This window comes from Labrys sp. Lb11 (assembly GCF_057554225.1).
On sequence record NZ_BAAJOT010000003.1, the window covers coordinates 617847 to 733189 of the forward strand.

Consider the following 115343-nt stretch of genomic DNA (forward strand, 5'->3'; position numbering starts at 1 on the left):
CCCCGGCCGGCGCACGCGCGCCTACAAGGTGGCGGCGCCGATGGACGAGGTCGACGAAGCCGCGGTGGCGCAGGCGCTGGCGGCGGCAGAGGGATGACTGCGAAGGCTGCGGCGGCCTTCCCGAGGATCGATGCCCGGCCGGCCCCGGCAAGGGTGGAACGACATGGTGTTCGCGATCAAGGCCGTCGGCATCTCGGATGAAACGGCCGCTTTTCTCGATAGCGTTTCTGAGCGGACATCGGCCGCGTACCGCACCGACACCGGTCGCGCCGCACCGGCAAGTCGAAAATCCGTGCATGCCCTCATCTTGTGCATCGGCCAAATCGGGCCCAAAATCGCCATGAGCCGTCGCCATCCGCGGACAGGCGTCCGCCGCAGGACATCGAGGACATCATGAGCTTCCATGCTGGAAAGACGATCGGCGCCGCGATCGGCCTTGCCGTCGGCCTGACGGCGGGTGCAGCCTTGGCGGAGGATCTGGTCAAGCTGCGCTTCGGCACCAACTGGCTGGCCCAGGCCGAGCATGGCGGCTTCTACCAGGCCGTCGCCGACGGCACCTACGCGAAGTACGGCCTCGACGTCGAGATCGTCCAGGGCGGCCCGCAGGCCAACAACGGCATCCTGCTGCCGGCCGGCAAGATCGATTTCTCCATGGGCGGCAACATGATCGAGGCCTTCTCGGCCGTGAAGGAGAGCGTGCCGGTCGTCACCGTCGCCGCGATCTTCCAGAAGGAGCCGCAGATCCTGATGTCCCATCCCGGCGTCGGCCTGGACGGCTTCGAGGATCTGAAGAAGTCCGACGCCATCATGATCGGCCCCGACTTCATGGCCTCGGGCTATCAATGGATGAAGTCTGCCTACGGCTTCACCGACGCGCAGACCAAGCCCTACAACTTCAACCCCGCTCCGTTCATCGCCGACAAGACGGCGGTGCAGCAGGGCTATCTCACCTCCGAGCCGCTCGCGGTGGAGAAGGAAGGCGGCTTCAAGCCCAACGTCTTCCTGCTCGCCGATTACGGCTTCGACACCTATTCGACCACCATCGTCGCCCGCGCCGAGACGCTGGAGCAGCGCCCCGAGGTGGTGCAGAAATTCGTCGACGCCTCGATCATCGGCTGGATGAACTATCTCAACGGCGACAACGCCGCCGCCAATGCCCTGATCAAGAAAGACAATCCGGACATGAGCGACGAGCAGATCGCCTATTCGATCAAGCAGATGAAGGCCTATGGCATCGTCGATTCCGGCGACACCAAGGAGCTCGGCGTCGGCGCCATGACCGATGCGCGGATGAAATCCTTCTTCGACAAGATGGTGAAGGCCGGCCTGTTCCCGGCCGACCTCGACTACAAGAAGAGCTATACGCTGCGGTTCGTGAACAGGAAGGTCGGGGCAGACCTGCGCAAATGAGGGTCTGCTCACGGATAACAGCTTCTGACGCGACGCCGGCCGATCCCCTCCCCCTTGCGGGGAGGGGCAAGGGGCTGGGGGTCGTAGACGTAGGGTTCATCCTATCCTGCACGACCCCCACCCTTTATCCCTCCCCACCCATCTCGGGTGTTCCCGAGATGGGCAGACAAGGAAGGCAAGTCGGAAACATCCGACTTGCCGGGGGAGGGAAGACGCAGGCGTCTCGGAGAGAGCGCGGCCGTGGTGTCTCGCACGGCCGCAAGCAAGGCCGACGGACTCAGCGCCCAATCGCTTCATGTTTGCGTTCGATCCTGCCTCCGTCGAGACCCGCGTGACCGCTCCCTCTCCCTCCTCCGCCGTCACCCTGCGCGATGTCGGCAAGGTCTATTCCAACGGCACGGTGGCGCTGCAGCGGCTCGATCTCGACATCCGCCAGGGCGAGGTGCTGACCCTGCTCGGTCCCTCCGGCTGCGGCAAGTCGACGGCGCTCAGGATCATCGCCGGGCTGGCGCAGGCCAGCAGCGGCGCCATCGTCTGGCCCGAGGGCGGACATGAGCTCGGCATCGTCTTCCAGGAGCCGACGCTGATGCCCTGGGCCACGGTGTTCGACAATGTCTGGCTGCCGATGCGCCTGAAGCGCCGCTCGCGCGCCGCGGCCCGCGACGCGGTGATGGCGATGCTCGCCTCCGTCGGCCTCGACGCCTTCGCGTCGGCCTATCCGCGCGAACTCTCCGGCGGCATGAAGATGCGCGTCTCCATCGCCCGCGCCCTGGTGACGCGGCCCAAGCTTCTGCTGATGGACGAGCCCTTCGCCGCCCTCGACGAGATCACCCGCCAGAAACTCAACGACGACCTGCTGCAGTTGCAGCGCGACCTCGAATGCACCGTGGTCTTCGTCACCCATTCGGTGTTCGAGAGCGTCTATCTCTCCGACCGGATCGTGGTGATGGCCGCCCGGCCGGGCCGAGCCGTCGCCGAGATCGCGGTCGAGGCGCCTGAGCCGCGCGGCGAGGCCTTCCGCGCTTCCGACGCCTACATCGCCCAGTGCCGCCGCGCCTCGGCCGCGCTGGCCGCGGCGATCGGCCAGGCGGGAGGACAGCCATGAGCGCACCTGTCGAACCGCGCCGCCGCACCGCGCCCGGCGAAAGGCGCATGGCGCTGCTGCGCTGGCTCCTGCCCGCCCTGGCTCTCGCCGGCACGCTGGCCTTGTGGGAATGGTGGGTGCGCGCCGGCCTGGCGCCGCCGATCATCGTGCCGGCCCCGAGCCGCATCTGGCAGACCTTCTTCCAGGACTGGGGCACCCTCGGGCCGGCCCTTGCCTCGACCCTCATGACCACGGTCGAAGGTTTTGCGCTGGCGGTCGCCGGCGGCACCCTGCTCGCCGTGCTGTTCACCCAGTCGCGGCTGATCGAGTACACGCTGTTTCCCTATGCGGTGATCCTGCAGGTGACGCCGATCCTGGCGATCGCGCCGCTGCTGCTGGTCTACATGTCGCAGGAGGCGGCGATCCTGACCTGCGCCTGGATCGTCGCCTTCTTCCCCATCCTCTCCAACACGGCCACCGGCCTGCGCTCGGCCGACCACAACCTCGTCGACCTGTTCGAGCTCTACGGCGCCTCGCCCTGGCAGCGGCTCCGGCTTCTGCGCCTGCCTTCGGCCCTGCCCTATTTCCTCGGCGGCCTGAGGATCGCCGGCGGCCTGTCGCTGATCGGCGCCGTGGTGGCCGAGCTCGCCGCCGGCACGGCGGGGCGCTATGGCGGCCTCGGCTTCCTGGTGCTGAGCGCACCGCGCTTCTATAAATTCCCGCTCTCCTTCGCCGCCCTGGCCCTCTTGTCGGCGATGGGCATCGTCATCTTCCTGACGCTCTCGGCCGTGTCGCACCTGCTGCTGCGCAGATGGCACGAGAGCGCGATCGAACGGGAGCATTGATGGGTACCGGATTTGCACGCGTGCCGGCGGCCGCGCGATGGGCGATCGCCGACGCCCGCCTCCCCGCCTGCCTCCTCGCCGATCCCGCCGGCTTCGCCACCGACAGGGAGGGCCTGGTCCGGGCGGAGCTCGTGATCGACGGCGGCCGCATCGAGAGCATCGCGCCGCCTGGCGCCGCCCTGCCGGCAGATGCACTGGACTTGCGGGGCGGCCTCGTCTTCCCCACCTTCGTCGAGCTCCACACCCATCTCGACAAGGGCCATATCTGGCCGCGCCATCCCAACCCGAACGGCACCTTCTTCGGGGCGCTCGACACGGTCGCCCTCGACCGCGACCGGCACTGGTCCGCCGCCGATGTCGCCGCGCGCATGGACTTCTCGCTGCGCTGCGCCTTCGCCCACGGCACGTCGGCCGTGCGCACCCATCTCGACTCCCAGGGCCGGCAGACCGGCATTTCGTGGCCGGTCTTCGCCGGGATGCGCGAGGCCTGGCAGGGCCGCATCGACCTCCAGGCCGTGGCGCTGTTCTCGATCGAGCTGGTGCCGGACAGTGCGCATATGAGCGCCGTGCGCGCCGCCGTTGTCGAGCATGGCGGCGTCATGGGCGGCGTCACCTACATGGTGCCCGAGCTCGACCACAGCCTCGACATCCTGTTCCGCCTCGCCGCCGAGGAGGGCCTCGACCTCGACTTCCATGTCGACGAGACGCAGGATCCCGAGGCCCGCACCCTCACCCACATCGCCGAGGCCGCGATCCGCAACCGCTTCTCCGGCCAGGTCACGGTCGGCCATTGCTGTTCGCTCGCCCGCCAGCCCGAGGACGAGGCCCGCGCGACCATCGACAAGGTCGCCGAGGCCGGGCTTGCCGTGGTGTCGCTGCCGATGTGCAATCTCTACTTGCAGGACCGTGTCCCCGGCCGCACCCCGCGCTCGCGCGGCGTGACGCTGCTGCACGAATTGAAAGCCGCCGGCGTCGACGTCTGCGTCTCTTCCGACAACACCCGCGACCCGTTCTACGCCTATGGTGACCTCGACGCGCTGGAAGTGCTGCGGGAGGCGACCCGCATCGCCCATCTCGACCACCCCTTCGGCGACTGGCCGCGGGCGATCACCCGCACGCCGGCCAAGGTGATGGGCATCGAGGCGGGCGTGCTCGCCGCCGGCGGCCCCGCCGACCTGGTGCTGTTCGGCGCCCGTTCCTGCAACGAGCTGCTTGCCCGGCCGCAGGCCGACCGTACGGTGATCCGCGGCGGCAGGCCTGTCGACACCGCCCTGCCCGACTATCGCGAGCTCGACGCCATGCTGGGGGTGCGATGACCGACATCGCGCGCCTGCGCGCCCGCCTGCCGGGGCTGCGCATTGAGGATCATCCGACGCTGGTGCGCCAGAAGAGCCGCGACTTCTTCTGGTACTCGCCGGTGCTCAAGCGCCGGCTCGACCATCTCACCGCCGACTGCGTCATCTTCGCGACCAGCCCGGACCACGTCGTCGCGGCGCTCGCCGCCTGCTACGAGCTCGGCATCCCGGTCACGCCGCGCGGCGCCGGAACCGGCAATTACGGCCAGGCCATGCCGCTCTCCGGCGGCGCCGTGCTCGATCTCTCCGGGCTCGACAAGGTGCTGGCCATCGCGCCCGGCCGCGTGGTGGCCGAGGCCGGCGCAATCATCGCCGACATCGACAGGCAGGCCCGGGCCCATTCCGGCCAGGAGATGCGCCTGCATCCCTCCACCGCCAAGACCGCCACGGTCGGCGGCTTCGTCGCCGGCGGCTCCGGCGGCGTCGGCTCGATCGGCTGGGGCGGCCTGCGCGACTTCGGCAACATCATCAGCCTCAAGGTCGTGACCATGGAGGCGACGCCGCGCCTGCTCGACCTTGCCGGCGAGGACCTGCACAAGGTCAGCCACGCCTACGGCACCAACGGCGTCATCGTCGAATGCGAGATGCCGCTGGCCCCGGCCTATGACTGGATCGACGTCATCGTCGGCTTCGACACGCTCGGCGCCGCCGCCGCCTTCGCCAACGATCTCGGCGAGGCCGACGGCGTCCTCAAGAAGCAGCTCGCCGTGGTCGCCGCCCCGACGGCGCATGACTGCTTCAGCCGCCATCGCCGCTGGCTGCCGCGCGACAAGCACATCGTCTGCGCCATGATCGCGCCGCACGCCCACGACGCCTTCCTGACGCTGGTCCGCCGCGACCGGCGCGCCGCTCTGCTGTTCTCCACCCGGGATCTGGCGGCCGCCGACCGCAAGGGCCTGCCCGACATCTACGAGCTCGGCTGGAACCACACCACGCTCCGGGCACTGAAGCTCGATCCGGCGATCACCTATCTCCAGACCCTCTACCCCTTCCCGAACCAGCTCGCGCTGGTGGAGAAGGCCCATGCCCTGTTCGGCGAGGAGGTGACGGCGCATCTGGAGTTCGTCCGCTTCGACGGCAGGATCACCTGCTATGGCCTGCCGCTGGTGCGCTTCACCGACGAGGCCCGCCTCGACGAGATCGTCCGCATCCACGAGGCCATGGGCATTCCCGTGTTCAACCCGCACCGTTACACGCTGGAGGAAGGCGGCATGAAGCGGACCGACGCCGTGCAGCTCGCCTTCAAGCGCGAGGCCGACCCCAAGGGCCTCCTCAATCCCGGCAAGATGATCGCCTGGGACGATCCCGGCTACGACTACGAGACAGGCGGGACGTACCTGTTCAGGGGCATGCAGCCGGCGGCCGAATAGGGCAATCGGCCCGGTAGCCGGCTACGGGGGAAGGCCACGGATCCCGGAAAGGGCACAAATGCCTTCTCCGGGAAGCGGAGAAAGCTCGTCCGCGCCTTTTCCTGCCTTCGGGCATCCGCTTTCTGAGCCGCCTCACTGGACAATGACACAAGCCCTCGCCATGGTCAGCCGGCTATTCCCTTCCTCAGCCGGCGGAGCATCCGATGCGGCATCCTGCATCGAAGACTATCGGCTACCAGTTGATTCACGTCACCAGGCTGCACCGGGCGCGCACGGCCAGGCTGCTGGAGAGCCTCGATCTGTTTCCCGGTCAGGAACAGGTGCTGGAAGCCTTGTCCAGCCGCGACGCCATGTCGATGAGCGAGCTCGCCGACATCCTGCGCGTGCGCCCGCCCACCGCTTCCAAGACCATCGCCCGGCTCTCCGCCGCCGGCCTGATCGAGCGGCGTAGCGCCGAGGGCGACGCCCGCGTCGTCCGCGTCACCCTCACGGCCGAGGGGCGCCGGAAGGCGCAGGCGATCGAGGCCCTGACCCTCGACATCGAGAGCGAGGCGACGGCCAACCTCGACGGCAAGGACCGCAAGCGCCTGCGCAAGCTGCTCAAGCGCGTCGAGAAGGGCCTGCGCGACGCTCTCGGCACCGACGGGGCGGACAACGACGACGACGAGGCAGCCGACGAGATCGAGACCGACGAAGCATAGGCCGGCCCTCCGGTCATTCGGCCCGTCCGTCCCGAACGGCGGTGGGACGAAGCACCCGGGCCGTGCTATCTCGCACGCTCATGCCTTCCCCCGCCCTCTCCCCGTCCCACCGCCTGATCGGTATCGCGCTCATGGTCGCGACCGGCGTGTTCTTCACCTGCCTCGACTCCTCGGCCAAATGGCTGGTGCGCGACTTGCCGACGGTGCAACTGGTCTGGATGCGCTACGTCACCAACTTCCTGCTGGTGCTGCCGCTGGTCAATCCATGGACGACGCCCGGACTGCTGTGTCCCCGGCGTCCGCTGCTGCAGCTTTCGCGCGGCACGCTGATCCTCGGCTCGACCATCCTGAACTTCATCGCCATCCACTACCTGCAGCTGACGCAGACCGTGTCGATCATGTTCTCGACGCCGCTGATCGTGGCGCTGATCGCCGTGCCGGTGCTGGGAGAATGGGTCGGCATCCGCCGGACCATCGCCATCGCGGTCGGCTTTCTCGGCGTGATCGTGGTGACGCAGCCGGGCGGCGCCTTCCACTGGGCCATGCTGCTCAGCCTCGCCGGCGCGGTGTTCTATGCCGGCGGCAACGTCATGGCCCGCATCCTGGTGCGCGACGACCCGCCGGCCATCGCGCTGTTCTATGTCGGCGCCGTCGGGGCCGTCGCCATGGCGCCGCTGGTGCCCTTCGCCTGGGTCTGGCCGTCCTCCTGGCAGCAATGGGCGCTGATGATGCTGATGGGCGCGGCCGGGGCAGCCGGCCATTACTGCCTGATCCTCGCCCACAAATATGCGCCCGCCTCGGTGGTCGCTCCGTTCATTTACACCCAGCTGATCTGGATGGTGCTGTCCGGCTGGCTGGTGTTCGGCGACGTGCCCGACCGGATGACGCTGATCGGCGCCGCCATCGTCGTCGCCTCCGGCATCTACCTGCTCTGGCGCGAGCGCGCCGTCACCGGCGAGGTGAAAAGCCTGCCCGACCCGGCGGAGACGCTGTAGGGCCGGCACCGCGGGGGCCTCTCCCCGGCGGCGGAGAAGGCCCCTGCAAAACCCGGACCGGCAGCCGCAGGAACGGTCGCCGCCCCCTGATCACCGCTCGACCAGCGAGACCCCGTTGAGCTCGGCGATCACGTCCGAGAGCATCGGCACATAGTCCTGCGCCCGGCCGGCGCCGGCCGCATAGGCGTAGGAGTTGCGCACCGCCGCGCCCATCGGGTTGGCCGTGCTGGTCGCACTGGCAAAGGCGGAGAGATAGGTCATGTCCTTCAGGGCATTGCTGAGCGTGAACCTGTGCGCGTTGGGATCGCGTTCCAGCACCCATTGGAAGAAGGTCTGGTAGAAGCCGCAATCCATACGGCCGCCACGGATGACGCTGTCGAACACCTTCGGCGTCAGCCCCGCCTTGACGCCGAGCGTCAGCGCCTCGGCGTAGAGCGCGGCATAGCCCATCGACAGGAAGTTGTTGAGCAGCTTCATGGTGTGGCCGCTGCCGACCGGCCCGGTCGGAATGACGCGGCCGGCAAAGGTTTCCAGCACCGGACGCGCCCGCGCCACCACCTCGGGCGCGCCGCCGACCATGACGTCGAGCGTGCCGGCCGCCGCATCCTTGGGCGTGCGCCCGAGCGGGGTGTCGATCAGCGTGATGCCCTTGGGCGCGAGCTCGGCCGCCAGGCGGATCGTCACCGACGGGTCGGAGGTGGAGCTGTCGCAGATCAGCAGCGGCTTGCCGGCCGAGGCCAGGCCGTCGGGTCCGTTGATCACCGCCTCCACCTGGGGCGAGCCGGTGACGCACAGCACGACGACGTCGCTCTTCTCGGCCAGCTCGCGACAGGTCCCGGCCTCCGCTGCGCCGCGCCCCAGCAGGTCCTCCACCGGCTCGCGGTTGCGATGCCCGATCACCGTGAGAGGATAGCCCTTCTCGACGATGTTCTTCGCCATGCCGTGACCCATCAGGCCGACGCCGACGAAGCCGATGCGTTCCTTGGTCATTTGCACTCCCGCTCGAGTTTGTCAGACGATTGTAAAGCGCTTCGGCCGTGCCGTCATCCCCGGCGCGCCGTTTTCACCGCGGCCAGGGTGTCTCGGCCACCGGCGTGACCGGTCCCCTGCCCTCCAGCCAGGCGATCAGGTTGTCGGCCACGAGCTGGCCCATGGCTTCGCGCGTATGCTGGGTGGCCGAGCCGACATGCGGCAGCAGCACCACGTTCTCCATGCCGATCAGCGCCTGCGGCACCTCCGGCTCCTGGGCGAAGACGTCGAGGCCGGCGGACAGGATGGTGCCCGAGCGCAGCGCCTCGACCAGCGCCGCCTCGTCGACCACGGTGCCGCGCGCCACGTTGACCAGGACGCCGTTCGGGCCGAGCGCCTGCAGCACCTCGGCGCCGACGATGTTGCGGGTCTCGCCGCCGCCGGGCAGGATCAGCATCAGCGTGTCGACAGCCCGGGCGAGCTCCACCAGGGTGGGATAATAGGCATAGGCGACGTCGGCCTGGCGGTTGCGGCCCCAATAGGCGATCGGCAGGCCGAAGGCTTCGGCGCGCCGGGCGATCGCCTTGCCGATCCGCCCGAGCCCCGCAATGCCGAGCGTGCGCCCGCGCAGCGTGCCGCGGGTCAGCGGATAGGGCGCCTGCAGCCACTTGCCGGCGCGGACATAGCGGTCGGCCTGCGGCATCTCCTTGACCGTGGCCAGCAGCAGGCCGATGGCCGTGTCCGCCACCTCCTCGTTCAGCACGTCCGGCGTGTTGGTGACGACGATGCCGCGGCGAGCCGCCTCGCCGGCGTCGATCGTGTCGTAGCCGACGCCGAAATTGGCCATGATCTCCAGCTTCGGCAGCCGGTCCATGAAGGCGGCATCGCCCACGGCATGCGAGCCCATGGCGGCGAAGCGGCAGGTCGGAGCCAGGCGGGCCAGGATCGCGTCCGCATCCGCCGCGTCCCACAGCTTGTGCAGGGTGAACCGGCGCGCGAGCGTCTCCATGGTGTGGGGCAGCATCGGCCTGGGCAGCACGAGATCGGGCAGTTGCGACATGATCGGACCATGATGGCGGGAGGACGGGTTCCTCCTGTCTAGCCGATCACGGTCGGCGCGCGAAAGGTCTCAGCGCGTCGAATCGCTCGAGCCGCGCCCGCCCGAGACCAATTCGGCCGGCCGGCTCATGCGCGCCAGCAGGATCACCGGGCCGAGGCCGGCAGCGACGATGGTCAGCGCGGCCAGCGCCCCCTCCTCGAACAGGCCGCGCGAAGCCTGCTGGTAGACCAGGGTCGACAACGTCTCGAAATTGAAGGGCCGGAGCAGGATGGTCGCCGACAACTCCTTCATCGCATCGACGAACACCAGCAGCACCGCCGCGCCCAGCGCGGGCCGGATCAGCGGCAGGTGGATCTCGCGCATGGTCTGGGCGCTGGAGCGGCCGAGGTTGCGCGCCGCCATGTCGAGATGACGCGACACCTTCTGGAGCCCCGCCTCGATGCCGCCACAGGCGATGGCGAGGTAGCGCGCGACATAGGCCAGCACCAGGGCGAAACCGCTGCCCGAAAGCAGGAGGCCGGTGCCGAAGCCGAAATGGGCCTTCATGAAGGCGTCGACCGCATTGTCGACGCCGGCGAGCGGCGTCAGCATGCCGACGGCGAAGATGGTGCCGGGCACGGCATAGCCGAGGCTGGCGATGCGCGCCATCAGCGCCACGCCGGGCAGTCGGGTGATGCGGACGGCGTAGGCGATGACGAGGCCGGCCAGCACCGCCAGCACGGCAGCGCTCCCCGCCAGCACCAGCGTGTGGCGCAGCGCCGCGCCGAAGCCGTCCGGCAAACCGCCGCGGAGCGTCCGGGTCACCGCATGCTCGAGCAGGAAGGCGGCCGGCGCCAGGAAGCCGAGGAAGACCGGCAGGAAACAGGCGAGGAAGGCCCCCGCCGCCGGCAGGCCGGCGAGCCGGACCGGCAGCAGCCGGCGCTGGCGCTGGGCCTGCGCGGCATAGCGCTGGCGCCGCCGGGCCCAGCGCTCCGCCATCACCAGGAGCGTGACCACTGCCAGCGACAGGCAGGCGATCTGCGCAGCGCCGCCGAGGCTGCCGCGGTTGAGCCAGGTGGTGTAGATCGAGACGGTGAACGTGCGCACGCCGAGATATTCGACCGCGCCGATGTCGTTCATCGCTTCCATCAGCGCCAGCGTCGCACCCACGGCGATCGCCGGGCGGGCGAGCGGCAGCACCACCTGCACGAAGGCGCGCTTGCGGCTGGCGCCGAGCGTGCGGGCGACGTCGAGCACGCAGGACGACTGCATCAGGAACATCGCCCGGGCGCTGAGATAGACATAGGGATAGAGCACGAAGCCCATCAGCAGGATGGCCCCGCCGGCGGAGCGCACCTCCGGGAACCAGTAGTCCTGCCGGCTGCGCCAGCCGAACACGGCCCGCAGCATCGCCTGCACCGGGCCGAAATAGTCGAGCATTTCGACATAGGTGTAGGCGACGATGTAGGTGGGCACCGCCAGCGGCAGCAGCAGCGCCCAGTCGAACAGCCGGCGGCCGGGAAACTCGTGCGCCGACACCAGCCAGGCGGTGACCACGCCGGTGACGATGGTCACCGCCGCGACGCCCGACAGCAGCAGCGCCGTGTCGCGCAGCGCCGCCGGCAGCACGGTGGCGGCCAGATGCGGCCAGACGTCCGGCGCCGCCGTCGTCGCCAGCAGCGCGATGGCGGCCACCGGCGCCGCAGCCAGCAGGGTGATGACCAGCACGGCGGCGACCCACGGCCAGTCATGCCGCCAATGCGCCAGCTTCGCGCTCGCCGGACCGCGGGCTGGCCCGCCGGCTGCGCTGCTCCTGCGCGTGTCGATGACGCTCATGCCGCCGGATCCGCCGCCGGTCTCAGCCGTCGAAACCGACGGCGTCGACCAGCTCGCTGGCAGCCTTGCGCTGCCTGGCGATGTCGGCCAGGGCCAGCCCGTCCGGGCTCAGCTTGCCGAAGGCCTCGACCGTCGGACTCAGCTTCACGCCGGCCTTGACCGGATACTCGTAGTTGATCGTCGCATAGATCTCCTGCGCCTTGTCCGACACCAGCCACTCCGCCAGCTTGACGGCGTTGTCCTTGTGCGGCGCGTTCCTGGCGACGATGAAGCCAGACAGGTTGACATGCGTGCCGCCGCCGGCGGCGAAGCCGGGCATCAGCACCTTGATGGCGGAGGCCCAGGGCTTCTGCTTCTCGTCGTTCTGCATCAGCCCGACATAGTAGGAGTTGCCGAGGCCGATATCGCAGATGCCGGCGGCGATGTCCTTGGCGACGTCGCGGTCGCCGCCCGAGGGCTTGCGGGCGAGGTTGGCCTTGACGCCCTCCAGCCAGGCCTTGGCCTTGTCCGGTCCGTCCTTGACGATCAGAGCGGAGATCAGCGCAAGGTTGTACTGGTGCTGGCCGGAGCGGATGCACACCTTGCCCTTCCATTTCGGGTCGGCGAGCTCCTCGTAGGTGATGGCATCGGCCGCGACCCGGTCCTTGGAGGCATAGACGACGCGGCCGCGGGCACTGACGCCGAACCACAGCCCCTGCGGATCGCGATAGGCGGCGGGAACCGCGTCCTCCAGCACCTTCGAGCGGATCGGCTGGGCAATGCCGAGGCCCACCGCCTTGTCGAGGCGGGCGATGTCCACGGTCAGAAGCAGATCGGCGGGCGAATTGGCACCCTCGTCGGCGATGCGCTGGTCGAGCCCGTCGGCGGCGAACACCGTGTTGACCTTGACGCCGGTGTCGGCGGTGAAGGCATCGAACAGCGGCTTGATCAGCGCCGGTTCGCGATAGGTGTAGACGTTCACCTCCTCCTCGGCGAAGGCCGGGCCGGCCAAGACAGCCATGACGACGGCGGCGGCCGCCGAACGAAGCGTTGCAGAAGACAACAGAAATCTCCCAAATTGGCCCCAATATTTCTAGAACAATTCCAGAAATACAGCCTCACTGGTTCAGACAGACAAGCTTGCCACCACAAGTCAAATGACATGCACGTAATGATTTAATCTCGAAATCATTCCAAATTGTACATCTCAAAACGACTCAATTGTCGAAGCCGACCGCATCCACCATTTCACTCGCCGCCTTGCGCGTCTTGGCGATCTCGGGCAGCGGCAGCGTGTCCGGCTTCAGCGTTCCGAAGGCCAGCACGTCGGGCGAGGCGGGGATGCCGGCCTTGACCGGATATTCGAAATTGGTCTCGGCATAGATCTTCTGCGCCTCGTCCGAGGCCATCCATTCCGCCAGCTTGACGGCGTTGTCGCGGTTGGGGGCGTATTTGGCCAGCACCACGCCGGAGACGTTGATGGCGGTGCCGCCCGAATCCTTGAAGGTGGGCATGATCACATGGATCGCATCGGTCCAGGCCTTCTGCACCGGGTCGTGCTCCATCAGCCCGACATAATAGGTGTTGCCGACGCCGATGTCGCAGAGCCCGGCGGCGATGTCCTTGGCGACGTCGCGGTCGGCGCCGGAGGGCTTGCGCGCCAGGTTCGCCTTCAGGCCCTCGAGCCAGGTCTTCGCCTTGTCCGGCCCATACTTGGTGATCATCGCGCCGAACAAGGCGAGGTTGTAGTGATGCTGGCCGGAGCGAATGCAGATCCGGCCCTTCCACTGCGGATCGGCCAGATCCTCATAGGTGATCGTCGTCTGCGGCACCCGGTCCTTGGCGGCATAGACGACGCGGGCCCGCTCGCTGAGGCCGTACCAGTAGCCGTTCGGATCGCGCAGCGCCGGCGGCACCGCCGCCTCCAGCACGGCCGAGTGGAACGGCTGGGCGATGCCCAGATCCTCCGCCTTCTGCAGGCGCGCCACGTCGACGGTGACCAGGAGATCGGCCGGCGAGTTCTCGCCCTCCATCTCCACCCGCTCCTCCAGCCCGTCTGCGGCGAAGACCGCATTGACCTTGATGCCGGTCTCGGCGGTGAAACGGTCGAACAGCGGCCGGATCAGGTCGGGTTCGCGATAGGTGTAGACATTGACTTCCGGTCCCGCCTGGGCCAGCGCCGGCACTGCGATGAAAAGGGCGGCGGCGCTGGCCGTCCGCGCAAATGACCAACCGAACATGCTTGTCTCCAGGCCGCCGGACGAGAACCGACGGCAAGCCGCGTCTCGCGCCCCCCGCGCAGAGCTAGCCGGTTTTCTCGCCGCGTCAAGAAAAAAGCTGTTGAAAATCAATAATTTAGAAGAGTTCAAAACTGAAGGACATGCACCTCTGACTGCTACCGACGGCCGTCAAAAAGAGGCGCAAGGCCCCTCTCCCTCCGGGAGAGGGGCCCGGTCCCTGTCGGCCGCGGGCGGACGGGCCATGGCGAAATCGGGATGATGTCGACTCAGCCGCCGATCCGGCCGCCGAGCTCGTCCTCGACATGGGCGCGGATGATCGTGTCCATGTCGGGCTCGGCCCTGAAGCCGAGCGACAGGGCGCGCTGCGGGTCGAAGTTGCGCGGCCAGCCGGCGACGATGCCGACGATCACCGGATCCGGCTCGCGCCGGATCAGCGAGACCGCCTTCGGCCCGGCGACGCGGCCGAGCGCGGCGATCATCTCGCCGACGGTGACGGACAGGCCCGGCATGGTCAGGTTGCGGCGCGCCCCGAGCCCGGCGGTGTCGAGCCCGGCGGCGTGCTCGAGGAAATGCACCGCCGCCCGCGGGCTGGCGACCCAGTGGCGCACGTCGTCGGAGACCGGCAGGATCGCCTCCTGGCCCGACAGCGGCTCGCGCAGGATGCCGGAGAAGAAGCCCGAGGCCGCCTTGTTCGGCTTGCCCGGCCGCACCACGATGGTCGGCAGGCGGATGCCGACGCCGTCGAAGAAGCCGCGCCGGGAATAGTCGGCCAGCAAGAGCTCGCCGATCGCCTTCTGCGTGCCGTAGGAGGTGAGCGGGGTGTGGAAGAACTCGTCGCCGATCTTCTCCGGGAACGGGGCGCCGAACACGGCGATCGACGAGGTGAACACCAGCCGCGGCCTGTAGCCGCCGCCCACGGCGCGGATCGCCTCGAACAGGCGCTGCGTGCCGTCGAGATTGATGCGGTAGCCCTTCTCGAAGTCGGCCTCGGCCTCGCCGGACACGATGGCGGCGAGATGGACGATCATGTCCGGCCGGCCGGCGACGAGCGTCTCGGCGACGCCGGGGGCCGACAGGTCGTCGGCCGAGCAGTCGCAGGCGAATGCCGCCCCGACCGGAGCCGAGGGCGCCACCACGTCGGTCAGCGTCGCCCGGCTGACCGCCTTGCCGGCGAGCTGGCCGGTCGCGGCCACCCGCTCCAGGAACTTGCGCCCGACCATTCCGGCCGCGCCGATGACGAGGAGATGCATGATGTCGTCCTTCAGGGTAGGTCGCCTTCAGAGTGCGAAGCCGCCATCGGCCAGATGGATCTGGCCGGTGGTGTAGGTGCTCTCGTCCGAGGCGAGATAGACAGCCAGCGCCGCAATCTCCTCGGCCTTGCCGAGCCGGCCCATCGGCTGGCGGTCGACGAAGGCCTGGCGGATCTCGGCGATGCTCTTGCCGGTCTTGGCCGCCTGCTCGGCGATGCGCCCGTCGAGAGACGGGCTTTCGATCGTGCCGGGGCAGATGGCGTTGCAGCGGATGCCCTGCCTGATGAAATCGGCCGCCACCGCCTTGGTCAGCCCGACCACCGCCGCCTTGGAGGCGCCGTAGACGTAGCGGTTCGGCAGGCCGCGGACCGAGGAGGCGCCGGAGGCGATGTTGACGATCGAGCCGCCGCCCGCCTGCAGCATGCCGGGCAGGAAGGCGCGGATGGTGCGGTGTATCGCCTTGACGTTGAGGTCGAAGGAGAAGTCCCAGTCCGCCTCCGAGCAATCCAGCACCGAACCGTGATGCACGAAGCCGGCGCAATTGAACAGGATGTCGACGGTCCCGACCTTCGCCGCCAGCGCCTCGACCGCCGGCGTCGACAGCACGTCGAGCGCATGCAGTTCCGCTCCGGCAAGGCCGTCGAGCTTGTCCAAAGCCTTGTCGGTGGCGATGACGCGCGCCCCTTCCCGGACAAAAGCCTCGGCGGTCGCCCGGCCGATGCCCTGCGCCGCCGCCGTCAGGAACGCGGTCTTGCCCGCAAGACGCCCTGCCATCCCGTCCTCCGTCGCACTGACATGTTAGTTACGCCAGCGATAGAGCTTTCGCGCATCGCGGGCAAGACCGCTTGACGACGCACGGCCGCCTCGCGTCTGCTATGGCCCTCCGCACGAGACCCCTTCATGCCAGCCGATACCGCGCCGGACCGCCATCCCGAGGTCGCAGCCTTTCTTGCCGCCCATCCTCGGACCCGCTTCGTCGAGGCCTTCACGCCCGACCTCACCGGCTTCGGCTTCGGCAAGCGCCTGCCGGTGACCGACATCGACGCGCTCTACCGCAACGGCCTGGGCTTCTCGGCGGCGCCCTATGTGCTCGACCCCCGGCATCTCGGCTATGGCTCGGGCGGCGTCGGCTGGGACGACGGCGACCCCGACGCCAAGGGCCGCCCGGTGCCCGGCTCGCTCAAGCCGATGCCCTGGGCGGCGGTGCCGACGGCGCAGGTGATGCTGGATCTGGGACTGGCCGCCACCGGCGAGCCGCTCTGGACCGATCCGCGCCAGATCCTCAAGGGCGTGCTCGACAAGCTCGCCGCCGACGGCTTCCATCCCGTCGTCGCCTGCGAGTTCGAGTTCTTCCTGATCGACGGCATGCGCGAGGCCGACGGGCGCATCCGCCCGCCCCTGATCAAGCGCACCGGCCGGCCGCTCGGCTACCCCACCAACCTCGCGGTCTCGACCCTGGAGGAGGTCGCCGGCTGGACCGCCGCGCTGGAGGACGCTGCCCGGGCGCAGGACGTGCCCATGGGGGCCGTCATCTCCGAGATGGGCGTCGGCCAGTTCGAGGTCAACCTGCGCCACCAGGCCGACGTCCTCCTCGCCGGCGACCAGGCGGTGCTGCTCAAGCGGCTGATCCGCGGCGTGTCGCGCGCCCAGGGCTGGGACGCCACCTTCATGCCCAAGCCCTATGCCCAGGACGCCGGCTCGGGCCTGCACGTCCATGTCAGCCTCAACGACCGCGACGGCAACAACCTTTTCGCCGATCCGCAGCGTGGCGAAGCGCTTCTCCGCGCCGCCGTCGCCGGCCTGCAGAAGACCCTGCCGGAAGCGCTCGGCTTCTTCGCGCCCAATCGCAACGGCTTTCGCCGCTTCGGCGGGCTGTTCGCCCCGGTCAATCGCAAATGGGGTGAGGACAATCGCACCGTCGCCTTCCGCGTGCCGACCGACAAGGGCGCGGGCCGGCGCGTCGAGCACCGTGTCGCCGGCGCCGACGCCAACCCCTACCTCACCCTTGCCGCCATCCTGGCAGGCATGCATCACGGCATCAGCGCCGGCCTCGAGCCCACGCCGGCGGTGGTCGGCAAGCACGCCGGCTTCAAGAAGGATCCCGCCCTTCCCGGCGACCTCTACGAGGCTGCCCGCCGGCTCGCGAACGCCCGCACGCTGACGGACTACATCCCCCGGCGCTACCTGGAGACCTACGCCCATCTCCTGCACGGCCTGCACGAGGAGTTCCTGTCGGAGCTGGCGCCGCGGGAATACGACTTCTTCCTGTGACGTCGTCCAGTGCCGATGGCCCGCCGGTCGTGCTCCGCGTGCTGTCGCTGCGTCGAGGGCTGGTGCCGGCCGCCGCCGCGGCCATCTTCATCGCTCCGGCGGTCTCGCCGCTCGAGGCGCCCGCAAGGGAATCCTGGCAAGCGCTCCTGCGTCGATCCGCGACTTTGACGACGTCGCGCGCCTGGATTAATAAACCGATGCTCTGTTTATCGACCGAGGGCAGGCCCATGGCGCGGACCGTCAAGCCGGAGGAGCGGCAAGCCAGGCGCAACGGGATCCTCGATGCGACGCAGCGGCTGGTGCTGACCAGGGGCTATGAGCGGATGACCATCCAGGACATCCTTGCCGCCCTGAAGATGTCGAGCGGCGCCTTCTACCATTACTTCGACTCCAAGCCCGCCGTGCTGGAGGCTTTGGTCGAGCGCATCCGCGACGAGTCCGGCGTCCCTCTCCTCGAGGTCGTCGACGACCCGCTCCTGCCGGCTCCGGCGAAGCTGCGACGATTCTTCCAGACCCTCGACAGGCTGCGCGCCGAGCGGCAGGCAACCGTGATCGCCCTGCTGCAGGTGTGGTACGACGACGCCAATGCCATCGTCCGCCAGAAGGTGGAAGCGGCGACCACGGCCTGGCGGGCGCCGCTGATCGCCCGGATCGCGCGACAGGGCCTGCGTGAGGGCGCCTTCGCGACGTCCTTCCCCGAGCAGGCCGGCGAACTGGTGCTCGGGCTCGCCAATGCCACGGGCGCCGCCCATGCCCGGCTGATGCTCGCCTTCCCCGGCAACCCCGACGAAACCCGGTTCGTCGAGGCCGCGATGACGCTGCAATCCGCCTTCGCCGATGCGGTCGAGCGCGTGCTCGGCGCACCGCCCGGCACGCTGGAACGCGCGGACGCCGCCGCGGCCGCGCTCTGGGCGCGGGCCCTGCGCGAGCACGGCCCGGCCGAAGCTGCTCCAGGGAGCACGTCATGACCCTCCTCGCACGCACGCTCAAGACCAGCCTCGTCGGGCTGCTCGTCCTCGTCGCCATCATCTTCGTGCCGGCCGGGACGCTGGCCTACTGGCAGGGCTGGACCTTCATCGCCGCCTTCTCCGTCTCGACCAGCCTCATCGGCCTCTATCTCGCCCGGAAAGACCCCGCCTTGCTCGAGCGGCGCGTCAGGGCCGGCCCCGCCGCCGAAACGCGTCCGAAGCAGAAGGTGCTGATCACGCTGGCCTTCGCCGGCTTCTTCGCGCTTCCTGCGGTCTCGGCGCTCGACCACCGCCTCGGCTGGTCGCATGTGCCGGCCTGGGTCTGCGTCCTCGGCAATGCGCTGGTCGTGCTCGGCCTGATGATCGACCTGCGGGTGTTCCGCGAGAACAGCTACGGCGCCTCGACCATCCGGACCATGGAAGGCCAGCGGGTGATCTCCACCGGCCCCTACGCCATCGTGCGGCACCCGATGTATGTCGGCGCGCTGATCATGGCGCTGGGCGTGCCGCTCGCCCTCGGCTCCTATTGGGGCCTGCTCTTCATGCTGATCAACATCCCGATCCTGATGCTGCGCAGTCTCGACGAGGAAGCGATGTTGCGGCAGGAACTCGACGGCTACGAGGCCTATGCCCGACGCATCCGCTACAGGCTCATGCCCGGGATCTGGTGAGGCGGGTCCGCACCGCAGCTCTCCGCGCTTGCCGGACCGGCGGAAGGCGCGGGGTGTGACGAGCGGGACCGGCCGCTCCTTGGAAGGGCAAGGACCGCGCCGAAGCGCCGCGCGCCCATCACCGCGCCCGCAGCGGCGCCTTCTGCAGTCCCTGCTCGTCGAAGTTGGACGGATCGAGCCAGGCCTCGTAGGCGGCGCGCAGTTGCGGCCAGTCGCGGTCGATCATGGCGTACCAGGCGGTGTCGCGGTTTTCGCCCTTCACCACCATGTGCTGGCGGAACACGCCCTCGAACAGGAAGCCGAAGCGCAGCGCGGCGCGTTTCGACGGCTCGTTGGCGTCGTTGCACTTCCATTCGAAGCGCCGATAGCCCAGATCGCCGAAGACGTGGCGTGCGACCAGGAAGAGCGCCTCGGTCGTCACCCGGGAGCGGGCGATCGCCGGCCCCCACAGGATATTGCCGATCTCGACGACGCCGTTGGCCGGGTCGATGCGCATCAGCGTCTGGCGCCCCTCGGCACGGCCGGTGGCCTTGTCGATCACGGCGGAGAACAGCATGTCCTCGTTCACCGCGGCCTTGCCCAGCCAGGCCTCGAAGCTGCTCCGGTCCGCCGGCGGCCCGTCGCCGAGATAGCGGAAACGCTCAGCCTCGGCCCGCGCCGAGGCGTAGAGATCGTCGCCGTGGCGAGCCGGATCGAGCGGCTCCAGCCGGGCGTAGCGCCCGTCGAGCACGATGCGTTCGGGGCGGGGAACGCCGCGCCAGCTGGACAGATCCATGGGGAGGCCCTTTCCGGAACCCGGCCGGGACTACTGCGAGATCCGGCCCTCCAGCGACAGCATCTGCTGGCGCACCACCGAGGGCAAGGCCTTGGAGCTGGCGATGCTGACGAAATCCGCGTCCTGGTGCGGATTGCTCGCGCCGTTGCCGCGGAAAACTTTCAGGCCGTCCGCGGTGACGACGATGTCGCCGTCGCGCAGGGTCGGGTCGATCGAGATCGGGATCTGCGGCAAGCCGGTCGGCGTGCCCTTGCAGGCGCAGGCGGCGTTCTCGGCCTCGCGGAAGGCATAGGCCGTCGGCAGGGCGGTGTAGAGGCCGCCGGCATCGTCCGTCGCCCGTTCGATCGCCGGGGTCGGCCCGCTCAGCGACTTGGCGGCAGCACCGCCGTCCATCGGCGCCGAATAGAGCTTCATCGCCGCATCGCCGCAGGAGGAGGCGCACATCGCCTGATGGCTGGAGAGCTGCGCCTTGTTGCGCACGAATCCGATGGCGAAGTAGTAGCCGTCGCAGGTCCGCACGCAATAGGTGCGCTGCTGGGCGATCCCGGGAGAGGCCACCTGGGCCGGCCGCTTGGGGGCAGGCGCGCGCGGGCGTTGCTGCGTGGGCGGCGGCCCGGACGGCGCAGCCGGCTTCGGATTGCCGAACAGGAAATCCAGAATGCCCGCCTCGGCGCTCGACAGGCATGCTGCGCCCGCCAAGCCTGCCACCGCCAATGCCAACGTCGCCAGCCGACGTCCCGCTCTCATCTGCACCCTGTCCTCAATGTGCACGAACCCGTGCGAATGCTTTAGGGATGCGGCGCGATCATGTCGAGAGCGTGTCCGCCGGCCGGGTTCAAAACCGCGTCAGTGTCACCGATGCGCCGCGCCGGCCCCTCCGCCGTGGCCAAACCGGGCGATAGCGCGCCTCGATTCTGCAATGCCGGCACCTGCCGGCGCACGCCGCCGGGCAAGACCTTGGCGCAGGCGGGGGCGGGCCACCACCACGCAGGATCGCGTCCCGCAGGCCGCTTTCACCGCGCAAGGCCACCGGCCCGCCGAAGGGGATCAGGCCCTCCGAAGACGCCTTGCCGTCATCGGAGCGCCTCTCCGCCCCACCCGCGACGAGACGTCGCTGGCAAAGCTCGACCTCCGACGCCGGGCGTCCCGGCCGCGACCGGCGCCACCGCACGGCCGCCGCCGCCGGGGCGAGACGACAGGTCCCGGCGACCGGCAGGATCGGATGAGGTCCGGCACGTCGCCCGGACCTTGCTCCGGAGGGTCGTAGCCTGGGATCGTAGCAGGACGTCGCCAGGCTGCGCCGTTCAAGCCGCCTCAGTGGTTGTCGCGCGGCACGCCATAGGTCTGCGCCACCTTCTGGTACTTCACGGCGGGCTTCAGCACCATGCCCTGCGCCAGCTGGTCGACCATCGAGCGCTGAATGTCCTGCCACGGCGTCTGGCTCGCCGGGATATGGAAGCCGCCCTGCTTGTCGAGCTCGGCTCGGCGCGCCGCCAGCTCCGCATCCGAGATCAGGATGTTGGCTTCGCCCTTGTTGAGGTCGATGCGCACGCGGTCGCCGGTCTTCAGCACGGCCAGGCCGCCGCCCGCCGCCGCCTCGGGCGAGGCGTTCAGGATCGAGGGCGAGCCCGATGTGCCGGACTGGCGGCCGTCGCCGATGCAGGGCAGCGAGTGGATGCCGCGCTTGATCAGGGCCGCCGGCGGCTGCATGTTCACCACCTCGGCCGCGCCGGGATAGCCGATCGGGCCGGTGCCGCGGATGAACAGCATGCAGTGCTCGTCGATCGCCAGCGCCGGATCGTCGATGCGCTCGTGATAGTCCTCCGGCCCCTCGAACACGATGGCCCGCCCCTCGAAGGCGTTGGGGCTCTTCGGATCGGCCAGGTAGCGGTCGCGGAACTCCTGCGAGATCACGCTGGTCTTCATGATCGCCGAATCGAACAGGTTGCCGCGCAGCACGATGAAGCCGGCATCCTGCACCAGGGCGGTGTCGAAGGTGCGGATCACGTCCGGCAGCTCGATGGCGGCGTTGCGGCAGTTCTCGCCGATCGACTTGCCGTTCACCGTCAGGGCGTTCTCGTGGATCAGGCCGTGCTTCATCAGCTCGTTGACCACGGCCGGCACGCCGCCGGCGTGCTGGTAGTCCTCGCCCAGATACTGGCCGGCCGGCTGCAGGTTGACCAGCAGCGGCACCTTGTGGCCGACCGTCTGCCAATCGTCGACGTCGAGCGGCACGCCGATATGGCGGGCGATGGCGTTGATGTGGATCGGCGCATTGGTGGAGCCGCCGATCGCCGAGTTGACGACGATGACGTTCTCGAACGCCTCGCGGGTCATGATGTCGGAGGGCTTCAGGTCCTCCCACACCATGGCCACGGCGCGCTTGCCGGTCTCGTAGGCCATCTGCTGGCGCTCGCGATAGGGCGCGGGGATGGCGGCCGAGCCCGGCAGCTGCATGCCGAGCGCCTCGGCCAGCGAGTTCATCGTCGTCGCCGTGCCCATGGTGTTGCAGAAGCCGGTCGAGGGCGCGGAGGAGGCGACGATCTCCATGAACTCCTCATAGTCGATCTCGCCGGCCGCCAGGCGCTCGCGCTGCTTCCAGACGATGGTGCCCGAGCCGGTCCGCTCGCCCTTCCACCAGCCGTTCAGCATCGGGCCGACCGAGAGCGCGATGGCCGGGATGTTGACGGTGGCCGCCGCCATCAGGCAGGCCGGCGTGGTCTTGTCGCAGCCGATGGTCAGCACCACGCCGTCGAGCGGATAGCCGTAGAGCAGCTCGACCAGGCCGAGATAGGCCAGGTTGCGGTCGAGCGCCGCGCCCGGGCGCTTGCCGGTCTCCTGGATCGGATGCACCGGGAATTCCATGGCGATGCCGCCGGCCTCGCGGATGCCCTCGCGCACGCGCTGGGCGAGCACCAGGTGATGGCGGTTGCAAGGCGACAGATCCGAGCCGGTCTGGGCGATGCCGATGATCGGCTTGCCCGACTGCAGTTCCTTGCGCGTCAGACCGTAGTTCAGATAGCGCTCCATGTAGAGCGCGGTCATGCCGGGGTTGCCGGGATTGTCGAACCAGGCCTGCGACCTGAGCTTGGTGCCGTCGTTCTTCGCCTGCCCGGCCATCGCTGCCTCCGTCCGTACTTGCTGTCCCCGGCGCGCCAGCCACGCGGCGTGCACAGATTGGACTATCACTTTTGTCGGACCATTCGCAAGGAAAAGGCGAGACCGGCCCCCGGATCCCGTTTGCTCCCCGGCGCGCCAGCGCATAGGTTGCGGCGAAGAACACCCGCCACGCCTCGCCTTCGGAAACGCCCATGCCGATCCAGATCGTCCCCGCCTTTTCCCGCATCGGCGAGGAGAACGCCTTCGCCGTCCTCGCCCGCGCCACCGATCTCGCCCGCCAGGGTCGCGACATCATCAATCTGGGCATCGGCCAGCCGGACTTTCCGACCCCACCCCACATCGTCGAGGCGGCGGTGCAGGCGCTGCGCGACGGCCATCATGGCTACACGCCGGCCACCGGCATCCTGCCGCTGCGCGAGGCGGTGGCGGCCGACATCGACCGGCGCACCGGCGTCCAGGTCTCGCCGGACGACGTCATCGTCGTGCCCGGCGGCAAGGTCACCATGTTCATGGCCATCCTGATGTTCGGCGAGCCGGGCGCGGAGATCCTCTATCCCGATCCCGGCTTCCCGATCTACCGCTCGATGATCGAGTTCACCGGCGCCACCCCCGTGCCGGTGCCGATCCGCGAAGAGAACGGCTTCGCCTTCTCCGCCGCCGAGACGCTGTCGCTGATCACGCCGCGCACGCGGCTGCTGATCCTCAACTCGCCCGCCAACCCGACCGGCGGCGTTACGCCGAAGGCGGAGATCGACGCCCTCGTCGCCGAGCTCGCCGCCCATCCGGGTGTCGCCGTCCTGTCGGACGAGATCTACGGCCAGATGACCTATGACGGCCTGGCCCATGCCTCGCTGCTGGCCTATCCGGAGATTCGCGACCGGCTGATCCTGCTCGACGGCTGGTCCAAGACCTATGCCATGACCGGCTGGCGCATGGGCTTCTCGGTCTGGCCGAAGCCGCTGGGCGACGCGGCCCGCAAGCTTGCCGTCAACTCCTATTCCTGCGTCAATGCCGCGGCGCAATGGGCCGGCCTTGCCGCCCTCACCGGCCCACAGGACGCCGTGCACGCCATGGTGGCCGAGTTCGACAGGCGCCGAAAGCTGGTGGTCGAGGGCCTCAACCGCCTGCCGAACGTCAGCGCCGCCACGCCCGGGGGCGCCTTCTACGCCTTCCCCAACATCAGCCGCACCGGCTGGAAGGCCAAGGCGCTGGCCTCGGCGCTGCTGGAGGAGGCCGGCGTCGCCACCATCGGCGGGCCGGACTTCGGCGTGTTCGGCGAGGGGTATATCCGCCTGTCCTACGCCAACTCGGCCGAGAATATCGCCCGCGCCCTCGACCGGATGGGCGAGTTCCTCTCGACCCGCAAGGCCGCGTGATGCCCGGGCGTTTCAGGACCAGGGGCGCGACGCCGCGGCTGCGCCGGTCGTCCTGTTCCGCCCTGGCGTTCGGCCTCGCCGGCCTGCCCCCGCCCGCTGCGGCCGCCTGCGATCCCGACGCGCGGACGGGGTCTGCACTGACCGGCTGCCTCACCGGGGCCGCCACGCGGACCGGCGCGTTCGACAGCCAGGCGATGCGGCTGCGGTTCCGCAACGCCGAATGCCGGAACGTCGTCCCCTTCGAGGGCCGGCCCGTCCGCACCCTGCATCTCAACGCCGCGCGCATCGCCCCCCTCGCATCCCGCTACCCGGAGGCAAGGTGACGGGAATCGGACGCCGGTCCCGGATGCCCTGCCGACATCTTTGAAAGCCCTCCAGGATTTCCAGGCTTCCGATGGATTCCGTTCCCGTGACCGACCTTCTCTCGCTCGGCGAATGCATGGTGGAGCTGTCGCGCCAACCCGATGGCCGCTTCTCGCTGGCCTATGGCGGCGATACCTTCAACACCGCCGCCTATGTCGCGCGCCTGGGGCTGCGCGCCGCCTATGCGATGGCGCTGGGGGACGATCCCTATTCCCAGGGCATTCTCGACATGGCGGCGGCCGAATCGATCGATGCCGGCCTGATCCCGCGGCTGCCGGGCCGGTTGCCCGGGCTCTATGTCATCGAGACCGATGCGCGCGGCGAGCGCAGCTTCTTCTACTGGCGCGATACGGCGCCGGCGCGCGAGCTGTTCGAGCTGCCGCAGGCGCAGGCCCTGGCCGAGGCCATGCAGCGGGCGCGCTGCGTCTATTTTTCCGGCATCACACTGTCGCTCTATGCGGCGGCGGGCCTTGACCGCTTCGAGGCCGCCCTCGCCGCCGCCCGCGCCGCCGGTGCGACGATCGCCTTCGACGGCAATTTCCGCCCGCGCGGCTGGAAGGGCGACCTCGCCCGCGCCCGCGCCGTGTTCGCCCGCTTCCTCGCCCATGTCGACATCGCGCTGCCGACCTTCGACGACGAGCAGGCCCTGTGGGGCGACGCCGACCCGGCTGCGACCCTGGCCCGGCTCGCCGGCCACGGCATCGCCGAGGCGGTGGTCAAGAATGGTCCCGCCGGCGCCACCGTTCTGGCCGGAGGCCGCACCGGCGTGGTGCCGATCCCTGTGCCGGTCACGCCGGTCGACACCACCGCGGCGGGCGACAGCTTCAATGCCGGCTACATGGCGGGACGGCTGAAAGGCCTGCCGCCGGACGCGGCCGCGCTGCTCGGGCACCGGCTCGCCGGCATCGTCATCCGGCACCGCGGCGCCATCGTTCCCAGGGACGCCACCGCCGGGCTCGCGGGTTGACCGCCGGACGTTCGGTCCGGGCGACCGCCCTCTCCCGCGGCGGACGGAGGCATGTCCAAAACCGTTGCAGCAATGTCACGCGGCTGCCGCTGCGCCGCCATGATCGGCGTCCAAGAGCAGACATTGCGGGCCGGATGACGACTCGTTCGCCTGCCCAGGCGTCTTGACAAGGCAGCGTCGTGGGGAGCGCATTGGAATTGACGGAGTTGGGGGCCATGTCGAGGGCGGTTGCGGTGCCGGAAGGCAGCGACATGAGCGCGGCTGCGCAGGATGCGTCCGTGCGCGGCCCGGACGCGCTGGCGATCGAGCAGGCCGCGGCCGAAAGCACCGAGGCAGCCGGCTTCTCCGGGCTGCTCCGGCGCATCGACTGGAGCAAGGCAGGCCTGCTCGTCGGGCTGCTGCTGTTCGCTGCCGCCTCCCTCGTGCTCTACCGCCTGCTCGAGGAGCTGACCTGGGTCGACATCAAGGGCGCGATGTCGCGGGTCGAGTGGCACTGGATCGCGCTGGCCGCCGGCTCGACCGCCCTCTCCTATGCGGCGCTGATCGGCTATGACCTCCTGGCGCTGCGCCATGTCGGCGCCCGGGACCTGCCGGTGTGGGCGATAGCCTTCACCTCCTTCGTCAGCCAGGCCTTCACCTATACGCTCGGCTTCGGTGTGCTGACCGGCGGCGCCGTGCGCTGGCGCATGTATCAGGGCCACGGCCTCAAGCCGGCGCAGATCCTCGCCGTCGGCATGCTCTGCGCGATCACCTTCTGGCTCGGCATCACCGCGGTGGCCGGCCTCGGCCTGGTGTTCCAGCCGGGCATGCTCGCGCCGGTCGACGGCCTCGAGGCGCGCGGCAACCTGGTGGTCGGCCTGGTCATCGTCGGCGCGATCCTGGCTTGGATCGTCGCCTCCGCGGTGAAGCCGCGCACCGTGACCGTCTCCGGCTGGACCATGCCGTTGCCCGGCCCCTGGGCGACGGCCGGCGCCGTTGTGGTCGGCCTTGCCGACACCCTCTTCGCCGCCCTCGCCCTGTGGCTGCTGCTGCCCGCCGGGCCCGATCCGGGCTTCGTCAGCTTCCTGGTGGTGTTCGCAGTGGCGACCGTGCTCGGCGTCATCAGCCACGTGCCGGGCGGCGTCGGCGTGTTCGAGGCGACGCTGATCGTCGCCCTGCCGCTGGTGCCTCAGGCCGACCTCGTCGCCTCGCTGCTGCTGTTCCGCCTGATCTACTATGTCGTGCCCTTCGCCCTCGCCGCCGCCCTGCTCGGCGGCTACGAGCTGCGCCATCGCGGCGAGACGGTCGGACGGATCGCCGGCACGATCGGCTCGCTCGCACGCCCGCTGGTGCCGCGCGCCGCCGGCATCGCCGTGTTCGCCGGCGGCGTGGTGCTGCTGCTCTCCGGCGCCACGCCGGCCGAGCACTACCGCATCGTCATCCTGCACGACCTCATCCCCCTGCCCTTCGTCGAGACCTCGCACTTCGCCGCCAGCGTCATCGGCATGGTGCTGCTGGTGGTCGCCTACGGCCTCGTCCGGCGCATGGCCAATGCCTGGCGGCTGGCGATCCTGCTGCTCTCGGCCGGCGCGGTGTTCTCGGTGCTCAAGGGCCTCGATTTCGAGGAGGCGATCGTCTGCGCCGCCGTGGCCGCCCTGCTGCTGGCGTCGCGGCGCGAATTCTACCGGCAGGCCGACATCACCGCGGTGCGCCCCTCCTTCGAGTGGGTGCTGGCGATGATCGTCGCCGTCGGCGCCTCGATCTGGCTCGGCTTCTTCGTCTCGCGCAACGTCGAGTACCAGAACGTCCTGTGGTGGGACTTCGGCTATCGCCAGGACGCGCCGCGCTTCATGCGTGCCACGCTCGGCGTCATCGTCGCCGCCCTGGGCATCGCCGCCTACATCCTGCTGCACCGCACGCGCACCGCCACGGACCCGGCCGATCCCGACGAGGTGGCGCGCATCCTGCCCCTGGTCGCCGCCTCGCCCCGTTCGGACGCCAACCTCGCCCTGCTCGGCGACAAGCGCTTCCTGCTCTCCCGCGACGGCCGCGGCTTCGCCATGTACAGCGTGCAGGGCCGCAGCTGGATCGCCATGGGCGATCCGGTGGCCGAGGACGAGGAGATCGACGACCTCGTCTGGCGCTTCAAGGAGTTGGTCGATCGCCAGGGCGGCACGGCGGTGTTCTACCAGGTGACCACCGACCATCTGCCCGCCTATCTCGACGCCGGCTTCTCGCTGGCCAAGCTCGGGGAGGAGGCCTGGGTCGACCTGCACCGCTTCACCCTGGAGGGCGGCGAGGGCCGCCGCCTGCGCCAGGCCCGCGCCAAGGCCGAACGCAGCGGCGCGAGCTTTGCCGTCGTGCCGGCCGGCGAGGTCGAGGCCATCATCGACGAGCTGGAGGAGGTCTCCGACCTCTGGCTGGCGGAGAAGGGCAACAAGGAGAAGGGCTTCTCGCTCGGCTTCTGGTCGCGCTCCTACGTCAGGCGCTACGACCAGGCCGTGATCCGGCATGAGGGCCGCATCGTCGCCTTCGCCAACATCTGGCGCGGTGCCGGCAAGCGCGAATTCACCGTCGACCTGATGCGCCACCGCCCCGACGGACCGCCCGGCATGATGGACCTTCTGCTGATCGGCCTGCTCTCCCAGGCCAAGAGCGAGGGCTTCGCCTGGTTCAACCTTGGCATGGCGCCGCTGTCCGGCCTGCCGACCCATCGCCTCGCTTCGCTGTGGAGCCGCATCGGCGGCTTCCTCTACCGGCGCGGCGACCGCTTCTACAATTTCGAGGGCCTGCGCGCCTTCAAGGACAAGTTCAAGCCGGAGTGGCGGCCGAAATACCTCGCCTTCCCCGGCGGCCTCGCCCTGCCGCAGATTCTCATGGACGTCACCAGCCTGATCGCATCGAGCCCGCGTCGCGCGCTCTCCGAGGAGAAACCATGATCCGTCCTGCTGCCCTCTCCGCAGCCCTTCTGCTCGCCTTTGCCGCCCCGGCCCTGGCCGCGCCGCGCGAAATCCAGGTCGACGAGGAAACGCTCGGCAAGGTCACAGTCCTGGCCCCGGCCGCGGAGCCGACGATCTGGATCGCCCTGCTCTCCGACAAGGACGGCCTGACGCCGGCCGTCCGGGCCAAGGCCGAGCAATTGGTGGCGGACGGCGCCGCCGTGGCGCTGATCGACACGCCCAAGCTGATCGAGGGCCTGGCCAAGAGCGACGACGAGGATTGCCACTACGCCTTCGGCGACATCGAGGACACGGCCCGGGCCAGCCAGCGCGCCCTCGACATGAAGACCTGGCGCTGGCCGGTGATGCTGGGGCTCGGCGAGCACGGCGGCACGCTGACCTATCTCGCCACCGCCCAGGCGCCGGAGAACACGGCGGCCGGCGGCGTCAGCCTCGGCTTTGCGCCGCGCCTCGCCTCCAAGCTGCGGATGTGCGACGGCGCCTCGGCCACCAAGGCCGGCGACGGCCTGTGGGCCTATACCCCCGCCAAGGACCTCCCCGGCCGCTGGACCTATGTCAGCGCCGACAAACCCGACCCGGTGGTCCAGTCCTTCCTCGACGCCAGCAAGGCCACGGCCTCCCTGGTGGTGCCGGGCAGCGACGACGATCGCTTCACCGCCGCCGCCAAGGCGGCCCTGGAAATCGGCGCCCCGCCGCAGGAGGAGCTCGGCGACCTGCCGCTGGTGGAGCTGCCTACCGACGGGCCGCCGGTCGGCCTGGCGGTGCTGCTGTCGGGCGATGGCGGCTGGCGCGACATCGACAAGTCGATCGGCGAGATCCTGCAGAAGGAGGGGGTCGCCGTGGTCGGCGTCGATTCCCTGCGCTATTTCTGGAGCACCAAGTCGCCCGAGGTCATCGCCGCCGACCTGAGCCGCATCATCGCCCACTACACCAAGGTGTGGGGTGCCAAGCGCGTGGCGCTGATCGGCTATTCTCTCGGCGCCGACGTCATCCCCTTCGCCTGGCAGAAGCTGCCGCCGGCAATGCAGAAGAAGGTCAACCTGCTGGTGATGCTCGGCCTGGAGCCGACGGCGGATTTCGAGATCTCGGTCTCCGGCTGGCTCGGCGTCGCCTCGTCGTCGGATGTCGACGTCAAGCCCCTGCTGCCCGCCCTGCCGATGGACAAGACCATGTGCTTCTACGGAGCGGACGAGGTCGGCGACGGCGATACGGCCTGCGTCTTCCCGGAGCTTGCCCAGGCCACCATCGTCAAGCGCCCGGGCGGCCATCATTTCGACGGCAACTACGAGCCCGTCGCCCGCATGATCCTCGACCGGCTGAAGCAGGACCAGCAGGTGAAGAAGTAGCGTCCGAGTCGGAAACGTCCGGCGTCGCGGTGCCTGTCCGGTCGGACGCCCCCGCCCGAGTCGGTCATTGCACGTCGACCGAGACGAGGTAGGACACTGGCAGCCCTGCCCCATGGCGGAGATCGAAAGCATATTCGTCGGGGCCACGGTACCCCGGCGACGACGTGTACGTCACCGATATGCCGTCCCGCCGCATCGGACCGCACTTCCCGTCCATCAGCGGACCTGCCGACGCTGGAAAGCGGGCGCGCGCGAGGGTTACGCGCCCGTGGCGGGGCTTGGAGCGAATGGTGATCACCGGCTTCCGGACGGTGCAGTTCGGTCCGAACGATCCCGAGAAAAACGCGCGGGCGGGCTGGCCGCTGCCTGCCCCCACTTGGCGGGTCATCTGCAACCGCCCCTCCTGTGCCGAGGCCAGACTGGACGATGCCAGCAACACGATCGTCACGCACAAAAACCTGCCGAGCACCGTCCCCTCTCCGCCAACATGCCCACAGGGAAATCATGACTCGGCCATAGCCGCGGCGTCAACTCGGCAACAGTCCAAGGCAGCGGCTTTGCGGCAACGCCGGCCGCCCCTCCGCACTCGCTGCCTTGGCGTCGGCGTCCAGACGAGCATCTGCCCGCCACCTCCGCTCCGCCTTGCCCGGCGCCAGTTCCCTCTCCCGGACAGGAGAAGAGGCGGAGATGGCCCTGTCGGCGGCGCCGCTCAGGAGGGTGCCGGCGCCGGCGAGCGGCGCGGCGAGGGTCGCGGAACCGGAACGGCCTCGCGATGCGGCGGGGCGGCCAGGAGCGGCGTGGCGACGATCCCGGCGAGAGCCTCGACGTCGCCGTCGAAGCCGTGGCCGCCGGCGGTCCTGTGCAGGTCGATGCCCGGCCGCGCGGCGGCCAGAGCCGGGCAGGCCATGGCAGCCGGACGATCGTCCTTGCCGTAGACGCACTGGACCTGCGGCGCATCGATCCGGGCGGCATCCGGCAGCAGCGGCTTGGCGTTGGGGTAGTCGTCGTCGTCGAGCTCGATCTGCAGGTCCGCCGCCGGCGAGAGCGCCAGCAGCGACACCAGCGCCACGGACCGCCGGACCGATCCCGGCAGGTGCTTGTAGACCAGCGGCAGGAAATTCGCTCCGAAGGAGTAGCCGACCAGCGCCACCCCCTCGATCGGCCATTCCCGACGGAAGTGCGCGAGGATGCGCTGGATATCGCGCGCCACCACTTCCGGCTCGCGCTCGGTCCAGAAGTAACGGCGGGAATCCAGGGTCACCACGCCGATCTTGCGGGCCGCCAGCGCATTGGCGAGGCCGACGTCGAGCCCGCCCACGCCGCCGTCGCCGGTGAGCAGCAGCACCATGCGCCGGGGGGGAACCAGCGGCTTGACGATGGTCAGCGGCAGGTCGGACAAGTCGGCCTTCTCGGGCTTGGGCGTCTGCTCGAGCAGATCCTCGGCCGCTTCCGCGGCTTCCTCCTCGGTTTCGGCCTCGCGCACCCTCGCGGCGGCATGGCGCGAGGTCTCGTAGACATAGCCGTCGGAGCGCCGGCGGGCGATGCCGCCGCAGATCGGCATGGCGCTTTCCAGGAAGGTGCCGGACCGCAACGCCACCACCCCGGCGATGCGATGGCTGGCGGCCGCCGGGGCCAGCGCCCGCGCCGCCGCGCCGCCGAGCCCGACGCCGGCGATGATCGGCGTAATGAACGGCTCGACGCCGCGCTCGCGCTCGACCCGGTAGACGATCGCCTCGATATGGCCGAGCAGGTCGACGCAATCCTGGCCGCGCCGCTGCGCCAGCTGGCTGCGCCAGGCCGGCCAGTTCAGACCGATGACCAGGCTGCCCTGCCCCACGAAACCGACCGCAAGCTTGATCTCGTCGCGGCCGAAGCCAGTCTCATCCGACAGGAGGACGATCACGGATGTCGGCTTGCCCTTGGGGGCGAACACCGGTGCCAACCCGAAGATCGGATCGGTGACGGCCGGATGGACCGGCGCGACGGGATGCGCCGGCGCGACGGGATGGGGCGGTGCTACGGGATGGAACGGCGTGGCCGCCCCGGCAGCCGCGACACCAAGTATCGCAACACCGAACACCGTGGTGGCCAACAGCCTCACCAAGGCCCGCATGGCATGTCTCGCCGTCGAACGCACGTTCACCAGCTCGAAGCTATGCCCTTGCGTCGGCGCTGTCGAGGCGGGAGACGGCTCAAATCGGCGTGCGCGGCGCACTACCCGGAAAAGCCGCCGGAAGCCAGGAAGTCCCGCTCCTCCGCGGTGCTGTCACGGCCGAGCAGGGCATTGCGGTGCGGGAAACGGCCGAAGCGGCGGATGATGTCGCGGTGGCCGCGCGCATGCGGCTCGTAGTCCTCGCCCAGGCCGCGGCTCAGTTCCACGGCCCGCTCCTGATCCGCCAGGTCCTCCGAATGGCTGAAGGGCAGGCACAGGAACAGGCGCAGGCCGGGATCGGCAATGGCGTGGAATCCGGCCGCATCGGCCTGCCGGGCGAAATGGCGCGCCAGCGGGTCCGTCGCATACATGTGCGCGGTGCCGCGAAAGGCGTTGCGCGGGAACTGGTCGAGCAGGACCAGCAGCGCCAGCGTGCCCTCGGCGTCCTCCGCCCAGGCGTCGAGCTCGCGCCGTGCGGCCGCCAGGTGCAGGTCGAGGAAACGGCTGCGGAATTCCGCGTCGAAGGCCTCGTCCTTCTCGAACCAGCGCTCGGGGCCGGCCGCGCGCCAGAACGCCATCACCGCCGCCGGGCCGTCCGGCCGGCCGGCCGCCTCCATCGCCCGGCCTCAGCGCGGCCGCAACGCCGCGGCGCCGCGGGCAAGCTCGGTGATCGCCGCCCAGGCGCCCTCCGACACCGCCTTGGCCGGCGTCAGCCAGGAACCGCCGACGCAGGCGACGTTCGGCAGGGCGAGATAGGCCGGCGCCTTGGCGAGATCGATGCCGCCGGTCGGGCAGAACACCAGTTCGGCGAGCGGGCCGTACAGCGACTTCAGCATGGCGATGCCGCCGGCAGCCTCTGCGGGGAAGAATTTGAGGCGGCCGAGCCCGCGCTCCATTGCCGCCATCGCCTCGCTGGCCGTGGCCACGCCCGGCAGCAGCGGCACCGGCAGTCCGGCTGCCGCCTCGAGCAGCGCTTCGGTCGAGCCGGGCGACACCAGGAACTGCGCCCCGGCGGCGACAGCCGCCTCGGCCTGCGCGCCGTTCAGCACGGTGCCGGCGCCGGGCGCGGCGCCTTCGACCTCGGCCGCGATGCGGCGGATCGCCTCCAGCCCGGCCGGCGTGCGCAACGTCACCTCTATGGTCGGGATGCCGCCCGCCACCAGCGCCCGCGCCAGCGGGACCGCGTCCTCAGCCCGTTCGATCGTCACCACCGGGATCACGGGGCCGCGCCGCATCAGCGCGTCGAGGCGGGCAGTGTCGTCGGTCATCGCATCGCTCCGGGTTCCGGCATGGTGTCGCGGATTGCCGCGTCGCGGTCAACAGCCAAGCCGGCCGCGGCGGCTCAGCGGCGCGACAGCACCACGGCGCCGAGGATCATGGCGCCGCCCACGGCCTGCGCCGCGCCCAGCATCTCGCCGAACACGACCATGGCGATGATGGCCGAGAGCACGGGCTGCACGAGCAGGAGCATGGCCACCACCCCGGCCGGCAGGCGCCCGACGCCGACCGCGCTCAGCCCCTGGCCCAGGACGTGGCAGACCAGGCCGATCGTCACCACCGCCAGCCAGCCCGTCATCGACTGCGGCAGCAGCGGCCCGCCGTCGATCACCGCCATGACGAACAGCACCGCCGCCGCCACCATGGTGGAGCCGAGCGTCACATTCGCGGCCGAGCGCGTCATTCGCGCCGCCTTCAGGGCCACCAGATAGGCGCCGAAGGCCAAGGCCGCCCCAAACGCCAGGATGTCGCCCTGGCGCAGCGAGAAGCCGCCCGCGCCGGCATGGGCGCCGGCCATCACGGCGACGCCGAGCAGCGCCATGCCGAGCCCGAGGACGAGGCGCAGGCTCGGCTTCTCGCCGAACAGGGCCATGGCCGCGATCACCGAGATCACCGGCGCCAGATTGGTGATGAAGCTGGCATTGGCCACCGAGGTCAGCGGCAAGGCGGCATGGAAGAAGGCCATGTCGGCGGCGAAGGCGATGCCGGCGGCGAAGACGGCCAGCAGCCCCTCGCCGGTCAGCGGTCCCCGGCGCGCCGGGCTGCCGGCCGCGAGGCGCTCGGCCCGCACCCAGATCAGCAGGATCGGCAGGGCGAAGAACAGGCGCCAGAAGGCGCTGGCCGCCGGGCCGATATCGGTGAACCGCACCACGATCGGCGACCAGGCGATGGCCAGCACCGACGCGGACATGGCCGCGAGGCCGACGCCGTCGAGCCCGGGGCGGCGAAGTGATCCGGAAGGGAGGTCGGTCATGGTCCTGTCCTCGCAGCCGCCCGGCGGCGCTCCCCGGGCCGAGGGTCGGCCGCAGGGTCTTGACGCTCTTGCCGGGAGCAGGTCCAGACCGTGATACGGGCCCTTTTCCATAATTAGAAACGAATGTATTCTATTGTTCCATATGAAAACGGAATGAGTCAGGTCCGATGCGCCATTTCGACACCGACAGCCTCGAGACCCTCGTCGCCATCGTCGACCGCGGCGGCTTCACGGCGGCCGGCGAGGCGCTGGGCAAGACGCAGGCGGCGGTCAGCGTCATCGTCTCCAAGCTCGAGGCGCGCCTCGGCAAGCGCCTGCTCGAGCGCTCGCGCCGCGGCGTCACGCCCACCGTGGCCGGCGAGGCGCTGCTCGGCTATGCCCGGCGCATGCTGGCGCTCGAGGACGAGGCGCTCGCCGCCGTCATGGGCGACGAGGCCGAGGGGCGCGTGCGCATGGCCGTGCCCGACGACTTCCTCGACTTCATGGTGGCGCCGCTGATGGGCGCCTTCGCCCGGCGCTTCCCGCGCGTGCAGCTGGAGATGCGCTGCGACCTCTCCTTCCGCATCGAGCCGATGCTGGAGCGCGGCGACGTGGACCTGGCCATCATCACCCGCGACCCCGCCCGCCCGATCGGCGAGTTGCTGCGCCGCGAGCCGCGCGTGTGGTGCGCGGCGCGCGACCATCGCCCCGAGCTGGTCGAGCCGCTGCCGCTGGCCATGTTCCCCGAAGGCTGCCGCTGCCGGCCCACGGCCCTGGCCGCGCTCGACGCCATCGGCCGGCCCTGGCGCATCGCCTACACCTCCACGCACCTGCCCGGCGTGCATTCGGCCGTCAATGCCGGCCTCGCCGTGACCGTGCTCGGGGTCTCGTCCGTGCCCCCGGCCTGGCGCCGGCTCGGCGCCGCCGAGGGCTTCCCGGACCTGCCCGACCTCGACATCGCCCTGGTGGTGCCGCGCAACGCCACGGTCGCGACCAAGCATCTCGCCCGCTTCATCCGCGAGACCGTGGTCGACGGACAGATCGCGGCGTAGGGCGCGGCGCTTCAGCCGGCGCCGCCCACCGGCACGGCGGCGCCGCTGATGCGGGCGGCCCGCGGCGAGACGAGGAAGGCGGCGGCATCGGCGATCTGCGGCGCGCTCCCGTCCGGGATCGCGTCGATCAGCAGGGCGTTCACCCGCACCTGTCGCGGCGCCAGCTCCAGCGCCAGGCCCTGCGCCGCCTGCACCAGGGCCGCCCGGGCCGCCCCCTCGTGCCAGGGGCGCGGCGGCGCGCCACGCGCCGCCGCGACGAACAGCGCCGCCCCGCCACCGGACGCCGCCATCACCGGCGCGGCGGCCTGCAGCGCCTCGACCGCGTGGAACAGGGTGAGCCCGAAGCCGGCTTCCCAGTCCGGCCGCGCCGCGTCAGGCACCGTATCGCCGCCGGCCGCCCCGGCATGGCACACCAGCCCGTCGAGGCGGCCGAACGTCTCGGCCGCGACGGCGACAAAGGCCGCCGCCTCGCCGGGAACGGCGAGGTCGCAGGCATAGGCGAGGCACCGCCCGCCCGCCGCCTCGACGACCGCATGCGCCTGCGCCAGGCCGTCCGGCGAGCGCGCGGCGATGGCGACCGCGGCGCCGGCCCGGCCCAGCCGCTCGGCGATGGCCAGCCCGACGCCGCGCGAGCCGCCGGTGACGGCCACAACCTTGCCCGACAGCTCCAGATCCATGCCGCCCCTATCGCATCAGCCTCGGCGTCGTTCCGGTCAGCCCCGCCGCCTCGCGGATAAAGAAGCGCTTGGCGCCCGGCAGCCTGTCGACGAGCCCGAGCCCGACGTCGCGCAGGGCCCGCAGCGGGCCGCTCTCGTTCGAGAACAGGCGGTTGAGGCCGTCGGTGGCCACGCCCATCGTCACTGTGTCGAAGCGGCGCCAGCGCTGGTAGCGCTCCAGCACCTCGTCCGAACCGATGTCGAGGCCGAGCCGGGCCGCGTCGATGACGCATTCGGCCAGGGCCGCCACGTCGCGCACGCCGAGATTGAGGCCCTGCCCGGCGATCGGATGGATGACATGCGCCGCGTCGCCGACCAGGGCCAGCCGCTCGGCGACGAAGGAGCGGGCGATCCGCATCGACAGCGGCAGAGCCTTGCGCGGCCCGACCGCCCGGATCCCGCCGAGCTTGAGGCCGAAGCGCCGTTCCAGCTCGGCGTGGAAGGCGGCATCGTCCAGCGCCACCAGCCGTTCCGCCTCCCTCGTCCGCTCCGTCCAGACGATCGAGGAACGCCGGCCATTCAGCGGCAGGATGGCGAAAGGCCCGGCGGGGAGGAAATGCTCCTCGGCCCGCCCCTCATGGTCGCGTTCGTGCTCGACCGTGGTGACGATGCCCGACTGGCCGTAGTCCCAGCCGTGCATGACAATGCCGGCGGCCTCGCGCAGGCGCGATTTCGCCCCATCGGCCGCGACCACCAGGCGGGCGACGATGTCCTTTTCCGACGAAAGGGTTGCAATGCATGTCTCATCTTCATGCCGAAGATGAACGACGCTCACGCCCGCGCCGACCAGCACCACGCCGGCCGCCTTCGCCCGTGCCGCCAGCGCGTTGATCAGGCTGCGGTTCTCGATCATGTGGGCAAAGGGCTCGCCCGGCTCGACCTCGCCGCCGAAGGTGAGGAAGGTCGGGCGGATCGGATCGCCCAGCCGCGAATCCGTCACCACCATGTCGAGGATCGGCTGCGCCTCGCCGGCCACCGCCTCCCAGGCGCCGACCCGCTCGAAGAAGCGCCGCGCCGCCGCCGCGATGGCCGAGGCGCGTCCGTCGTGGGAAGGCCCGGGCCCGAGCGCCGGGTCCACCACCGTCACCGCGAAGCCGGCGCCAAGTGCATCCTTCAGCGCCAGGGCGAGGCCGAGGCCGGCAAAGCCGCCGCCGGCAATGAGCACGTCGGTTCGATCGGTCATGGCGCGGTCATAGCGCGTGCCGGCCGGCTTGTCTTCCCCCGTCGATGGCCGTGAGTGTGGCAGGCCGCGGAACACCGCCCCCGGGGGCGAGGCGGGCCGCAGATCGTCCATTGACCTGACGGCAGAATGCGCATAGAAACTATACGAATATCTATCATCATCCGTATAGTTTCTATACTAACATGAGAACCACGCGTGCGCTGGGGCGTCGAACAACGGCTTGAGTTTATCGAGTTCCGCCTGTTCTGGGAGGGTTCGATCAACCGCGTCGACATCGTGGAATTTTTCGGCGTGTCGGTTCCGCAGGCGTCAAAGGACCTGACGCTCTACCAGGAGCGAGCGCCCGGGAACATGGAATACGACCCGCGGGGCAAGCGCTATGTCGCTGCCGAGAAGTTCGTCCTGCGCTTTCTCGACCCGGATCCTTATGTGTATCTCGCACAGCTTCGCTCGGCGGTCGAAGGCACCGTCCCCTCTCATGATTCCTGGATCGCGGCACTTCCCAGAGCCGACGTCGCCCTGACTCCGAAGCGAGACATCGATATCCAGGTCTTGCGCAAGGTCCTCGACGCCACGCGCGAGGGCGCCTCCGTGGAGATCTTCTACCAGTCGATGAACAAAATGCGTCCGGATCCGATCTGGCGCAGGATCACACCGCATGCCTTTGGCTATGACGGCTTTCGCTGGCATGTCCGGGCTTATTGCCACCTTGAGCACAAGTTCAAGGACTTCCTTCTGCCGCGCATCCTGGAGGTCGGCGACAAGGGCGATCCCGGTGCGACCGGCGAACAAGATTGGTTGTGGAACAGTTATTTCGACGTCGTCATCGGGCCGCATCCCGATCTGACCGAAAGCCAGAAGAAAGTCGTCGCCAAGGATTATGGCTTCGATCACGGCAATGGCATCCTCTCGGTTCGCCACGCGATGTTGTTCTATGTTCTGAAGCGACTTGGCCTGCTCGGCGATGCCGCAAGGCAGAGCGCTCGCACGCAGCATATTGTTGTAATTAACCGCAAGGAGACTGAGGCCGCGTTGGAGAAGGCAGAGCTTCAGCTATGAAGACACGGGGGAGCGCCGGCTAATGGGGGCAAGGCTCGAGGACGTAAAGAACGGCGCGTCGGTCCGCGGCATTGCGTCCGTGCAGCCGGTGCATGTCGTCTCCGTCGACTGGATCGGTGATCAGGCGATCAATGTCGTCTACCGCGATCATAGCGGCACGGTTGCCGAGGCGGTTCTCTACCGGGACGACGAGGACCGCCTGGAGGTCGAGCAGAATGGGCGGCCATGGTCGTTCGATGCCGATGGTGCGCTGCTGCGCTTGGTGACAGAGGCCAATCGCATCAAGCTCGCGCATTATTTCGACCCCTATCTCGCGATCCACACGAGCCTGGTCGATCCGTTGCCGCACCAGATCTCGGCGGTGTATGGCGAGATGCTCCCGCGGCAGCCGTTGCGCTTCCTCCTCGCCGACGATCCCGGTGCCGGCAAGACGATCATGGCCGGCCTGCTCATCAAGGAGCTGATCGCGCGCAGCGATCTCGAGCGTTGCCTCGTCGTCGCGCCGGGCAGCCTCGTCGAGCAGTGGCAGGACGAGCTCGGCCAGAAGTTCAATCTCGAATTCGACATTCTCTCCCGCGACATGATCGAGACGTCGCGGTCCGGCAATCCGTTCAGCGACCGGGATCGGCTGATCGTCCGTCTCGACGTGCTGGCGCGCAATGAAGAGCTGCAGGAGAAGCTTATGAGCGCGCGCGAATGGGATCTCGTCATCTGCGATGAAGCCCACCGCATGTCGGCCACCTATTTCGGCGGCGAGGTCAAATATACCCGGCGCTATCAGGTCGGACAGAAGCTGGGTCATGTCTGCCGGCACCTGCTGCTCATGTCGGCGACGCCGCACAACGGCAAGGAAGAGGATTTCCAGCTCTTCATGGCGCTGCTCGACGGTGACCGCTTCGAGGGCCGGTTCCGTGACGGCGTCCACTACGCCGACACCGCAGACATGATGCGGCGGCTGACCAAGGAGGAACTGCTCAAGTTCGATGGCCGGCCGCTCTTCCCCGAGCGGCGGGCGCGCACCGTCAAATACCAGCTCTCGGAAGGGGAAGCCGCGCTCTACACCGCCGTCACCGAATATGTGCGCACCGAGATGAATCGCGTGCAGCGTTTCGCCGAGGGGGACGGCAAGAAGCGCAACAGCGTCGGCTTCGCGCTGCAGATCCTCCAGCGGCGCCTCGCATCGTCGCCGGCCGCCATCTACCAGTCGCTCAAGCGCCGCCGCGAGCGGCTGGAAAACGAGCTGGGCGAGGCGCGGCTTGCCGCCAAGGGGCGTCGGGCCGGCATCAGCGAGCCGGCGGTCAACCCAGACGTGCTGCGGAACATCGAGGAATATGGACAGGAGGAGATCGACGAGATCGAGGATCTGATCTCGACGGGCGCGACGACGGCCGAGACGGTCGAGCAACTCGCGCTGGAGGTCGAGACGCTGAAGGGCCTGGAGTCGATGGCTCTCGGCGTGCTGCGTTCCGGCGTGGATACGAAATGGAGCCAGCTCAACCATATCCTCGATGACGATCTCATGATCGACGCTGCCGGCAATCGCCGCAAGCTGATCATCTTCACCGAGCCCAAGGACACGCTCCACTACCTGCTCGACAAGGTGCGCGCGCGCCTCGGCAACCCCGAGGCCGTGGACGTGATCCACGGCGGCGTGTCGCGCGAGGAGCGGCGCAAGGTGGTCGAGCGCTTCATGCAGGACAAGGACATGCTGGTGCTCATCGCCAACGATGCCGCCGGCGAGGGCGTGAACCTTCAGCGCGGCCACCTCATGGTCAACTACGACCTGCCATGGAATCCGAACAAGATCGAGCAGCGGTTCGGCCGCATCCATCGCATCGGCCAGACCGAGGTCTGCCATCTCTGGAATCTCGTTGCGGCCGACACGCGCGAGGGAGAGGTCTATGCCCGGCTTCTCGAAAAGCTGGAGGTGGCGCGCGAGGCGCTGGGCGGCCGTGTCTATGACGTGCTGGGCGAACTGTTCGAGGGCACGGCGCTCAAGGATCTTCTGTTCGAGGCGATCCAGTACGGCGAGCAGGAAGAGGTCAAGGCGCGCCTCTTCCGGCAGGTCGATGGCGCGGTCGACCAGGCGCATCTGCTCGAACTTCTCCGCCGCCGGGCGCTGGCGAATGACACCATGCCCGAGGCCCGGGTCGAGGAATTGCGGCTCGAAATGGAGCGTGCCGAGGCCCTGCGCCTGCAGCCGCACCACATCCAGAGCTTCTTCGTCGAGGCCTTCCAGCATCTCGGCGGGCGCCTCAAGCGCCGCGAGGAGGGGCGCTGGGAGGTCACCCATGTGCCGGTGCGCATCCGCGAGCGCGACCGCCAGATCGGGACCGGCGCACCGCTGCAGAAGCAGTATGAGCGGATCTGTTTCGAGAAGGACAAGGTCAACCGGCAGCCCGTCGCCGCCTTCGTCTGTCCCGGCCACCCGCTGCTCGAAGCCGTGATCAGCCTGATCCGGGAACACTATGAGCAGATCATGCGGCAGGGCGCGATCCTGGTCGATGACACGGATTCCGGTGATGCGCTGTCGGCAATCTTCCTGCTCGAACACGCCGTCCAGGACGGTCGCGCGACGAGCGCAGGCAAGCCGCATGTGATTTCGCAGCGGCTCCAGTTCGCCGCCATCGACAAGGCCGGCCGCACCGTCAACGCCGGGATCGCGCCGCACCTCAATCTTCGGCCCGCCACGGCGGAGGAGGTCGCCAGCGTGCGCGATTGTCTGGACGAGCGCTGGCTGACGACCGATCTGGAGAAGAACGCCATCCGGTTCGCGACGGTCGAACTGGCCCAGGGCCATGTCGCGGAGGTCAAGGCGCGGCGCCTGCCGGAGATCGAGAAGGTCGAGCAGGAGGTTCGCGCCCGGCTCAAGAAGGAGATCAACTACTGGGACTCGCGCGCCTTCGAGCTGAAGGAAGAGGAAAAGGCCGGCAAGCGGACGCGGGTGAACTGGCAGAATGCCCAGCGCCGGGCCGAGGATCTGGCCGAACGGCAGAGGCGCCGGTTGGACCAGCTCGAGCGGGAGCGATTCATCTCGTCGCAGCCGCCGCGCGTGCGGGGCGGCATGGTCGTCATCCCGCGCGGCCTTCTGGAAGCGCGTCGGGCGCCGAGCGTCCCGAACCATTTCGCGGAAGATCCCGCCGCGCGCAGGCAGATCGAACTCGCCGCAATGGAAGCCGTCATGGCGGCCGAACGCGCGCTGGGGCATGAGCCGGCCGACGTCTCGGCCCAGAAGATCGGCTACGACGTCGCCTCGCACAATCCGAAGTCGGGTCATCTGCGTTTCATCGAGGTGAAGGGGCGCGTCGACGGTGCCGATACCCTCATGGTCACGCGGCAGGAAGTCATCACCTCGCTGCACGAGCCGGAAAAGTTCATCCTGGCGATCGTGCCGGTCACCGGCGGCTTCGCCCATGAGCCGCGCTATGTGCGTGGGGCGCTGGTCGAGCGGGAGCCGTCCTTTCTTGAAACGGCGATCCAGTTCGACCTTCGGCGCCTCCTCGAACGCGCGGAGACGCCGCGATGATTGCGGCGATTGCCACGGAGCAGCAGCTGCGCGCCACGCTCGGCGTCGTGGAGAAGGAGAATCTCGAGTTCAAGGCAGCCCTGAACAGCTTCTCCAGCGAGGATTTGTTTCGATATTGCGTGGCCCTTTCGAACGAGGGCGGCTGCAATCTTGTCCTGGGCGTTTCCGACAAGGTGCCGAGACGTATCGTTGGAACGGGCTGCTTCGATGATCTGAACAAGATCAAGGCGCGCCTTCTGGATACGCTCAAGTTCCGTGTCGATGTCTTCGAGATGAGGACTCCCGAAGGGCGCGTGCTCTGCTTTTCATGCCCGCCCCGGCCGATCGGGACGCCGCGGGAATATCGCGGGCAGTATCTGATGCGCTCGGGCGAATCCCTCGTGGCCATGACAGCCGAGGTGCTCGAACGCATATTCGCGGAAGCGTCCCCGGACTACTCCCAGCGCATCTGCGAAAACGCGACCATCGACGATCTGGCTGAGGAAGCCATTGCGGAATTCCGGACGCAGTGGGTGCGCAAGAGCGGCAACCACGCGCTCGTGCAAGCGAGCGATGCGCAACTGCTCGCGGACGCGCATCTGATCGACAACGGACGGATCACCTATGCGGCCCTCGTGCTGCTTGGAAGGGGGGCCAGCGTGGCTCGCCTCCTGCCTCAGGCCGAGCTGATTTTCGAGTATCGCAACACCGACGCTTCGATCGGGCATCAGGATCGTGCCGAATATCGCGCCGGTTTTGTCCTGTGGGGGAACCTGGTCTGGGAGAAGATCAACGCCCGCAACGAAAGACACTCCTATCGGGAGGGCATGTTCCGCTACGAGGTCCCGGCCTTCAACGAGGATGTGGTGCGCGAGGCGCTCCTGAATGCCGTAACCCATCGCGAATACCGTGACGGTCGCTCGATTTTCGTTCGGCAGTTCCCCGATCGGCTGGAGATTGTGAGCCCCGGCGGCTTTCCCAGTGGAATCACGCCGGACAACATCATCTATCGTCAGAATCCGCGAAACCGGCGTATTGCCGAGGCCTTGCAATATTGCGGCCTGGTTGAACGGTCCGGTCAGGGAGCGGACCGGATGTTCCGTGTCTGCATCCAGGAGGGCAAGAACCGGCCGGACTACGGCCGGTCCGACGAAAGCCAGGTTTCGCTGGTCCTCGATGGGCAGATTCGGAATCCCCGCTTTGTCGAATATCTCGACCGCCTCGCGCGCGAGCGCAGCATGAGGCTGACCCTGGACGATTTCCTCATCCTCGATCAGGTCCGTGCGGGGGAGGCGATTCGCCCCGAGCAGAAGGCTCGCCTTGGCCCCCTCGTCGAACAGGGGGTGATTGAAAAGGCCGGCAAAGGGCGCGGCGTCCGCTACATCCTGTCCCAAGCTCTCTACCAGCATGTCGGCGAAGCGGGCCAATACACACGCCGCAAGGGACTGGACGAGGGGCACAACCAGCAGCTCATCATCCAGCACATCACCCATTGCGGCGCGATCGGCGCGACGATGGGCGAGTTCGAGCAGGTTCTGCCCAACAAGACACGCCCGCAGATCAACGCGCTGCTCCGACGCATGAAGGCGGCCGGCCGCATTCGCGTCGAAGGCCGGACCAAGGGAGCACGATGGTTCCTTGCCGGCCCCGGGAACAACGGAGGAACATTTGAACCGGATTGAACCTTTCAGCCGCATTACGCGTGCAATTAAATGGCGTCATATCAATGTGTTGCTCTGTTTTTGAACCACGCGCGGGGGGAATGATGACGGCCAGGTACAAAAAGAAGCTCATCGAGGTTGCCATCCCTCTTGAGGCGGTCAACGCGGCCTCGGCGCGGGAGAAGCCGGTTCGGGCGACCGCACCCGTTACCAGGGGCTTCGTCCATGAGCCGCGCTATGCGGACCGTGCGCTGGTCGAGCGGGAGCCGTCGCTTCTTGAAACAGCGATCCAATTCGACCTGCGACGCCTGATGGAACGGGCGCAGGCGTCGCGATGACCGTCGACCATTTTCCAAACGCACAACGCGCGGGCTGGCGATGTCGTCGCGATCGAAGAGATTGCACGCCGTATCGTTATCGCGTCCGCATGAAACGGGCCGGAACTACGGGGGGATGCCGATGACGAACTCGGCGTGGAACATCCACCGTGACCGGCTCCTGGCCCAGTTTTGCAGGCTGAAGGATAGCATCCGCTTGCGGATGCTGCCTGGGTGCGGGGATGTGGACGCCAAACTTCAGGCCTATTCCGACGAGTTGAACGGTCAGCATTTCACGAGCGAAGAGCCTTCGTTCCAAGAAGGTGAATACAAGGCTGAATTGTATGCGCTGTTCGAGGATGAGATACGTGCGGCACAGTCGGATGTGGCCGCGCTCGCCGTCGCGGCCCTATACCATCATTGGGAACGATCCGTGAAATGGCTGATCGCGCGCAAGAATCGCCCAGTGCCGGTGCCAGATTTGAACAACGCAAATTTCGGCAAGCTGAAGACACATCTTCAGTTCCACGGGCTGACCGATGATTGCAAGAAGGCCTTGGATGATATCGATTTCGGTCGCCTGATCGCCAACGTGATTAAGCATGGGGCAGGCTCGTCGGCAGACGATTTGAAAGCAGGAGCTCCCGATCTCTTCCAACGTCCGTGGGACGACGAGAACTTCGATCTGCCTTCCTGTCACAGCGTCAATTTGATCTGGGTGCAACCGCACCACCTATGCACAGTTGCCGATGCGATCCGGCGTTTCTGGGAAACGCTGCCCGACGACCGCTTCCCGGCGATGCCACCCCGTACGCTCGATGCCATATTAAGCGGAGACTTCGATTGACCACCCCATATAAGAAGAAACTCATCGAAGTCGCCATTCCGCTGGAGGCGATCAACACGGCATCGACGCGGGAGAAGTCGATCCGGCACGGGCATCCGTCGACGCTGCATCTGTGGTGGGCGCGCCGGCCGCTGGCAGCGTGTCGGGCGGTGCTGTTCGCCCAGCTTGTCGACGATCCGTCGAGCCATCCCGACAAATTCCTGACGCCCGAGGCGCAGGAGGCCGAGCGCAAGCGGCTGTTCGGCATCATTGAGGAGTTGGTGCAGTGGGAGAACTCGACCAACGAGGAGGTGCTGGAACGCGCGCGGGCGGAAATCCGCAAGAGCTGCGGCGGCGAGTTGCCTCCGGTCTATGATCCGTTCTCGGGGGGAGGGTCGATACCATTGGAGGCTCAACGTCTAGGCTTGACCGCATATGGATCGGACCTCAATCCGGTCGCCGTTACGATCGGCAAGGCGATGATCGAGGTACCAGCAAGATTCGCCGGCCGCGAACCTGTGCATCCCTCGGTCAGAGAGCGAAATCACTACCGAAACGCCGATAATATAGCTGAAGACGTTAGATATTACGGGAAACGCCTCTGCGACGAAGCTTGGAAACGGGTGGGGCATCTATACCCGAAGGTCGAGCTATCTAGAGCGCAAGGTGGAGGGAGTGCCACTGTAGTCGCGTGGATTTGGGCGAGAACCGTCGCGAGCCCAGACCCGGCGTTTCGTGGTACGCACGTGCCGCTCGTCAGTTCCTTTGTATTGGGATCGAAGAAGGGGCGCGAAACCATAATTTCCCCGATAGTCGATCGCGGGAGAGGAACTTATGTATTCAAGATCAAGAATTCGAATATCTCAAAGGATGAATTATCCGCTGCATCCATCGGAACAAAAGCGGGAAAGGCTCAAGACTTTATCTGTCTGCTCTCCAAGACACCTATTACCCGAGACTATATTAGGGACGAGGGGAAGGCGGGTCGGCTCGGCGCGAAGCTCATGGCTGTGGTTTGCGAAGGCAAAAATGGCAGAATCTACTGTGATCCCACTGACGATATGCAACGCCTTGCAGAATGCGCTGGCGCTTATAACGAGGTAAACGTCGCGAGAGACACCTACCTCTCCGGTGGTACGCCGACTCGAGCGATGATCACGGGAGGCGTCTGCTCCGCCTATGGATTGTCGACCTGGGGTCATCTGTTCTCAGATCGGCAGATTCTCACTTTGAGCACGTTTAGCAATTTGCTTGATGCGCTTCGCAGCGAAGTTCGACGTGATACGATCAACGCTGGGTATGCCGATGATCCTACATCGCTACGTGATGGAGGAACGGGGGCGCTCGCATATGCGGAGGCAATTAGCGTATATTTGGCGTTCGCAATCAATCGATCGGCCGATCGAGGATCTACCCTATGTACTTGGGATTCATCCCCTAAGATGGAAGCCTTGAGAAACACATTCGGTCGGCAAGCAATCCCGATGACATGGGATTTTGCTGAAGGCAACCCGTTCTCAGGTGCCAGTGGCAATTTTATCAGTAACATAGAATGGGTAACGAAGGTCATTGAGAAATTCGTTCCGGCTGCGGCAGGCGTTGAGCGCCAGATAGATGCTCAAACCGTACAGTACCCGACTGGTATAATAATATCCACTGATCCTCCATACTATGACAATATTGGTTACGCCGATTTATCGGATTTCTTTTTTTCCTGGATGAAGCAATCGATACATTGCGTATTTCCCGATAGCTTTAGTGTCATGGCGACACCCAAGGCCGAGGAGCTTGTCGCAACTCAATATCGCCATGGAAGCAGAGAGGCCGCGGATAAGTTCTTTCTAGAAGGAATGCGCGACGCGATCGCGAACATGGCGAGGCAGTCCTCCCCCAAATTTCCCGCCACGATTTACTACGCCTTCAAGCAGAGCGAGATCGAACAGGAAGGCATCAGTTCCACTGGCTGGGCAACCTTCCTGCAAGCGGTGGTCGAGGCAGGCTACGCTGTAGTTGGCACATGGCCGCTGCGTACGGAAATGGCGAACCGTATGGTCGCCTCGGGTACCAACGCGCTTGCGAACTCGGTTGTCCTCGTCTGCCGTAAGAAGCACCCCACAGCTGATGTCATCACTCGTGCCGAGTTCATCCGCGCCCTGAAACGCGAACTACCCCCTGCGATTGCCGAGCTTCAGGCCGCCAACATTGCCCCAGCTGATATGCCGCAATCAGCTATCGGTCCCGGCATGGGTGTCTTTTCACGCTACAGGGCCGTCCTCGAATCCGATGATGCCCCGATGGGCGTCAAGACCGCGCTCCAACTCATCAACCGAGAGCTGGACGAATACCTTGGAGGCATCCAGGGCGAGTTCGACGCCGACACCCGCTTCGCCATCACCTGGTTCGAGCAGAACGGGTTGAAGGCAGGCGACTACGGCACCGCCAACAGCATCGCCACGGCGCGCGGCATCTCGGTCGAGAGCGTCAAGCACGCCGGGATCGTGGACAGCGCTGCCGGCAAGGTCCGCATCCTGTCGCGCGACGAGCTTGACGAGGATTGGGAACCGGAGCGCGACGGCCATCTGACGGTGTGGGAATGCCTCCAGCACCTCGTCAAAAGCCATGAGAAGGACGGCCTCTCGCATGACACGGCCGTCCTGCTGAAGAAGATCGGTCCGCACGCCGAGGCGGTAAAGGACCTCGCCTACTGCCTCTACGACATCAGCGCCAACAAGCGGAAGGATGCGAAGGAGGCCACGGCCTACAACGCCTTGATCGCCGACTGGGCCGAGCTGACGCGGCAGGCGGCGGTGATTCATGACACGAGCGGGGATCGTCAGATCCGGCTGGATATCTGAGGGGGGACGGGACGTGGCCAAGAGCACGCGCCAATATGTCTTTGAGGGGATGGAGCTTCTCCCAGAAGCGCTGACCCCGTTCGTCGAGAAGCGTCTGGAAGCGGCCTATGGCGCGCAATGGCCCATCGAGGTGGTTCAGCGCGTGCATGGGGCGGCACGCGGCCAGGGAAGCATGACCTGGGACCAGCAATCGCTGCTCAAGGTCATGAACGTGCTCTGGATGGAGGTCTTCGCCAAGACGCTCGGCAAGCAGGAGCGAACCTATGTGAACGAGCTGATCGAAGTTCGTAACCGGCTCTCCCACAATGACAACTTCACCTACGACGACGCCGAACGGGCGCTCGACACGCTGCGGCGTTTGCTGGAAGCGGTGAGCGCCGGTCCCGCCGCGGCAGAGGTGGGGCGGATGCGCGACACCATCCTGCGCACGAAGTTCACCGAGCTGGCGCGCAATGAGGAGCGGCGGAAAACCCAGCGTCTTGAAATCTCGGTCGAGACCGTGGCGGGCCTGCTGCCTTGGCGCGACGTGGTCGAGCCGCACCAGGATGTCGCCACCGGCGAGTTTCAGCAGGCCGAGTTCGCGGCCGATCTCGCCAAGGTGCATTCGGGCAGCGCGCCCGCCGAGTATCGCGATCCCAGGCAGTTCTTCAGCCGGACCTACCTGACCGAGGGATTGAGCGCGCTCCTGATCGGCGCTGCCAAGCGGCTCTCCGGCAGCAGCGGCGATCCGGTGGTCGAGCTGCAAACCAATTTCGGCGGCGGCAAGACCCACTCGATGCTGGCGCTCTATCACATGGCGGGGCCGACGCCGGTCCAGGACTTGTCGGGGCTGGACCAGTTGCTCGACAAGCACGGGCTGGCCGTGCCGCGGGGCATCAACCGCGCGGTGCTCGTCGGCACATCGCGGGGGCCGCAGGACGTCCTCAACGCCGAGGGTGGCCGCAAGATCCGCACGACCTGGGGCGAGCTGGCCTGGCAGCTCGGCGGCGCCGAAGCCTTCGACATGGTGGCGGCGAACGACGCCAGCGGCATCGCGCCGGGCTCGAACCTGCTCGAGGCGCTCTTCAAGGCATATGCGCCGTGCCTGATCCTGATCGACGAATGGGTCGCCTATCTCAGGCAGATCTACAGGGTCGAAGGGTTGCCGTCCGGCTCGTTCGATGCGAACCTCTCCTTCGTCCAGTCGCTGACCGAGGCGGTCAAGGCCAGCCCCGGCACGTTGCTGGTCGCCTCCCTGCCGGCATCCCAGATCGAGGTCGGCGGCGAAGGCGGCCAGGAAGCTCTGGCCCGCCTCAAGCAGACCTTCAGTCGCGTCGAATCGTCCTGGCGGCCGGCGAGCCAGGAAGAGAGCTACGAGATCGTCCGGCGGCGGCTGTTCAAGGACATCCCCGGCGACAGGTTCCATCACCGCGACAACACGCTGAAGCAGTTCGCCAAGCTCTATCGGGAGAATGCCAACGACTTCCCGCATGGCTGCGCGGATGAGGACTACCGGCGCAAGCTGGAGAAGGCCTATCCGATCCATCCCGAGCTGTTCGACCAGCTCTATACGAGCTGGGGATCGCTCGAAAAATTCCAGCGCACGCGCGGCGTTCTGCGGCTGATGGCGCAGGCCATCCACGAGCTCTGGATGAGCGGCGACCCATCGGTGATGATCATGCCGGGCAGCGTCGCGGTCAGCTCGCCGCGGGTGGAGCCGGAACTGCTGCACTATCTCGACGTGACCTGGCAGTCGATCATCGCCGGCGACGTCGACGGCACGGCGTCCACGCCGTACAGGATCGACCAGTCGGCTCCCAACCTGAACCGCTACTCGGCGACCCGGCGGGTCGCCCGTGCGATCTTCATGGGCACGGCGCCGACGCACCAGCAGCAGAACACCGGCCTCGACGACAAGCAGATCAATCTCGGCGTCGTGCAGCCCGGCGAACGCCCGTCGATCTTCGGCGATGCGCTCCGGCGGCTGACCAACCAGGCCAAGTTCATGCACGCCGATCTCGGCCGCCATTGGTACTCGATGTCGGCGAGCCTCAACCGTATCGCGGCGGACAAGGCGGCGCAGATCGAAACCGCGCTCGTCCTGATGACGGTCGACGGCGAGTTGGGCAAGTATGTGAACGGCCTGGCGGATCGCGGGCATTTCGACGCCGTGCAGGTCGCGCCTGCGTCGTCGGCCGAGGTGCCGGATGAAGCCGGAGGCGTGCGTGCTGTCGTGCTGGGCGTCGCGCATCCGCACAATGGCCGCGAGGGGTCCGAGGCGCTGGTCGAGGCCAAGGACATCCTGATGCAGCGCGGCAGCACGCCGCGCGTCTACCGCAACATGCTGGTGTTCATCGCCGCAGACGCGCGCCAGCTCGACAATCTGAAGGACGCCGTGCGGGCCGCCCTGGCCTGGGGGGATATCGTCCGGGACACGGAACGGCTCAACCTGACCCAGAGCGACAGCGCGCTCGCCAAGGCCAAACTGGCCGAGGCGAACGAGACGATGAAGACGCGCATGAAGGAGGCTTGGTGCTACCTGCACTACCCGGCGCAGGAGAGCGCCCAGGCCGACGTCGAATGGGTGTCGGGCAGGATCCCGGCGCAGGATGGGCTGCTGGCGCGGGCCAGCAAGAAGCTCCTGGCCGAGGAAGGGCTGCTCACGGAGCTCGGACCGACGCGCCTGGATCGGGACCTTCAGAAATACATCTGGAACGGCAAGCCGCATCTGTCGCTGAAGGACCTGCGGGCGTACCTCAACCGCTATGTCTACCTGCCGCGCCTGAAGAATCAGGACGTTCTCATCAAGGCCGTGCAGGCGGCCGTGAGCAGCATGCTGCCCGGCCCGTTCGCCTATGCCGAGCGATGGGACGAGAAGTCGAACACCTATCTGGGGCTGGCGATCGAGCAAGCGGGGAGCGCGGCGATCGTCATCGACAGCGACAGCGTCATCGTGAGGCCCGATGTGGCCGAGGCACACCGTCCGAAGCCGGTACAGCCGCGGCCGACCGGCAGCGGAACAGGATTTGACGAGGATGCGCCAGCACCCGGCGGGCCTCCCACGGGTGGGGGCCCCGCCACGCCTCCGGCGGAAAGGAAGCCGACCCGATTCACCGGCACGGTGATGATCTCGCCGGAGCGACCGGCGAGGGACATCCATCAGATTGTCGAGGCGATCGTCGAGCAGCTCACGACGCTGCCGGGCAGCGAGGTCGAGCTCAAGCTGGAGATCGTGGCAGAGGTTCCAGCGGGTCTTGATCGCGCAAAGGTGCGAACGCTGGTCGAAAACGCCAACACGCTCGGCTTCATCGAGAAGGAGATCAGGTAGCGGCGGCGGGCTTCTGCCGCCTCGATCCTTGCCCAGGCGGGACTGATCGTCGCCGAAGACGGCATCGAACGCCCGGCGGGACCGGCTCTCGATGCAACGGCGACTTCGGCACGGCTTGACTTCCGCGCGCCGCGCGTCTGCATTCGCGGGGCCCAACGGAGCGCCCATGTCGGACCCTGTCGCCAACCTCCTCTCGATCCTCGACCTCGAGCCGCTCGAGCGCAACCTCTACCGCGGCACCAGCCCGCAGGTGGGCTGGCAGCGCGTGTTCGGCGGCCTCGTCATCAGCCAGGCGCTGGTCGCCGCCACCCGCACGGTCGACGACACCCGGCGCGTGCATTCGCTGCACGGCTATTTCATGCGGCCGGGCGACCCGTCCGTGCCGATCATCTACCAGGTCGACCGCATCCGCGACGGCAAGAGCTTCGCCACGCGCCGCGTCGTCGGCGTGCAGCACGGCGAGGCGATCTTCGCCCTGTCCTGCTCCTACCAGCGCCACGAGGACGGCTGGGCGCACCAGCCGGCCATGCCGGAGGTGCCGCGGCCGGACCAGTTGCCGAGCGACGCCGATCTGCGCCAGCGCTTCATGGATCTGCTGCCCAAGAACATCCGCGACTACTGGGAGCGCGAGCGGCCGATCGAGCTGCGCCCGGTCGACCTCACGCGCTATGTCGCGCGCATCCCGCAGGAGGCGCGCCAGTACATCTGGATCCGTGCCGCCGGGCCGCTGCCGCCGGACCCGACCGTGCACGAGGCGGTGCTGGCCTATGCCTCGGACATGACGCTGCTCGACACCACGCTGGTGGCCCACGGCAAGAGCGTGTTCGACCCCGACGTGCAGGCCGCCTCGATCGACCATGCGCTGTGGTTCCATGCTCCGTTCAAGATGGACGAGTGGCTGCTCTACGCCCAGGAGAGTCCGTTCACCGGCGGGGCACGCGGCTTTGCCCGCGGCCAGATCTGGCAGAACGGCAGGCTGATCGCATCGGTGGCGCAGGAGGGGCTGGTGCGGCCACGACAGGAGAAACCGGCATGACCAGACTGGTCGGCATTTCGGGAAGCCTGCGCAAGGGCTCCTTCAACACGGCGCTGCTGCGCGCCGCCACCCTGCTGATGCCGGAGGGCGCCACGCTCGAAGCCCATACCATCCACGGCATCCCGCTCTACGACGCCGACGTCGAGCGTGCCGAGGGCACGCCGGAGGCGGTGCTGCGGCTGAAGCGGGCGATCCTGGCCGCCGACGGCCTGCTCCTGGTCACGCCCGAATACAACAACTCGATGCCGGGCGTGTTCAAGAACGCCGTCGACTGGCTGTCCAGCCCGACGCCGGGCGTGCCCGACGTGTTCCACGGCCGCCCCGTCGCCATGATCGGCGCCTCGCCCGGCGGCTTCGGCACCATCCTCAGCCAGAACGCCTGGCTGTCGGTGCTGCGCACCCTGGCGACGCGCCCCTGGCTCGACGGCCGCCTCCTGGTCTCGCGCGCCCGCACCGTGTTCGACGACGCCGGCCTCCTCCACGACGCCAAGGTCGAGGAGCAGCTGCGCCAGTTCCTGAAGGGGTTTTCGGCCTTCGTCGCAGCCCAGAGGAGCCTCGCGCCCGGGCCGTGACGGTGCGTCCTGAGGCGTCATGTCGGAAGACGGCACCAACCGGGCCGTCATGGCCGGACCTGATCCCATAGGCGCTAAGATAGAGACGGACCACGTCGCTGCCGGAAAGGGCGATGCCCTCTCAGCCGTCATGGCCGGACTTGATCCGGCCATCCACGCGACCATCGTTGGCGCAGAAAAGGGGCACCTGCCAAGGGTGCGCCGGACCCGCCGCCGTCGCGTTCGCAGCGAAATCGAGTTCGATTTCGCTCATCATGGCCGAGTCAAACCCGGCCATGATGAGCTGAAAAGTCGCGGCCAATCGATACCGGAACCCCTTATCCCCAACCGGCGCCTAAAGCGTTTTGCGATTTGACGGAATCGCGTCAAGTCGCAAAGACGCGTCGAAACAAGGGGTTAGAGCAACGCACGTTTCCACCAAAACGCGCTTTGCTCTAGCCGCGCTCTGTCAGCCGCCGCAGCGCCTCGATCAGCGCGGCGCCGTCGCCTTCGATCGCCAGCACCTTCACCCGGCTGGTGGCGCCGGCAGCGAGCGACAGGCGCGATTTCGGCAGCTTGAGCGCCTTGGCCAGCAGCGCGATCAGCGCCGCGTTCGCCTCGCCCTCGGTCGGCGCGGCGCGGACGCGGGCGGCAAGCACCGCCCGCCCGTCCGACAGCACCTCCAGGCCGTCGACCGCATCGCGCCCGCCGCGCGGCGTCAGCCGCACGGTCAGCGCCAGGCCCTCGGCCGTCGGGCGCCAGGCCGGCTCGCCCGCCAAGGCTCAGAACACGTTGGGGTAGACGTAGTAGATGATCATGCGCTGCACCAGGATCACCAGCAGGAACAGCACGATAAACGACAGGTCGAGCCCGCCGAAGGGCGGCAGCCGGCGCCGGATCGGCGCCAGCAGCGGCTCGGTCAGGCGATAGAGCAGGTCGTACACCGTCGAGACGAACTGGTTGCGCAGGTTGACGACGTTGAAGGCGATCAACCACGACATGACCGCCGCCGCGATCAGGACATACTGGTAGAGATCGATGACGAGGAGAACGATGTCGAGGATGGCCCGCATGGATCTGTCCGGTTGGCGAAAGGTCGGCCTGTGATCTAACGATCGCGCCGCAAGCCGGCAAGGGCGCGTGACGACACGATTGCCGGGATGGCGAAACTCTGCAAAGCTCAGGCATGAGCCAGCACGATCCTCACCACCACGACCACGACGACCATCATCACGGCGCGCCGCCATCGCCGATGGCCGAGCGCGTCAAGGCGCTGGAGGCGCTGCTGGTGGCCAAGGGCTATGTCGATCCGGCCGCGCTCGACGTCTATATCGACACCTACGAGACCAAGGTCGGCCCGCGCAACGGCGCCCACGTGGTGGCCCATGCCTGGGTCGACCCCGAGTTCAAGGCCTGGCTCCTCGAGGACGCCACCGCCGCCATCGCCTCGCTCGGCTATTCCGGCCGGCAGGGCGAGCATATGCGCGCGGTCGAGAACGAGGCCGGCGTGCACAACATGGTCGTCTGCACCCTGTGCTCCTGCTACCCCTGGTCCGTGCTCGGCCTGCCGCCGGTCTGGTACAAGTCGGCGCCCTACCGCTCGCGCGCGGTGATCGACCCGCGCGGCGTGCTCGAGGAATTCGGCGTGACGCTGCCGGCCGACACCGAGATCCGCGTCTGGGACTCGACGGCCGAGCTGCGCTACCTCGTCATCCCCCGCCGCCCGGACGGCACCAGGGGCTGGAGCGAGATGGCGCTGGCCCAGCTCGTCACCCGCGACTCGATGATCGGCACCGGCCTGGCGATCCAGCCGGGCGGCCTGTGAGCCCCGCATCCGTGGGCTTCATCGCCAATGCCCGGATGTATGCGGTCGTGCCGGAAGCCGAGGCTGCCTGGCAGGACATGCTCGCCCGGGTCTTCGCCATGGCCGAGGTCGCCTACGACTACGTGCCCTACCCCGCGCCGCAGCCGATGGAGGTGCTCTGGGAGCGGCGGGATCTCGGCTGCGTCTTCATGTGCGGCTATCCCATCGCCCTCGGGCTGTCGGAGGTGACGCCGATCGCCGCGCCCGTCCCCGCCGCCGGCTGGGCCGGCGGGCGGGCACTCTATCGCTCCGACCTGATCGTCCGCAAGGACAGCCCCTGGCGCCGGCTGGAGGACACGTTCGGCGGCCGGCTCGGCTGGACGGTGGAGCATTCCCATTCCGGCTTCAACGCCTTGCGCCACCATCTCCTCGCCTATCGCACGCCGGAACGCCCGGCGCTCTACGGCGAGGTCCGCGGCCATCTCGTCACGGCCCGGCGCATCCTCGACGCGGTGCTGGCGGGCGACATCGACATCGGCCCGCTCGACGGCTATTGGCGGCTGCTGATCGAGAAATACCGGCCGGAGCTGACTGCCGGCATCCGCATCCTCGCCTCGACGGATCTGGCGCCGATCCCGGCCTTCGTCGCCGCGCCGGGCGTGCCGGCCGGCGAGGTGGCGCGGATGCGGGCGGCCTTCGCGGCGGCGAGCGCCCAGCCCTGGTTCCCGCCCCTGGGCGAGGCGCTGTGCCTCGCCGGCTTTTCTCCGGTCGGGCCGGCCGACTTCGCCACGACCCTGGACTGGGACCGCGAGGCCAAGGCGGCGGGATATCCCCTGCCCGCGTGAGGCGGCGTCGCCTCTATCCGGTTCTTGGCCATCGGCCCGCAGCTTCGATCCAGGCTTTCTCTCCACGCTCGGTCGCCCTCACGCAGTTGCGCTTCACTTCGCTCGCCGTGACCAGCTCACGGCGGGACTTGCGCCCGCAAGAGTGCGCCCATGCCGGGCGCACATGAAAAAGGGCCGGGACATGCCCCGACCCTTCACCATGCTCGAACGATCCGACGACGGGACCGGGTCCCGCGCGGCGCCAGAGCGCTTTGCGATTTGACGGACTCGCGTCAAGTCGCAAAGACGCGTCGAAACAAGGAGCTGGAGCAAAGCGCGTTTCCACCGAAACGCGCTTTGCTCCAGTACATCCGTAGTCGCCGCGGCGCGAAACCGCGCCCGTTCAGAGGGTCTTGAGGTCGTCCGCCGACATCTTGCCGGACCGACGGTCCTGGACCAGTTCGAAGCTGATCTTCTGGCCCTCGCGCAGGTCGCGCATGCCGGCCCGCTCGAGAGCGCTGACGTGAACGAACACGTCCTTGCTGCCGTCGTCCGGCTGAATGAAGCCATAGCCCTTCTGGGCGTTATACCACTTGACGATGCCCGTGCTCATGACGAACCCTGTATGATTGCCGATAACGCCGCACTTACATCATCGCAAATGCGGTACCTGTTCGATTTTGGGAGGGAGGTCATTAGCTTGCGCGCAGGTGGAGGGCGCACGGGGCCAAGCCATTCGGCCGAGAATCGATGCGTATGCTATATGGGCGACGCCAAGTACGAGTCAAGCGACATCTGGATCGCCGCGGCAAGACCCTGTGCACCGGGCTCCGTCGGTCCAACGCCGGCGCCGCGCCGCGAGCCGATCCCGGCAAGCCGGCCTGCGGCGGCGAGGCGGGCGCCGCTCAGTAGATCGACTGGTAGAGCGGCTGCGGCTCCTCCGGCGCCTGCGGCATCTGGGCGAGGTCGCCCGGCGCTGCGTCGTCGAGGCTGCGGACCGGCGGCAGCGGCTGCGCGGCGAGCGGGACCCGCGGCTGCTCCGGCGGCGGCAGGGGCGGCGCAGGCGGGACCGGGCGCGGCCGGTCCACCATGGACCGGGGCATGGTCACCGGCTCCGCCGCAGCCATCTGGCTCGCGGCCATCTGGCTCTCGACCGAGGGCGGCGGCCGGTTCTGGGCAAGCTGGCCGCTTCGCTTCTGGTAGAAGGCGTTCCCGCCCGCCACCATCACGTAATACATGTTGGCATAGGGGAATTTGTAGCCGGCGGTGTGGAAGTGATAGACGCCGTCCAGGCCCGGCGCGCGCTTGCCGGCCAGCACCGCGTCGGCGACGCGCAGCGCCCGCTGCTTGCCCGCTCCGCTGAAGGAATTGGTCAGCGCCCCCGATGCGAACTGGCGCGGCTGGCCGACCACGCCGCAGATCGAGCCGGGGTAGCGGCCGGACTCGCGCCGGTTCATCACCACCGTGCCGACCGCGAGCATGCCCTGGTCGCTGGATCGGTTGGATTCGAAGAACATGGCGCGGGCGAGGCATTGGCGCTCGTCCGTTTCCGCCTTCCTGTAGCCGACCGTGGCGCAACCGGCCAGGGCAGCTGCGGCCGCCGCCGCGACGACAACGCGCGTATACGCAACTGGAACTCTCATCATCACCGCATTTTGCCGGGCGCGGGTTAACGAGAGATGACTCGGCCCGCCGCGGCGGGCCCCGACCAAAAGCTGGTTGACAGCGTGCCTTCCATGGCGTCGGCTGGCGTCCTCAAGACCAGCAGGCCGGACAGCGGCCGCATCGCATCAGGAGGGAAGAGCATGGACCGCCGTTCGTTCATCAAGACCGCCGGCGTGGCCGGCGCGGGCGCCGTGGCGCTGGCCGCGCCGGCGATCGCGCAGGAAGCGCCCGAGGTCAAATGGCGCGTCACCTCCAGCTTCCCCCGATCGCTCGACACCATCTTCGGCGGAGCGGAGACGCTGCAGAAGACGGTGTCGGACCTGACCGACGGCAAGTTCCAGCTGCACGTCGCCCCGGCCGGCGAGATCGTCAAGGGCTCGGAGGCGCTCGACGCGGTGCAGAACGGCACGGTCGAAGCCTGCCACACCTGCTCCTACTACTTCGTCGGCAAGGACCCGACCTTCGCCTTCGGCACGGCCGTGCCCTTCGGGCTCAATGCCCGCATGCAGAACGCCTGGATCTACGAGGGCGGCGGCCAGGCGCTGCTCGACGCCTTCTACGAGAAGTACGGCATCGTCTCCTTCGTCGCCGGCAACACCGGGGTGCAGATGGGCGGCTGGTTCCGCAAGGAGATCAAGGGCATCGCCGACCTCAGCGGCGTCAAGATGCGCATCGCCGGCCTCGGCGGCACGGTCATGGCCAAGCTCGGCATCGTGCCGCAGCAGATCCCGGGCAACGAGATCTATCCGGCCCTGGAGAAGGGCACGGTGGACGCGGCCGAATGGGTCGGCCCCTATGACGACGAGAAGCTCGGCTTCTACCAGGTCGCCAAGTACTATTACTATCCCGGCTTCTGGGAGGGCGGTCCCTCGATCCACCTCTTCGTGGCCAAGGACAAGTTCGACGCCCTGCCGCCGCGCTACCAGGCGGCGATCCGGGCCGGCTGCCACGCGGCCAACGAAGTGATGATGGCCAAGTACGACGTCAAGAACAACACGGCGATCCGCAGCCTCGTCGCCAAGGGCGTGCAGCTGCGCCCCTTCCCGCGCGAGATCCTCGACGCCGCCTACAAGGCGACCTTCGAGCTCTATGGCGAGATCTCGGCGAAGAACGCCAATTTCAAGACCATCTACGAGCCCTGGAAGAAATTCCGCGACGAGAGCTTCCAATGGTTCCGCGTCGCCGAGTACACTTTCGACTCCTTCGGCTTCGCCAAGCAGGCCGCCGGCGGCTGAGCCTGGCAAGGGACGACCTCCACTGGGGGCGGCGACTGCGGTCGCCGCCCCTCTTTTTTGCGCGGCGGTGAGAGCGGCGCCGCTCCGGTCGTCACAGGCAAGCCAGGACAGGGCGCGCCAAACCCCTCTCCCCGCAGGTCGGATGGTCCCGGCTGGCGCTCCTGCATGCCAACCTCGGGAACACCCGAGATTGCTGAGGCGGAGAAGGCCCTTTGCGCCTCTTCCGGAGCCTACCCTGCTACGGCTTGGCCGGCGCCCCAAAATCGGGCGCCGCGGGCTCCGCTCCGCCGCCGAACGGATTGTCGGCCGGCGGGCCGCCGAAGGGGTTGTCGCCGCCCGTATCCGGCGTCGGCACGTCGATCTTGATGGTGTCGAGGTCGACCTTGGCTTCCTGCGTGAGGAAATAGGTCACGGTCTCCGGCCAGAAGATCACGATCGCCACCAGGATGAGCTGCATCGCCACCCAGGGCAGCGCCCCCCAATAGATGTCCGAGCTCTTCACCGATTTCGGCGCGATGCCGCGCAGGTAGAACAGGGCGAAGCCGAAGGGCGGATGCATGAACGAGGTCTGCATGTTCACGCACAGCAGCACCCCGAACCAGATCAGGTCGATGCCCATGGCCTGCGCCACCGGCCCGAGCAGCGGGATGACGATGAAGGCGATCTCGAAGAAGTCGAGGAAGAACGCCAGGAAGAAGATGAAGATGTTGACGAAGACCAGGAAGCCGATGATCCCGCCGGGAATGTGCGACAGCAGGTGCTGGATCCAGGACGAGCCGTCCATGCCCTGGAACACCAGGGTGAAGACGGTCGAGCCGATCAGGATGAACACCACCATCGAGGTCAGCCGCATGGTCGAGGCCATGGCCTGGCGCACCAGCGGCCAGGTCAGGCGGCGATGCAGCGCGGCCAGCAGCGCCGCGCCGACGGCGCCCATGGCGCCCGCCTCGGTCGGCGAAGCCCAGCCCATGAAGATCGTGCCGAGCACCAGGAAGATCAGCGCGATCGACGGGATCATGCCCCACAGCACGCGCCGGACCAGCTCCCATCCCCGCTCCGTCCGCGCCTCCGGCGGCAGCGGCGGCACATGGCCCGGCTTGACGATCGACACCGCGACGATGAACAGCAGGAAGATCAGCACCTGCAGGATCGAGGGGCCGATCGCCCCCAGATACATCGCGCCGACCGGCGTGCCGAGCTGGTCGGCGAGCAGGATCAGCACGAGCGAGGGCGGGATGAGCTGCGTGATCGTTCCGGACGCGGCGATGACGCCGGTGGCCAGGCGCGTGTTGTAGCCATAGCGCTGCATCAGCGGCAGCGAGATCACGCCCATGGCGATCACCGAGGCGGCGACCGTGCCGGTGATCGCGCCCAGGATCGCGCCGACCAGGATGACGGCATAGGCGAGGCCCCCGGGGATCTTGCCGAAGAGCTTGCCCGTGCCCTCGAGCAGATCCTCCGCCAGGCCGCAGCGCTCCAGCAGCGCCCCCATGAAGGTGAAGAACGGGATGGCGAGCAGCGCTTCGGTGCCGATGATGCCGAAGACGCGCAGCGGCAGGCCGTTCAGGAAGGCCTCGGAGAAATGTCCGGTCCAGATGCCGATCAGCCCGAAGGTGAAGCCGACCGCGGCCAGCGAGAAGGCGACGGGAAAGCCGATCAGCAGGAACAGGATCATGCTGCCGAACATCAGCGGCGGCATCGGGCCGTATTCAAACATGCGCGGCCTCGTGCCCTGTTGGAGATGTCCCGGCCGCGGCCGGCACGCGCGGCGGATGCAACCCCGTCATTGCTCCAGCTTTTCGTAGCTGGTGTCGAAATCGACCCTGCCGACCAGCGCCGCGACCCGCTTGATCAGCTCAGACACCGCCTGCAGCGACAAGAGCGCGAATCCGAAGGGCAGCACGAACTTGATCGGCCAGTACGGCAGGCCGCCGGGGCTGCTCGACATCTCGCCGAGGCCGTAGGAGGTGAGGAAATAGGGCCAGGACAGGAGGGCCAGGGTGATGGTGGAGGGCAGCAGGAACAGGCAGATGCCGGCGATGTCGACGATGAGGCGCCCGCGCGGCGACAGCGTCGAGTAGATCACGTCGACACGCACATGCTCGTTCTGCCGCAATGTCCAGGACGCGCCGAGCAGGACGATCGCGCCGAACATCTGCCACTGGATTTCCATGTAGGCGTTCGAGGAGATGTTGAACATGTAGCGCAGGGTGGCGTTGCCGGCGCTGATCAGCACCGCCAGCAGCACCAGCCAGTCGCAGACGACGCCGAATCCCCGGCTGATGCGGTCCACGCCCCGGCTGAAGGCGAGCAGCGCATTCATGCGCCCTGCCCCGGCCGCCGGCCGCGACCGTGTCTGAGCAAGCCCGTGCATCCCTGCCGCATCGCTCCCCCTGCATCGCCCGGCCGCGAGCCCTTGCTGCGGTGATGCCGCGGGCTTCTTCGGCCGTGGCGGCCCGGCATCGCTGCGGGGCTGCCCTGCGCAGGGTTAGCAGCTTCGTCGGCACCGGCCAAGCCGGGAGTCGGCTCGTCGATCCCTCCGGCCTCTCGCCGACGAGGCCACGGCGATCACTGCGCGGCGTCCTTGCGGAAAAAGGCAACGAGGCGGTCGGCGCCGTCCTGGATCAGCGCCGGATCGACGGCGAAGCAGACCCGCAGATAGGCCTCGCCGCCCCAGCCGAAGGCCGAGCCCGGCGCCACGCCCACGCTCGCCTCGCGCAGGATCCGGCGCGCCATATGGTAGCCGCTGTTCATGCCGTGCACGGAGAAGAAGAAGTAGAAGGTGCCGTCCGGCCAGAACACCCGCACATTCGGCAGGCTGTCGAGCGCCGAGCAGATGATCTCGCGGCCGCGCGCCGAGCGCGCGACGAGCGACTTGATGAAGTCGTCGCCGCGGTCCAGCGCGGCCACCGCTGCGTGCTGGATGAAGGTCGCGACGCTGGTGGTGTTGTACTGGCTGAGATTGTCGAAGATCGTGCTCATCCCCCGGGGATAGACGAGCCAGCCGATCCGCCAGCCCGTCATGCACCAGTTCTTGGAGAACGTGTTGGTCACGATGAGCCGGTCTGTCGGCCCGGCCAGTTCGAGAAAGGAGGGCGCGACGGATCCGTCATAGGTGAAATGACAATAGACCTCGTCCGAGACGATCCAGATGCCGCGGGATCGCGCGAAATCGAGCACTGCCGCCATATGTTCGCGCGGCATGATCCAGCCGGTCGGATTGGAGGGCGAATTGATGGCGATCACGCGGGTCTTCGGCGTGACGGCGGCGAAAAGCTCGTCGAGGTCGAGCCGGAAGCCGCCGTCCTCGGCCGACCTGTACCGCACCGGCACGACCTTGCCGCCGAGAATGCGCACGATTTCGATCAGGTTCGGCCAGGCCGGAACCGGCACGATCACTTCGTCCCCCGGACGCAGGACGGCCTGGAACGCCTGCATGATGGCTTGCACGCCGCCGGTCGTCACGCTGAAACGCTCGGCCCCGACATCGACCGCCCAGTGCCGCCGGTGATAGCGATCGAGCGCCTCGCGCAGCGCCGGCACGCCGAGCGCATAGGTGTAGCGCGTCTGGCCGGCCGCCAGGGACGCGACGGCGGCGTCGCGGATGAAATCCGGCGTCGGCAGATCGCCCTCGCCGATCCAGAGCTTGATGACGGACGGATCGTCCCGCGCGAGATCGGCGATATCGCAGATCTGGTTGAGTTCGATGCCGCTGATTCTCTCGGGGCTGCCGGCAACGGGCCATTCGGGCGCGCGCCAATCCATGCTTGCTCTCTCCGGTCCGGTGTCGGTCAGGACGGTACGGCGGACAGCCGGCCCGGCTCTCCGCCGCATGAACGGTCACCTGGCCAGCAGGGGCTCCAACGCCGCGTCCATGCGCTTCTTCTGCACCGCGTCGACGGGCGCCATCGGCGCGCGCGGCTGGTGCAGGGCAAGGCCCTGCCGATGCTGGCAGTATTTGACGCAGGCGGGCAGATTGTCGTGCGGCATGGCATCCCAGAGGTCCGCGAGCTGGTAGTGAAGGGCGAGTGCGCCCTTGTGGTCGCCTGACTTGACCAGATTCCACAGTCTCGCGGTGACTCCCGGAACGGCGGAGGTCAGCGCGCTGATCGCGCCATGGACCCCGAGAGCGAAAGCCGGGTAGAGCAGCGCATCCGTGCCGGTGAGCACGACGTTCTCGGGCTTCAGCCTGTGCAGCAGGTCGGAAACGAGCTTGAGGTCGCCCGCGCTCTGCTTCATGCCGACGACCCCCGGTACCTCGTCCATGATGCGCAGCATCAGATCCTGGCTCAGATAGTTCCACGGCACGACATTGTAGATGATGATCGGAATGCCGGTCTCCTCCCAGATCGTGTGGAAATGCTGGACGGTCGCCTCCTCGCTCGGCTTGAACAGGTAATGCACGGGCGTGACCTGCATGGCCGCGATGTTCAGCCCCTTGAGCATCCGCGCGCGTTCGATCGCGCTGCGCGTGCTATTGATGATCAGGCCGGCAAGGAACGGCACGCGGCCGTCGATCGCGTCGTGAACCGCCGTCATGGAGGCGGTGAAATCGGCGTCGTTGAGAGTATGCCCCTCGCCCGTGGAGCCGCCCGCGACCATACCGTCGACGCCCTGCTCGATCATGAAGTCGACCTGCTCGGCGATTGCCCCGACGACGAGATCGCCTTCCGCGTCGAAAGGCATGGTGATGGGCGGAATGATGCCCGTGAGCTTTTCATGATGGACGGGTGCTGCGGACATCGCTGTCTCCAAGGGCTGATCTCTGGCGAATTTCTATAATCCGAATTGCGGAATATATATATCGCTATATCATTTACATCCCATTTTATCCCGATACGTCAAGCATTGACTTGCATTTTTCCGATTTTTGGACAAAATCCATTATGCAATGATATAAATTCCGCAATTCGGATTATGCGACCAACTGGAGGAGCTCGTCATGCATTTCAAGAAACTGGCCGCCCTGGCGCTGGGTCTGGCCGTCGCCAGCTCGACGGCGCAGGCACAGGGCGGCAGCGCGCTCGACAAGGTTCGCAGCGAAAAGAAGATCGTCATCATGAACGACCTGTCGGCGGCGCCCTGGCAGTTTCGTGACGCGGCCGGCAACCCGGCCGGCTTCTCGATCGACCTCGACCGGATGATCGCGGCCAGGCTCGATGCCGACCTCGAATTGAGAAACGTCGAATGGGCCGGCCTCATCCCCGGCTTGCTCACCCGCAAGTCCGACATCCTGGCCACGAGCATGACGGTGACGCCGAAACGCGCCGAACAAATCCTCTTCACGAAGGAGAACTGGTATCAGACGGGCGTCGTCACCATCGTGCGGCCCCAGGATGGCGACGGCTCATGGGAGGATCTCGACAAGGCGGGAAAGCGTATCGCCGTGAAGGCCGGCACCAGCGCCGTCGACATCGCCAAACAATTCTTCGGCAACGCCGAGATCCAGAGCTATCCCAACGACACCGATACCTACCAGGCGCTGAAGACGAACCGCGTCGATGCTGCGTTGAACGACCTGGCGGTCCTCGGCGTCGTTCACAAGGAGTATGGCTTCGTGTCCCTGCAAAAGCCGCGCGAGCTGATCAGCCAGGACAACTGGGCCTTTGCCGTGCGGCCGAAGGATACCGCCACCCGGGACTATCTCGATGCCTTCCTCGCCGAGATCAAGAAGAACGGCCAGCTCGAAGCCCTGCGCGCCTATTGGGTGGATGGCGAAAGCTGGAAGAAGGACTTCCTCGAAAAGAATGACGGCGTCTCGGAGGAACGCAAGAAACTCGTCGAGCAGCTCGGCATCCGAGCCTACGTCCCCGAAAGCGGCAGCGGGTCGCGCGCGACTCTCCAGTAAACCAACGTGCCGGGCGCCGCAGCGCGGTGCCCGGCACGCCGGATCGACGGTGAGCCCCATGCCCTTCTTCAAAGCGCAGAACCTGAACCTTCACTTCGGCTCCTATCACGCCCTGCGCGACGTCTCGCTGCAGTTCGACCGGGGAGAGACGGTGGTCGTCTGCGGGCCGTCGGGCTCCGGCAAGAGCACGCTGATCCGCAGCATCAATCGCCTCGCAGGGCCGCTGACCAGCGGTTCCATCGCGCTGGACGGCAACGACCTGGCAAAGCTTCCCGCAAAAATCCTCTATCGGCGGGTCGGCATGGTCTTTCAGCGTTTCAACCTGTTCCAGCACCTCACGGTGCTGGACAACGTCACCCTGCCGCAGCGCCGGGTGCTGGGCCGCAGCCGGGCCCAGGCCGCCGAACGCAGCCGCGCCCTGCTCGAGCGCGTCGGGCTCGCCGACAAGGCCGGGGCCTATCCGGCGAAGCTGTCCGGCGGCCAGCAACAGCGCGTCGCCATCTGCCGCGCGCTTGCGATGGATCCGGAGCTGATGCTCTTCGACGAGCCGACGTCGGCGCTCGACCCGGAGATGGTCGGCGAGGTGCTTCAGGTCATGCGCGGCCTCGCCGCGAGCGGCATGACCATGATCGTGGTCACCCACGAGATGGGCTTTGCGCGCGAGATTGCGGACGAAATGGTGTTCATGGAGGAAGGCAGAGTGGTCGAACGCGCGCCGCCCGGGACATTCTTCGCATCGCCGCGCGAAATGCGCACCCGTCTCTTCCTCGACCAGATCCTCCGTCCCTGAGCGCCGCCATGATATCGACCGCCTGGGATCTGTTCTGGCAATATCGCGGCATCTATCTGAGCGGGCTCGGGAATGCGTTGACGGCGGCCGCATTCGGCCTGCTGCTTTCGCTTTTCGTGGGCATCGCCGCCGGCGTCGTGCGCTTTTCCTCGCGCGGCGTCGCCGGCCGGCTCGTCGCGGTCTACGTTTCGATCGTCCGCAACACGCCGATGCTGGTCCAGGTCTATTTCATCTATTTCGGCCTGCCCGCGCTCGACATCACATTGTCCGCCTTCGCCACGGGCGTGGTCGCGCTGACCTTCAATTCCGGTGCCTACATCGCCGAAATCGTGCGTGGCGGCCTTGCCGCGATACCGGGCGGCCAGTCGGAAGCCGGAATGGCTCTGGGACTCAACCGCCGCATTCTCCTGGCGCGTGTCCTGCTGCCGCAGGCCGCCCCCACGGTGCTGCCCGCGATCACCGGCCAGTTCGTTCAGCTGATCAAGGACACGTCGCTGCTCTACACGATCGCGGTGCTCGAAATCACCAAGGCGGCCGACGATGTCGGCAACGAGACCTACCAGTTCCTCGAGGCCTATCTCGTGAGCTGCCTCATGTATATCGGGGTCTGCGCCACGCTCAACGCGCTCGTCGACCAGTACGAACGGCGCGCCGGCTTCTCGCGCTATCGCAGGGTGTGACGATGGACCTGCTGTCTCTCGCCTATGATGCCGGTTCCCTGATCCTCTCGGGCATGCCGATCGTCATCCTCCTGACGGTTTCGGCCTTCCTTCCCGCGCTCCTGCTCGGAATCATCGGGGGATTGCTGGGCACGTCCCGCCACCGGAGCTTGCGCGTCGCTTCCGCGGTCTACGTCTACGTGTTCCGCAGCGTGCCGTTCCTGATGTTCATTTTCCTGGTCTATTATGGCTTGCCCCACTATGGCATCGACATCGGACCGGTCTCCACCGCCGTTCTGGCGTTGTCGCTGTCGCACGGCGCCTACATGACCGAGATCATACGCGGCGGCCTGCTCGGCTTCGACAAGGGACAGAACGAAGCGGCGATCGCCCTGGGGTTCACCCTTTGGCAACGGCTGAGGGACGTCGTGCTCCCGCAGACGCTGATGGCGGTCATTCCCTCGCTGCTCGGCCAGTCCATCCTGATGATCAAGGACACCTCCCTGGTTTCGGTCGTCGGCATCAGCGAGCTGACGCGCCTTGGCCGCGAGGTGGTCATCAGGACCAACCAGCCCTTTGTCGTATTCACGATCGTCGCGGCGTCCTATTTTGTCCTATGCTTCATCCTGGAGCTGGCGGCGCGGCACCTGGAAGCCCGTGTCAGAAAGATCCTGTCGCGGTCATGAGGTCCAGCAAGAGCGTGCCTATGGAGCAGACTCCCCCCCTTTCAACGATCTCGCCCGTCGACGAGAACACCGGCGAGGATCTTCGCGACAGCCGGGACAACGGGGCGAAGTCTCTCAGGAAGATGGCGGCCGTGCTCGACTGCTTCAGCCGCCTGCGCCCCAGTCTCACCGTCGGCGAGATATCCGAGGCGAGCGGCCTGCCCCGCACCACCGTCCACCGGATCGTCACGTCGCTGCGCGAGGTCGGCATGCTCGACCAGGACGGCCGCCGCCAGAGCTATCGGCTCGGGCTGAAGATGTTCCATTACGGCAGCAGCGTGCTGGCGAGCCTCGACACGCCGCGCCGGGCCCACCCCCACATCGCCAGGCTGCAGCTCGTGACCGGCGAGGTCATTCACTTCCACATGTTCGACGGCAGCCAGATGGTCTGCGTCGAGCGCGAGGAAATGGGCAACACCCGCATGACGACGCTGACCACGATCGAGGCCGCGCCCACCTATTGCACCGGCGTCGGCAAGGCGTTCCTGGCTTATCAGGACGAGGCGCTGGTTCGCCGGATCGCCGAAGAGGAAGGCTTGAAGCGCTATACGCCCAACACCATCACCGATCTCGACCGGCTTTTCGAGGAGCTTGCTCTGACGCGCGCCCGAGGCTTTGCCATCGACAACGAAGAAAATCAGGAAGGGCTGCGCTGCATCGGCGCCCCGGTGCGGGATGCGGCCGGACGGGTCTTTGCCGCCGTGAGCGTGTCGGGACCGGCCGACCGGATGCCGGATGTCCGCCTCGAAGGCCTGGCGCCGCTGGTCATCCAGACCGCCCGGAATATTTCCGAGGCGCTGGCGTAAAACGCGGCGGGCGGGGCGATCGAGGCCCGGCATCCCGACGGCCCGAAGCCCCGCAACAGCCCCTGCCCGCATTGACGGGCGCCCCCTCTGTCGATTAGCTCCCTGCCGCGACGGCTGGCGCTTGCACGGCCGCCCGGAAACAAGAGGCCAGACGATGAACGCTCCCGCGAAGAAAATCCCCGGCGCCAATCGCACGCATACCGACGAACTGATCGAACGGCGCGCCAACGCCTTCTCGCGTGGCATGAGCGCCGGCCAGCCGGTGTTCGCCTCCAAGGCGAAGAACTCCGAGATCTGGGACGTGGAAGGCCGCCGCTTCATCGATTTCGGCGGCGGCATCGCCGTGCTCAACACCGGCCACCGCCACCCCAAGGTGATGAAGCGCGTCTATGAGCAGCTCGACCGCTTCACCCACACCTGCCTGATGGTGACGCCCTACGAACCGGCGGTGCAACTGGCCGAGAAGCTCAACGAGATCGCGCCGATCTCCGGGCAGAAGAAGACCATGCTGGTGACCACCGGCGCCGAGGCGGTGGAGAACGCCATCAAGATCGCCCGCGCCGCCACCGGCCGCAGCGACGTCATCGTCTTCACCGGCGCCTTCCACGGCCGCACCCTGCTGTCGATGGCGCTGACCGGCAAGGTCGTGCCCTACAAGACCAAGTTCGGGCCCTTCCCGGCGGGCGTGTGGCGCGTGCCCTACCCGATCGAGCACAAGGGCTTCTCGATCGACAACACCTTCGAAGCACTGAAGTGGCTGTTCAAGACCGACGTCGATCCCAAGACCGTCGCGGCGATCGTGATCGAGCCGGTGCAGGGCGAAGGCGGCTTCTACGTCGCGCCGGCCGAGTTCCTCAAGCGCCTGCGCGCCCTGTGCGACGAGCACGGCATCCTCCTGATCGCCGACGAGATCCAGACTGGGTTCGGCCGCACGGGCAAGTGGTTCGCCATGGAGCATTCCGGCGTCGAGCCCGACCTGCTCACCACGGCCAAGAGCCTGGCCGGCGGCTTCCCGCTGGCCGGCGTCGTCGGCCGGGCCGAGCTGATGGACGCGCCTGAGCCCGGCGGCCTCGGCGGCACCTATGCCGGCAACCCGGTGGCCTGCGCCGCCGCGCTCGGCGTGATCGAGGCCTTCGAGAGCGAGAACCTCCTGGAGAAGTCGCTGAAGCAGGGCGAGGCCATCATCAAGCGGCTGAAGGCGATCAAGCGCCGCAAGACCGGCCGCCCGATCGGCGACATCCGCGGCCTCGGCGGCATGACCGCATTCGAGCTCGTCACCCAGCATGGCGGCAACGAGCCCGACCCGGCGGCGGCCAAGGCCCTGGCCGCGGACTGCCTGGAACGCGGCCTGATGATCCTGACCTGCGGCGTGTTCGGCGAGACCGTGCGCCTGCTGGCACCGCTGACCATCCAGCCGAAGGTGCTCAAGGAAGGCCTGGACATCCTGGAAGCCTCCCTGCTCGCGGGCTGAGGCCGGAGCACGGCGGTCCACGCCATCCGCATTCGCAACCAACGCCGATGGCCGGGCTCGTCCCGGCCATCGTCATATGAAGGCATTGCCTGCCGAAGGCGCGGTCACGGCCCGCGCCGCGCCGGCACCGCCGGGTCGGCCCATTGCGACAGCAGCGAGCAGACGAACCCGGGAACGACACCGCAAAGGCCGACGAGCAGCAGCGCCGGGCCGCCGACGAAGCCCATGCCGATCGCGGTCGCCAGAGGCAGGAAGCCGGCGGCGAAGGCAAACAACGTCGTCCATAGCGGCCGCCACACCGTGTCCCGCCTTGCCAGCCATCCGTCGAACGATCCGGTCAGGAGAGCCGGGACCAGCCCGAGAAAATAAGCGGCCGGCAGCAGCACGACCTGGTGCGGATCGAAGGCCTCGCCCGCGCCTTCTCCACCGGCGATCCAGTCGAGCAGCGGAACGATGCCGTAGAACGCGGTCACGAACCCCAGGAGCGGCCCGAGCAGGCCGAAGATCAGCAAGCGCCTCATCGCCGTCCCTGCCTTGCGCCGGGGAGAACGCTATCTCCCGTCCAGCCGCGGTCCGCAAGACCGACGAGGCATCGCGCCCCAACCATGGCTCGCCACGTCGCGGCCTCGGTCGGGCGCCGAGGCGCCGGCGTCGCCGCCTTGCGGCGAAACGGCGGGCATCACCATTTGTCGAGCTCGTCCGGTGCGTCGATCGGCCCCGGCAACCTGGTCGGGAGAGATATCCTACGGGGAGAAGAGATGGAGAGGTCATCGAGCGGCGGGCAGATGGGGACCGCCCGCCTCCGCACCGGCCTGCCGCGAAGCCCCCTCACGCCCCGCTGGAGAGGTCGACGTTCTTGATCGGCAGGCTGCGGATGCGCTTGCCGGTAGCGGCGAAGATCGCGTTGCAGACGGCCGGCGCGATCGGCGGCGTGCCGGGCTCGCCGATGCCGCCCCATTTCTTGCCGCCGCTGAGCACGAGACGGGTCTCGATCCGCGGCGTGTCCGCAAGGCGCGCGACCTTGTAGTCGTCGAAATTGCCCTGCACCACGGCGCCCTTCTCGATGGTGATCTCCCCGAACAGGGCTGCGGAGAGACCGTAGATCACCGCGCTTTCGATCTGCATGGCGACGGTGAGCGGATTGACGACATGGCCGCAATCGACCGCCGCCACGACGCGATGCAGCTTGACCTCGCCCTGCGGGCTGACCGCAAGCTCGACGACCTGGCCGACGATGGTGCCGAAGGATTCGTGGATGGCGAGGCCGCGGCCCTGGCCCTTGGGCAGCGGCGTGGCCCAGTCGCTGTTCTGCTCCAGGGCGTCGAGCACCGCGACGAAGTCCGGCCGGCCTTCGAGCAGCCTGCGGCGATAGCGCAGGGGATCGGCGCCGGCGGCCTGGGCGAGCTCGTCGACGAAGCTCTCCAGCGCGAAGGCGTTCTGGGAGGATCCGACCGACCGCCAGAACATCACCGGCACATGGGTGTTCCTGAGCACGCAATCGACCTGCAGCGCCCCGGTGCGATAGGGCATGTTGGCAAGGCCCTCGACGGCCGCGGGTTCGACGCCGGTCTCCGCCTTGCCCCAACCGAGCGAACGCTGGATGGAGCCGACCGCCGTGCCCGCATGGATCGCCGACGGCAGGCCGTCCGCGTCGAGGGCGGCGCGGAAACGGATGGCCGCCTACGGGCGGTAGCGGTCGTGGCGCATGTCCTCCTCGCGCGTCCAGACCAGCTTCACCGGCCGGCCGATCGCCTTCGACACGGTCACCGCCTGCACCAGCTCGTCATTGACGGCGCGCCGGCCGAAACCGCCGCCGAGGAAGCAATTGTGGACCTCGACGCGGGCCGGCGGCACGCCGGCAGCCTTGGCGGCAAGCTGCAGCGCCATGTCGGGGTTCTGCGTTCCCATCCAGACGTCGACCCTGCCGTCACGGACATGGGCCGTGCAGTTCAGCGGCTCCATCGGCGCGTGGGCGAGGTGCGGCACCTGGTAGAGCGCCTCGACGCGCCGGCCGCCGGCCAGGGCAGCCGCAACGTCACCGTCCCTGCGGACGGTCACGGAGGGGCCATCGAGCGCGGCGACATAGTCCGCGTCGAACTGCCGGCTGTCGGTATCGGCCGCATGCCCCTCGTTCCAGGTCACCGGCAGGGCCAGCGCCGCTTCCTTGGCGCGCCAGAACCGGTCCGCCACCACGGCAAGGCCGCCTCCGATCGGCACCACGGCGAGAATGCCGCGGCGCCCGGTGATCGCCGCTTCGTCATAGGTCTTCACCGTGCCGCCGAACACCGGACAGGTGACCACGGCGGCATAGACCATGTCGGGCAGGCGGATGTCGATGCCGTACCTGGCCGCGCCGGTCAGCTTCGACGGCGTATCGAGCCGGGCCATCGGCCTGCCGATCAGGGTGTAGTGCTCGGGTGTCTTGAGCACCGGCTCGGCCGCGAGGACGATCCTTGCGGCATCGCCCGCGAGCGCGCCGTAGCCGAGGCGGCGGCCGCTGGCCCGGTGCACCACCACGCCGTTCTCGACCGTGCAGCTTTCGGGCGGGACCCGCCACCGGGCCGCCGCCGCCTGCACCAGCCTCGCCCGGGCATTGGCGCCCGCCGCCTGCAGGAACTCGCGCGAGCGCCGCACGGCGCCCGAGCCGCCGGTGCCCATGCGCTTGTAGACGGCCTCGCGCAGGTTGCGGCTGGCCGAGGCATATTCGGGCCTGACCTTGGCCCAGTCGCAGCCGAGTTCCTCGGCCACGATCATCGGCAGGGCCGTGAAGATGCCCTCGCCCATCTCCGACTGCGCCACGCGGATGATCACGGTGTCGTCGGGCTCGATCAGGATCCAGGCGTTGATCTCCCCGTCCGAGGCTCCTTCGCGCCAGGGCTCGCCGGGATCGGCCGCCGCCGGGATGGCGCCGCCGATCATCAGGCCGCCGGCAGCGCTGAAGCCGATGGCCAGGAGAGTGCGCCGGCTGAGCCCGGCCGGGCCGGTTTCGATCGCGGTCATGGCTGCGCCGTCCCCATCATTCCGGCGGCGCGATGGATGGCGGCGCGGATGCGCGGATAGGTGCCGCATCGGCAGATATTGGTGATGCCGGCGTCGATCTCCGCGTCCGTCGGCCGCGGCGTCTGGCGGAGAAAGGCGGCAGCCGCCATGATCTGGCCGGACTGGCAATAGCCGCATTGCGGCACGTCCTCGGCGAGCCAGGCCAGTTGCACCGGATGCCGGCCGTCCGGCGACAGGCCCTCGATGGTGGTGACGCTGGCCCCCGCCACGTCGCCGACCTGCGTCTGGCAGGAGCGGATCGCCTCGCCGTTCACATGGACGGTGCAGGCGCCGCACTGGGCGATGCCGCAGCCGAACTTGGTACCGGTCAGGCCGAGCTCGTCGCGCAGGACCCAGAGCAGCGGCGTTTCCGGCTCGATATCGAGCTGATGCGGGATCGCGTTGACTGTGAGGGCAACCATGATCGGGCCTTCCGGCGGCTGGGCGGGCAGAAGGAGCGGCGCGTCAGGCCTGACCTCCTGCCGGGCGATGACGGTCCGCCGAGGATCGCGCAAACCATGGCCCGGGCATGGCGCGTCACGCAGACGTGATGGCCAGTGGGGCAGCCGACAGGCCGGCGCGGAGGCCGGTCAGTGCGCCTGTGTCGCCGGCGCGGCCGGTGACGGCGGAACGGACGCGGGCGCAGCGGCGGGCTCGGCCTGCAACTGCCTCTGCTTCTTCCTCTCGACGGCGAGGTGATGCCCGACGGCACAGCCGCCCAGGGCCCCCAGCACGGCGTGGTGGCCGGCATAGTGCCCGGCGACCCCGCCGGCCACGGCCCCGGACAGGCATCCCACGGCCTGTGCCTGCGACACGGGCGCCACGAGGACGGCAAGAGTGCCGGCAAGGATCAAAAGGCGCATGGCATCCTCCGGACAGCCCCGCCGACGAGGATCCTGATGCGCCTTCGGGGCGGAATTGCGGCCCGCCCCCGGGCAGCCCCCTCCTCACGCAATCGTGCCTCCCCCAAGCCTCACGCCGCCTCGCAGCGCTCCCATATTGGGGGGATCGGGCCGCCACGCCCGATATCGAGGCCCACGGAGCCGGCCCGCCTGTTCCGGCATCCCGCCCGGAGATGACGCCGATGCCTCTGACCGCGTCGCAGAAGAAGACCGTGCTCGCCTCCTTCCTCGGCTGGATGCTCGATGCCTTCGACTTCTTCCTGCTGACCTTCCTGCTCCAGGACATCGCCCGCGAGTTCGGGACCGACGTACCCGCGGTCGCCTACGCGCTGTTCCTGACGCTGGCCATGCGCTTCGTCGGCGCCTTCATCTTCGGACGGATCGGCGACAGGTGGGGCCGCAAGCCGGCGCTGATGCTCGACATCCTGTGCTATTCCGTGCTCGGCGCCCTCGCCGCCTTCTCGCCGAACCTGACGGTCTTCCTCGTCCTGCGCGCCCTGTTCGGCATCGCCATGGGCGGCGAATGGGGGCTGGGCTCGTCGCTCGCCATGGAGTCGATCCCGCCGCGGGCGCGCGGCATGGTCTCGGGCATCCTGCAATGCGGCTACCCCGCCGGCTTCCTGCTCGCCTCCATCGCCTATGGCCTGCTCTACGGCCGCACGATCGGCGACCACACCATCGGCTGGCGGGCGATGTTCCTGCTCAGCGTGCTGCCGGCCCTGATCGTGCTGTTCATCCGTTCGCACGTGCCGGAGTCGCCGGCCTTCCTCGCCGCCAGGAACGGCCCGAAGCCCGGCCTGTGGGAGACGCTCGCCACCAATCGCGGCCTGGTGATCTACAGCGTCGTGCTGATGATGTGCTTCAACCTCTTCAGCCACGGCACGCAGGATCTCTATCCCACCTTCCTCATCAAGCAGCATCAGTTCGATCCGAGAACGGTGAGCTTGATCAACATCGTCGCCAATCTCGGCGCCATCGCCGGCGGCCTGAGCTTCGGCGCGCTCTCCGAGAGGATCGGGCGCGTCAACGCCGTCACCATCGCCAGCCTGATCGCATTGCCGGCGATCCCGCTCTGGGCCTTCGGCTCGACGCCGATCCTGCTTGCCTCAGGCGCCTTCGTCATGCAGATCGCAGTGCAGGGCGCCTGGGGCGTCATCCCGGCCCATCTCAACGAATTGTCGCCCGGACCGGTGCGCGCCACCCTGCCGGCCTTCGTCTACCAGGCCGGCAATTTCCTCGCCTCCTACAACGGACCGTTCCAGGCCCGCCTGGCCGAGGCGCCCGGCAGCAGCTACGGCCATGCCCTGGCGCTGGTCGCCGGGGTCGTGGCGGTGGCGATCGTCGTCATCATCCGCTTCAGCCCGGAGCGGCGCGGCGAGCCCCTCTCCGTCGCACGGTGATGCGGGCAGCGGCGTGATCGAACGATCGGGGGTCTATCGCGGCCGCCGGCCGGCGGCCATGTATTGCGCGCCGCTCGGGGCGAAGCCGAGCAGCCGGTCGGCCCGGGCGCCGAGCCCGCCCACCGCCGGCAGGCTGAGGATGAAGCGTGCATCGGCCATCTCGAAACCACCGCGGCGCAGGAAGCCCTTGGCTTTCGGCATCGACAACAGCACCGCGTCCTTGTCGAAGACGCAACGCTCCACCGCCCAGCGTGTCAGCGGGTTCCAGGGATTGTGCTCGAACACCACGAAGATGCCGCCAGGCTTCAGCACCCGCCGGGCCTCGGCGACGAAGGCGGTCCAGGCCGGCACCGGCACGTGGTGCCAGACGCAGATGGCGAAGGCCGCGGCGAAGCTGGCGTCCTCATAGGGGATGCGCGCGCCGTCATAGGCCGAGAACAGCGCGTCCGGCGCCTTCTCCCGCGCCAGCCGGATCGACTCGGCCGAGACGTCGACGCCGTGCAGCCGGACGAAGCGCTCGCCCAGCAGCGCCTCGTAGGTGCCGACGCCGCAGCCGATGTCGAGGATCGGCGCATCGGCGGCAATGCCCTCGCGCCCGAGCAACTCGGCGAGATAGCGCGCCTTGGCGGCGACGAAGGTCTCGACCTTGAGGCCGGAGAAGGCGATCGACCGGTTGACCGCGGCCTGGTAGCCGGCGGCGAACCGGTCGAACTCCGCAGCCTGGCCGTCCGCGCTCACCGCCGCCTCCGCCGATCCGTCATCGGAGCCTGTTCCGATACACCGGCATAGCAGCGCCGCCCTTGGAATTGGTTAATCCGCGCCGGGCTCGTCCGCCCGCGGGCTCGCCGCGACTGCGGCGGACGGCACGGCTCCCCTCACTCCTCGCCCATGGCGATCAGGCTGGCATTGCCGCCTGCCGCCGCCGTGTTCACCGCGATCACCTGCTCGGAGGCGAAGCGCTTGAGATAGTTGGGGCCGCCGGCCTTCGGGCCGGTGCCGGACAGGCCGACGCCGCCGAAGGGCTGGGTGCCGACCACGGCGCCGATCATGTTGCGGTTGACGTAGATGTTGCCGGCCTGCATGCGCTCGGTGACGGCGTCGAGGGTGGCGTCGATGCGCGTGTGGACGCCCAGCGTCAGGCCGTAGCCGCTGGCCGCGATGGCGTCGAGCAGTTGCGGCAGTCGACCGGCCTGCCAGCGCACCACGTGCAGCACCGGGCCGAACACCTCGCGCGTCAAATCCTCGACCTTGCCGATCTCGAAGATGTGCGGGCCGACGAAGCTGCCCTGCGTCGGCGCCGCCATCGCCAGGCGGACCTTGGCCGACCTCGTCATCGCCGCGATATGCGCCTCCAGCCCGGCCTTGGCCTCGTCGTCGATCACCGGGCCGACATGGGTGGCGGGGTCGCGCGGGTCGCCGAGCTTCAGCTCCTCGGCCGCCCCGCGGATCATGGCGATCACCTTGTCGGCGACGTCGTCCTGCACGCAGAGCAGCCGCAGCGCCGAGCAGCGCTGGCCGGCCGAGCGGAAGGCGGAGAGCACCACGTCGTCGGCCACCTGCTCGGGCAGCGCCGTGGCGTCGACGATCATGGCGTTGATGCCGCCGGTCTCGGCGATCAGCGGCACGATCGCGGCATCGCGGCCGGCGAGCGCCCGGTTGATCGCCCAGGCGGTCTCGGTCGAGCCGGTGAAGGCGACACCGGCGACGGCGGCATGGCCGGTCAGCGCTGCGCCGACCCGGCCGTCGCCGAGCACCAGGTGCAGCGCCGAGACCGGCACGCCGGCCTCGTGCAGGATGCGGACGGCGGCGTGGGCGACCAGCGGCGTCTGCTCGGCCGGCTTGGCCACCACCGCATTGCCGGCGGCGAGCGCCGCCGTGACCTGGCCGAGAAAGATCGCCAGCGGGAAGTTCCAGGGGCTGATGCACACGAACACGCCGCGGCCGCGCTGGCGCAGGATGTTGTCCTCGCCGGTCGGGCCGGGCATGTGCTCGCCGGCGCCGAATATCCTGCGCGCCTGGGCGGCGTAGTAGCGGCAGAAGTCGACCGCCTCGCGCAGTTCGGCGATGGCGTCGTCCAGGGTCTTGCCCGCCTCGTCCTGCAGCAGGGCGAGGAGCGCGCCGCGCCGGGCTTCCAGGAGGTCGGCGGCCTTGTCGAGCGCCGCGGCGCGAATCCTCACATCGGTCCGGTCCCAGGCGCGGAAGCCGGCCGCGGCGGCCTGCATCGCCGCCGCGGCGGTCGCCGCATCGGCCTCCGTCACCTCGCCGACCGCCATGCCGTCGATCGGCGAGAGCACCGATCGCTTCGGGCCCGCGCCCGGACGGCCGCCGACGATCGAGGCGGCCGGCTCGCGCCTGCGGCCGGCCGATATCTCGGCCTCGAGGCCGGCGAGTGCGGCACGCGAGCCGAGCTCGACGCCGGCCGAGTTCACCCGCTCGGCGCCGTAGAGAGCCTTGGGCAGCGGGATGCGCGCATGCCGGGCCCGGGCCGGCGAGCCGACCAGGGCGGCCGGGCGCTTCAGGAGCTCGGTGATCGGCACGGCCGGGTCGGCCGAGACCGAGACGAAGTTGGAGTTGGCGCCGTTCTCCAGGAGCCGGCGCACCAGATAGGCCAGGAGGTCGGCATGGCCGCCGACCGGCGCGTAGACCCGGCAGGCCGCCGCCGGCAATTCGCGCATCAACGCCTTGTAGGTCTGCTCGCCCATGCCGTGTAGGCGCTGGAACTCGTAGCCGTCGACTCCGCCCGCCGCCTCGATGATGCTGGCGATGGTCAGGGCGTTGTGGGTGGCGAATTGCGGGTAGAGGTTCGGACGCGCCGCCAGCATGCGCCGGGCGCAGGCGAGATAGTTGAGATCGGTCACGGGCTTGCGCGTGAACACGGGATAATCGTCGAGGCCGCGTTCCTGCGCCCGCTTCACCTCCGTGTCCCAGTAGGCGCCCTTGACCAGGCGCACCATCAGGCGGCGCCCGAGGCTGACCGCCAGCGCCTCGACATGCTCGATCACGGCGAGGGCGCGCTTCTGGTAGGCCTGGATGGCGAGGCCGAAGCCGGTCCAGCCCTCCAGGGACGGATCGGCGAGGACGGCGGCGATGACCTCGAGCGACAGCTCCAGCCGGTCCGCCTCCTCGGCGTCGACGGTGAAGTTGAGGTCGTAGCCCTTGGCCTTGCGGGCGAGCGCCACCGCCTGCGGCACCAGTTCCTCCATCACCCGGGCCCGGCTCACCGCCTCGTAGCGCGGGTGCAGCGCCGAGAGCTTGACCGAGATGCCCGGCCGGGCCGGCAGCGCCTCGTTGCCGGCGGCGCGGCCGATGGCGTCGATCGCGTCGGCATAGCTCCTGAAATAGCGCCGGGCGTCCTCGGCGGTGCGGGCCCCCTCGCCCAGCATGTCGAAGGAGTAGCGAAAGCCGCGCGCCTCGCCGCTCGCGGCGCGCTTCAACGCCTCGCCGATGGTCTGGCCGAGCACGAAATGCGAGCCGAGCACCTTCATCGCCTGGCGCGTCGCCGTGCGCACGGTCGGCACGCCGATGCGCTTGGCGAGCGAGGCGACGATGCCCTCCGGCGTCTCGCCGGGCTGGATGATGCGCGCGGTGACGCCGAGCGCCCAGGCCGAGGCCGAGACCAGCAGCGCGTCCGAGCGCGTCTCGCGATGCGCCCAGTCGCCCTGGCCGAGCTTGTCCTCGATCAGCGCGTCGGCCGTGACCTTGTCGGGCACGCGCAGCAGCGCCTCGGCCAGGATCATCAGGGCGAGGCCCTCCTTGGTCGAGAGCGAATATTCGCGCAGGAAATCCTCGATGCCGCCGATCGACCCGGCATTGTCGCGGATGGCCTGGATCAGGCGGGCCGCCCGCTCGTCGATACGGGCCTCGGCGGCCTGCTCGGGCGCCGGCTGCGCCAGGAGCCGGCCGACGAGGATGCCGTCATCGGCGGCGTAGGGGGCGGAGAAGACGGGCAAGGCGGTGGCGGCGGGCATCGGCGGCGGCTCCCAGGGCGATGCCGGGATTATCGCAGCAAGCCAGGTGTGAAACGATCGTGATTTCTGCATTCCTCTAGTGATATTCACTACCGGATCGAATTTCGATAGTGACGGATATGAATGGAGGCCCCGCCGTGCCAGCCACGCCGCTCGACCGCACCGACCGCCGCATCCTCGCCCTGCTGCAGGAGGACGGGCGCATCGCCACCGTCGACCTGGCCGAGCGTGTCGGCCTGTCGCCCACCGCCACCACCGAGCGGGTGAAGCGGCTGACCCGCGACGGGGTCATCGCCGGCTTCGGCGCCCGGCTCGATCCGGACAAGCTCGGCCGCTCCTTCCTGGTCTTCGTCGAGGTGCTGCTCGACAAGACCACGCCGGACGTGTTCGACCGCTTCGCCGACGCGGTCCGGCGCACGCGCGACGTGATCGAGTGCCACATGGTGGCCGGCGGCTTCGACTACCTGCTCAAGGTCCGCGTCGCCGACATGGCGGCCTATCGCCGCTTCCTCGGCGAGGCGCTGTGGAGCGTGCCGGGCGTGCGCGAGACGCGCACCTACACGGTGATGGAGGAGGTGAAGGTCGAGCGCGGGCTGCCGGTGTAGCGAGCGGGAGCGGGACAGACATGGGTGTCCCCGGCCTTCCGGCGCCGCAGCCGGGATTGAAAAGGCAGCCCGCCGGTCGCCTACTCGATCGTGCCTAAGTAATTCAAGGTTGCACAGCCGCTGCCTGCGAGGCCGGTGCCGCAGATCTTGATAGCGTAGCGATCCTCCCCCTTGTAGCCGGGATTCGCCTGGTAGAGGAATCCGAAACGCTCGACTTGCCGCAGCGTCCCGTGCTGCGGCGTGGCGGCGATCGAGGCTGCAGTGTAGACGGTTCTCCCACCGGCGCGGAATTTGTTCATACACCTGCCGTTGTCGGTAGCGAAACGGTTCGAGACCTCCTGATTCAGGTCTACGCGAAAACGCATTCCATGGCCGACACACCCGGCCTGCGCAGCTCCGACCGATGCGGCCAGCAGGATCCCCCCGGCGACGGTCGCGACCTTGTTCATGTTGCGCCCTCTCTGCCCCGCCTGGAGCAAAGCGCGTGCCGATGGAAACGCGCTTTGCTCCAGGTCCTTGTTTCGACGCATCCTTGCGACTTGACGCGATTCCGTCCAATCGAAAAACGCTCCAGCGGCCGCGGAGGTTGGCCGTTTTGCGACATGCCGAAACCACGATTACTCGGATTTGAGCGAGGCCCCCTGAAAAGGGTTCACGATCCGCAGGCCGCCTTCGATGACAAGCCCATCCTGCATGTCTTCGGAATAGAGAATATCGCAACGGGCTTGGAGCGCTGAGGAAACGATCAATGCATCGTAGAATGAAAAACCATAACGCTGTGCCAGCGCCAGAGCTGTCGAGTGCGTCTCCAGATCGACGGGATGTATTGTCCGGGCGAGCGTGCCAATGGCTCTCAAAGCCTCTTCGACCTCGCTCCAATCGAACTTGAGCTTGCGGCGGGCGACATTCGTGAATTCGTTCAGGACCTGGACACTCAGATCAACTCCGTCAGCGAGGAGCGTTTCGGCAATGACGGATCGGGGATCGTCGGTGAAGGCGTATAGGACGACGTTGGAATCCAGGAATATCTTCGCCATTCAACGGCGCTCGTTCGCATCGTCACGATCGAAGCTCCAGCCCGGTGGCAGGGGGCGGCGTAACCTGCGAATGCTCTCCAGCGCGGCAATGCGAGTCCGGTCGCGGTCTATGGTGAATGTCCGGTCACCGGAGATGCGCACTTCGATGTCGTCTCCCTCCTTGAGCGCCAGCGCTTCAACGACCGCAGCAGGCAGCCGGATCGCGAGACTGTTCCCCCAACGTGCGACTTGCATGTCATCCTCCTGACGATATACCTCAATAAAGTATATCATCCGCAGTATCGAATCAATTCCCCGGCTCGTTCCCTCCTTATTCGTCCGCCAGCGGGTGCAAGTCGCGCACCATCGCCTTCATCCGTTCGTCGAGGACATGGGTGTAGATCTGCGTCGTGGCGATATCGGCATGGCCGAGCATCATCTGCACCGAGCGCAGATCGGCGCCGTTCTGCAGGAGGTGGCTGGCGAAGGCGTGGCGCAGCACATGCGGGCTGACGCGGTCGGCGCGGATGCCGGCGGCCGCGGCCAGCGCCTTGAGGTCGCGGGCGAAATGCTGCCGGGTCAGGTGGCCGCTCTCGCCGAAGGACGGGAACAGCCAGGGCGAGGGCTTCTCCGACGGCTGCCCCCCGGCCCCGGCCCGCTCGGCCTGGGCCGCGTCGAGCAGGGCGAGATAGGCCTGCATCGCCGCCTTCGCCGCCTCCGTCAGCGGCACGATGCGTTCCTTCGAGCCCTTGCCGACCACCGAGAGCACGTTGACGCCGGGCCGGGCGGCGCTGCGCTTCAGGCTGACCAGCTCCGAGACGCGCAGGCCCGAGGCATAGAGCGTTTCGAGCAGGGCGGTCAGGCGGGCGGCGCGCAGGCGCTCCGGCGGCGGCCGCGCCGCGTCGTCGACGCCCTCGCGGGCTGTGGCGAGCAGGCGATCGACCTCGTCGACATCCAGCACCTTCGGCAGCGTCCGGCCTCGCCGCGGGCCGTCCAGCGCCGTGGTCGGGTCGTCCGCGCGAAACCCCTCGGCGTAGAGGAACTTGTGCAGCTGCCGGATGGCGGAGAGATGGCGCGCCAGGGTCGTCGGCTTGAAGCCGAGGGCGGTCAGCGCCGCCAGGTGCTCGCGGACATGGTCCGACGTCGCCGAGGCGATGGCGCCGCCGCGCGAGCCGAGGAAGTCGCTGTAGTCGCCGAGGTCGCGGCGATAGGCGTCGAGCGTGTTCCTGGCCGCGCCGCGCTCGGCCGATTCCATGTCGAGGAAGGCTTCGATGAGGCGGTCGTCGCCCGGCGGCTTCGTCATGGCTGCTGCTCGATCCTGGTCAGCGGCACCGGCGTCACCATCTCGCGGGTCGACGGCCTGACGAAGGTGGCGAGGGAATAGACCACCCCGTAGCCGCAGGCGGCGACCACCGCCAGAATCGTCAGGAAACGCAGGAGACTCGGCATCGAGGAGCGGACTCGCGAACCCGAAGCAGGTTCTTTCGAACCCGCTTACACCTGTACGTCCGAGCAGCATTGATTTTGCATTTTCAATGCAAAATCAATCGTGACGAAAGCCGCGAGAAGCTGCCCAGGGCTGTTTCGACCACGAACGACCCTGATTTGGCAACATGGCGAAGATATGGGCGCCTTCCGAGGACCGCGGATGCGCCGGCGGGCGGGGAGGACGCCGTGCCGGGCTCAAGCGCGCGCTTGCGTCCGCCGCGCCGTGCAGCCAAAACAACAGGAAACGGGGGCTTCGGCGCAGTGATGGACGTGACGGCAAGGACCACACCGGGGGAACGCGAGCAGGCGCTGCTGGCGGCGCTCGGCACCCGTTCGGTGGTGCTCGTCGGCATGATGGGCGCCGGCAAGAGTGCCGTCGGCAAGCGCCTGGCCGCCCGGCTGGGCATGGAGTTCCGCGACGCCGACACCGAGATCGAGACCGCCGCCCAGAAGACCATCCCGGAGATCTTCGCCCAGGACGGCGAGCCGTTCTTCCGCGACAAGGAACGGCGCATCATCACCCGCCTGCTCCATGATCAGGCGCCGCTGGTGCTGGCGACCGGCGGCGGCGCCTTCATGAACGAGGAGACGCGGACGGCCATCCGCGCCTGCGGCATCTCGGTCTGGCTCAAGGCCGAGCTCGCCGTGCTGATGCGCCGCGTCCGCCGGAAATCCAACCGGCCGCTGCTCAAGACCGCGGACCCGGAGGCCACGTTGCGCGGCCTGCTGGAGCAGCGCTATCCCGTCTATGCCCTGGCCGACATCACCGTCGATTCCCGCGACGTCGCGCACGAGGTCGTGCTCGACGAGGTGATGGCGGCGCTGGAAGCCCATGTTTTCGGAGCGACATCGTGACCGGCCCGACCATCGTCCCCGTTTCCCTGGGCGAGCGCTCCTACGACATCGCGATCGGTCCCGGCCTGCTGGCCCAGGCCGGGGCGCGCATCGCCGCCGCCCTGTCGCCCGACATCCGCGCCGCCATCGTCACCGACGAGAATGTCGCCCGGCTGCACCTGCCGACGCTGACCGGCAGCCTCGACGCGGCGGGGCTGAAGCATGAGACCGTCGTCGTCCGCCCGGGCGAGGCCTCCAAGGACTATGCCACCTTCGCCCAGGTCTGCGACGCGCTGATCGCTGCCAGGGTCGAGCGCGGCGACATCGTCATCGCCTTCGGCGGCGGCGTCGTCGGCGACCTCGCCGGCTTCGCCGCCGCCGCCCTGCGGCGCGGCATGCGCTTCGTCCAGATCCCGACCTCGCTGCTCGCCCAGGTCGACAGCTCCGTCGGCGGCAAGACCGGCATCAACTCCCCGCACGGCAAGAACCTGGTCGGCGCCTTCCACCAGCCCAGCCTGGTCATCGCCGACACCGCCGTGCTCGACACGCTCAGCCCACGCGAGTTCCGCGCCGGCTATGCCGAGGTCGCCAAATACGGCCTGATCGACGACGAGCCGTTCTTCCACTGGCTGGAGCGCAACTGGCGCGGCGTGCTGGCGGGCGGCGAAGCCCGCGAGAGGGCCATCGCCCATTCCTGCCGGGCCAAGGCCGCCATCGTCGCCCGCGACGAGACCGAGACCGGCGACCGCGCCCTGCTCAACCTCGGCCACACCTTCGGCCACGCGCTGGAAGCGATCACCCGCTACGACAGCGCCCGCCTGGTGCATGGCGAGGGCGTCGCCATCGGCATGGTGCTGGCGCACGAGTTCTCGGCCCGGCTGGGCCTGTGCCCGCAGGAAGAGCCCTCGCGCGTCGCCGCCCATCTCGCCGAGGTCGGCCTGCCCACCCGTATCGGCCAGGTGCCCGGCGGCGGCGGCACCGCCGACGAGCTTTTGACCGCGATCACACAGGACAAGAAGGTCAAGCGGGGCAAGCTCACCTTCATTCTCACCCGGGGCCTCGGCCGCAGTTTCATCGCCAGGGACGTCGACCCGGACATGGTGCGGGCCTTCCTGGCCGACAAGCTCGCCGAGGCCTGACTATAAGAGCAAGGAGGCCGGTTCCGACCGCCCGATGACCGCCGAAACCTGGTTGTCCGCCGCGCTGGTCTGCCTGCTGCTCGCCGCCGGCTTCTTCTTCGCCGGCTCCGAGACAGCCCTGACCGCCGCTTCCCGCGCCCGGCTGCACGCCCTCGAAAAGGCCGGCAGCCGCCGGGCCAGGATGGTCAACCGCCTGCTCGAGACGCGCGAGGCGATGATCGGCTCGCTGCTGATCGGCACCGCCGTGGTCAACACCGCGGCTGCGGCGCTGGCCACCAGCGTCATGCTCGACCTGTTCGGCGATGTCGGCGTCATCTACGCCACCGGCGTCATCTCGGTGCTGACCATCGTCTTCGCCGAGGTGCTGCCCAAGACGTTGGCGTTGAACTACCCCGAGCGCAGCGCCCTGCTGGTCAGCTTTCCCGTGCGACTGGTGGTCTGGGTGCTGACGCCCGTCACGTCAGCCATCAACTGGCTGGTGCGCGCCGTGCTGCGGCTGGTCGGCTTTCGCATCGTCAAGGACACCGGCCTGCTCTCGGCGGCCGAGGAGCTGCGCGGCACCGTCGACCTGCTGCACAAGGAAGGCTCGGTCGAGAAGGCCGACCGCGACATGCTCGGCGGCCTGCTCGACCTGCAGGACCTGACCGTGGCCGACATCATGGTGCACCGCACCGAGGTCTTCGCCGTCGACCTCGGCGAGGATCCCGCCAAGATCGTGCACGACATCCTCGCCGCTCCTTATACCCGCGTGCCGGCCTGGCGCGGCAAGCCCGACAACATCGTCGGCGTCATCCACGCCAAGGATCTGCTGCGCGCGCTCGACGCCGTCGGCAACGACGCCAAGCGGATCGACCCGGAAGGCATCGCCCTGCCCGCCTGGTTCGTGCCGGACACCACCACGCTCGACGACCAGTTGCGCTCCTTCCGCCGCCGCAAGATGCACTTCGCCTTCGTCGTCGACGAATATGGCGTGGTCCTGGGCATCGTCACGCTCGAGGACATCATCGAGGAGATCGTCGGCGACATTTCCGACGAGCACGACGTCGCCATCTCCGGCGTCTGGCCGCAGGCCGACGGCGCCGTCAACGTCGACGGCTCCGTCTCGATCCGCGACCTCAACCGCGCCATGGACTGGAGCCTGCCCGACGAGGAGGCGACCACCATCGCCGGCCTGGTCATCCACGAGGCGCACCAGATCCCCGAGGCCGGCCAGACCTTCACCTTCCACGATTTCCGCTTCCAGGTGCTGCGCAAGCAGCGCAACCGCCTGGTCTCGCTGCGGATCACGCCGCTGGACCGCCCGGGCGAAGGGGCGGCGGGGCGCTGACCGGGTTGCGCGGCCCTCGGCCCGGCACCGGCGGAGTCCCCCATCGTCTATTCACCGCTCCTGCATCGAGTCCGACGCGACCTCGACCAGCGGCGAGAACACATATTCGAGGATGCGCCGCCGCCCGGTGCGGATCTCCGCCGTCGCGGTCATGCCGGAGGTCAGCGGCACCTCCCGCCCATCGGCCTTCATCACGGTGCTGTCCGGCGTCAGCGTCACGGCGAACACCAGGTTCTGCGTGCGCTCGGCGCCGACGAAGCCGGAGCTCTTCTGCGCCGTCGCGGGATCCCCTTCCAGTTGCGCCGCCTCGGGTTCCGGGATCGCGTCCGTGGCGACGCGCGTCACATGGGCCTTGATCGTGCCGTAGCGGGTGAACGGGAAGGATTCGAGCTTGACGATCGCCTCCTGCCCGACCTTGACGAAGCCGATGTCCTTGTTGAGCACATAGGCCTCCAGCTCGAGCGACGAGCCGTCCGGGACGATGCGCATCACCTCCTGACCGCTGGCGACGACCTGGCCGACGGTGGTGATCGCCGAGGCCTGCACCGTGCCGGCGATCGGGCTGAGCACGGTCATGCGCTGGCGGATGTCGCGGGCCTTGGCGAGTTTTTCGGTGAGGTCCTCGATCTGGCGTTCGGCGTCGCCGAGCTTCTGGGCATTGTCGTCGACGAAGGTCCGGAGCGTCTTGTCCGCTTCGCGGGCGAAGATCGCCATGCCGGCCTCGGCATCCGCCAGTTGCTCCTGCTGCAGCGCCAGCTGTGTCTGCTGCGTCTTCAGCGTCTCGGTGGCGTCGATGACGCTGGCGAGCGTGCCCGCTTTCTTGTCGACGAGCTCGGAACGCATGTCGACCCGTTCCTGCAGGGTCTCGATCAAGGATTTCTGCGCCGCGATCGTGTCGCTCAGGCGATCGTGCTCGATCTGCTTCTGCTGCTTCTGCGCCGCCAGTGAAGCGAGGGTGGCGGCGAGCTGGCCGATGTCGCCGGTCAGGATACGCTCCTCCCGCTCGCGCACGGCGAGCGGCGTGCCGTGGGCCCAGGCGATGGCGGGAGACGGCTCGAAGGCGCGATGCCGCGCCACCTCGATCGCGGCCTGCCGCCGGGCGGCCTCCGCCTGCAGCGACGCGAGGTCGGCGGCGTAGCCGGCCTCGTCCGCGGCTTCCTCGGTCGGATCGAGCTGCAGCAGCACGTCACCCGGCCGGACATGGGTGCCGTTGGCGGGCGGCATGGCGGCGACCCTGCCGGCGACCACGGGCTGCACCAGCTTGACCCGGCCGGTGGGCTGCAGCTTGCCCTGGGCCGCCGCGATGATGTCGATCCTGCCGAAATAGGACCAGGCCAGCGCCGTGGCGGCGAAGGCGCAGATCAGCAGGATCAGCGCCGTGCGCACCGGCGAGGGCGGCGTCTCCAGGACCTCCAGGGCCGGCGCCAGGAATTCCTGGTCGTCGCGCCGCGGCAGGATGCGCCGTCCGGCGGGCTGGGGCTTGACGGGCAGGCGGTGGATGGTGGCGGTCATCTCAGGCATCCGCCTGTTCGGTCTGCAGGGCCCAGAGCCGGGCATAGAGGCCGCCCCGCAGCGCCAGCAGTTCTTGGTGCGAGCCGGATTCGACGATGCGCCCATCCTGCATGCCGATGATGCGGTGGCATGGCCGCACCGCCGCCAGGCGATGGGCGATGACGATCACCGTCCGGTTCTGCACGATCTGGCGCATGTTGGCCTGGATGACGCGCTCGCTCTCATAGTCGAGGGCGCTGGTCGCCTCGTCGAAGATCAGGATCGGCGGATTGGTGGCGAGCGCCCGGGCGATGGCGATGCGCTGGCGCTGCCCGCCGGAGAGATTGGCGCCGCGTTCCTCGATCACCGTGTCGTAGCCCATCGGCAGGCGGGCGATGAACTCGTCGGCGCCGGCGAGCCGCGCCACCGCCATCACCTCGCGGCGCGGCATGGCCGGATTGGCGAAGGCGATGTTGTCGTGGATCGTCCGGTTGAACAGCAGGTTCTCCTGCAGCACCACGCCGATATGGCTGCGCAGCCAGGCCGGATCGACCTGCGAGACGTCGCTGCCGTCGACCAGCACCTGTCCTTCCTCCGGCACGTAGAGGCGCTGGATCAGCTTGGTCAGCGTCGACTTGCCCGAGCCGGAGGGGCCGACGATGCCGATCACCTCGCCGGGCCGGATTGTCAGCGACACCGATTTCAGCACCTCCGGCGCGCCGGGCCGATAGCGGAAGGTGACGGTGCGCAGTTCGATCGCGCCGCGCGGCGGCGGCAGGTTGAGCAGGTTCGAGGGCGTGCGCTCCGTCGGCATGTTCAGGATGTCGCCGAGCCGGTCGATCGAAATCTGCACCTGCTGGAAGTCCTGCCAGATCTGAGACAGCCGCAGCACCGGCTGCACCACCTGCGCGGCGATCATGTTGAAGGCGACCAGCGAGCCGACCGAGAGCTCGCCGTCGATGACCGCCTTGGCGCCGAACAGCAGCAGGGCGGCGGTGGTGAGCTTGCTGACATATTGGATGGCGTTCTGGCCGCCGGCGCTGCGCATGGTGGCGTCGAAGGCGGTTCGGACATAGGCCGCGAGCTTCTCCTCCCACTGCGCCTGCATCACCGGCTCGACCGCCGCGGCCTTGACGGTGTGGATGCCGACGATGGCCTCGACCAGGAACTGCTGGCTGGCGGCGCCGCGGTTGAATTTCTCCTTGACCAGCTCGCGCAGCGACGGGCGCACCAGCGCGGCGATCAGGATGTAGATCGGGATGGCGCCGACGACGATCAGCGTCAGCTTCCAGGAATAGGCATAGAGCACGGCGATGAACACGACGGTGAAGACGAGATCGATGGCCGAGAACAGGCCCTGGCCGGTGAGGAAGCTGCGGATGGTCTCCAGCTCGCGCACCCGCGCCACGGTCTGGCCGGCCGAGCGCGTCTCGAAATAGCCGAGCGGCAGGCGCAGCAGGTGCTGCAGCAGTCGCTGGCCGAGCTCGACGTCGATGCGGTTGGTGGTGTGCGACAGGGCATAGGTGCGCAGATATTGCAGCGCCACGTCGAACAGGCCGATGGCGGCGATGCCGCCGACCAGCACGAACAGCGTCGAATAGCCCTTGTGCGTCAGCACCTTGTCGACCACGACCTGGAAGAACAGCGGGGTCACCAGCGCGAAGATCTGGACGAACAGCGACGCCAGCAACACATGGGCCAGCGGCTTGCGGTAGCGCCAGATCGAGGGCAGGAACCAGGCGAGGCCGAAGGTTCTGGGATCGGAGCCGGCGCCGCCGACGCGGCGGGCCAGCAGGATCAGCTTCGGCCCGACCTCTTCGAGCAGCTCGTCGAGCGCCAGTTCGCGGTCGATCCGCGTCACCGGATCGACCATGCGGAACTTGCCGGAGGGGTTGAGGCCGGCGAAGACATGGAAGGAGCCGTCCCTGACCCGCACGATCGCCGGCACCGGGATCGAGGTCAGCCGCTTCGGCGTGAGGCCGGTGATGATGCGGGCCTTGAGGCCGATCATCCGGGCGGCGCGCAGGAGATGCCGCTCGTCCGCCGGCCGCCCCGCCAGCGCCAGCTCGCGCTGCAGGTGCTTCGGATCGGCCGCGATCCGGTAGAAGGCGGCGACGCCGCACAGGGCGCGCAGGCCCGAGTCCAACTGCTCGGCAGGGACCTCGACGCGTTCGGGACTATCCATGGCGAGACAAGAGAGGGTCGTCGCCCGCAGGCGGCTCCGGCTGGGGAAGGAAGGGCAAGGCCGGATGCAGCCGCCCCGGGGTGAAGCCGAGCCGGAAGCCCGCTGGGATTCCGGCTCGGCGGGCGTCGCGCGACATCAGATGAACCTGAAGTCGCTTGCCTGCAGGTCCGAGACCGACAGGTTCGACAGCGTGACCGTGTTGTTGGCGTTCGCCCTGATCACCACGTCGTTGCCCGACTGGCTCATCGCCGCCAGCAGATGCTGCCAGTCCGCAAAGATCGCGTCATCGAAGCTGATCGTGTCGGCATTGGCGGAGTGGATGGAGCGGGTCACGAAGTTGGTGATCCTGTCATGGCCGAACGCGGGCTTGAACACGAAGTCGTTGTTGGTGCCGGCATCATAGACCGACGACCCGTTGCCCATCGTCACCGTGTTATGGCTGCCGGAGTCGATCAGCAGGCTCGCCCCCGCGGCCAGGTTGATCACGCAGTCGGAGGCGACGATGTGGTTGGTCGTGCCGCGGACATTGATGAAGTTGGAGCCAGGGACGGTGGGAATGTCGCTGACTACGGTGAGAGTGTCGCCGCCGGTCAGGTTGACGGTCTTCGCCGTTCCGGTCATCGTCGCCGTGACATTCTTGGCGAGCGTCACCGGCACGCCCGTCCCCGTGAAGGTGATGTCCGTCGTCGTGCCCGTCGTGGTCACCGTGGCCGACGCCTGGCCGTTGGTGCTGACCGTGGTCACCGCCGTCTGCTTGACGCCGCCGTTCAGCTTGTAGTCCGTCGTCGTCACCACCCTGCTGCCGTCGACGCGGCTGACGCCGACCTGCATCTGGTCGATCTTGCCGTCATTGTCGCTGTCCCGCTTCAGGGTCGTGGTCAGCCCATCGGCGCTGACCGTCATGGTGCCGGTCGCCACCACGGCACCCGTATCGTTGGTGTCGGTGATCGTGGTGACGATTGAGCCGTCGATCTGCGTCTTCGACGCCATCTCGGTCTCATGCACCGCCGCTCCCGCCGCAAAGGTCTGGTCCGAAGTGCTGGTGAGGCCGTCGGCGGTGACGTTCACGACGGATGACAAGGCAATCTTGTCCGTCCAGCGGACGACGCCCAGCAGGAGAGTCTCGGTCAGCGCAGCACCGCTGCTCGTCGTGGTGGTGACGCTGGCCCCGCTGGCGTCGATGACTATCGTCTCCGTTTGGTCGAAAGTGCCATCGACATCGAAGTCGGTCTCCCGTTTCGTGGTGCGCCCGTCCGCGCTGACCGTAACCGTGGTGCTGCGCTTCGCCGTAAGGGAAGTCTCGGTGCCGGACTGGACGTAGCCTCCGGGCGTGGCCGTCCACAGGCGGCTCCCCGTCTGCGATGACAGGAACGAGCCGCTGACGATCAACGCTCGATCGGTGGGCCGGTGCCACATCTTGGGCGGGTCGGGGGGCAAATCTGGGATCGTCCCCTCGATGACAAACCCAAAGTCGCTGCCGCCGGAGCCCCTGGGCACCCGCCGTCCCGTAGACATTGGCCCGATCACCCAACTGCCGCTGTTCGATGCTCCGAGGGCGCGGTCGAGGATTGTCTGGGTGATGCTGCCATCGGCGTTCACCGTCTTCTCAATGATCCGCGAGCCGTCGATCTTGTTGTCGCCGTTCATATCCCATTCGGTCGTGACCGTGCGACCGTCATAGCTGGTCGTCACAGTGGTGTGGTTGAGCGCGGTCCCGGCGGGATTGAGATCCACGATAACCTCAGTGGTGCTGCCGTCGACGGCGTGGGTGGTGACGTCGGTCTGGTCGGTGATGCCGTCGCCGTCGGCGTCCCGCGTGATCGAGACGATCCGCTTGTCGGCGCTGGTCGTAACGACCGCCGTGTCGCGGATCGTCCCGCCATTCGCCACGTCGCCGGTGTAGTCGGTGACAGTCTCGACCGTGCTGCCGTCCGCCAGGCTGACAGTGCTGCTGACCGAGCTCTGGTCGAAGCTGCCCGCCCCGGTCATGTCCTTCTGCGTGGTCACGACCAGCCCGTCGGCGCTGGTCGTCTGCCGGAGTGTCGACAGCGCGACATCGCCGGTCACGGTCTTCAGCACACTCTGCACGGTCTCAGTACGCGTGCCGTCGGCGTTGAGCACGGTGCTGTCGGTCGACACCTGGTCCACGGCGAGGCCGCCATAGAGGTTCCAGCTCTTGGTCGTGACCAGCCCGTCGGCGCTGGTCACGGTCTTGTAGCTTGCCTTGATGGCGCGCGAGCCGGCGAGATAGTCGCCGCCATAGTCGGTCACGATCTCGGCGGTGTCGCCGTTCGCGCCGACGCTGGTGACCTCGATCCGGCTGAGGTCGTAGCTGCCGTTGCCGGTGAGATCCCATTCGGTCGTCGTGTCGAGGCCGTCGGCCGTCGTCACCACCTGCGTCCGGTCGGCGACCTTCAGCACATGGGTCGAGCCGCTGAGGCTGTCGACAAGGTTCGTGACCACCTCCTTGCGGCTGCCGTCGGCGTTCAGCGTCGTCACGTCCGTGATGCTGCTGGCGGTGACGTCGGTAATGCCATCTCCATTAGTGTCGATGTCGCGCAGGATGGTCGTGGAGAGGCCGTCGGCCGTCACCGTGATAGTCTCGACGGCCTTGATTCTCGACGTGCCGCTCACGAAGTCTTTGTTGGCGGTGACGGTGCTGCCGTCGTCGCCGGTGACCACCTCCGTGCGCTGGTCGAAATGACCGTCCCCGTTGATGTCGCGCGTCGTCGTCACCGTGCGCCGGTCCGTGCTGGTGATGATCTTGACGAGGTCGTGCAGGGTATTGTCGCTGTTCAGGTCGGACACCGTCTCCTCGCGGCTGCCGTCGCTGTGCAGGATCACCTCGTCGGTCTGCGTCCGGGAGAACGTTCCGGCGCCCGCCGTATCCCATTGCCGCGTCACCACGAGGCCGTTGGCGCTGGTCGTCACCACCGTCTTGTCGACGATCGTATTGCTGCCGACGAGATGCGTCACGGTCTCGGCGCGGCTGCCGTCGGCGTTGAGCACGGTCACGTCGGTCAGGGTCCGGTCGTAGGTGCCGTCGCCGTCGAGATCGGTCTTGACCGTCGTGCTCAGCCCGTCGTCGCTCGCCGTCGTATAGTTGTGCGAGGTCACGACGCCGGCGGGCGTGTAGCTGTAGGCGTGCGTGATCGTCGAGCCGTTGAGCTGCTCGACCGAGGTCGAGGTCTGGTCATAGGCGCTGTTGCCGTCGATGTCGTATTGTCGCGTCTCCCGCTGCCCGCTGGCGGAGATGGTGGTGACGGATTTGTCGATCACCGTGCCGTCGCGGCTGGTGGTGATCACCGTCTCGATCCGGCCGCCGGTGGTGCTGAGCACGACTGTGTCGGTGGTGGTCCGGTCGGCGAGGCCGTCGCCGTCGGCATCGACGGCGGTCGTCGTCACCAGGCCGTTGGCGCTCACCGTGGTCGCCGTCCGGCCCGCCAGCGTCTGGGACGCGCCCCAGCCGACATAGGCGCTGACGGTCTGCGTCCGGCTGCCGTCGGCATTATAGACGGTGTTGTCGGTGCCGACGCTCTCGAAATTGCCGTCGCCGTCCGCGTCGACCTTCACCGTCTTGACGAGGCCGTTGCCCGAGGTGGTGGTCACCGTCTGGTTGATCAGAGTGCTGGCGGCGTCGACGCCGAAGTTCGCGACCGTCTCGGTGCGGCTGCCGTCCATGCCGAGAACGATCGTGTCGGTCGTCTTGGCGTCATAGGCGGCGTCACCCGTGACGTCCCTCGACACCGTCGTCGTCAAGCCGTCGGCCGAGACGACGGTATAGGTCTTGGCCTTCAGCGAGCCGTTGTTGTTGTAGGCCGAGTCGGTCACGGTCTTGAGGCCGGCATGGGTGACGGTGGAGACCTGCTTGGCGTCGATGTGGCCGTCGCCGTCGGCGTCGGTCGTCACCGTCGTGGTCAGGCGGTCGGCGCTGTCGGTCGTGACGGTCTGGCTGAGCATGGCGCCGGTGGTTCCGGCACCGTTGTAGGTGGTGACGGTCTCCGTGCGGCTTCCGTCGCCGCCCAGCACGATGACGTCCGTGGTCGTGCTGTCGATCGGCGTCAGGCCGTCGGCATTGGTCTGGACGGTCTTGCTCAGGCCGTCGGCCGCGGTGACCGTCACGGTCTTGTGGATCAGCGTGCCATAGCCGTAGGTGCCGGTGGTGCCGGCGTAATCCGCCACCGTCTCGGTGCTGCTGCCGTCGGCGTTGATGACGGTCGAGTCTGTCGTGGTTCGGTCGTAAGTGCCGTCGCCGTCGCTATCGATCCGGGTGATGCGGGTGAGGCCGCCATTGGTGGTGGTGACGAGGCTCGCATCCTTGACCACCCCGTTCGGGTTGAGGTCCTGCGTCGTCACCGTGGTGTTGCCCGCCGGCGAGATCATGGTGGTCCTGGTCTGGTCGAGCGCGCCGTCGCCGTCGTCGTCGGTGGTGACGGTGATGGTGCGCTTGTCGGCGCTGGTGACGGTGACGCTCTTGCTGAGCAGCGACCCGTCGGCGCTGGTCACCGTCACGGTCTGGGTGCGGCTGCCGTCGGCGGCGACCACGGTGGCGTCCGTCGTCGTCCGGTCGTAGACGCCCGCGCTGTGCCCGGTGAGGTCGCTCTGGACGATCTTGGTCAGGCCGTCGGCGCTGGTGGTGGTCGTCGTCCCGCCGCGCGCCACCCAGTTCGTGCCGCTCCAGCGCAGATCCCGCACCGCGACCGTGACGCTGCCGTCGGCGTTCTGGGTGACGGTGCTCGTCTGCTTCTCGTCGGCATTGGCGACGATGGCGTCGCGGGCGCTCTGCCCGGCCGCCAGCGTCAGCCCGTCATGATCGATATAGATGGTCTTGCTCGCGTCGGTGCCGATGGTGGTGACCGTACCGGAGAGCATCGTCTTGCCGTCGCCGCCGGTGGTCCAGACGGTCTGCGTGCGGCTGCCGTCGGCGTTGACTACGGTGGCGTCGGTGGCGATCGAATCGAAGGCGCTGCCGTTGCCGTTGAGGTCGGTGCTGACGGTCTTGGTCAGGCCGTCGGCGCTGGTGGCGGTCACCACGGTGGTGAGCACGCCCTGGTCATAGTTCAGCGTCTGGACCGTCGTCGAGGTAGAGCCGTCGGCATTGGTGACGAAGATCTGCTTCTGATCGGCGGCGCCGTCGCCGTTCTGATCGACCTCGGTCGTGACGGTGTGAGTGGACGTGTTGGTGGTGGTGACGGTCTTATCGCGCAGCGAGCCGTCGGCGTTGATGTTCGACACGGTCTGGACGCTGCCCGTGGCGGTGAGGACGGTGTGGTCGGTCTGCGAGCGGTCGAACACGCCGTCACCGTTGTCGTCATAGCGGATGGTCCGCCGGAGCCCGTCGGCGCTGGCCGTGACCTTCGTCTCGAACGCCTTGCTACCATCGGCGGCGGTTCCGACGATGCTGGTGGTGACGGTGGTGTCCGAATTGGTGACGGCGGTCTGGCTGATGCGATAGCCGTTGGGGTCGGCGGCGAGGGTCGCGTCGCCGACCAGGCCTTGCGTGCCGTCGGCCTTTGTGTAGTGCGCCGTGCCGGTGATGGCCGAGCCGTCGGCGAAGCGCTGGCCGCTACCGGTGGCGATGAGGTCGATCGACTGGATGCCGAGCGAGGCCAGCGTCACCATCTGGCCGTTGACCATCACCTTGAAGTCGGCCCAGCGCGCGTCGCCGGCGTCGAGCTTGCCGTTGTGATTGGTGTCGAACACGTCCTTGAGCGCCTCGAGATCCCCCTTGGCGGTGGGGTCCCACTCCGTGAAGGCGTACTGGTTGCTATCATGGATCTGGCCGTCATGGCGGGTGTCGAGCACCAGCACGCCGTTGCCGACGCCGGCCCAGGCGGTGTGGTGCTGGAAGCCGCTGCCCTCGCTGTCGAGGTAGGTGGTGGAAGAGGAGAGCGGCGTGACCTTCAGGCCGTCGCCGGTCAGGTCGAGGATGACGGGGGCAAAATCGTCGTAATCGTAGTCACCGACGTCGTAATCGCCGTAATCAAAGCCACCGGAGTCGCCGCCCCCTCCGGAATCCCCTCCGAACAATCCGCCGAAGAATCCTCCGAGCGCCTCGCCAAGAGAACCAAGGGCCTCGCCAATCGAGTTAAGGAACCCACCAATGGCATCGCCCATCGCGTTTAGGGCTCCGCCAACGGCATCGCCGATCGAGCCGAGGAATCCACCCGCGTCCATGCCGGAGGCGACTCCGGGAAGCCGCAGATTCGTGTTGTAGTAGGCGTTGTAGTATCTGGCCTGGGCATTAAACGCTTGGTCCAGGAGCCGCCCCACAATCTCAGGATCGGTTTTATCCTTGTTATGCAGTAGCGCATCGACCGCAGCGTTACGGGCCATCCTGGCCCCGTCGACGCCAGAGCCGGGGTTCTTGGCCCAGGCCATGGCCGCGGCAACCTCGAGGCCGAACTGCTCCTTCATCGCGGAGTAGCCGGCCGCAAGCGTCTGGTCGTTGCCGATCATCGACGCATAACCGTCGTAGTCGGCGGCGGAGTCATTGTGGACGCGATAGCCGCCGGCGATGTAAGTATGGAGGCCCTCGACCTCGAAATTGTAGGTTCGCCAGCCCCGTCGAACCTGCGGAGCGAGCGCCGCGCCGCCCTCAGCAGCGTAGATAATATCCTCTGCCTCCTCGTAGAGATGACGATTGGCCTCGCAGTAGATGATCCGCTCGGCTGCTGCCGGCGCAACGGCGCCTGCGGCGGTGACAATGCTGCCGTCCCGAGCTAGGATTGTATCCACGCGCTCGAACTGTCCATGCTCGTTCAGGAACATGTGACCGGGCGTGACTGTCAATCCATCAGAGAGAACGCACCACTCGGTCGTAATTGCGCGGAAGAGCCGCTTGACCCGGCATGGATAAAGGCTGGAATCATCGCCCCGCAGGCCTGTCGCGAAGGCCATCACCGCATCACCGACAGTTACCTGTTCGATCGGCTTGGTCGAGCCGTCCGCCATCAGGATAGGCGTGCCGGCAAGGAAACATTTGGGAGGAGACCAATGGACTTTATTAGAATCAAAGTCCCCCGGCCATCCATTGAATCCAATTTCAGAAGAAAATTGGCCAACAATTTTTGGAATTCTAGGGTCAGGATTTTTAAGATCAATACTAACTATTAATGTGCCATCGCTCAGAGATCTCACAACAAGTTCAGCAATTTCAGTTTCTGAAAGATTATTATCTGACGCATACACTCCTATCTTCCTACCAACTTCATTATTCCAAAGATCTCTGAATGTATCAGTTCTATAATCCTTACCAGAACCAAATTAATATGGTCCAGTACTCTCATACGACTCTCGACCATTTCCCAGAATAGTCGCAATACCAACACCATATTCTTTTGTTATAGCAGCACTGACAAAAGCATGTGTAAAGGCATTAACCTCACCACGGCCACTTATACCTTTACCTGAAAGAAAGCTTTCAGCAAAATCTGACTTATCACGCAGTCCTACTAAATTCCATTCACTCATTTCACGACTCCTATTTAAATATTAACACGGAGGGGACCTTGCCTGCGCTCGAAATAAGCACATTCTTCGGACACATGCCCCCCTGATTGAAAGGTGTTTCGGGAGTTTCAAACATGGAACCCCATTTTAATATTTCCTGAGGAATTCCATATACAAAAATTTTATCATCTTTCTTTATATATATACCAATATCCTTCACTTCGACCAGTTTCAACGTAAGAAAGCTTAGATCCAGGAATCAAACGCTCCGCTCCCCACGGCCCCACTTGTTCTGGCTGCACGCAAACGACATCAGAAAGAATTGACAAATCGGCGACACCATTGCCATTCTCCGCCGAAGAAATTATAATACTTGCAATTTGCTTTCCATCCCAAAAAGGACGCTGATCTGCACTCTTATAGTATAAATATAATAATGAAGGAATTAATATAATACACAGCAGTTTTATGTATTTATATGTCATGCAAGAATGTGTCCGCGATTTTCGACAAGGTCACATAATGGTTGATCAGTGCGATCTTGTGGAGATTTTCTCATGGGAATTGCGGCGACGCCTTACTTTACTCTCTCAGCTCAAGGAATTGCAAAGCCACGGCGACCGCACATGGAACCGAAGGTGCGCGTGTGCCGCCGCACTCGCCCCCTCTCCGACGCAAAGGAATTCCCTACTCTGCTTTGAGTATCTCATCGCAGCCTCCATCGAACGCCTCCCCTTCAACCCAACGAAGCCCCACCACTCTCATACGGCCATGAGGATGAGCATGACGGAAAGGAGGGGACGGTATCTACTTCTTGACGGCTCACGCTTTACCGGTTGACCGTATATTATGGCGAAAATACGGCAGATTGCGGCTCATTTGCGGCAAAGACCAAAGTTAATCTTGGCGGGCATGATTTTCCTTGCCGGTGCGTTCTGGACACCCGATAATCCAATCATGGGAGGAGCGGCGGCGCGCTTACGCCCCGAGACCGAAGCCGCCAAGGCGCTCCGGCGAGCATATTGTCGCGGCGGAAGCGTAGCAGATTGTGCGCTTGCACCCATCGGAATTACGGCAACGCTTTGCTTTATTTGGGATTGGGATTCCCCACCCCTCATGTATCCCCTCATTTTTCATGCGCAGCCGAAGGCCTCGGCGAAGGTGACGCTCTGGCGCAAGAGCTCTTCGTACCGGTGGATGAGTGGCCGCAGGCGTTGTTCTGGCATGTTGGGGATGAGTTCGTAGAGCAGGCAGCCTTGCCGAAACAGGGAATGGACGCGGCGCTTGACGGTGCTGGTTCGCAGTTGACGATCCATGCCGAGGCTTTCGCCTGCGGCTCCCAAGATCGTCAGCAGCAGAATGGCGAAGGCGTTCAGAAGCAGGAAGGCGGTCGCGACGTTGCGGATCATCGATCCTGAGCGCGCCCAGGCCCATTCCGAAGCGCTGATCCTTGCTGTCGCGGAAGCTGGGTTCGATGATCCAGCGTTTGGAGTAGAGCTTGATGATCCCGGGCGCGGCGAGCGAGCCGTCGCTGGCGGCCGGATGCCAAGGCTCCTTCATTCCTGCGGCTTTCACGCACACGACCGCTCCGACCTTGTGGCGCGTGGCGGTGATCTGAGCGTCGCACAACTTGCGCGCCCGTCCGCCTTTGCCGACCCGGTCGACGGCCAGCCGCGTCTCGCCATCCGCCGCGCTGACCTGGATGTTGCCGCGAAAGCGGATGACAAATGAAAGCCCAGGCTCTCCAGGAACTCGAACAATCTGACGTCGCCGAAGCCACGGTCGGCCAGAGGAGCGGCGTGGCTCCGCCGTGGCGTGTGGCGAGGTGCAGCGCCAGCGTGGACTGATTGTCGGCGTCGAAGTCGGTCCAGGCCATCGCCACGACGATCTCGCGCCGTTCGCCCACGACCTCGCCAACCCATGAGCCGAACAAGTCCCAGGGAGCCACGCCCGCATTGCTCAGCAATCGGTCGACCTGTTGGATCGTCGACTTGGCGAGCAATCCACGCGCCTTCGCCGGAGCCTGCCCGATCAAGGAAACCACCAGCGCCGCCCCGGTCATCACCCCGAGCGTTCCATTGGCCAAAGACAGCACGCGCTTGGCATGCAAATCCTCGATGAAGACGCGGTTCAAGAAGTCATGAACGCAATCAAATCGCTCCTTCGGCGCGCATCAATCCTCCAGCTCGCTGATCCCCTTCACAGCCGCCGGGAAAGTCCCAAATTCAGGCTTTTCGAGTCACGCGAAAATGAGGGGATTCTTGAGCTACCCCTCCTATCTCACAAGCTTCGCAGCCAAAAATATTTCTTCGCTAGGAATCACTACATAAAGAAACTCATCATTACTCCTAAATGAAGCAAAAGCATCCTTATATTCTACACTAAATAATGGTATCCCCTCTAACTCCCGCCCCTGCCTTAAACAATGAGATAATTGCGCCACTAATTGGTACCTAAAACTTGTCGGGCGAAACGTTGCTGCCTCTATAGGAGTTCTGTACCAATAATCATCATATTCAAGACTCCGTGGCGGATAATCACCCTCATAGGTCGGCGCAGGAATTACAGGCGTATGCGATCCAACGCTATCCAAAGCGCCACGCAATCCATGTTGCTTTATATTATCCACAAATTTTCTTTCCAATTTATACACATCAACAAGACAATCAGAGTCCACTAGGCGATGGGGATCACCTATTACATTGATCGAGTCTGGAATCGGAATCTTATCACGATCATGCGAACCACACGAGACCGCTGAGGTGACAACAAATAGAATTGCCACAGCCTTTGAAAGCACGTAGATAGCATTAATTTCGCTATTCACGAAATTATTATCGCAAAAACCACAAATAATCACTACTGTATACGCAAATTCCTCGAGTCATTCTTCGATGATTATCTCGCATTCTACGTGATAACTGAGGATTTTTATTCATTGGAAGATTTTCATTTATATGGTAGAGTCGAAGAAGGGCGTGGTAGCTTGGGCCAGCTGGCAACGCCCCGTTTCCCTTCCCCGCTCATCAAGCCGGACGTGCGGATTCCCCGCATCCGGCCTTCCGAATGGCCTCATTGTCAGGAATTACGGCGACACCTTACTTTACCCGCAGATCAGGGGAATTACCAGCCACGGCAACAGTGTTCGAAATCGAAGACACGCGGGCACCGCCGCACTCGCCCCCCTCTCCGACGGAAGGAATTCCCGAATCTGCTTGAGTATCTCATCGCAGCCTCCATCGAACGCCTCCCCTTCAACCCAACGAAGCCCACCACTCTCATACGGCCATGAGGATGAGCATGACGGAAAGGAGAGGACGGTGTCTACTTCTTGACGGTTCACATTGTACCGGTTGGCCGTTCATTGTGGCGAAAATAAGGCAAATTGCGGCTCATTTGCGGCAAAGACCAAAGTTAATCTTGGCGGGCATGATTTTCCTTGCCGGCGCGTAATCGACACCCAATAATCTGGCGAGAGGAGGAGCGGCAGCGCGCGTTCGCCCCGAGACCGAAGCCGCCAAGGCGCTCCGGCGAGCATGTTGTCGCGGCGGAAGCGTAGCAGATTGTGCGCTTGCACCCATCGGAATTACGGCAACGCTTTGCTTTATTCGCGATTGGGATTCCCCACCCCTCATGTATCCCCTCATTTTCAGGCGAAGCCGAAGGCGTGGGAGAAGGCGGCATTTTGGCGTAGCATACCTTCGTATCGCTCGATGAGCGGGCGCAGCCTGGCCTCAGGCATGTTGGAAATGAGATCATAGAGCAGGCAGCCTTGCCGAAACAGGGAATGGACGCGGCGTTTGACGGTGCCGGTGCGTAGCTGTCGATCCATGCCGAGGCTTTCGCCCGCGGCGCCCGAGATCGTCAGCAGCAGAATGGCGAAGGCGTTCAGAAGCAGGAGGCGGTCGCGACGTTGCGGATCGTCGATCCCGAGCGCGCCCAGGCCCATTCCGAAGCGCAGATCCTTGCTGTCGCGGAAGCCGGGTTCGATGGTCCAGCGTTTGGAGTAGAGCTTGACGATCTCGGGCGCGGCGAGCGAGCCGTCGCTGGCCGCCCGATGCCAAGGCTCCTTCATCCCCGCGGCCTTCACGCACACGACCGCTCCGACCTTGTGGCGCGCGGCGGTGATCTGAGCGTCGCACAACTTGCGCGCCCGTCCGCCTTTGCCGACCCAGTCGACGGCCAGCCGCGCCTCGCCATCCGCCGCGCTGACCTGGATGTTGCCGCGAAGCGGATGACGGAATGAAAGCCCAGGCTCTCCAGGAACTCGAACAATTCGACGTCGCCGAAGCCACGGTCGGCCAGGATCGTCACGGCCACGCCCGCGGGCAGCAGCGCCTTCAAGCGGGATAGGCACAGGCCCTCGAAGTCGTTGCGCCGGTTCTTCATTCGTCCTTGTCGACGGTCAGCCAGAGGAGCGGCGTGGCTCCGCCGTGGCGCGTGGCGAGATGCAGCGCCAGCGTGGACTGATTGTCGGCGTCGAAGTCGGTCCAGGCCATCGCCACGACGATCTCGCGCCGCCCGCCCACGGCCTCGCCAACCCACGAACCGAACAAGTCCCAGGGAGCCACGCCCGCATCGCTCAGCAACCGGTCGACCTGTTGGATCGCCGACTTGGCCACCAGGCCACGCGCCTTCGCCGGAGCCTGCCCGATCAAGGAAACCGCCAGCGCCGCCCCGGTCATCACCCCGAGCGTCCCATTGGCCAAGGACAGCACGCGCTTGGCATGCAAATCTTCGATAAAGATCAGTCATCACCTACCCCAAAAACACATGTCACAACATTGCTTGCGTTAAATAAATATATTTGTCATTGATCTTAGTTTAATTTTATCCTCTATTTCGATGAAAATTTCCTTTTCATTTGGGAATTTCTCGTCAATAAATATTAAGGCGTAAGCAATATTTGACACAATCGTTCCGACAGCATTTTTCATAACTTTAGGGATTTTAATGAATCCATCGGCCCGTCGACGTATATCGCCTTGAGCAAGGATAAATTTTGCCTCATAAATCTCATCTTTAGATAATTGTTTATTATAAACAACAATACTTTCAGATGATTCACTGTCGTCTAATTTAAACGTTCCCATATAATAGATCTTACCATTAAAAGATCTAATATCAAATATTTCAAGTTTGTGATTTTTCATTCCAAATTTCCCCTCCAGTAATTAGAAATTACGAGTTACGACAGGGGCGTTTTCTCGCTCCACACACCAAGAACGAACCTTTATCGAAGAATTACGAATTACGGCGACACCTTACTTTATCCGCAGATCGGGGGAATTACCAGCCACTCATCGACGCATCGGAGTCATTGTGGACGCGATAGCCGCCGGCGATGTAAGTATGGAGGCCATCGACCTCGAAATTGTAGGTTCGCCAGCCCCGTCGAACCTGCGGGGCGAGCGCGGCGCCGCCCTCGGTGGCGTAGACAATTTCCTCCGCCTCCTCGTAGAGGTGACGCGTCTCCTCTGAGTAGACGATTCGCTCCGCCGTGACGGGTTCCAAAGCACCGGCAGCCGTGACGATCTTGCCGCCGCGCGCGATGATCGCATCGATCCGCTCGAACTGGCCGAGCTCGTTGAGGAAGAGGTGCCCAGGCGTGACGGTCAGGCCATCCGGAAGATTGAGCCATTCGGTCGTGATATTGGTGAAGAGGCGAACGACACGACCGACGAGCAAGCTCCCACGGCCGTTGTAGGACACACCGTCAAACGCCAAAACATAGTCACCGACGGAGAGCGAGCCAATTGGAACGAGTCCGCCGGCAGCCAACTGGATGCGCGTAGAAGATTCAAAGCAATGTGGGTCCGCCGCCGCACCGAGATCGAAATTCGTTCCAAAAGACGGGACATCTCCAGCGTAAGGTATGTATGGGATATCTGTCGGAATCTCAAAATTGTCCGGCAAATTTAAGGGAATATCTACTGGGTCTTCTCCTGGAAAGGCATTGGCCCATTGCTCAAGAAATTTGGTCGGGACCACCATGGGAGCGGTATTGTCATCGGGCAATGTCAGGTCAATAGCTCGTACTGTAGGATCAACATGTACTGAGTATTCATGATACTGATTACCGTCGTACGCAGCCTTGTACCACCCGGAACTGTTTCCTTTTCCGTCATAATAAGTTTCGCCATAACTATCGATATAGCCATATTTATCTGGATTATACCACGCACCATCTCCCATGGGTACCGAGGAGCCCACATCAACCATTGCGGACATTCCGAGTTCGGCCCACCCGGCGCTAATCCCGATCGCCGCCTGATCTACATATGGGCTTCCCCATACAGAGGGGCTAACATCAAGGCCAGGAATTGATTGGCCAATCGATTCTATTCCATCCTGGTCGTAGACAGTCGTTCCTGTTGCCTTTATGGTTAGGCTATTATATTCTGAATAATCTATACTATTATCTACATTCTGGTTAAACAAAGTTACGCTAAAATTATTCTGGTACACGATTCCGGGAGTCGATATGCTCGATAGTGGCCCAGGAGGTAGCGTCCCAGGGGCGAGATCTGGAAGAGCCCCAGGTATTGTCGAGGGATCGATGCGGGTAAAAGTTAACGTAATCCCGCCCCAAGGCGGGGCCGTAAAGCTTGTCGCATCCGGATTATGGGACAGGAAGTCGCCAAAACTAGTTCCGGCATACCGGCGGGATAGGACGTTGTTTACATCTGAAATTACGAATTATCTCCCACGTATTTCTTGCACATTTCTTTTGCGCTATCAAATGTCCTGACTACGTCCTCGCGAGTTCGACTTCCAATTCGCATGGATGCATACAATATGCATAGGCTAAGATCTGGATTTGGATCTGAATCCAAATGAGTGATGCCGAATGCATAATATATGGCATTCTTCACACAGTTCTGGCTATTGGTTGCATCCAAGACATAAGATATTGTAATGTCTGAGTGCTTGTCTATCATCGACGAAACATAGCAATGAGTATTTACAGAGGTTGCAGAAATTAAGCTGTCGATATGCATTTGAGGTATGCCCAATCCTCTAAATTTCTCTGGCACCTCCCTGAGTTCCGTCATTATATTACTATCAGTGAATATGACGAGCCGCAGGGTCTTTTCTGCCTCCCTACCTGAATTTATTTTGATTCCAGCAATATCTGCTAATTTTAGAGCAAGATCGAGCGAGGTTTGTGTAAATACAAATTCACTAGATGTTAGATTTAGCATCGAAAAATTGTTGTCTGTAAATAGAGCCGTGGCCATCTTTCCGTTATCTGCTGTTTCCCAATGGAAATGATCCATAAGTATTTGCTTCTCGGCATCTGGGGTTCCGCAGAATGCAGCGCCTGGAATTAACAATAACCAAATAAACACAGCAAGAGTAAACTCATGACAAGGACGCCTCCATGTCCAAGGAGATTTGCATCTATCGCTATCTGATCTGCTCCGCTGCAGCCATCCTTGCATCAGATTGAAATTACGGCGACCGCGCGTGAAACCGGGGATGCACAGGCGCCGCCGCGCTCGCCCGCCTATTCCGGCAGAAATTGCTTCCCCACTGTTTGAGCGCGTCATTGCAGCCTCCATCGAGCGCACCTCCCCCGCTATACAAGAAAAGGCCATGCCGATCTCAAACGATAATAGGCGATGGCATTGCAGGGAGGAAAGTTCTTGGTTTGCTTTTAGTGATAAATTTAGGCACAGTTCCATTTTGTGGTTGTCACAAAATGCCAAAGCGATATTTACTTATCGCCACTGGCACGAAATCTAACCTACACTGGCACGATTACCACCGTTGATGTGATTTGAGGCGTTGCGGCAAGCGGACGACCAGAGTTACATTGACAGCTAGCTTAATTTGTGGTCGCCACCTGTCGCCCTAGTTCCTCTGATTCACGAGGCGAACACATCGCAAACTCCTTCGCTTCCGACTCTCTCCGCCTGGGGTGATATTCCATTCCATGCTGTCACCACATATCATCGTGGGCTCCATCAAAACACACTTCTCCCGCACCGCGAGAAGGCGTCTCACGGTCACATCGAGTGCTGAGCGACAACGACGGGGAGTAGGGTGGTATCTTCTTTCTGACGACTAATTTCCCTACTGTTTCATTCCCCGATCATGACGGAAATGCGGCGACAATTGTGCTTCATTGTTGTCGGCAACATTTTTAATCCGGGCCGCTGCGATTGCCCCTTGTCGCAACGTCCGGAACGTGGCGGCACCCCGGTCGCAGTTGGGGCAGGCGCGGCGGCGCGCGCCCGATGTCGACGACGAGGCGCCGGTGCGATCCGGTCATAGGTGCCGTCGCCGTCGCTGTCGGTCCTGGTGATGCGGGTGAGGCCGCCATTGGTGGTGGTGACGAGGCTCGCGTCCTTGACCGAGCCGTCGGGGTTGAGGTCCTGCGTCGTCACCGTGGTGTTGCCCGCCGGCGAGATCACGGTGGTTTTGGTCTGGTCGAGCGCGCCGTCGCCGTCGGCATCGGTGGCGACCGTGCAGGTCGACGTGTCGGTGGTGGTGACGGTGCTGTCGCGCAGCGAGCCGTCGGCATTGAAGTCCGACACGGTCTGGCCGCTGCCGGTGGCGGTGGGGTCGATCGACAGGATGCCGAGCGAGGCCAGCGTCACCATCTGGCCGTTGACCATCACCTTGAAGTCGGCCCAGCGCGCGTCGCCGGCGTCGAGCTTGCCGTTGTGGTTGGTGTCGAACACGTCCTTGAGGGCCTGCAGGTCGCCGGTGGCGGTGGGGTCCCACCGGGTGAAGGCGTACTGGTCCTTGTCGTGGATCTTGCCGTCATGGCTGGCGTCGAGCACCAGCACGCCGTTGCCGACGCCGGCCCAGGCGGTGCGGTGCTGGTAGCCGTCGCCCTCGCTGTCCAGGTAGGTGGTGGAGGAGGAGAGCGGCGTGACCTTCAGCCCGTCGCCGGTCAGGTCGAGGAGGACGGGGGTCTCGTCGTCAGGCGGATCCGGCTCTTCGGGGTCTGGGTCGTCGGGTTGGTCGGGATTGTAGGTCTCGTCTGGATTGTAGCCCAGCGGTCCAGGATCGTACGAGGGAAAATCGCCATTAATAGGCGTGTTCAGCCCCGCCAAATTACTGAGGCTGAAATCACCGATATCGCCGACCGGCACGTCCGGCTCGGTCGGGCTGTCCAAATTGCTGAGACTGAAACTGCCGATGTCGCCGATGGGCGTGTCCGGCTGGTCCAATGCCCCTAAATTGCTGAGACTGAAACTGCCGATGTCGCCGATAGGTGTACTCGGAGTGGGCTGCTCACCTGGAGCCGGACCGTATTCTCCCGGCGTATTCTCGCCGGAATTTGGAATCGCAGAATAATTTCCTGGATGCATACCAATTCCAGGTCCATACTCGCTCGGAGCATTCTGATCCGAGTTTGGAATACCAGAATATTGCCTATCATAAGAAGGTAAAACGTCTTGGCGCGGAATAACATCCATCTTACCCCAGGGGGTATTTGCGTAATCTTCTCCCTGCACATGAAGCGACTGCAGTCCATATTTTACAGATATATCGAGGTCCGTAGAGCTGGTAAATCCGAGCGTCTTATTGCCAATCCCCAGATCGACATTACCATTTATGTTAACAAGATGCTCGTCTGGAGTGGCACTGAATGAAAATCCTATACCAACATTCCCATATTTTTCAAGACTAGCATCAAAATTAGATGAAAACCCTATATTTGATAGAGAGTAACTTTGGTCAAACTGAGCAGTTGCATCAACTTTAAATGAATAACCCCCAATATTTGTATCTGATATATCAAATCCAATTTTGGTGCCGTACTCATCCTGAGTTACACTTGCTTTTACACCAGACGTTCCAGAAGAAATAGACGAAGAAATAGAATAATTCCCAGCATTATAATTATACGACCCACTCCAACTATAAGAATCCCCCCTCAATGTACCGGAAGTTGAGTATTCCATTTTCCCATCATTATATCTAAACGACATATCTAACTCCTTGTGCTCGATTTTATTTAAAATTCAACCCTAGAAATGCCCGCCACTTGAGCAAACTTTAGATGCAACTGAATATCCACGACGCCAATCTGCAAGTCCATTCGAAATACTTAGTATTCTAGCCATCGCTATGTCAACATTGCTAGGAATAGTGGAAATTGACGTTGACGAATATATAGAATCTTGAAAATTAATTTGGCCAGACACACCCAAAAAACCAAATATACTTTTTGACAAATCTGACATACCGGCATCAGTTTTAATTTTTCTCTTATCTCCATTCATGGGACTAATAAATGAAAGTCGCACAAAAAGATGCCCAGCATCATCACTAATGGAGACCGTTCCTGAAGTTACGGGACTTCTTGCGGAAACCCTAATTGATGATTGAGATATATCATTTGATTTTTTTATACTATCTTCGATCCACGCACCTATTTTTTTGTCTGACATTTCAACGGAATTAAGGTTGAAATTCATTCGAACAATTTTAAAAATATCATCGATTTCATTGTTTGAAAGTAAATTGTCATTGTCATAGTAAATAAATATAATGGTTGTTTTCTCTATTTTATCATATGACACGCGGAAATTGTTGTCATATGTAGCCATATTGATGATATTTTTGATATCATCCCTAACGGGATCTGGTACATTCACAAACTCAACGCCAATTGGATTGCTAAGAGTGTAGCTTTTTTGTGAGTCTGGGAGGCGAGAGTTAACAGACGACAGTACACCAAAATTATATTCTATGCTATTTCGTATATCATTCCAACTGCCACAAACATTATCTCCTGCTAGAGCTGAATAATTATATAGTAAAATACAAACAGTTAAAATTACAAAGTGTATATATGCAAATTTGGAAAGCTGTCTGAAAAATGAAAATTCACTAGAGTGCCCCCAACCCTCCTCCTCAATGCGAGGAAATTCTATATTGTCTAATAATCTCACCATAATTCGCATCGAGAGCCTCTCTTCCATTTAGGAATTACGGCAATAAGCATCAAACAAGAAACAATTACGGGATAGTATACGAAGCTGAAGGTACATCGAACATCGACGCACTCGTACCTTACAACGCAAAGCCAGCCATCCCTTACCATTCGAAAATTTCATCGCAGCCTCCTTTGAATGTCCCTCTCCGGCTTGACACAGCGAAGCCATGCCAATCTCAAACAGCCACCGGAGTGGCATTGCGGGTGGAAGAGTGTCGGACTCTACTTTCCGATGATTGAGTTCCGTACTGTTTCATTCGTCGATCATGACGAAAATGCGGCGACAATTGTGCTTCATTGTTGCCAGCAGCGTTTTTATCCGGACTGCTGCGACTCCCCCTCTCCGCGACGTCCGGAACACGGCGGCACCCCGGTCGCAGCTGCGGCAGGCGCTTCGGCGCACGCCTCCATGTCGATGACGAGGCGCCGGAGCGATCCGGTCGTAGGTGCCGTCGCCGGCGCTGTCGATCCTGGTGATGCGGGTGAGGCCGCCCGTCGGGGTTAAGGTCCTGCGTCGTCACCGTGGTGTTGCCCGCCGGCGAGATCACGGTGGTTTTGGTCTGGTCGAGCGCGCCGTCGCCGTCGACCTCGATGGTGACGGTGCGGGTCGACGTGTTGGTGGTGGTGACGGTGCTGTCGCGCAGCGAGCCGTCGGCATTGAAGTCCGACACGGTCTGGCCGCTGCCGGTGGCGGTGAGGTCGATCGACTGGATGCCGAGCGAGGCCAGTGTCACCATCTGGCCGTTGACCATCACCTTGAAGTCGGCCCAGCGCGCGTCGCCGGCGTCGAGCTTGCCGTCGTGGTTGGTGTCGAACACGTCCTTGAGCGCCTGCAGGTCGCCGGTGGCGGTCGGGTCCCACTGCGTGAAGGCGTACTGGTCCTTGTCGTGGATCTTGCCGTCATGGCTGGCGTCGAGCACCAGCACGCCGTTGCCGACGCCGGCCCAGGCGGTGCGGTGCTGGTAGCCGTTGCCCTCGCTGTCGAGGTAGGTGGTGGACGAGGAGAGGGGCGTGACCTTCAGCCCGTCGCCGGTCAGGTCGAGGAGGACGGGGGCGTACTCGCCGCCGTTGTCGACAGGGCCGTCACCGCCCGCCCAGCCTCCGGGGTCCTCCAACCCACCGGTGTTGTCGTCGGGCGGAGCACCGCCGTAGGGGTCGCCGCCATAGGGATCGCCACCGTAGGGGTCACTGGGCTCCCCACCGTAAGGGTCACCCGGTCCATAGCCCGGCTGTCCGGGATCAGGGGGAGAGTCGTCATACGATGGCGGGCCTTCGTCGCCAACGGGCGTGCCGAGTTCGCCCGGCTTGCCAGGACCGGGAGTACCGGGCGCGGGTCCCCGGTCATCGCCCAGACCACCATTCGGTGTCATCGGGTCTGGAGGAGTGGCTGTCGGAGGATTGTTGCTGTCAAACGGATCGACGGAGCCGGGGAGAACATCTGGTATGCCGCGACCGAGATCCCCCCAAGTCAAATCTGGACCTTGGCCGTAAACCTCGGCCGACCGGAATGCGGCTTGTGCGGCGGCTGCCCCAATATCCGCGGCTGCGTTCTGATCTGCGGCGAGCTCCCGCTTTGCCTCGGCGATACCCGAGGAATTCCCGCCTGCCAACTCCTGCAGCTCATCGAAGGTAAGATCCATATCAGCAGCACTGACGTGAACGCCAACTGGGGGCGGACTCAGATGAGCCGGAGCTCGCGTTGATGTCTGGATGCCGACTTCAATGAGATCAGTGGCTCCAACCCCAGTCACGGCGGTGACCGAGCCGTCAATGTTGACGTATCCTGCAAGTGATAGTGGCGTACCTGGGAGTGTTCCGATACCAAAGCCATAGCTGGTAGCTTTAGCTATGGATAGAGATGAGGGCAGGCTCACAGGCCCCACATCTGTCCACCCCACTTTAGCTGTAAATCCCCATTGGCCGTAACCTGATACACCAGCGGACGCATGCAGCCCAACGGCCAGCGAGTAACCTTTATCTTCGTTATATCCCCCATAGACGTATCCACCAGCGATCTCTGCATAAGCGCCCGTTTCAACCATCGAAGGCACAGATGGGGACGTGTTATTATCGTTTTTCATGCTCATCCTCAGATATTTCGTAATGCTTCACCAATTCATCCCAAAGGAAACCTTTAATTGGCTTGATATTTCTTTCGTACGTCCTTCGATCCAATTTATCTACCTGAAGGAGTTTTGCTCCTATTGATAGGAATAAGGGAAAATTTAGAGGGAAAAATATCGCGAGCGGCAATAGCATTAATGTAGAAATCGAAGACATGGCGTTCCTGAAAGACTCGCCATTTACATTGTATCCAAGAAAATATAATGTATATACTATAGGTATTGGGATGATAAAAACCAATATAAATACAGAAATTACAATATATAGATATATCCTAACCAGTCTATAGCTTTGCGACCTCGTCATGTTCGTGCCACCATTTGCATTGCGACGACAGACCCGAAATTGAGGTCCGCGATTTTCGCCCGATCGACTCTCTACTTAGAGCGGCTTCCCAATCGTGAGGATCGAAAATCCACATCCAAGCTATTGGATATATAGCGCTTGCCGATTCATCTGGATCGGAAACCGCTCTAACACGGCGAAGCCATGTCAATCTCAAACAGCCACCGGAGTAGCAATGTGGGGTGAGTAAGGTCGGACTCTACTTTCCGATGATTGAGTTCCGTACTGTTTCATTCCTCGATCATGACGAAAATGCGGCGACAATCGTGCTTCATTGCTGCCGGCTGTGTTTTTAATCCGGGCCGCTGCGACTGACCCATGCCGCCACGTCCGGAACGCGGCGCCCCCCGGTCGGCAGTTGGGGCAGGCGCGGCGGCGCGCGCCCGATGTCGACGACGAGGCGCCGGTGCGATCCGGTCATAGGTGCCGTCGCCGTCGCTGTCGGTCCTGGTGATGCGGGCGAGGCCGCCATTGGTGGTGGTGACGAGGCTCGCGTCCTTGACCGAGCCGTCGGGGTTGAGGTCCTGCGTCGTCACCGTGGTGTTGCCCGCCGGCGAGATCACGGTGCTTCTGGTCTGGTCGAGCGCGCCGTCGCCGTCGACCTCGATGGTGACGGTGCGGGTCGACGTGTCGGTGGTGGTGACGGTGCTGTCGCGCAGCGAGCCGTCGGCATTGAAGTCCGACACGGTCTGGCCGCTGCCGGTGGCGGTGAGGTCGATCGACTGGATGCCGAGCGAGGCCAGCGTCACCATCTGGCCGTTGACCATCACCTTGAAGTCGGCCCAGCGCGCATCGCCGGCGTCGAGCTTGCCGTTGTGGTTGGTGTCGAACACGTCCTTGAGGGCCTGCAGGTCGCCGGTGGCGGTCGGGTCCCACCCGGTAAAGGCGTACTGGTCCTTGTCGTGGATCCTGCCGTCATGGCTGGCGTCGAGCACCAGCACGCCGTTGCCGACGCCGGCCCAGGCGGTGCGGTGCTGGTAGCCGTTGCCCTCGCTGTCCAGGTAGGTGGTGGACGAGGAGAGGGGCGTGACCTTCAGCCCGTCGCCGGTCAGGTCGAGGAGGACGGGGGTTTCCTGGTCGGGGTCGGGGTCGTCGGTGTCGTCGGTGTTGTTGGGGTCGTTGGGGTTGTTGGGGTCGCCCGGGACGCCGGGGTCATTGTACCCGCCGTCATATCCATCCCCGTTGTCCCCCCCGAACAGTCCCCCAAGGGCCTCGTCGATCGCCTCGCCAATCGAACCGATGGCCTCGCCGATCGAGCCAAGGAGCCCACCGAGACCCGTGTCAGCCGCACCCGGGTCGCCAGTCGGGAGGCTAGGCTGATAAGTTGCTGGAATGACATCGGGGACAGGCGCGTCGGGATTGTAGTAGTTGTAGGTATTGATGGCATTCTGCAGCTGCTGATTGAGCATGTCGTTAATCTGCGGATTGGTCCAGTCCTTGTTGGTCTGGACCGCATTGATCGCAGCATTTAGCGCCATCGTGGCACCGTCTTTGCCGAAGCCAGGGTTTTTGGCCCACGCCTCCGCCTCGGCGACCCCGGCGCCGAACTGCTCCCTCATTGCAGAGTAGCCGGCCGCATAGGACTGATCGGTGCCCATCATCGACGCGTAGCCTTGGTAGTCGGCAACCGAGTCGTTGTGGACGCGATAGCCGCCGGCGATGTAGGTGTGCAGGCCCTCGACCTCGAAGTTGTAGGTCCGCCAGCCCCGTCGCACCTGCGGGGCGAGGGCAGCGCCGCCCTCGGTGGCGTAGACGATCTCCTCGGCCTCCTCGTAGCGGTGGCGATTGGCCTCGCCGTAAAGGACACGCTCGGCCGTTGTCGGAACAACGGCACCGGCAGCGGTGACGATCTCGCCGCCGCGAGCAAGGATCGCATCCATGCGCTCGAACTGGCCCCGCTCGTTCAGGAACAAGTGGCCGGGCGTGACGGTCAGGCCATCCGGAAACACGAGCCACTCGGTCGTAGTCGAGCGGAAGAGCCGCTTGACCCGGCACGGGCGTAGGCCGGGATCACAGACCCCTGGGCCTGCCGCGAAGGCCATCACCACGTCGCCGGCAGCCACCTGCTCGATCGGCTTGGCCGAGCCGTCCGCCATCAGGATGGGCATGCCAGCCGGGAAGCATTGCTGCCCAACTGTGGGATCTCGTTGCGACCAAGCCTTGATACCGGGGTATGTGTCTGGAACTATAGGCGGAACTGGGGTGTAATTATTATACTCATATCCGACCGTCCAACTACCTATGAAACCTCCAATGACAGCTCCGGTAAATATTCCCAGAGGCCCACCAACTGAGCCAATTAGCCCCCCTATATAGCGACCACCGACACCACCCACCGTTCCAGCAGTTACGCCTACGATGTTTTGCGCAAGATTCGCAACGCTGCCGTTTGGAGTGGGTTGCAAAGCACTTCCGCCCCAAACTCCTACAGTTGTCCCCAGCGACAAAGGCCCCAAGGATTCTTTTACTTCACCCACACCTACCTCCCATTTTCTGCAAACCCAAATCGGCGAATTCAACTTACGATAATAATTTAATTATATATAGTAATATGCCGACTATCGCTCCGCAAATCAAGTAATAGTAGAACAATTCCAGCCTTCTTGAGAATATAAAAAATATTAACCCAGCAATAGCTCCTCCTATGACAGATCCAATAAATATTGTCATTTTTATGAAACGCCAATTTTGAAATTACCGGAATACATTGCCTCACTCATTGATTGGAAAATTACAAACCACGACAACAGTGCTCGGAGCCAACAGTATTCTGGCGCCGCTGTACTCACCCCTCTCTTCGACGCAAAAGGACTTCCTGCTCTGCTTGAGTATCTCATCGCAGCCTCCATCGAGCGTGCCTCTCCCGCTTGACACGGCAAAGCCGTGTCAATCTCAAACGGCCACCGGAGTGGCATTGTGAGGGGAGGAATATCGGGATCTACTTTTGATGACTGAATTCCGTACTGTTTCATTCCCCGATCGTGACGAAAATGCGGCGACAATTGTGCTTCATTGTTGCCGGCAACGTTTTTAATCCGGGCCGCTGTGACTGTCCCCTGCCGTTGCGTCTGGAACACAGCGGCACTTCCCGTCGCAGTTGCGGCAGGCGCGGCGGCGCACACCTCCATGTCGATGACGAGGCGCCGGCGCGATCCGGTCGTAAGTGCCGTCGGCATGGGTATTGACGGTGATGGTGTGCTTGTCGGCGTTCGCGCTGGCAGCCCTTGCTAGGCGCCAGGCACTGGCGGCGCTCGCCACGGTGCCGAGCACGCGCCGGCTACAGTCCAACGTCAGGGGCGGCGAAGTCTGTCGGCGCGTCGAAGTCAGCCGAGCGGGCAGGCGCCCAGACCATCGTTGTGACGATATTCGCCTGCGGTGTGGCGCCTCGTGCCTTCCCTGATAGTGCATTTTCAGCTTTTTCCTTGGACGAGAGGCCGAACCGACAGGTACGGCCTGGCGGGATCGTACCGGAGCGCCGGCTCTCCAGTTCCCGGCATCACGAGGTCCTTGACCAAAACACCCGTGGTCCCGAGGAGATAGCCGATCCCGGAACACAAATGCGCAAGGTCTTCGTAGTCGAAGCCGATAAAGCTCGACTCGACACGATCCGAGGCCTCCTAGAGGACGTCGCGGGATACGGTATTGATGCCGGACTGGGCTGTGTACATCTGCAGGGTGGTTCGGTTCACGGAAGCTCCCTTGCAAGCTTGACGGACAATGCCCGCCAGGACGAGATTGCGCGCGACCCCGGCCAGAGGTGTCGCGAGGGGCGCGGAGAACTTGACGAGAGCATAATTCGTCGCCGGATCATTGGTCATCGTTACGCGCCAAGGCTGTGGAAGCGGCTCACCGGATTGGGTGGGGTGCGACGCGGAAAAACCCGCCGCCAAGCCGACGAACACGCCGAAGATCATCCAGGCTCGGAACGGCGTCATGCCAAAGCTCCCGATCACCGATTACGTTGGCATTATACAAAACCGAGAACACGAAAACATCCGTGTGCTTACTTCATCCAACGCAAAGAGACTCCATACTGCTCGAAAATCTCATCGCAGCCTCCCTCGAGCACCCTTCTCCCGCTTGATACGGCGAAGCCATGCCAATCTCAAACAGCCACCGACGTGGCATTGCAGGAGAAGAAAGACCGGGATCTACTTTCTGACGACTGAGTTCCATACTGTTTCATTCCTCGATCATGACGAAAATGCGGCGACAATCGTGCTTCATTGTTGCCGGCTGCGTTTTTAATCCAGGCCGCTGCGACTACCCCTTGTCGCAACGTCCGGAACGCGGCGGCACCCCGGTCGCAGTTGCGGCAGGCGCGGCGGCGCGCGCCCGATGTCGACGACGAGGCGCCGGTGCGATCCGGTCATAGGTGCCGTCGCCGTCGCTGTCGGTCCTGGTGATGCGGGCGAGGCCGCCATTGGTCGTGGTGACGAGGCTCGCGTCCTTGACCGAGCCGTCGGGGTTGAGGTCCTGCGTCGTCACCGTGGTGTTGCCCGCCGGCGAGATCACGGTGCTTCTGGTCTGGTCGAGCGCGCCGTCGCCGTCGACCTCGATGGTGACGGTGCGGGTCGACGTGTCGGTGGTGGTGACGGTGCTGTCGCGCAGCGAGCCGTCGGCATTGAAGTCCGACACGGTCTGGCCGCTGCCGGTGGCGGTGAGGTCGATCGACTGGATGCCGAGCGAGGCCAGCGTCACCATCTGGCCGTTGACCATCACCTTGAAGTCGGCCCAGCGCGCATCGCCGGCGTCGAGCTTGCCGTTGTGGTTGGTGTCGAACACGTCCTTGAGGGCCTGCAGGTCGCCGGTGGCGGTCGGGTCCCACCCGGTAAAGGCGTACTGGTCCTTGTCGTGGATCCTGCCGTCATGGCTGGCGTCGAGCACCAGCACGCCGTTGCCGACGCCGGCCCAGGCGGTGCGGTGCTGGTAGCCGTTGCCCTCGCTGTCGAGGTAGGTGGTGGAGGAGGAGAGCGGCGTGACCTTCAGCCCGTCGCCGGTCAGGTCGAGGAGGACGGGGGCGTACTCGCCACCGTTGTCGACAGGGCCGTCACCGCCCGCCCAGCCTCCGGGGTCCTCCAACCCACCGGTGTTGTCGTCGGGCGGAGCACCGCCGTAGGGGTCGCCGCCGTAGGGATTGCTACCGTAGGAATCATCGCCGTAGGGATTGCTGCCGTAAGGGTCGCCTGGTCCATAACCCGGCTGTCCGGGATCAAGGGGAGAGTCGTCATACGATGGCGGGCCTTCGTCGCCAACGGGCGTACCGAGTTCGCCCGGCTTGCCAGGATCGGGAGTACCGGGCGCGGGTCCCCGGTCATCGCCCAGACCACCATTCGGTGTCATCGGGTCTGGAGGAGTGGCTGTCGGAGGATTGTTGCTGTCAAACGGATCGACGGAGCCGGGGGGAACATCTGGTATGCCGCGACCGAGATCCCCCCAAGTCAAATCTGGACCTTGGCCGTAAACCTCGGCCGACCGGAATGCGGCTTGTGCGGCGGCTGCCCCAATATCCGCGGCTGCGTTCTGATCTGCGGCGAGCTCCCGCTTTGCCTCGGCGATACCCGATGAATTCCCGCCTGCCAACTCCTGCAGCTCATCGAAATTGGGCTCCATTTCAGACGCACTGACATGAAAACCCATTGGGGTCGGCGCGTATGCTGAGCCAGGATCGAGAAACCCATCTATAAAATTAGCAGATAGAGAGACAGAAGATGGAATAGATATTGGCGCAAATCCATAGGTAATACTGGCACCGGGAGTGCTAAATCCAACCCCAATTGCGTCCGAATTAAAGGACACATGCTCTACCAGAGGCGGCTCACCAGGGCCGTATGTAATTGTAGGTCCAGTAAGTGTATTGTCGAGATCATTTGTATAACCGCCAAATACCGATAGACCAGGAGTTCCAAGCCCTACCTGCGGATACAAATTTCCATCGCTATCCATAACAAGGCCAAACGTAACACCAAAAGGCGCTGTTCCCATAACGCCTGCATAAGTGCCGCTCCTCATTTTAATCTCCTCCCGCCATTGGATTAAACTTTGAGAGCCTGACCGAAGGTCGGCCGGTTGAGGATCGGCGAGGGATTTTCGTCGATCCAGAAGGAGCCGGTCTTGCCAATATCGGGGATATTGGCAAGACCGGCGACGCTCTGGTCGGCGGAAAGACCTGCCAAGCCGACCCAACCGCCAGACCTTCGGTCAAGCCCTTATCCTAGATCTGTATTTACGCACACCGTCCATAATATAATAGATATTTGAAACAATAAAAATTAAAATCACCATCATAGCTACATATTTATTCAGTATGATTGTTATCAATAACATGCAAACGGCAGCAATAACCAGAAATACGTGATGGAATATATACATAATTGCCAAATTTATAGGAACTTCCTTCTCGTATACGTAGATCTGTATACAAAATCTGGACGTATACGCCCCCCTGAATTGCGGTGGGAGATACCTGAACATTTCATTATATACACGGTAATATAATACAGTTGCCGGTATAAATGATATGATGCAAGATATCACTAAAATTGTTATTGTCGTAGTGGAGGCGGCATTCATGTATTCGTGACGCCTTGGCATTACAGGGACAGTGCATAAGATGGGAACATACGAGTTCCGCCCGCCTGAATTACGGCGACGGCGCACGAAACTGAAAGAACGCAAACATCGCCCTCCCTCCAACGCGAAGATAGCCCATACTGTTCGAGAATCTCATCGCAGCCTCCTTTAACCCCCCTCTCCCGCTTGACACAGCGAAGCCATGCCAATCTCAAACAGCCACCGGAGTGGCCTTATGGGTGGAGGAATGTCGGGATCTACTTTCTGACGACTGATTTCCGTACTGTTTCATTCCTCGATCATGACGAAAATGCGGCGACAATTGTGCTTCATTGCTGCCGGCTGTGTT

General features: G+C 65.6%; 95 protein-coding genes and 3 pseudogenes (2 of these 98 cut by a window edge). 42 read left to right on the plus strand and 56 right to left on the minus strand.

The features are described 5' to 3' along the window. From AC27L4_RS12670 to AC27L4_RS12710, 9 genes are all read left to right on the plus strand, one after another. Nucleotides 1–97: the end of a hypothetical protein gene (locus AC27L4_RS12670; RefSeq protein ID WP_487142527.1), read on the plus strand. 173 nt of this gene lie to the left of the window's left edge; the window shows 97 of its 270 coding nt (coding positions 174–270); its start codon lies off the left edge, out of view; its stop codon occupies nucleotides 95–97. Between the two features lie 66 nt (nucleotides 98–163). Beyond that, complete coding sequence (locus tag AC27L4_RS12675) at nucleotides 164–397, plus strand: hypothetical protein (protein ID WP_487142528.1); 234 nt, start codon at nucleotides 164–166, stop codon at nucleotides 395–397. Then, entirely contained in the window at nucleotides 394–1410 is a 1017-nt protein-coding gene (locus tag AC27L4_RS12680) for an ABC transporter substrate-binding protein (protein WP_487142529.1), read from the plus strand. The genes AC27L4_RS12675 and AC27L4_RS12680 overlap by 4 nt, the downstream gene beginning before the upstream one ends. Nucleotides 1411–1705: 295 nt before the next feature. Next, the gene (locus tag AC27L4_RS12685) at nucleotides 1706–2515 is read left to right on the plus strand and encodes an ABC transporter ATP-binding protein (RefSeq protein WP_487142530.1); all 810 of its coding nucleotides are present in this window, start codon (nucleotides 1706–1708) and stop codon (nucleotides 2513–2515) included. Continuing rightward, nucleotides 2512–3339, plus strand: coding sequence for an ABC transporter permease (locus AC27L4_RS12690; RefSeq protein ID WP_487142532.1), 828 nt, complete (start codon nucleotides 2512–2514; stop codon nucleotides 3337–3339). The genes AC27L4_RS12685 and AC27L4_RS12690 overlap by 4 nt, the downstream gene beginning before the upstream one ends. Further along, nucleotides 3339–4655: a cytosine deaminase gene (locus AC27L4_RS12695; RefSeq protein WP_487142533.1), complete on the plus strand. Its 1317-nt coding sequence runs from the start codon at nucleotides 3339–3341 to the stop codon at nucleotides 4653–4655. The genes AC27L4_RS12690 and AC27L4_RS12695 overlap by 1 nt, the downstream gene beginning before the upstream one ends. Continuing rightward, nucleotides 4652–6064 (plus strand): FAD-binding oxidoreductase, encoded by a 1413-nt coding sequence (locus AC27L4_RS12700; protein WP_487142534.1) that lies wholly within the window; start codon nucleotides 4652–4654, stop codon nucleotides 6062–6064. The genes AC27L4_RS12695 and AC27L4_RS12700 overlap by 4 nt, the downstream gene beginning before the upstream one ends. A gap of 203 nt (nucleotides 6065–6267) precedes the next feature. Then, a complete protein-coding gene (locus AC27L4_RS12705) occupies nucleotides 6268–6765 on the plus strand; it encodes a MarR family winged helix-turn-helix transcriptional regulator (protein WP_487142535.1) in 498 nt (165 codons plus the stop codon). An 80-nt stretch (nucleotides 6766–6845) separates the two neighbouring features. Continuing rightward, entirely contained in the window at nucleotides 6846–7760 is a 915-nt protein-coding gene (locus tag AC27L4_RS12710) for a DMT family transporter (protein ID WP_487142536.1), read from the plus strand. 90 nt (nucleotides 7761–7850) lie between these two features. On the opposite strand, the gene AC27L4_RS12715 is transcribed toward AC27L4_RS12710, so the two are convergent. The 7 genes from AC27L4_RS12715 to AC27L4_RS12745 all read right to left on the minus strand — a co-directional run bounded on the left by AC27L4_RS12715 (nucleotide 7851) and on the right by AC27L4_RS12745 (nucleotide 15847). Further along, nucleotides 7851–8750 (minus strand): NAD(P)-dependent oxidoreductase, encoded by a 900-nt coding sequence (locus tag AC27L4_RS12715; protein ID WP_487142537.1) that lies wholly within the window; start codon nucleotides 8748–8750, stop codon nucleotides 7851–7853. A gap of 73 nt (nucleotides 8751–8823) precedes the next feature. Continuing rightward, nucleotides 8824–9789 (minus strand): 2-hydroxyacid dehydrogenase, encoded by a 966-nt coding sequence (locus tag AC27L4_RS12720; protein ID WP_487142538.1) that lies wholly within the window; start codon nucleotides 9787–9789, stop codon nucleotides 8824–8826. 69 nt (nucleotides 9790–9858) lie between these two features. Next, nucleotides 9859–11604, minus strand: a complete 1746-nt coding sequence (locus AC27L4_RS12725) for an ABC transporter permease (RefSeq protein ID WP_487142539.1) — start codon at nucleotides 11602–11604, stop codon at nucleotides 9859–9861. 22 nt (nucleotides 11605–11626) lie between these two features. Continuing rightward, a complete protein-coding gene (locus tag AC27L4_RS12730; RefSeq protein WP_487142935.1) occupies nucleotides 11627–12604 on the minus strand; it encodes a Fe(3+) ABC transporter substrate-binding protein in 978 nt (325 codons plus the stop codon). Nucleotides 12605–12800: 196 nt separating this feature from the next. Beyond that, nucleotides 12801–13823 (minus strand): Fe(3+) ABC transporter substrate-binding protein, encoded by a 1023-nt coding sequence (locus AC27L4_RS12735; protein ID WP_487142540.1) that lies wholly within the window; start codon nucleotides 13821–13823, stop codon nucleotides 12801–12803. 266 nt (nucleotides 13824–14089) lie between these two features. Beyond that, a complete protein-coding gene (gene denD / locus AC27L4_RS12740) occupies nucleotides 14090–15073 on the minus strand; it encodes a D-erythronate dehydrogenase (RefSeq protein WP_487142542.1) in 984 nt (327 codons plus the stop codon). 27 nt (nucleotides 15074–15100) lie between these two features. After that, nucleotides 15101–15847, minus strand: a complete 747-nt coding sequence (locus AC27L4_RS12745) for an SDR family oxidoreductase (protein ID WP_487142543.1) — start codon at nucleotides 15845–15847, stop codon at nucleotides 15101–15103. A 126-nt stretch (nucleotides 15848–15973) separates the two neighbouring features. On the opposite strand from AC27L4_RS12745, the gene AC27L4_RS12750 reads away from it, so the two are divergent. The 3 genes from AC27L4_RS12750 to AC27L4_RS12760 all read left to right on the plus strand — a co-directional run bounded on the left by AC27L4_RS12750 (nucleotide 15974) and on the right by AC27L4_RS12760 (nucleotide 18983). Further along, entirely contained in the window at nucleotides 15974–17344 is a 1371-nt protein-coding gene (locus AC27L4_RS12750; protein ID WP_487142545.1) for a glutamine synthetase family protein, read from the plus strand. 227 nt (nucleotides 17345–17571) lie between these two features. Then, a complete protein-coding gene (locus tag AC27L4_RS12755; RefSeq protein ID WP_487142546.1) occupies nucleotides 17572–18312 on the plus strand; it encodes a TetR/AcrR family transcriptional regulator in 741 nt (246 codons plus the stop codon). Then, nucleotides 18309–18983: a methyltransferase family protein gene (locus AC27L4_RS12760; RefSeq protein ID WP_487142547.1), complete on the plus strand. Its 675-nt coding sequence runs from the start codon at nucleotides 18309–18311 to the stop codon at nucleotides 18981–18983. Before AC27L4_RS12755 ends, AC27L4_RS12760 begins: the two co-directional genes overlap by 4 nt. Before the next feature lie 118 nt (nucleotides 18984–19101). Here the strand turns inward: AC27L4_RS12760 and AC27L4_RS12765 are convergent, their stop codons facing one another. From AC27L4_RS12765 to AC27L4_RS12775, 3 genes are all read right to left on the minus strand, one after another. Next, entirely contained in the window at nucleotides 19102–19758 is a 657-nt protein-coding gene (locus tag AC27L4_RS12765) for a GNAT family N-acetyltransferase (RefSeq protein ID WP_487142548.1), read from the minus strand. A 30-nt stretch (nucleotides 19759–19788) separates the two neighbouring features. Then, complete coding sequence (locus tag AC27L4_RS12770) at nucleotides 19789–20505, minus strand: DUF2865 domain-containing protein (RefSeq protein ID WP_487142550.1); 717 nt, start codon at nucleotides 20503–20505, stop codon at nucleotides 19789–19791. Between the two features lie 567 nt (nucleotides 20506–21072). Then, complete coding sequence (locus tag AC27L4_RS12775) at nucleotides 21073–22878, minus strand: IlvD/Edd family dehydratase (RefSeq protein WP_487142552.1); 1806 nt, start codon at nucleotides 22876–22878, stop codon at nucleotides 21073–21075. A gap of 191 nt (nucleotides 22879–23069) precedes the next feature. On the opposite strand from AC27L4_RS12775, the gene AC27L4_RS12780 reads away from it, so the two are divergent. The 5 genes from AC27L4_RS12780 to AC27L4_RS12800 all read left to right on the plus strand — a co-directional run bounded on the left by AC27L4_RS12780 (nucleotide 23070) and on the right by AC27L4_RS12800 (nucleotide 29869). Next, a complete protein-coding gene (locus AC27L4_RS12780) occupies nucleotides 23070–24254 on the plus strand; it encodes a pyridoxal phosphate-dependent aminotransferase (protein WP_487142553.1) in 1185 nt (394 codons plus the stop codon). Next, nucleotides 24254–24577 carry a hypothetical protein gene (locus AC27L4_RS12785; protein ID WP_487142554.1) on the plus strand — a complete coding sequence of 108 codons (324 nt, stop codon included), beginning with the start codon at nucleotides 24254–24256 and terminating at the stop codon, nucleotides 24575–24577. The genes AC27L4_RS12780 and AC27L4_RS12785 overlap by 1 nt, the downstream gene beginning before the upstream one ends. 86 nt (nucleotides 24578–24663) lie before the next feature. Then, nucleotides 24664–25584, plus strand: coding sequence for a sugar kinase (locus AC27L4_RS12790; protein ID WP_487142556.1), 921 nt, complete (start codon nucleotides 24664–24666; stop codon nucleotides 25582–25584). 215 nt (nucleotides 25585–25799) lie between these two features. Next, nucleotides 25800–28502 (plus strand): bifunctional lysylphosphatidylglycerol flippase/synthetase MprF, encoded by a 2703-nt coding sequence (gene mprF / locus AC27L4_RS12795; protein WP_487142558.1) that lies wholly within the window; start codon nucleotides 25800–25802, stop codon nucleotides 28500–28502. Then, nucleotides 28499–29869 (plus strand): virulence factor family protein, encoded by a 1371-nt coding sequence (locus tag AC27L4_RS12800; RefSeq protein WP_487142559.1) that lies wholly within the window; start codon nucleotides 28499–28501, stop codon nucleotides 29867–29869. Before mprF ends, AC27L4_RS12800 begins: the two co-directional genes overlap by 4 nt. 64 nt (nucleotides 29870–29933) lie before the next feature. Here AC27L4_RS12800 and AC27L4_RS12805 read toward each other — a convergent pair whose 3' ends face one another. The 5 genes from AC27L4_RS12805 to AC27L4_RS12825 all read right to left on the minus strand — a co-directional run bounded on the left by AC27L4_RS12805 (nucleotide 29934) and on the right by AC27L4_RS12825 (nucleotide 34272). Continuing rightward, nucleotides 29934–30338 carry a hypothetical protein gene (locus AC27L4_RS12805; RefSeq protein ID WP_487142560.1) on the minus strand — a complete coding sequence of 135 codons (405 nt, stop codon included), beginning with the start codon at nucleotides 30336–30338 and terminating at the stop codon, nucleotides 29934–29936. Between the two features lie 240 nt (nucleotides 30339–30578). After that, nucleotides 30579–31982, minus strand: coding sequence for an AcvB/VirJ family lysyl-phosphatidylglycerol hydrolase (locus tag AC27L4_RS12810; RefSeq protein WP_487142561.1), 1404 nt, complete (start codon nucleotides 31980–31982; stop codon nucleotides 30579–30581). Between the two features lie 101 nt (nucleotides 31983–32083). After that, nucleotides 32084–32638, minus strand: coding sequence for a DUF924 family protein (locus tag AC27L4_RS12815; RefSeq protein ID WP_487142562.1), 555 nt, complete (start codon nucleotides 32636–32638; stop codon nucleotides 32084–32086). Between the two features lie 9 nt (nucleotides 32639–32647). After that, a complete protein-coding gene (gene eda, locus AC27L4_RS12820; protein WP_487142564.1) occupies nucleotides 32648–33289 on the minus strand; it encodes a bifunctional 4-hydroxy-2-oxoglutarate aldolase/2-dehydro-3-deoxy-phosphogluconate aldolase in 642 nt (213 codons plus the stop codon). Between the two features lie 74 nt (nucleotides 33290–33363). Beyond that, nucleotides 33364–34272 carry a DMT family transporter gene (locus AC27L4_RS12825; RefSeq protein WP_487142565.1) on the minus strand — a complete coding sequence of 303 codons (909 nt, stop codon included), beginning with the start codon at nucleotides 34270–34272 and terminating at the stop codon, nucleotides 33364–33366. Between the two features lie 167 nt (nucleotides 34273–34439). Here AC27L4_RS12825 and AC27L4_RS12830 point away from each other — a divergent pair, with 167 nt between their 5' ends. Continuing rightward, nucleotides 34440–35303 (plus strand): LysR substrate-binding domain-containing protein, encoded by an 864-nt coding sequence (locus AC27L4_RS12830; protein WP_487142566.1) that lies wholly within the window; start codon nucleotides 34440–34442, stop codon nucleotides 35301–35303. Between the two features lie 11 nt (nucleotides 35304–35314). Here the strand turns inward: AC27L4_RS12830 and AC27L4_RS12835 are convergent, their stop codons facing one another. Both AC27L4_RS12835 and AC27L4_RS12840 read right to left on the minus strand, forming a co-directional pair. Continuing rightward, the gene (locus tag AC27L4_RS12835) at nucleotides 35315–35980 is read right to left on the minus strand and encodes an SDR family NAD(P)-dependent oxidoreductase (protein ID WP_487142567.1); all 666 of its coding nucleotides are present in this window, start codon (nucleotides 35978–35980) and stop codon (nucleotides 35315–35317) included. Between the two features lie 7 nt (nucleotides 35981–35987). After that, a complete protein-coding gene (locus AC27L4_RS12840) occupies nucleotides 35988–37202 on the minus strand; it encodes a ubiquinone biosynthesis hydroxylase (protein WP_487142568.1) in 1215 nt (404 codons plus the stop codon). A 195-nt stretch (nucleotides 37203–37397) separates the two neighbouring features. Here AC27L4_RS12840 and AC27L4_RS12845 point away from each other — a divergent pair, with 195 nt between their 5' ends. The 10 genes from AC27L4_RS12845 to AC27L4_RS12890 all read left to right on the plus strand — a co-directional run bounded on the left by AC27L4_RS12845 (nucleotide 37398) and on the right by AC27L4_RS12890 (nucleotide 52695). Next, the gene (locus tag AC27L4_RS12845) at nucleotides 37398–38261 is read left to right on the plus strand and encodes a BrxR family helix-turn-helix transcriptional regulator (RefSeq protein WP_487142569.1); all 864 of its coding nucleotides are present in this window, start codon (nucleotides 37398–37400) and stop codon (nucleotides 38259–38261) included. Between the two features lie 22 nt (nucleotides 38262–38283). After that, nucleotides 38284–41787 carry a helicase-related protein gene (locus AC27L4_RS12850; RefSeq protein WP_487142571.1) on the plus strand — a complete coding sequence of 1168 codons (3504 nt, stop codon included), beginning with the start codon at nucleotides 38284–38286 and terminating at the stop codon, nucleotides 41785–41787. Beyond that, nucleotides 41784–43448 (plus strand): ATP-binding protein, encoded by a 1665-nt coding sequence (locus tag AC27L4_RS12855; protein WP_487142572.1) that lies wholly within the window; start codon nucleotides 41784–41786, stop codon nucleotides 43446–43448. Before AC27L4_RS12850 ends, AC27L4_RS12855 begins: the two co-directional genes overlap by 4 nt. Before the next feature lie 83 nt (nucleotides 43449–43531). Further along, the gene (locus AC27L4_RS12860; protein WP_487142573.1) at nucleotides 43532–43765 is read left to right on the plus strand and encodes a hypothetical protein; all 234 of its coding nucleotides are present in this window, start codon (nucleotides 43532–43534) and stop codon (nucleotides 43763–43765) included. A 115-nt stretch (nucleotides 43766–43880) separates the two neighbouring features. After that, nucleotides 43881–44591, plus strand: coding sequence for a hypothetical protein (locus AC27L4_RS12865; protein WP_487142574.1), 711 nt, complete (start codon nucleotides 43881–43883; stop codon nucleotides 44589–44591). Next, nucleotides 44588–47425: a DUF1156 domain-containing protein gene (locus AC27L4_RS12870; RefSeq protein ID WP_487142576.1), complete on the plus strand. Its 2838-nt coding sequence runs from the start codon at nucleotides 44588–44590 to the stop codon at nucleotides 47423–47425. Before AC27L4_RS12865 ends, AC27L4_RS12870 begins: the two co-directional genes overlap by 4 nt. Nucleotides 47426–47438: 13 nt before the next feature. Continuing rightward, nucleotides 47439–50732, plus strand: coding sequence for a Swt1 family HEPN domain-containing protein (locus tag AC27L4_RS12875; protein ID WP_487142577.1), 3294 nt, complete (start codon nucleotides 47439–47441; stop codon nucleotides 50730–50732). 166 nt (nucleotides 50733–50898) lie between these two features. Beyond that, complete coding sequence (gene tesB / locus AC27L4_RS12880; protein ID WP_487142578.1) at nucleotides 50899–51768, plus strand: acyl-CoA thioesterase II; 870 nt, start codon at nucleotides 50899–50901, stop codon at nucleotides 51766–51768. Then, nucleotides 51765–52340, plus strand: coding sequence for an NADPH-dependent FMN reductase (locus AC27L4_RS12885; protein ID WP_487142579.1), 576 nt, complete (start codon nucleotides 51765–51767; stop codon nucleotides 52338–52340). The genes tesB and AC27L4_RS12885 overlap by 4 nt, the downstream gene beginning before the upstream one ends. 19 nt (nucleotides 52341–52359) lie before the next feature. Further along, nucleotides 52360–52695, plus strand: a complete 336-nt coding sequence (locus AC27L4_RS12890; RefSeq protein WP_487142580.1) for a hypothetical protein — start codon at nucleotides 52360–52362, stop codon at nucleotides 52693–52695. 79 nt (nucleotides 52696–52774) lie between these two features. Here the strand turns inward: AC27L4_RS12890 and AC27L4_RS12895 are convergent, their stop codons facing one another. Together AC27L4_RS12895 and AC27L4_RS12900 are read right to left on the minus strand one after the other, a co-directional pair. Next, nucleotides 52775–53098: a DUF167 family protein gene (locus AC27L4_RS12895; protein ID WP_487142581.1), complete on the minus strand. Its 324-nt coding sequence runs from the start codon at nucleotides 53096–53098 to the stop codon at nucleotides 52775–52777. A 3-nt stretch (nucleotides 53099–53101) separates the two neighbouring features. Then, nucleotides 53102–53392 carry a YggT family protein gene (locus AC27L4_RS12900; RefSeq protein ID WP_487142582.1) on the minus strand — a complete coding sequence of 97 codons (291 nt, stop codon included), beginning with the start codon at nucleotides 53390–53392 and terminating at the stop codon, nucleotides 53102–53104. Between the two features lie 113 nt (nucleotides 53393–53505). Between AC27L4_RS12900 and nthA the strand changes: the two genes are divergently transcribed. Both nthA and AC27L4_RS12910 read left to right on the plus strand, forming a co-directional pair. Continuing rightward, nucleotides 53506–54144 (plus strand): nitrile hydratase subunit alpha, encoded by a 639-nt coding sequence (gene nthA, locus AC27L4_RS12905; RefSeq protein WP_487142584.1) that lies wholly within the window; start codon nucleotides 53506–53508, stop codon nucleotides 54142–54144. Next, complete coding sequence (locus AC27L4_RS12910) at nucleotides 54141–54968, plus strand: phosphate/phosphite/phosphonate ABC transporter substrate-binding protein (RefSeq protein ID WP_487142585.1); 828 nt, start codon at nucleotides 54141–54143, stop codon at nucleotides 54966–54968. The genes nthA and AC27L4_RS12910 overlap by 4 nt, the downstream gene beginning before the upstream one ends. A gap of 382 nt (nucleotides 54969–55350) precedes the next feature. Here AC27L4_RS12910 and AC27L4_RS12915 read toward each other — a convergent pair whose 3' ends face one another. Next, nucleotides 55351–55560, minus strand: coding sequence for a cold-shock protein (locus tag AC27L4_RS12915; RefSeq protein ID WP_487142586.1), 210 nt, complete (start codon nucleotides 55558–55560; stop codon nucleotides 55351–55353). A 292-nt stretch (nucleotides 55561–55852) separates the two neighbouring features. Continuing rightward, on the minus strand, nucleotides 55853–56590 hold the full coding sequence (locus tag AC27L4_RS12920; RefSeq protein WP_487142587.1) for a cell wall hydrolase: 738 nt from the start codon (nucleotides 56588–56590) through the stop codon (nucleotides 55853–55855). Nucleotides 56591–56752: 162 nt separating this feature from the next. Between AC27L4_RS12920 and AC27L4_RS12925 the strand changes: the two genes are divergently transcribed. Next, a complete protein-coding gene (locus tag AC27L4_RS12925) occupies nucleotides 56753–57847 on the plus strand; it encodes a TRAP transporter substrate-binding protein (RefSeq protein ID WP_487142588.1) in 1095 nt (364 codons plus the stop codon). Between the two features lie 238 nt (nucleotides 57848–58085). On the opposite strand, the gene AC27L4_RS12930 is transcribed toward AC27L4_RS12925, so the two are convergent. From AC27L4_RS12930 to AC27L4_RS12945, 4 genes are all read right to left on the minus strand, one after another. Beyond that, nucleotides 58086–59564, minus strand: coding sequence for a TRAP transporter large permease (locus AC27L4_RS12930; protein ID WP_487142589.1), 1479 nt, complete (start codon nucleotides 59562–59564; stop codon nucleotides 58086–58088). Between the two features lie 66 nt (nucleotides 59565–59630). Continuing rightward, nucleotides 59631–60170: a TRAP transporter small permease subunit gene (locus tag AC27L4_RS12935; RefSeq protein WP_487142590.1), complete on the minus strand. Its 540-nt coding sequence runs from the start codon at nucleotides 60168–60170 to the stop codon at nucleotides 59631–59633. A 245-nt stretch (nucleotides 60171–60415) separates the two neighbouring features. After that, entirely contained in the window at nucleotides 60416–61612 is a 1197-nt protein-coding gene (locus AC27L4_RS12940; protein WP_487142591.1) for a pyridoxal phosphate-dependent aminotransferase, read from the minus strand. Nucleotides 61613–61687: 75 nt separating this feature from the next. Continuing rightward, entirely contained in the window at nucleotides 61688–62590 is a 903-nt protein-coding gene (locus tag AC27L4_RS12945) for a dihydrodipicolinate synthase family protein (RefSeq protein ID WP_487142592.1), read from the minus strand. A 199-nt stretch (nucleotides 62591–62789) separates the two neighbouring features. Between AC27L4_RS12945 and AC27L4_RS12950 the strand changes: the two genes are divergently transcribed. From AC27L4_RS12950 to gabT, 6 genes are all read left to right on the plus strand, one after another. Then, entirely contained in the window at nucleotides 62790–63695 is a 906-nt protein-coding gene (locus AC27L4_RS12950; RefSeq protein WP_487142593.1) for an ABC transporter substrate-binding protein, read from the plus strand. 58 nt (nucleotides 63696–63753) lie between these two features. Then, entirely contained in the window at nucleotides 63754–64485 is a 732-nt protein-coding gene (locus AC27L4_RS12955) for an amino acid ABC transporter ATP-binding protein (RefSeq protein WP_487142594.1), read from the plus strand. Between the two features lie 8 nt (nucleotides 64486–64493). Further along, nucleotides 64494–65165, plus strand: a complete 672-nt coding sequence (locus AC27L4_RS12960; RefSeq protein WP_487142595.1) for an amino acid ABC transporter permease — start codon at nucleotides 64494–64496, stop codon at nucleotides 65163–65165. A gap of 2 nt (nucleotides 65166–65167) precedes the next feature. Next, nucleotides 65168–65830, plus strand: a complete 663-nt coding sequence (locus tag AC27L4_RS12965; RefSeq protein WP_487142596.1) for an amino acid ABC transporter permease — start codon at nucleotides 65168–65170, stop codon at nucleotides 65828–65830. Between the two features lie 20 nt (nucleotides 65831–65850). After that, nucleotides 65851–66675, plus strand: a complete 825-nt coding sequence (locus tag AC27L4_RS12970) for an IclR family transcriptional regulator (RefSeq protein WP_487142597.1) — start codon at nucleotides 65851–65853, stop codon at nucleotides 66673–66675. 154 nt (nucleotides 66676–66829) lie between these two features. After that, the gene (gene gabT, locus AC27L4_RS12975) at nucleotides 66830–68146 is read left to right on the plus strand and encodes a 4-aminobutyrate--2-oxoglutarate transaminase (RefSeq protein WP_487142598.1); all 1317 of its coding nucleotides are present in this window, start codon (nucleotides 66830–66832) and stop codon (nucleotides 68144–68146) included. A gap of 104 nt (nucleotides 68147–68250) precedes the next feature. Here the strand turns inward: gabT and AC27L4_RS12980 are convergent, their stop codons facing one another. The 5 genes and pseudogenes from AC27L4_RS12980 to AC27L4_RS13000 all read right to left on the minus strand — a co-directional run bounded on the left by AC27L4_RS12980 (nucleotide 68251) and on the right by AC27L4_RS13000 (nucleotide 72048). Beyond that, nucleotides 68251–68667 (minus strand): hypothetical protein, encoded by a 417-nt coding sequence (locus tag AC27L4_RS12980; protein WP_487142599.1) that lies wholly within the window; start codon nucleotides 68665–68667, stop codon nucleotides 68251–68253. 307 nt (nucleotides 68668–68974) lie between these two features. Next, nucleotides 68975–69475, minus strand: coding sequence for a molybdopterin cofactor-binding domain-containing protein (locus tag AC27L4_RS12985; RefSeq protein ID WP_487142936.1), 501 nt, complete (start codon nucleotides 69473–69475; stop codon nucleotides 68975–68977). A 42-nt stretch (nucleotides 69476–69517) separates the two neighbouring features. Continuing rightward, a pseudogene (locus tag AC27L4_RS12990) lies at nucleotides 69518–71215 on the minus strand (xanthine dehydrogenase family protein molybdopterin-binding subunit); the annotation flags it as partial. After that, nucleotides 71143–71607, minus strand: a complete 465-nt coding sequence (locus tag AC27L4_RS12995) for a (2Fe-2S)-binding protein (RefSeq protein ID WP_487142600.1) — start codon at nucleotides 71605–71607, stop codon at nucleotides 71143–71145. The gene AC27L4_RS12995 and the pseudogene AC27L4_RS12990, both read right to left, overlap by 73 nt. Nucleotides 71608–71775: 168 nt before the next feature. Beyond that, complete coding sequence (locus AC27L4_RS13000; protein ID WP_487142601.1) at nucleotides 71776–72048, minus strand: hypothetical protein; 273 nt, start codon at nucleotides 72046–72048, stop codon at nucleotides 71776–71778. A gap of 221 nt (nucleotides 72049–72269) precedes the next feature. On the opposite strand from AC27L4_RS13000, the gene AC27L4_RS13005 reads away from it, so the two are divergent. After that, the gene (locus tag AC27L4_RS13005; protein ID WP_487142602.1) at nucleotides 72270–73487 is read left to right on the plus strand and encodes an MFS transporter; all 1218 of its coding nucleotides are present in this window, start codon (nucleotides 72270–72272) and stop codon (nucleotides 73485–73487) included. A gap of 33 nt (nucleotides 73488–73520) precedes the next feature. On the opposite strand, the gene AC27L4_RS13010 is transcribed toward AC27L4_RS13005, so the two are convergent. Both AC27L4_RS13010 and putA read right to left on the minus strand, forming a co-directional pair. Beyond that, entirely contained in the window at nucleotides 73521–74225 is a 705-nt protein-coding gene (locus AC27L4_RS13010) for a class I SAM-dependent methyltransferase (protein ID WP_487142603.1), read from the minus strand. Between the two features lie 137 nt (nucleotides 74226–74362). Then, nucleotides 74363–77455, minus strand: a complete 3093-nt coding sequence (gene putA / locus AC27L4_RS13015) for a bifunctional proline dehydrogenase/L-glutamate gamma-semialdehyde dehydrogenase PutA (RefSeq protein ID WP_487142604.1) — start codon at nucleotides 77453–77455, stop codon at nucleotides 74363–74365. A 137-nt stretch (nucleotides 77456–77592) separates the two neighbouring features. Between putA and AC27L4_RS13020 the strand changes: the two genes are divergently transcribed. Then, nucleotides 77593–78060 carry an Lrp/AsnC ligand binding domain-containing protein gene (locus AC27L4_RS13020; protein WP_487142605.1) on the plus strand — a complete coding sequence of 156 codons (468 nt, stop codon included), beginning with the start codon at nucleotides 77593–77595 and terminating at the stop codon, nucleotides 78058–78060. An 80-nt stretch (nucleotides 78061–78140) separates the two neighbouring features. Here AC27L4_RS13020 and AC27L4_RS13025 read toward each other — a convergent pair whose 3' ends face one another. From AC27L4_RS13025 to AC27L4_RS13045, 5 genes are all read right to left on the minus strand, one after another. Then, nucleotides 78141–78509, minus strand: coding sequence for a hypothetical protein (locus AC27L4_RS13025; RefSeq protein WP_487142606.1), 369 nt, complete (start codon nucleotides 78507–78509; stop codon nucleotides 78141–78143). A 168-nt stretch (nucleotides 78510–78677) separates the two neighbouring features. Next, nucleotides 78678–79097 (minus strand): PIN domain-containing protein, encoded by a 420-nt coding sequence (locus AC27L4_RS13030; RefSeq protein ID WP_487142607.1) that lies wholly within the window; start codon nucleotides 79095–79097, stop codon nucleotides 78678–78680. Next, the gene (locus AC27L4_RS13035; RefSeq protein ID WP_487142608.1) at nucleotides 79098–79331 is read right to left on the minus strand and encodes an AbrB/MazE/SpoVT family DNA-binding domain-containing protein; all 234 of its coding nucleotides are present in this window, start codon (nucleotides 79329–79331) and stop codon (nucleotides 79098–79100) included. Between the two features lie 76 nt (nucleotides 79332–79407). Continuing rightward, the gene (locus AC27L4_RS13040; RefSeq protein ID WP_487142609.1) at nucleotides 79408–80379 is read right to left on the minus strand and encodes a site-specific tyrosine recombinase XerD; all 972 of its coding nucleotides are present in this window, start codon (nucleotides 80377–80379) and stop codon (nucleotides 79408–79410) included. Continuing rightward, nucleotides 80376–80525, minus strand: coding sequence for a histidine kinase (locus AC27L4_RS13045; protein WP_487142610.1), 150 nt, complete (start codon nucleotides 80523–80525; stop codon nucleotides 80376–80378). The genes AC27L4_RS13040 and AC27L4_RS13045 overlap by 4 nt, the downstream gene beginning before the upstream one ends. A 303-nt stretch (nucleotides 80526–80828) precedes the next feature. On the opposite strand from AC27L4_RS13045, the gene AC27L4_RS13050 reads away from it, so the two are divergent. Genes AC27L4_RS13050 through AC27L4_RS13060 form a run of 3 tightly spaced genes read left to right on the plus strand, consistent with a single transcriptional unit; the run spans nucleotide 80829 to nucleotide 83864 of the window. Further along, nucleotides 80829–81419: a shikimate kinase gene (locus AC27L4_RS13050; protein ID WP_487142611.1), complete on the plus strand. Its 591-nt coding sequence runs from the start codon at nucleotides 80829–80831 to the stop codon at nucleotides 81417–81419. After that, on the plus strand, nucleotides 81416–82537 hold the full coding sequence (gene aroB, locus AC27L4_RS13055; RefSeq protein WP_487142612.1) for a 3-dehydroquinate synthase: 1122 nt from the start codon (nucleotides 81416–81418) through the stop codon (nucleotides 82535–82537). The genes AC27L4_RS13050 and aroB overlap by 4 nt, the downstream gene beginning before the upstream one ends. Before the next feature lie 34 nt (nucleotides 82538–82571). Further along, nucleotides 82572–83864: an HlyC/CorC family transporter gene (locus AC27L4_RS13060; protein WP_487142613.1), complete on the plus strand. Its 1293-nt coding sequence runs from the start codon at nucleotides 82572–82574 to the stop codon at nucleotides 83862–83864. Nucleotides 83865–83915: 51 nt separating this feature from the next. Here AC27L4_RS13060 and AC27L4_RS13065 read toward each other — a convergent pair whose 3' ends face one another. The 19 genes and pseudogenes from AC27L4_RS13065 to AC27L4_RS13155 all read right to left on the minus strand — a co-directional run. Next, nucleotides 83916–85376, minus strand: a complete 1461-nt coding sequence (locus AC27L4_RS13065) for an HlyD family type I secretion periplasmic adaptor subunit (RefSeq protein WP_487142614.1) — start codon at nucleotides 85374–85376, stop codon at nucleotides 83916–83918. Nucleotide 85377: 1 nt separating this feature from the next. Beyond that, nucleotides 85378–87540: a type I secretion system permease/ATPase gene (locus tag AC27L4_RS13070; RefSeq protein ID WP_487142615.1), complete on the minus strand. Its 2163-nt coding sequence runs from the start codon at nucleotides 87538–87540 to the stop codon at nucleotides 85378–85380. A gap of 135 nt (nucleotides 87541–87675) precedes the next feature. After that, the gene (locus AC27L4_RS13075; RefSeq protein ID WP_487142616.1) at nucleotides 87676–94494 is read right to left on the minus strand and encodes a beta strand repeat-containing protein; all 6819 of its coding nucleotides are present in this window, start codon (nucleotides 94492–94494) and stop codon (nucleotides 87676–87678) included. Between the two features lie 312 nt (nucleotides 94495–94806). Beyond that, nucleotides 94807–95013, minus strand: a complete 207-nt coding sequence (locus AC27L4_RS13080) for a hypothetical protein (RefSeq protein ID WP_487142617.1) — start codon at nucleotides 95011–95013, stop codon at nucleotides 94807–94809. Between the two features lie 164 nt (nucleotides 95014–95177). Continuing rightward, a complete protein-coding gene (locus AC27L4_RS13085) occupies nucleotides 95178–95477 on the minus strand; it encodes a hypothetical protein (RefSeq protein WP_487142618.1) in 300 nt (99 codons plus the stop codon). Between the two features lie 648 nt (nucleotides 95478–96125). Further along, nucleotides 96126–97126, minus strand: a pseudogene (locus tag AC27L4_RS13090) (transposase). A 141-nt stretch (nucleotides 97127–97267) separates the two neighbouring features. Beyond that, entirely contained in the window at nucleotides 97268–97819 is a 552-nt protein-coding gene (locus AC27L4_RS13095) for a hypothetical protein (protein ID WP_487142619.1), read from the minus strand. An 822-nt stretch (nucleotides 97820–98641) separates the two neighbouring features. Continuing rightward, nucleotides 98642–99743, minus strand: a pseudogene (locus AC27L4_RS13100) (IS4 family transposase). A gap of 42 nt (nucleotides 99744–99785) precedes the next feature. Further along, the gene (locus AC27L4_RS13105) at nucleotides 99786–100145 is read right to left on the minus strand and encodes a hypothetical protein (RefSeq protein WP_487142620.1); all 360 of its coding nucleotides are present in this window, start codon (nucleotides 100143–100145) and stop codon (nucleotides 99786–99788) included. 136 nt (nucleotides 100146–100281) lie between these two features. Beyond that, nucleotides 100282–101223 (minus strand): Hint domain-containing protein, encoded by a 942-nt coding sequence (locus tag AC27L4_RS13110; protein ID WP_487142621.1) that lies wholly within the window; start codon nucleotides 101221–101223, stop codon nucleotides 100282–100284. A gap of 461 nt (nucleotides 101224–101684) precedes the next feature. Then, a complete protein-coding gene (locus AC27L4_RS13115; RefSeq protein ID WP_487142622.1) occupies nucleotides 101685–102545 on the minus strand; it encodes a hypothetical protein in 861 nt (286 codons plus the stop codon). Between the two features lie 534 nt (nucleotides 102546–103079). Further along, entirely contained in the window at nucleotides 103080–104177 is a 1098-nt protein-coding gene (locus tag AC27L4_RS13120; protein ID WP_487142623.1) for a hypothetical protein, read from the minus strand. Between the two features lie 804 nt (nucleotides 104178–104981). Then, complete coding sequence (locus tag AC27L4_RS13125) at nucleotides 104982–105920, minus strand: hypothetical protein (protein ID WP_487142625.1); 939 nt, start codon at nucleotides 105918–105920, stop codon at nucleotides 104982–104984. Between the two features lie 208 nt (nucleotides 105921–106128). Beyond that, nucleotides 106129–108033 carry a hypothetical protein gene (locus AC27L4_RS13130; protein ID WP_487142626.1) on the minus strand — a complete coding sequence of 635 codons (1905 nt, stop codon included), beginning with the start codon at nucleotides 108031–108033 and terminating at the stop codon, nucleotides 106129–106131. Nucleotides 108034–108651: 618 nt separating this feature from the next. After that, nucleotides 108652–110529, minus strand: a complete 1878-nt coding sequence (locus tag AC27L4_RS13135) for a Hint domain-containing protein (RefSeq protein ID WP_487142627.1) — start codon at nucleotides 110527–110529, stop codon at nucleotides 108652–108654. A gap of 1509 nt (nucleotides 110530–112038) precedes the next feature. Continuing rightward, on the minus strand, nucleotides 112039–112356 hold the full coding sequence (locus AC27L4_RS13140) for a hypothetical protein (protein ID WP_487142629.1): 318 nt from the start codon (nucleotides 112354–112356) through the stop codon (nucleotides 112039–112041). 328 nt (nucleotides 112357–112684) lie between these two features. Beyond that, nucleotides 112685–113503, minus strand: a complete 819-nt coding sequence (locus tag AC27L4_RS13145; RefSeq protein ID WP_487142630.1) for a hypothetical protein — start codon at nucleotides 113501–113503, stop codon at nucleotides 112685–112687. 953 nt (nucleotides 113504–114456) lie between these two features. Continuing rightward, nucleotides 114457–114597, minus strand: a complete 141-nt coding sequence (locus tag AC27L4_RS13150) for a hypothetical protein (protein ID WP_487142631.1) — start codon at nucleotides 114595–114597, stop codon at nucleotides 114457–114459. 685 nt (nucleotides 114598–115282) lie between these two features. After that, nucleotides 115283–115343: the 3' end of a hypothetical protein gene (locus tag AC27L4_RS13155; protein ID WP_487142632.1), read on the minus strand. Its footprint extends 230 nt past the window's final position; the window shows 61 of its 291 coding nt (coding positions 231–291); its start codon lies beyond the right edge, outside the window; it ends in the stop codon at nucleotides 115283–115285.

Excerpts from the sequence above, each read along its gene's own strand:
- AC27L4_RS12730 (WP_487142935.1), bottom strand. The coding sequence starts at position 12,604 with ATGGCTGTCTTGGCCGGCCCGGCCTTCGCCGAGGAGGAGGTGAACGTC.
- AC27L4_RS13070 (WP_487142615.1), bottom strand. The coding sequence starts at position 87,540 with ATGGATAGTCCCGAACGCGTCGAGGTCCCTGCCGAGCAGTTGGACTCG.
- AC27L4_RS12860 (WP_487142573.1), top strand. The coding sequence starts at position 43,532 with ATGACGGCCAGGTACAAAAAGAAGCTCATCGAGGTTGCCATCCCTCTT.
- AC27L4_RS12675 (WP_487142528.1), top strand. The coding sequence starts at position 164 with ATGGTGTTCGCGATCAAGGCCGTCGGCATCTCGGATGAAACGGCCGCT.
- AC27L4_RS12770 (WP_487142550.1), bottom strand. The coding sequence starts at position 20,505 with ATGAGAGCGGGACGTCGGCTGGCGACGTTGGCATTGGCGGTGGCAGGC.
- AC27L4_RS12705 (WP_487142535.1), top strand. The coding sequence starts at position 6,268 with ATGCGGCATCCTGCATCGAAGACTATCGGCTACCAGTTGATTCACGTC.
- AC27L4_RS12760 (WP_487142547.1), top strand. The coding sequence starts at position 18,309 with ATGACCCTCCTCGCACGCACGCTCAAGACCAGCCTCGTCGGGCTGCTC.
- AC27L4_RS12925 (WP_487142588.1), top strand. The coding sequence starts at position 56,753 with ATGGACCGCCGTTCGTTCATCAAGACCGCCGGCGTGGCCGGCGCGGGC.
- AC27L4_RS12850 (WP_487142571.1), top strand. The coding sequence starts at position 38,284 with ATGGGGGCAAGGCTCGAGGACGTAAAGAACGGCGCGTCGGTCCGCGGC.
- AC27L4_RS12960 (WP_487142595.1), top strand. The coding sequence starts at position 64,494 with ATGATATCGACCGCCTGGGATCTGTTCTGGCAATATCGCGGCATCTAT.
- AC27L4_RS13040 (WP_487142609.1), bottom strand. The coding sequence starts at position 80,379 with ATGACGAAGCCGCCGGGCGACGACCGCCTCATCGAAGCCTTCCTCGAC.
- AC27L4_RS12720 (WP_487142538.1), bottom strand. The coding sequence starts at position 9,789 with ATGTCGCAACTGCCCGATCTCGTGCTGCCCAGGCCGATGCTGCCCCAC.
- putA (WP_487142604.1), bottom strand. The coding sequence starts at position 77,455 with ATGCCCGCCGCCACCGCCTTGCCCGTCTTCTCCGCCCCCTACGCCGCC.
- AC27L4_RS12775 (WP_487142552.1), bottom strand. The coding sequence starts at position 22,878 with ATGGCCGGGCAGGCGAAGAACGACGGCACCAAGCTCAGGTCGCAGGCC.
- AC27L4_RS12915 (WP_487142586.1), bottom strand. The coding sequence starts at position 55,560 with ATGAGCACGGGCATCGTCAAGTGGTATAACGCCCAGAAGGGCTATGGC.
- eda (WP_487142564.1), bottom strand. The coding sequence starts at position 33,289 with ATGACCGACGACACTGCCCGCCTCGACGCGCTGATGCGGCGCGGCCCC.
- AC27L4_RS13110 (WP_487142621.1), bottom strand. The coding sequence starts at position 101,223 with ATGTCCGCAATGGTTGATGTGGGCTCCTCGGTACCCATGGGAGATGGT.
- AC27L4_RS13075 (WP_487142616.1), bottom strand. The coding sequence starts at position 94,494 with ATGGCGGACGGCTCGACCAAGCCGATCGAACAGGTAACTGTCGGTGAT.
- AC27L4_RS13005 (WP_487142602.1), top strand. The coding sequence starts at position 72,270 with ATGCCTCTGACCGCGTCGCAGAAGAAGACCGTGCTCGCCTCCTTCCTC.
- AC27L4_RS12995 (WP_487142600.1), bottom strand. The coding sequence starts at position 71,607 with ATGGTTGCCCTCACAGTCAACGCGATCCCGCATCAGCTCGATATCGAG.
- AC27L4_RS13035 (WP_487142608.1), bottom strand. The coding sequence starts at position 79,331 with ATGCAAGTCGCACGTTGGGGGAACAGTCTCGCGATCCGGCTGCCTGCT.
- AC27L4_RS13115 (WP_487142622.1), bottom strand. The coding sequence starts at position 102,545 with ATGACGCGCTCAAACAGTGGGGAAGCAATTTCTGCCGGAATAGGCGGG.
- AC27L4_RS13000 (WP_487142601.1), bottom strand. The coding sequence starts at position 72,048 with ATGCGCCTTTTGATCCTTGCCGGCACTCTTGCCGTCCTCGTGGCGCCC.
- denD (WP_487142542.1), bottom strand. The coding sequence starts at position 15,073 with ATGCATCTCCTCGTCATCGGCGCGGCCGGAATGGTCGGGCGCAAGTTC.
- AC27L4_RS12750 (WP_487142545.1), top strand. The coding sequence starts at position 15,974 with ATGCCAGCCGATACCGCGCCGGACCGCCATCCCGAGGTCGCAGCCTTT.
- mprF (WP_487142558.1), top strand. The coding sequence starts at position 25,800 with ATGTCGAGGGCGGTTGCGGTGCCGGAAGGCAGCGACATGAGCGCGGCT.
- AC27L4_RS12835 (WP_487142567.1), bottom strand. The coding sequence starts at position 35,980 with ATGGATCTGGAGCTGTCGGGCAAGGTTGTGGCCGTCACCGGCGGCTCG.
- AC27L4_RS13080 (WP_487142617.1), bottom strand. The coding sequence starts at position 95,013 with ATGAGTGAATGGAATTTAGTAGGACTGCGTGATAAGTCAGATTTTGCT.
- AC27L4_RS12700 (WP_487142534.1), top strand. The coding sequence starts at position 4,652 with ATGACCGACATCGCGCGCCTGCGCGCCCGCCTGCCGGGGCTGCGCATT.
- AC27L4_RS12965 (WP_487142596.1), top strand. The coding sequence starts at position 65,168 with ATGGACCTGCTGTCTCTCGCCTATGATGCCGGTTCCCTGATCCTCTCG.
- AC27L4_RS13125 (WP_487142625.1), bottom strand. The coding sequence starts at position 105,920 with ATGCGAATTATGGTGAGATTATTAGACAATATAGAATTTCCTCGCATT.
- AC27L4_RS12955 (WP_487142594.1), top strand. The coding sequence starts at position 63,754 with ATGCCCTTCTTCAAAGCGCAGAACCTGAACCTTCACTTCGGCTCCTAT.
- AC27L4_RS12830 (WP_487142566.1), top strand. The coding sequence starts at position 34,440 with ATGCGCCATTTCGACACCGACAGCCTCGAGACCCTCGTCGCCATCGTC.
- AC27L4_RS13065 (WP_487142614.1), bottom strand. The coding sequence starts at position 85,376 with ATGACCGCCACCATCCACCGCCTGCCCGTCAAGCCCCAGCCCGCCGGA.
- AC27L4_RS12970 (WP_487142597.1), top strand. The coding sequence starts at position 65,851 with ATGGAGCAGACTCCCCCCCTTTCAACGATCTCGCCCGTCGACGAGAAC.
- AC27L4_RS12800 (WP_487142559.1), top strand. The coding sequence starts at position 28,499 with ATGATCCGTCCTGCTGCCCTCTCCGCAGCCCTTCTGCTCGCCTTTGCC.
- AC27L4_RS13045 (WP_487142610.1), bottom strand. The coding sequence starts at position 80,525 with ATGCCGAGTCTCCTGCGTTTCCTGACGATTCTGGCGGTGGTCGCCGCC.
- AC27L4_RS12695 (WP_487142533.1), top strand. The coding sequence starts at position 3,339 with ATGGGTACCGGATTTGCACGCGTGCCGGCGGCCGCGCGATGGGCGATC.
- AC27L4_RS12890 (WP_487142580.1), top strand. The coding sequence starts at position 52,360 with ATGTCGGAAGACGGCACCAACCGGGCCGTCATGGCCGGACCTGATCCC.
- AC27L4_RS12940 (WP_487142591.1), bottom strand. The coding sequence starts at position 61,612 with ATGGATTGGCGCGCGCCCGAATGGCCCGTTGCCGGCAGCCCCGAGAGA.
- AC27L4_RS12690 (WP_487142532.1), top strand. The coding sequence starts at position 2,512 with ATGAGCGCACCTGTCGAACCGCGCCGCCGCACCGCGCCCGGCGAAAGG.
- AC27L4_RS12680 (WP_487142529.1), top strand. The coding sequence starts at position 394 with ATGAGCTTCCATGCTGGAAAGACGATCGGCGCCGCGATCGGCCTTGCC.
- AC27L4_RS12735 (WP_487142540.1), bottom strand. The coding sequence starts at position 13,823 with ATGTTCGGTTGGTCATTTGCGCGGACGGCCAGCGCCGCCGCCCTTTTC.
- AC27L4_RS12840 (WP_487142568.1), bottom strand. The coding sequence starts at position 37,202 with ATGACCGATCGAACCGACGTGCTCATTGCCGGCGGCGGCTTTGCCGGC.
- AC27L4_RS12935 (WP_487142590.1), bottom strand. The coding sequence starts at position 60,170 with ATGAATGCGCTGCTCGCCTTCAGCCGGGGCGTGGACCGCATCAGCCGG.
- AC27L4_RS13030 (WP_487142607.1), bottom strand. The coding sequence starts at position 79,097 with ATGGCGAAGATATTCCTGGATTCCAACGTCGTCCTATACGCCTTCACC.
- AC27L4_RS12920 (WP_487142587.1), bottom strand. The coding sequence starts at position 56,590 with ATGAGAGTTCCAGTTGCGTATACGCGCGTTGTCGTCGCGGCGGCGGCC.
- AC27L4_RS12765 (WP_487142548.1), bottom strand. The coding sequence starts at position 19,758 with ATGGATCTGTCCAGCTGGCGCGGCGTTCCCCGCCCCGAACGCATCGTG.
- AC27L4_RS13105 (WP_487142620.1), bottom strand. The coding sequence starts at position 100,145 with ATGAAAAATCACAAACTTGAAATATTTGATATTAGATCTTTTAATGGT.
- AC27L4_RS12885 (WP_487142579.1), top strand. The coding sequence starts at position 51,765 with ATGACCAGACTGGTCGGCATTTCGGGAAGCCTGCGCAAGGGCTCCTTC.
- AC27L4_RS12815 (WP_487142562.1), bottom strand. The coding sequence starts at position 32,638 with ATGGAGGCGGCCGGCCGGCCGGACGGCCCGGCGGCGGTGATGGCGTTC.
- AC27L4_RS12710 (WP_487142536.1), top strand. The coding sequence starts at position 6,846 with ATGCCTTCCCCCGCCCTCTCCCCGTCCCACCGCCTGATCGGTATCGCG.
- nthA (WP_487142584.1), top strand. The coding sequence starts at position 53,506 with ATGAGCCAGCACGATCCTCACCACCACGACCACGACGACCATCATCAC.
- AC27L4_RS13085 (WP_487142618.1), bottom strand. The coding sequence starts at position 95,477 with ATGACATATAAATACATAAAACTGCTGTGTATTATATTAATTCCTTCA.
- AC27L4_RS12945 (WP_487142592.1), bottom strand. The coding sequence starts at position 62,590 with ATGTCCGCAGCACCCGTCCATCATGAAAAGCTCACGGGCATCATTCCG.
- AC27L4_RS12950 (WP_487142593.1), top strand. The coding sequence starts at position 62,790 with ATGCATTTCAAGAAACTGGCCGCCCTGGCGCTGGGTCTGGCCGTCGCC.
- AC27L4_RS12715 (WP_487142537.1), bottom strand. The coding sequence starts at position 8,750 with ATGACCAAGGAACGCATCGGCTTCGTCGGCGTCGGCCTGATGGGTCAC.
- AC27L4_RS12855 (WP_487142572.1), top strand. The coding sequence starts at position 41,784 with ATGATTGCGGCGATTGCCACGGAGCAGCAGCTGCGCGCCACGCTCGGC.
- AC27L4_RS13140 (WP_487142629.1), bottom strand. The coding sequence starts at position 112,356 with ATGACGCCGTTCCGAGCCTGGATGATCTTCGGCGTGTTCGTCGGCTTG.
- AC27L4_RS12930 (WP_487142589.1), bottom strand. The coding sequence starts at position 59,564 with ATGTTTGAATACGGCCCGATGCCGCCGCTGATGTTCGGCAGCATGATC.
- AC27L4_RS12810 (WP_487142561.1), bottom strand. The coding sequence starts at position 31,982 with ATGCGGGCCTTGGTGAGGCTGTTGGCCACCACGGTGTTCGGTGTTGCG.
- AC27L4_RS12980 (WP_487142599.1), bottom strand. The coding sequence starts at position 68,667 with ATGAGGCGCTTGCTGATCTTCGGCCTGCTCGGGCCGCTCCTGGGGTTC.
- AC27L4_RS12780 (WP_487142553.1), top strand. The coding sequence starts at position 23,070 with ATGCCGATCCAGATCGTCCCCGCCTTTTCCCGCATCGGCGAGGAGAAC.
- AC27L4_RS12865 (WP_487142574.1), top strand. The coding sequence starts at position 43,881 with ATGCCGATGACGAACTCGGCGTGGAACATCCACCGTGACCGGCTCCTG.
- AC27L4_RS13025 (WP_487142606.1), bottom strand. The coding sequence starts at position 78,509 with ATGAACAAGGTCGCGACCGTCGCCGGGGGGATCCTGCTGGCCGCATCG.
- AC27L4_RS13050 (WP_487142611.1), top strand. The coding sequence starts at position 80,829 with ATGGACGTGACGGCAAGGACCACACCGGGGGAACGCGAGCAGGCGCTG.
- tesB (WP_487142578.1), top strand. The coding sequence starts at position 50,899 with ATGTCGGACCCTGTCGCCAACCTCCTCTCGATCCTCGACCTCGAGCCG.
- AC27L4_RS13060 (WP_487142613.1), top strand. The coding sequence starts at position 82,572 with ATGACCGCCGAAACCTGGTTGTCCGCCGCGCTGGTCTGCCTGCTGCTC.
- AC27L4_RS12745 (WP_487142543.1), bottom strand. The coding sequence starts at position 15,847 with ATGGCAGGGCGTCTTGCGGGCAAGACCGCGTTCCTGACGGCGGCGGCG.
- AC27L4_RS12725 (WP_487142539.1), bottom strand. The coding sequence starts at position 11,604 with ATGAGCGTCATCGACACGCGCAGGAGCAGCGCAGCCGGCGGGCCAGCC.
- AC27L4_RS12685 (WP_487142530.1), top strand. The coding sequence starts at position 1,706 with ATGTTTGCGTTCGATCCTGCCTCCGTCGAGACCCGCGTGACCGCTCCC.
- AC27L4_RS12755 (WP_487142546.1), top strand. The coding sequence starts at position 17,572 with ATGGCGCGGACCGTCAAGCCGGAGGAGCGGCAAGCCAGGCGCAACGGG.
- AC27L4_RS12785 (WP_487142554.1), top strand. The coding sequence starts at position 24,254 with ATGCCCGGGCGTTTCAGGACCAGGGGCGCGACGCCGCGGCTGCGCCGG.
- AC27L4_RS13130 (WP_487142626.1), bottom strand. The coding sequence starts at position 108,033 with ATGAAAAACGATAATAACACGTCCCCATCTGTGCCTTCGATGGTTGAA.
- AC27L4_RS12825 (WP_487142565.1), bottom strand. The coding sequence starts at position 34,272 with ATGACCGACCTCCCTTCCGGATCACTTCGCCGCCCCGGGCTCGACGGC.
- AC27L4_RS12900 (WP_487142582.1), bottom strand. The coding sequence starts at position 53,392 with ATGCGGGCCATCCTCGACATCGTTCTCCTCGTCATCGATCTCTACCAG.
- gabT (WP_487142598.1), top strand. The coding sequence starts at position 66,830 with ATGAACGCTCCCGCGAAGAAAATCCCCGGCGCCAATCGCACGCATACC.
- AC27L4_RS13135 (WP_487142627.1), bottom strand. The coding sequence starts at position 110,529 with ATGCCCATCCTGATGGCGGACGGCTCGGCCAAGCCGATCGAGCAGGTG.